Origin of the sequence: Ralstonia sp. 1138 (assembly GCF_040544795.1) — a bacterium.
Taxonomy (GTDB): Bacteria; Pseudomonadota; Gammaproteobacteria; order Burkholderiales; family Burkholderiaceae; genus Ralstonia; species Ralstonia flatus.
In genome coordinates this window covers 673276-783658 of sequence record NZ_JBEPKQ010000002.1, presented here as the reverse complement: position 1 = coordinate 783658, position 110383 = coordinate 673276, and the positions used below count along the sequence as shown (strand labels likewise).

General features: G+C 64.9%; 118 protein-coding genes (2 of these 118 running past the window's edge). 60 read left to right on the top strand and 58 right to left on the bottom strand.

What is annotated here, in order from left to right:
• The 5 genes from ABIC76_RS11405 to ABIC76_RS11385 form a co-directional block, all read right to left on the bottom strand.
• Window positions 1-5, bottom strand: partial view of an SCO family protein gene (locus tag ABIC76_RS11405; RefSeq protein ID WP_354534021.1) — the 5' portion only. It extends 601 nt beyond the left edge of the window; only the first 5 of its 606 coding nucleotides appear in the window; it begins with the start codon at window positions 3-5; its stop codon lies off the left edge, out of view.
• A gap of 69 nt (window positions 6-74) precedes the next feature.
• Complete coding sequence (cyoE, locus tag ABIC76_RS11400; RefSeq protein ID WP_147216822.1) at window positions 75-1016, bottom strand: heme o synthase; 942 nt, start codon at window positions 1014-1016, stop codon at window positions 75-77.
• Between the two features lie 20 nt (window positions 1017-1036).
• The gene (locus ABIC76_RS11395; RefSeq protein WP_354534020.1) at window positions 1037-2128 is read right to left on the bottom strand and encodes a COX15/CtaA family protein; all 1092 of its coding nucleotides are present in this window, start codon (window positions 2126-2128) and stop codon (window positions 1037-1039) included.
• Window positions 2129-2131: 3 nt separating this feature from the next.
• The gene (locus ABIC76_RS11390) at window positions 2132-2788 is read right to left on the bottom strand and encodes an SCO family protein (protein WP_102064429.1); all 657 of its coding nucleotides are present in this window, start codon (window positions 2786-2788) and stop codon (window positions 2132-2134) included.
• 52 nt (window positions 2789-2840) lie between these two features.
• Window positions 2841-3611: an SURF1 family protein gene (locus tag ABIC76_RS11385; RefSeq protein ID WP_354534019.1), complete on the bottom strand. Its 771-nt coding sequence runs from the start codon at window positions 3609-3611 to the stop codon at window positions 2841-2843.
• Window positions 3612-3680: 69 nt separating this feature from the next.
• On the opposite strand from ABIC76_RS11385, the gene ABIC76_RS11380 reads away from it, so the two are divergent.
• Window positions 3681-3890: a twin transmembrane helix small protein gene (locus tag ABIC76_RS11380; RefSeq protein WP_024976747.1), complete on the top strand. Its 210-nt coding sequence runs from the start codon at window positions 3681-3683 to the stop codon at window positions 3888-3890.
• Window positions 3891-4016: 126 nt separating this feature from the next.
• Here ABIC76_RS11380 and ABIC76_RS11375 read toward each other — a convergent pair whose 3' ends face one another.
• From ABIC76_RS11375 to ABIC76_RS11335, 8 genes are all read right to left on the bottom strand, one after another.
• Window positions 4017-4877 carry a cytochrome c oxidase subunit 3 gene (locus ABIC76_RS11375; protein ID WP_102064427.1) on the bottom strand — a complete coding sequence of 287 codons (861 nt, stop codon included), beginning with the start codon at window positions 4875-4877 and terminating at the stop codon, window positions 4017-4019.
• A gap of 89 nt (window positions 4878-4966) precedes the next feature.
• On the bottom strand, window positions 4967-5179 hold the full coding sequence (locus ABIC76_RS11370) for a DUF2970 domain-containing protein (protein WP_102064426.1): 213 nt from the start codon (window positions 5177-5179) through the stop codon (window positions 4967-4969).
• A 4-nt stretch (window positions 5180-5183) separates the two neighbouring features.
• Complete coding sequence (locus tag ABIC76_RS11365; protein ID WP_354534018.1) at window positions 5184-5792, bottom strand: cytochrome c oxidase assembly protein; 609 nt, start codon at window positions 5790-5792, stop codon at window positions 5184-5186.
• 49 nt (window positions 5793-5841) lie between these two features.
• Window positions 5842-5973 (bottom strand): cytochrome oxidase small assembly protein, encoded by a 132-nt coding sequence (locus ABIC76_RS11360; protein ID WP_231479573.1) that lies wholly within the window; start codon window positions 5971-5973, stop codon window positions 5842-5844.
• Between the two features lie 52 nt (window positions 5974-6025).
• Complete coding sequence (ctaD, locus tag ABIC76_RS11355; protein WP_102064424.1) at window positions 6026-7630, bottom strand: cytochrome c oxidase subunit I; 1605 nt, start codon at window positions 7628-7630, stop codon at window positions 6026-6028.
• A gap of 40 nt (window positions 7631-7670) precedes the next feature.
• Window positions 7671-8927, bottom strand: coding sequence for a cytochrome c oxidase subunit II (gene coxB / locus ABIC76_RS11350; RefSeq protein WP_354534017.1), 1257 nt, complete (start codon window positions 8925-8927; stop codon window positions 7671-7673).
• A gap of 236 nt (window positions 8928-9163) precedes the next feature.
• Window positions 9164-9361 carry a hypothetical protein gene (locus ABIC76_RS11340; RefSeq protein ID WP_027678347.1) on the bottom strand — a complete coding sequence of 66 codons (198 nt, stop codon included), beginning with the start codon at window positions 9359-9361 and terminating at the stop codon, window positions 9164-9166.
• Between the two features lie 194 nt (window positions 9362-9555).
• Window positions 9556-10497 carry a methyltransferase domain-containing protein gene (locus ABIC76_RS11335; protein WP_206272397.1) on the bottom strand — a complete coding sequence of 314 codons (942 nt, stop codon included), beginning with the start codon at window positions 10495-10497 and terminating at the stop codon, window positions 9556-9558.
• Window positions 10498-10605: 108 nt separating this feature from the next.
• Here ABIC76_RS11335 and ABIC76_RS11330 point away from each other — a divergent pair, with 108 nt between their 5' ends.
• Window positions 10606-11328 carry a ComF family protein gene (locus ABIC76_RS11330; protein ID WP_354534016.1) on the top strand — a complete coding sequence of 241 codons (723 nt, stop codon included), beginning with the start codon at window positions 10606-10608 and terminating at the stop codon, window positions 11326-11328.
• A 111-nt stretch (window positions 11329-11439) separates the two neighbouring features.
• Complete coding sequence (gene trmL / locus ABIC76_RS11325) at window positions 11440-11910, top strand: tRNA (uridine(34)/cytosine(34)/5-carboxymethylaminomethyluridine(34)-2'-O)-methyltransferase TrmL (RefSeq protein ID WP_354534015.1); 471 nt, start codon at window positions 11440-11442, stop codon at window positions 11908-11910.
• A gap of 29 nt (window positions 11911-11939) precedes the next feature.
• Here the strand turns inward: trmL and ABIC76_RS11320 are convergent, their stop codons facing one another.
• The 4 genes from ABIC76_RS11320 to ABIC76_RS11305 form a co-directional block, all read right to left on the bottom strand.
• Window positions 11940-12956: an NAD(P)H-dependent glycerol-3-phosphate dehydrogenase gene (locus ABIC76_RS11320; RefSeq protein ID WP_354534014.1), complete on the bottom strand. Its 1017-nt coding sequence runs from the start codon at window positions 12954-12956 to the stop codon at window positions 11940-11942.
• A 107-nt stretch (window positions 12957-13063) separates the two neighbouring features.
• Window positions 13064-13582 (bottom strand): protein-export chaperone SecB, encoded by a 519-nt coding sequence (secB, locus tag ABIC76_RS11315; protein WP_027678352.1) that lies wholly within the window; start codon window positions 13580-13582, stop codon window positions 13064-13066.
• Between the two features lie 172 nt (window positions 13583-13754).
• Window positions 13755-14012, bottom strand: coding sequence for a glutaredoxin 3 (gene grxC, locus ABIC76_RS11310; RefSeq protein WP_004633497.1), 258 nt, complete (start codon window positions 14010-14012; stop codon window positions 13755-13757).
• 18 nt (window positions 14013-14030) lie between these two features.
• Complete coding sequence (locus ABIC76_RS11305; RefSeq protein ID WP_027678353.1) at window positions 14031-14453, bottom strand: rhodanese-like domain-containing protein; 423 nt, start codon at window positions 14451-14453, stop codon at window positions 14031-14033.
• Window positions 14454-14630: 177 nt separating this feature from the next.
• Here ABIC76_RS11305 and gpmA point away from each other — a divergent pair, with 177 nt between their 5' ends.
• The 3 genes from gpmA to ABIC76_RS11290 all read left to right on the top strand — a co-directional run bounded on the left by gpmA (window position 14631) and on the right by ABIC76_RS11290 (window position 17931).
• Window positions 14631-15377 carry a 2,3-diphosphoglycerate-dependent phosphoglycerate mutase gene (gene gpmA / locus ABIC76_RS11300; protein WP_024542061.1) on the top strand — a complete coding sequence of 249 codons (747 nt, stop codon included), beginning with the start codon at window positions 14631-14633 and terminating at the stop codon, window positions 15375-15377.
• A 118-nt stretch (window positions 15378-15495) separates the two neighbouring features.
• The gene (locus ABIC76_RS11295; protein WP_027678355.1) at window positions 15496-17112 is read left to right on the top strand and encodes a S41 family peptidase; all 1617 of its coding nucleotides are present in this window, start codon (window positions 15496-15498) and stop codon (window positions 17110-17112) included.
• 69 nt (window positions 17113-17181) lie between these two features.
• A complete protein-coding gene (locus ABIC76_RS11290; RefSeq protein WP_354534013.1) occupies window positions 17182-17931 on the top strand; it encodes a HesA/MoeB/ThiF family protein in 750 nt (249 codons plus the stop codon).
• 67 nt (window positions 17932-17998) lie between these two features.
• Here ABIC76_RS11290 and bfr read toward each other — a convergent pair whose 3' ends face one another.
• From bfr to ABIC76_RS11240, 10 genes are all read right to left on the bottom strand, one after another.
• A complete protein-coding gene (gene bfr / locus ABIC76_RS11285; RefSeq protein WP_004637092.1) occupies window positions 17999-18478 on the bottom strand; it encodes a bacterioferritin in 480 nt (159 codons plus the stop codon).
• 148 nt (window positions 18479-18626) lie between these two features.
• Window positions 18627-18902 (bottom strand): (2Fe-2S)-binding protein, encoded by a 276-nt coding sequence (locus ABIC76_RS11280; RefSeq protein WP_027678358.1) that lies wholly within the window; start codon window positions 18900-18902, stop codon window positions 18627-18629.
• A 229-nt stretch (window positions 18903-19131) separates the two neighbouring features.
• Window positions 19132-20883 carry a phosphoenolpyruvate--protein phosphotransferase gene (gene ptsP / locus ABIC76_RS11275; protein ID WP_354534012.1) on the bottom strand — a complete coding sequence of 584 codons (1752 nt, stop codon included), beginning with the start codon at window positions 20881-20883 and terminating at the stop codon, window positions 19132-19134.
• A 43-nt stretch (window positions 20884-20926) separates the two neighbouring features.
• Window positions 20927-21196, bottom strand: coding sequence for an HPr family phosphocarrier protein (locus ABIC76_RS11270; RefSeq protein ID WP_004637085.1), 270 nt, complete (start codon window positions 21194-21196; stop codon window positions 20927-20929).
• Window positions 21165-21620, bottom strand: a complete 456-nt coding sequence (locus ABIC76_RS11265) for a PTS sugar transporter subunit IIA (protein ID WP_027678360.1) — start codon at window positions 21618-21620, stop codon at window positions 21165-21167. Before ABIC76_RS11265 ends, ABIC76_RS11270 begins: the two co-directional genes overlap by 32 nt.
• 119 nt (window positions 21621-21739) lie before the next feature.
• On the bottom strand, window positions 21740-22711 hold the full coding sequence (gene gshB / locus ABIC76_RS11260; protein ID WP_102064417.1) for a glutathione synthase: 972 nt from the start codon (window positions 22709-22711) through the stop codon (window positions 21740-21742).
• A 31-nt stretch (window positions 22712-22742) separates the two neighbouring features.
• On the bottom strand, window positions 22743-24038 hold the full coding sequence (gshA, locus tag ABIC76_RS11255) for a glutamate--cysteine ligase (RefSeq protein WP_027678362.1): 1296 nt from the start codon (window positions 24036-24038) through the stop codon (window positions 22743-22745).
• Between the two features lie 368 nt (window positions 24039-24406).
• Complete coding sequence (locus tag ABIC76_RS11250; protein ID WP_102064416.1) at window positions 24407-25954, bottom strand: ammonium transporter; 1548 nt, start codon at window positions 25952-25954, stop codon at window positions 24407-24409.
• 30 nt (window positions 25955-25984) lie between these two features.
• Window positions 25985-26323, bottom strand: a complete 339-nt coding sequence (locus ABIC76_RS11245) for a P-II family nitrogen regulator (RefSeq protein ID WP_027678364.1) — start codon at window positions 26321-26323, stop codon at window positions 25985-25987.
• A 46-nt stretch (window positions 26324-26369) separates the two neighbouring features.
• Complete coding sequence (locus ABIC76_RS11240; protein WP_027678365.1) at window positions 26370-27185, bottom strand: TorF family putative porin; 816 nt, start codon at window positions 27183-27185, stop codon at window positions 26370-26372.
• Window positions 27186-27716: 531 nt separating this feature from the next.
• Between ABIC76_RS11240 and ABIC76_RS11235 the strand changes: the two genes are divergently transcribed.
• The 3 genes from ABIC76_RS11235 to ABIC76_RS11225 all read left to right on the top strand — a co-directional run bounded on the left by ABIC76_RS11235 (window position 27717) and on the right by ABIC76_RS11225 (window position 30402).
• Window positions 27717-27974, top strand: a complete 258-nt coding sequence (locus tag ABIC76_RS11235) for an accessory factor UbiK family protein (RefSeq protein ID WP_004637064.1) — start codon at window positions 27717-27719, stop codon at window positions 27972-27974.
• A gap of 171 nt (window positions 27975-28145) precedes the next feature.
• Entirely contained in the window at window positions 28146-28658 is a 513-nt protein-coding gene (locus ABIC76_RS11230; RefSeq protein WP_027678366.1) for a hypothetical protein, read from the top strand.
• Window positions 28659-28869: 211 nt separating this feature from the next.
• A complete protein-coding gene (locus tag ABIC76_RS11225) occupies window positions 28870-30402 on the top strand; it encodes a YifB family Mg chelatase-like AAA ATPase (RefSeq protein ID WP_354534011.1) in 1533 nt (510 codons plus the stop codon).
• 14 nt (window positions 30403-30416) lie between these two features.
• Here ABIC76_RS11225 and ABIC76_RS11220 read toward each other — a convergent pair whose 3' ends face one another.
• Window positions 30417-30914: a MarR family winged helix-turn-helix transcriptional regulator gene (locus ABIC76_RS11220; protein ID WP_354534009.1), complete on the bottom strand. Its 498-nt coding sequence runs from the start codon at window positions 30912-30914 to the stop codon at window positions 30417-30419.
• A gap of 163 nt (window positions 30915-31077) precedes the next feature.
• Here ABIC76_RS11220 and ABIC76_RS11215 point away from each other — a divergent pair, with 163 nt between their 5' ends.
• Window positions 31078-32505: an MFS transporter gene (locus tag ABIC76_RS11215; RefSeq protein WP_354534008.1), complete on the top strand. Its 1428-nt coding sequence runs from the start codon at window positions 31078-31080 to the stop codon at window positions 32503-32505.
• A gap of 3 nt (window positions 32506-32508) precedes the next feature.
• Here ABIC76_RS11215 and ABIC76_RS11210 read toward each other — a convergent pair whose 3' ends face one another.
• Together ABIC76_RS11210 and ABIC76_RS11205 are read right to left on the bottom strand one after the other, a co-directional pair.
• A complete protein-coding gene (locus ABIC76_RS11210; RefSeq protein WP_102064413.1) occupies window positions 32509-33150 on the bottom strand; it encodes a LysE family transporter in 642 nt (213 codons plus the stop codon).
• A gap of 107 nt (window positions 33151-33257) precedes the next feature.
• Entirely contained in the window at window positions 33258-33827 is a 570-nt protein-coding gene (locus ABIC76_RS11205) for a hypothetical protein (RefSeq protein ID WP_354534007.1), read from the bottom strand.
• 90 nt (window positions 33828-33917) lie between these two features.
• On the opposite strand from ABIC76_RS11205, the gene ABIC76_RS11200 reads away from it, so the two are divergent.
• From ABIC76_RS11200 to ABIC76_RS11190, 3 genes are all read left to right on the top strand, one after another.
• On the top strand, window positions 33918-34433 hold the full coding sequence (locus ABIC76_RS11200) for an O-acetyl-ADP-ribose deacetylase (RefSeq protein ID WP_102064411.1): 516 nt from the start codon (window positions 33918-33920) through the stop codon (window positions 34431-34433).
• Between the two features lie 102 nt (window positions 34434-34535).
• A complete protein-coding gene (locus ABIC76_RS11195) occupies window positions 34536-35093 on the top strand; it encodes a TlpA disulfide reductase family protein (RefSeq protein ID WP_206273307.1) in 558 nt (185 codons plus the stop codon).
• A gap of 137 nt (window positions 35094-35230) precedes the next feature.
• A complete protein-coding gene (locus ABIC76_RS11190; RefSeq protein WP_354534006.1) occupies window positions 35231-35968 on the top strand; it encodes a DUF2278 family protein in 738 nt (245 codons plus the stop codon).
• 62 nt (window positions 35969-36030) lie between these two features.
• On the opposite strand, the gene ABIC76_RS11185 is transcribed toward ABIC76_RS11190, so the two are convergent.
• The 3 genes from ABIC76_RS11185 to ABIC76_RS11175 all read right to left on the bottom strand — a co-directional run bounded on the left by ABIC76_RS11185 (window position 36031) and on the right by ABIC76_RS11175 (window position 40782).
• Window positions 36031-37347 (bottom strand): sigma-54-dependent transcriptional regulator, encoded by a 1317-nt coding sequence (locus ABIC76_RS11185; protein WP_354534005.1) that lies wholly within the window; start codon window positions 37345-37347, stop codon window positions 36031-36033.
• A 25-nt stretch (window positions 37348-37372) separates the two neighbouring features.
• On the bottom strand, window positions 37373-39391 hold the full coding sequence (locus ABIC76_RS11180; protein ID WP_354534004.1) for a sensor histidine kinase: 2019 nt from the start codon (window positions 39389-39391) through the stop codon (window positions 37373-37375).
• A gap of 101 nt (window positions 39392-39492) precedes the next feature.
• A complete protein-coding gene (locus ABIC76_RS11175; protein ID WP_102064406.1) occupies window positions 39493-40782 on the bottom strand; it encodes a dicarboxylate/amino acid:cation symporter in 1290 nt (429 codons plus the stop codon).
• 451 nt (window positions 40783-41233) lie between these two features.
• On the opposite strand from ABIC76_RS11175, the gene ABIC76_RS11170 reads away from it, so the two are divergent.
• The 4 genes from ABIC76_RS11170 to ABIC76_RS11155 all read left to right on the top strand — a co-directional run bounded on the left by ABIC76_RS11170 (window position 41234) and on the right by ABIC76_RS11155 (window position 43860).
• Complete coding sequence (locus ABIC76_RS11170) at window positions 41234-41563, top strand: (2Fe-2S) ferredoxin domain-containing protein (RefSeq protein ID WP_027678378.1); 330 nt, start codon at window positions 41234-41236, stop codon at window positions 41561-41563.
• Between the two features lie 35 nt (window positions 41564-41598).
• Complete coding sequence (locus ABIC76_RS11165) at window positions 41599-42246, top strand: alpha/beta hydrolase (protein ID WP_147214010.1); 648 nt, start codon at window positions 41599-41601, stop codon at window positions 42244-42246.
• A 91-nt stretch (window positions 42247-42337) separates the two neighbouring features.
• The gene (locus tag ABIC76_RS11160; RefSeq protein WP_102064404.1) at window positions 42338-43540 is read left to right on the top strand and encodes a D-alanyl-D-alanine carboxypeptidase family protein; all 1203 of its coding nucleotides are present in this window, start codon (window positions 42338-42340) and stop codon (window positions 43538-43540) included.
• A 20-nt stretch (window positions 43541-43560) separates the two neighbouring features.
• On the top strand, window positions 43561-43860 hold the full coding sequence (locus tag ABIC76_RS11155) for a DUF493 family protein (protein WP_354534003.1): 300 nt from the start codon (window positions 43561-43563) through the stop codon (window positions 43858-43860).
• Between the two features lie 92 nt (window positions 43861-43952).
• Here the strand turns inward: ABIC76_RS11155 and ABIC76_RS11150 are convergent, their stop codons facing one another.
• On the bottom strand, window positions 43953-44915 hold the full coding sequence (locus ABIC76_RS11150; RefSeq protein WP_354534002.1) for a transcriptional regulator GcvA: 963 nt from the start codon (window positions 44913-44915) through the stop codon (window positions 43953-43955).
• Window positions 44916-45065: 150 nt separating this feature from the next.
• Here ABIC76_RS11150 and ABIC76_RS11145 point away from each other — a divergent pair, with 150 nt between their 5' ends.
• The 3 genes from ABIC76_RS11145 (at window position 45066) to lipA (ending at window position 47319) form a co-directional block, all read left to right on the top strand.
• Entirely contained in the window at window positions 45066-45425 is a 360-nt protein-coding gene (locus ABIC76_RS11145; protein ID WP_027678383.1) for a DUF2917 domain-containing protein, read from the top strand.
• Between the two features lie 160 nt (window positions 45426-45585).
• Window positions 45586-46275: a lipoyl(octanoyl) transferase LipB gene (gene lipB / locus ABIC76_RS11140; RefSeq protein ID WP_102064402.1), complete on the top strand. Its 690-nt coding sequence runs from the start codon at window positions 45586-45588 to the stop codon at window positions 46273-46275.
• Window positions 46276-46317: 42 nt separating this feature from the next.
• Window positions 46318-47319, top strand: a complete 1002-nt coding sequence (lipA, locus tag ABIC76_RS11135; protein ID WP_004633801.1) for a lipoyl synthase — start codon at window positions 46318-46320, stop codon at window positions 47317-47319.
• Window positions 47320-47395: 76 nt separating this feature from the next.
• Here lipA and ABIC76_RS11130 read toward each other — a convergent pair whose 3' ends face one another.
• The 5 genes from ABIC76_RS11130 to ABIC76_RS11110 all read right to left on the bottom strand — a co-directional run bounded on the left by ABIC76_RS11130 (window position 47396) and on the right by ABIC76_RS11110 (window position 52542).
• Complete coding sequence (locus ABIC76_RS11130) at window positions 47396-47857, bottom strand: hypothetical protein (RefSeq protein WP_354534001.1); 462 nt, start codon at window positions 47855-47857, stop codon at window positions 47396-47398.
• Window positions 47858-48103: 246 nt separating this feature from the next.
• Window positions 48104-48406, bottom strand: a complete 303-nt coding sequence (locus ABIC76_RS11125) for a CBU_0592 family membrane protein (protein WP_102064400.1) — start codon at window positions 48404-48406, stop codon at window positions 48104-48106.
• 65 nt (window positions 48407-48471) lie between these two features.
• Window positions 48472-49281, bottom strand: coding sequence for a TorF family putative porin (locus ABIC76_RS11120; RefSeq protein WP_354534000.1), 810 nt, complete (start codon window positions 49279-49281; stop codon window positions 48472-48474).
• Window positions 49281-51002, bottom strand: coding sequence for a choline dehydrogenase (gene betA, locus ABIC76_RS11115; protein ID WP_354533999.1), 1722 nt, complete (start codon window positions 51000-51002; stop codon window positions 49281-49283). The genes ABIC76_RS11120 and betA overlap by 1 nt, the downstream gene beginning before the upstream one ends.
• Before the next feature lie 16 nt (window positions 51003-51018).
• Entirely contained in the window at window positions 51019-52542 is a 1524-nt protein-coding gene (locus tag ABIC76_RS11110; RefSeq protein WP_354533998.1) for an aldehyde dehydrogenase family protein, read from the bottom strand.
• A 266-nt stretch (window positions 52543-52808) separates the two neighbouring features.
• Between ABIC76_RS11110 and ABIC76_RS11105 the strand changes: the two genes are divergently transcribed.
• From ABIC76_RS11105 to ABIC76_RS11095, 3 genes are all read left to right on the top strand, one after another.
• A complete protein-coding gene (locus tag ABIC76_RS11105) occupies window positions 52809-54254 on the top strand; it encodes a PAS domain-containing protein (protein WP_354533997.1) in 1446 nt (481 codons plus the stop codon).
• Window positions 54255-54442: 188 nt separating this feature from the next.
• Entirely contained in the window at window positions 54443-55513 is a 1071-nt protein-coding gene (locus ABIC76_RS11100; protein WP_354533996.1) for a DMT family transporter, read from the top strand.
• Entirely contained in the window at window positions 55510-55821 is a 312-nt protein-coding gene (locus ABIC76_RS11095) for a hypothetical protein (protein WP_102064394.1), read from the top strand. Before ABIC76_RS11100 ends, ABIC76_RS11095 begins: the two co-directional genes overlap by 4 nt.
• Window positions 55822-55998: 177 nt before the next feature.
• On the opposite strand, the gene ABIC76_RS11090 is transcribed toward ABIC76_RS11095, so the two are convergent.
• The 6 genes from ABIC76_RS11090 to ABIC76_RS11065 form a co-directional block, all read right to left on the bottom strand.
• Entirely contained in the window at window positions 55999-58101 is a 2103-nt protein-coding gene (locus tag ABIC76_RS11090; RefSeq protein WP_354533995.1) for a phosphocholine-specific phospholipase C, read from the bottom strand.
• A gap of 480 nt (window positions 58102-58581) precedes the next feature.
• Window positions 58582-59772 carry a VanZ family protein gene (locus tag ABIC76_RS11085; protein ID WP_354533994.1) on the bottom strand — a complete coding sequence of 397 codons (1191 nt, stop codon included), beginning with the start codon at window positions 59770-59772 and terminating at the stop codon, window positions 58582-58584.
• A 115-nt stretch (window positions 59773-59887) separates the two neighbouring features.
• Window positions 59888-60553, bottom strand: a complete 666-nt coding sequence (locus ABIC76_RS11080) for an ABC-type transport auxiliary lipoprotein family protein (protein ID WP_354533993.1) — start codon at window positions 60551-60553, stop codon at window positions 59888-59890.
• A gap of 9 nt (window positions 60554-60562) precedes the next feature.
• On the bottom strand, window positions 60563-61531 hold the full coding sequence (locus tag ABIC76_RS11075; RefSeq protein WP_102064391.1) for an MlaD family protein: 969 nt from the start codon (window positions 61529-61531) through the stop codon (window positions 60563-60565).
• A complete protein-coding gene (locus ABIC76_RS11070; protein ID WP_354533992.1) occupies window positions 61531-62412 on the bottom strand; it encodes an ABC transporter ATP-binding protein in 882 nt (293 codons plus the stop codon). The genes ABIC76_RS11075 and ABIC76_RS11070 overlap by 1 nt, the downstream gene beginning before the upstream one ends.
• Window positions 62409-63533, bottom strand: a complete 1125-nt coding sequence (locus ABIC76_RS11065; RefSeq protein ID WP_102064390.1) for an MlaE family ABC transporter permease — start codon at window positions 63531-63533, stop codon at window positions 62409-62411. The genes ABIC76_RS11070 and ABIC76_RS11065 overlap by 4 nt, the downstream gene beginning before the upstream one ends.
• Window positions 63534-63720: 187 nt before the next feature.
• On the opposite strand from ABIC76_RS11065, the gene ABIC76_RS11060 reads away from it, so the two are divergent.
• From ABIC76_RS11060 to ABIC76_RS11050, 3 genes are all read left to right on the top strand, one after another.
• Window positions 63721-64602 carry a biotin--[acetyl-CoA-carboxylase] ligase gene (locus tag ABIC76_RS11060; RefSeq protein WP_354533990.1) on the top strand — a complete coding sequence of 294 codons (882 nt, stop codon included), beginning with the start codon at window positions 63721-63723 and terminating at the stop codon, window positions 64600-64602.
• Entirely contained in the window at window positions 64599-65480 is an 882-nt protein-coding gene (locus ABIC76_RS11055) for a type III pantothenate kinase (RefSeq protein ID WP_027678398.1), read from the top strand. The genes ABIC76_RS11060 and ABIC76_RS11055 overlap by 4 nt, the downstream gene beginning before the upstream one ends.
• 101 nt (window positions 65481-65581) lie before the next feature.
• Window positions 65582-66367 (top strand): SPOR domain-containing protein, encoded by a 786-nt coding sequence (locus ABIC76_RS11050; RefSeq protein ID WP_354533989.1) that lies wholly within the window; start codon window positions 65582-65584, stop codon window positions 66365-66367.
• A 4-nt stretch (window positions 66368-66371) separates the two neighbouring features.
• On the opposite strand, the gene rfaE2 is transcribed toward ABIC76_RS11050, so the two are convergent.
• Complete coding sequence (rfaE2, locus tag ABIC76_RS11045; protein ID WP_102065121.1) at window positions 66372-66869, bottom strand: D-glycero-beta-D-manno-heptose 1-phosphate adenylyltransferase; 498 nt, start codon at window positions 66867-66869, stop codon at window positions 66372-66374.
• 74 nt (window positions 66870-66943) lie between these two features.
• Window positions 66944-67798, bottom strand: coding sequence for a ferritin (locus ABIC76_RS11040; protein ID WP_027678401.1), 855 nt, complete (start codon window positions 67796-67798; stop codon window positions 66944-66946).
• Between the two features lie 403 nt (window positions 67799-68201).
• Here ABIC76_RS11040 and ABIC76_RS11035 point away from each other — a divergent pair, with 403 nt between their 5' ends.
• Window positions 68202-68897 carry a glutathione peroxidase gene (locus ABIC76_RS11035; protein WP_354533988.1) on the top strand — a complete coding sequence of 232 codons (696 nt, stop codon included), beginning with the start codon at window positions 68202-68204 and terminating at the stop codon, window positions 68895-68897.
• On the opposite strand, the gene ABIC76_RS11030 is transcribed toward ABIC76_RS11035, so the two are convergent.
• The 5 genes from ABIC76_RS11030 to ABIC76_RS11010 form a co-directional block, all read right to left on the bottom strand.
• Complete coding sequence (locus ABIC76_RS11030; protein WP_179817601.1) at window positions 68898-70082, bottom strand: patatin-like phospholipase family protein; 1185 nt, start codon at window positions 70080-70082, stop codon at window positions 68898-68900.
• A 3-nt stretch (window positions 70083-70085) separates the two neighbouring features.
• Window positions 70086-70982, bottom strand: a complete 897-nt coding sequence (locus tag ABIC76_RS11025) for a PhaM family polyhydroxyalkanoate granule multifunctional regulatory protein (protein WP_354533987.1) — start codon at window positions 70980-70982, stop codon at window positions 70086-70088.
• A gap of 56 nt (window positions 70983-71038) precedes the next feature.
• Entirely contained in the window at window positions 71039-71857 is an 819-nt protein-coding gene (locus ABIC76_RS11020) for an enoyl-CoA hydratase/isomerase family protein (RefSeq protein ID WP_354533986.1), read from the bottom strand.
• 80 nt (window positions 71858-71937) lie between these two features.
• The gene (locus tag ABIC76_RS11015) at window positions 71938-73101 is read right to left on the bottom strand and encodes an ABC transporter substrate-binding protein (protein WP_354533985.1); all 1164 of its coding nucleotides are present in this window, start codon (window positions 73099-73101) and stop codon (window positions 71938-71940) included.
• A gap of 84 nt (window positions 73102-73185) precedes the next feature.
• The gene (locus tag ABIC76_RS11010; RefSeq protein ID WP_354533984.1) at window positions 73186-74190 is read right to left on the bottom strand and encodes an LLM class flavin-dependent oxidoreductase; all 1005 of its coding nucleotides are present in this window, start codon (window positions 74188-74190) and stop codon (window positions 73186-73188) included.
• A 105-nt stretch (window positions 74191-74295) separates the two neighbouring features.
• Between ABIC76_RS11010 and ABIC76_RS11005 the strand changes: the two genes are divergently transcribed.
• Window positions 74296-75204 carry an IclR family transcriptional regulator gene (locus tag ABIC76_RS11005; RefSeq protein WP_354533983.1) on the top strand — a complete coding sequence of 303 codons (909 nt, stop codon included), beginning with the start codon at window positions 74296-74298 and terminating at the stop codon, window positions 75202-75204.
• A gap of 9 nt (window positions 75205-75213) precedes the next feature.
• On the opposite strand, the gene ABIC76_RS11000 is transcribed toward ABIC76_RS11005, so the two are convergent.
• Window positions 75214-76206 (bottom strand): fumarylacetoacetate hydrolase family protein, encoded by a 993-nt coding sequence (locus tag ABIC76_RS11000; protein WP_102064381.1) that lies wholly within the window; start codon window positions 76204-76206, stop codon window positions 75214-75216.
• Between the two features lie 82 nt (window positions 76207-76288).
• On the opposite strand from ABIC76_RS11000, the gene ABIC76_RS10995 reads away from it, so the two are divergent.
• From ABIC76_RS10995 to ABIC76_RS10980, 4 genes are all read left to right on the top strand, one after another.
• Entirely contained in the window at window positions 76289-77161 is an 873-nt protein-coding gene (locus ABIC76_RS10995; RefSeq protein ID WP_354533982.1) for an IclR family transcriptional regulator, read from the top strand.
• Window positions 77127-78266 (top strand): DUF3108 domain-containing protein, encoded by a 1140-nt coding sequence (locus ABIC76_RS10990; protein WP_354533981.1) that lies wholly within the window; start codon window positions 77127-77129, stop codon window positions 78264-78266. Before ABIC76_RS10995 ends, ABIC76_RS10990 begins: the two co-directional genes overlap by 35 nt.
• A gap of 1 nt (window position 78267) precedes the next feature.
• Window positions 78268-79107 carry a 3-oxoadipate enol-lactonase gene (pcaD, locus tag ABIC76_RS10985; protein ID WP_354533980.1) on the top strand — a complete coding sequence of 280 codons (840 nt, stop codon included), beginning with the start codon at window positions 78268-78270 and terminating at the stop codon, window positions 79105-79107.
• Between the two features lie 319 nt (window positions 79108-79426).
• Window positions 79427-79684 (top strand): BTH_I0359 family protein, encoded by a 258-nt coding sequence (locus ABIC76_RS10980; RefSeq protein WP_012760982.1) that lies wholly within the window; start codon window positions 79427-79429, stop codon window positions 79682-79684.
• Window positions 79685-79796: 112 nt separating this feature from the next.
• Here the strand turns inward: ABIC76_RS10980 and ABIC76_RS10975 are convergent, their stop codons facing one another.
• Window positions 79797-80189 carry a rhodanese-like domain-containing protein gene (locus ABIC76_RS10975; protein ID WP_027678413.1) on the bottom strand — a complete coding sequence of 131 codons (393 nt, stop codon included), beginning with the start codon at window positions 80187-80189 and terminating at the stop codon, window positions 79797-79799.
• Window positions 80190-80341: 152 nt separating this feature from the next.
• Here ABIC76_RS10975 and ABIC76_RS10970 point away from each other — a divergent pair, with 152 nt between their 5' ends.
• The 7 genes from ABIC76_RS10970 (at window position 80342) to ABIC76_RS10940 (ending at window position 86830) form a co-directional block, all read left to right on the top strand.
• Window positions 80342-81382, top strand: coding sequence for a homocysteine S-methyltransferase family protein (locus ABIC76_RS10970; protein ID WP_354533978.1), 1041 nt, complete (start codon window positions 80342-80344; stop codon window positions 81380-81382).
• Window position 81383: 1 nt separating this feature from the next.
• Window positions 81384-81737, top strand: a complete 354-nt coding sequence (locus ABIC76_RS10965) for a bleomycin resistance protein (RefSeq protein ID WP_102064375.1) — start codon at window positions 81384-81386, stop codon at window positions 81735-81737.
• Window positions 81738-81753: 16 nt separating this feature from the next.
• Window positions 81754-84471, top strand: coding sequence for a methionine synthase (gene metH, locus ABIC76_RS10960; protein WP_354533977.1), 2718 nt, complete (start codon window positions 81754-81756; stop codon window positions 84469-84471).
• Window positions 84472-84711: 240 nt separating this feature from the next.
• On the top strand, window positions 84712-85137 hold the full coding sequence (locus tag ABIC76_RS10955; protein ID WP_354533976.1) for a hypothetical protein: 426 nt from the start codon (window positions 84712-84714) through the stop codon (window positions 85135-85137).
• Between the two features lie 304 nt (window positions 85138-85441).
• Window positions 85442-86074 carry a response regulator gene (locus tag ABIC76_RS10950; protein WP_009277190.1) on the top strand — a complete coding sequence of 211 codons (633 nt, stop codon included), beginning with the start codon at window positions 85442-85444 and terminating at the stop codon, window positions 86072-86074.
• Between the two features lie 102 nt (window positions 86075-86176).
• Window positions 86177-86617 (top strand): response regulator, encoded by a 441-nt coding sequence (locus ABIC76_RS10945; protein WP_102064372.1) that lies wholly within the window; start codon window positions 86177-86179, stop codon window positions 86615-86617.
• Window positions 86618-86689: 72 nt separating this feature from the next.
• Window positions 86690-86830, top strand: coding sequence for an entericidin A/B family lipoprotein (locus ABIC76_RS10940; protein WP_004633731.1), 141 nt, complete (start codon window positions 86690-86692; stop codon window positions 86828-86830).
• Between the two features lie 101 nt (window positions 86831-86931).
• Here the strand turns inward: ABIC76_RS10940 and ABIC76_RS10935 are convergent, their stop codons facing one another.
• A complete protein-coding gene (locus tag ABIC76_RS10935; protein WP_027678419.1) occupies window positions 86932-88374 on the bottom strand; it encodes a sensor histidine kinase in 1443 nt (480 codons plus the stop codon).
• Between the two features lie 219 nt (window positions 88375-88593).
• Between ABIC76_RS10935 and ABIC76_RS10930 the strand changes: the two genes are divergently transcribed.
• From ABIC76_RS10930 to ABIC76_RS10920, 3 genes are all read left to right on the top strand, one after another.
• Window positions 88594-88767: a DUF1328 family protein gene (locus ABIC76_RS10930; RefSeq protein WP_004633727.1), complete on the top strand. Its 174-nt coding sequence runs from the start codon at window positions 88594-88596 to the stop codon at window positions 88765-88767.
• A 142-nt stretch (window positions 88768-88909) separates the two neighbouring features.
• Window positions 88910-89335, top strand: coding sequence for an ElaB/YgaM/YqjD family protein (locus ABIC76_RS10925; protein ID WP_354533974.1), 426 nt, complete (start codon window positions 88910-88912; stop codon window positions 89333-89335).
• Between the two features lie 31 nt (window positions 89336-89366).
• Window positions 89367-89924 carry a ferritin-like domain-containing protein gene (locus tag ABIC76_RS10920; protein WP_065860242.1) on the top strand — a complete coding sequence of 186 codons (558 nt, stop codon included), beginning with the start codon at window positions 89367-89369 and terminating at the stop codon, window positions 89922-89924.
• A 110-nt stretch (window positions 89925-90034) separates the two neighbouring features.
• Here the strand turns inward: ABIC76_RS10920 and ABIC76_RS10915 are convergent, their stop codons facing one another.
• Window positions 90035-90358 carry a DUF1840 domain-containing protein gene (locus tag ABIC76_RS10915; protein WP_102064370.1) on the bottom strand — a complete coding sequence of 108 codons (324 nt, stop codon included), beginning with the start codon at window positions 90356-90358 and terminating at the stop codon, window positions 90035-90037.
• Window positions 90359-90532: 174 nt separating this feature from the next.
• Here ABIC76_RS10915 and argS point away from each other — a divergent pair, with 174 nt between their 5' ends.
• The 5 genes from argS (at window position 90533) to ABIC76_RS10890 (ending at window position 95670) form a co-directional block, all read left to right on the top strand.
• Entirely contained in the window at window positions 90533-92323 is a 1791-nt protein-coding gene (gene argS, locus ABIC76_RS10910; RefSeq protein ID WP_502947853.1) for an arginine--tRNA ligase, read from the top strand.
• Between the two features lie 60 nt (window positions 92324-92383).
• Entirely contained in the window at window positions 92384-93094 is a 711-nt protein-coding gene (locus ABIC76_RS10905) for an SPOR domain-containing protein (protein WP_354533971.1), read from the top strand.
• A gap of 160 nt (window positions 93095-93254) precedes the next feature.
• The gene (locus ABIC76_RS10900; protein ID WP_004633713.1) at window positions 93255-93911 is read left to right on the top strand and encodes a thiol:disulfide interchange protein DsbA/DsbL; all 657 of its coding nucleotides are present in this window, start codon (window positions 93255-93257) and stop codon (window positions 93909-93911) included.
• A 116-nt stretch (window positions 93912-94027) separates the two neighbouring features.
• On the top strand, window positions 94028-94828 hold the full coding sequence (locus ABIC76_RS10895) for an SDR family oxidoreductase (protein WP_102064368.1): 801 nt from the start codon (window positions 94028-94030) through the stop codon (window positions 94826-94828).
• Entirely contained in the window at window positions 94825-95670 is an 846-nt protein-coding gene (locus ABIC76_RS10890; RefSeq protein ID WP_354533970.1) for a helical backbone metal receptor, read from the top strand. The genes ABIC76_RS10895 and ABIC76_RS10890 overlap by 4 nt, the downstream gene beginning before the upstream one ends.
• Window positions 95671-95735: 65 nt before the next feature.
• Here ABIC76_RS10890 and ABIC76_RS10885 read toward each other — a convergent pair whose 3' ends face one another.
• The gene (locus ABIC76_RS10885) at window positions 95736-96122 is read right to left on the bottom strand and encodes an antibiotic biosynthesis monooxygenase family protein (protein WP_027678426.1); all 387 of its coding nucleotides are present in this window, start codon (window positions 96120-96122) and stop codon (window positions 95736-95738) included.
• A gap of 34 nt (window positions 96123-96156) precedes the next feature.
• Window positions 96157-97236: an MBL fold metallo-hydrolase gene (locus ABIC76_RS10880; RefSeq protein ID WP_102064366.1), complete on the bottom strand. Its 1080-nt coding sequence runs from the start codon at window positions 97234-97236 to the stop codon at window positions 96157-96159.
• A gap of 184 nt (window positions 97237-97420) precedes the next feature.
• On the opposite strand from ABIC76_RS10880, the gene ABIC76_RS10875 reads away from it, so the two are divergent.
• From ABIC76_RS10875 to bioB, 13 genes are all read left to right on the top strand, one after another.
• The gene (locus ABIC76_RS10875; RefSeq protein WP_354533969.1) at window positions 97421-97918 is read left to right on the top strand and encodes a MerR family transcriptional regulator; all 498 of its coding nucleotides are present in this window, start codon (window positions 97421-97423) and stop codon (window positions 97916-97918) included.
• Window positions 97919-98093: 175 nt separating this feature from the next.
• Complete coding sequence (locus tag ABIC76_RS10870; protein WP_004633702.1) at window positions 98094-99275, top strand: isovaleryl-CoA dehydrogenase; 1182 nt, start codon at window positions 98094-98096, stop codon at window positions 99273-99275.
• Between the two features lie 158 nt (window positions 99276-99433).
• The gene (gene aceK, locus ABIC76_RS10865) at window positions 99434-101269 is read left to right on the top strand and encodes a bifunctional isocitrate dehydrogenase kinase/phosphatase (protein WP_206273270.1); all 1836 of its coding nucleotides are present in this window, start codon (window positions 99434-99436) and stop codon (window positions 101267-101269) included.
• A 23-nt stretch (window positions 101270-101292) separates the two neighbouring features.
• Window positions 101293-101973 carry a carbonate dehydratase gene (gene can, locus ABIC76_RS10860; protein WP_354533968.1) on the top strand — a complete coding sequence of 227 codons (681 nt, stop codon included), beginning with the start codon at window positions 101293-101295 and terminating at the stop codon, window positions 101971-101973.
• Between the two features lie 676 nt (window positions 101974-102649).
• Window positions 102650-103831 carry an acetyl-CoA C-acetyltransferase gene (locus ABIC76_RS10855; protein ID WP_354533967.1) on the top strand — a complete coding sequence of 394 codons (1182 nt, stop codon included), beginning with the start codon at window positions 102650-102652 and terminating at the stop codon, window positions 103829-103831.
• A gap of 9 nt (window positions 103832-103840) precedes the next feature.
• Window positions 103841-104554, top strand: coding sequence for an SDR family oxidoreductase (locus ABIC76_RS10850; protein WP_354533966.1), 714 nt, complete (start codon window positions 103841-103843; stop codon window positions 104552-104554).
• 10 nt (window positions 104555-104564) lie between these two features.
• Entirely contained in the window at window positions 104565-105695 is a 1131-nt protein-coding gene (locus ABIC76_RS10845; protein WP_206273268.1) for an acyl-CoA dehydrogenase family protein, read from the top strand.
• Between the two features lie 27 nt (window positions 105696-105722).
• The gene (locus tag ABIC76_RS10840; protein ID WP_343549498.1) at window positions 105723-106421 is read left to right on the top strand and encodes an HAD family hydrolase; all 699 of its coding nucleotides are present in this window, start codon (window positions 105723-105725) and stop codon (window positions 106419-106421) included.
• Window positions 106421-106861, top strand: coding sequence for a YchJ family protein (locus tag ABIC76_RS10835; RefSeq protein ID WP_354533965.1), 441 nt, complete (start codon window positions 106421-106423; stop codon window positions 106859-106861). The genes ABIC76_RS10840 and ABIC76_RS10835 overlap by 1 nt, the downstream gene beginning before the upstream one ends.
• Window positions 106862-106889: 28 nt before the next feature.
• Window positions 106890-108497 (top strand): carboxyl transferase domain-containing protein, encoded by a 1608-nt coding sequence (locus ABIC76_RS10830; protein ID WP_012760956.1) that lies wholly within the window; start codon window positions 106890-106892, stop codon window positions 108495-108497.
• Between the two features lie 29 nt (window positions 108498-108526).
• Window positions 108527-109465 carry a dienelactone hydrolase family protein gene (locus ABIC76_RS10825; RefSeq protein ID WP_354533964.1) on the top strand — a complete coding sequence of 313 codons (939 nt, stop codon included), beginning with the start codon at window positions 108527-108529 and terminating at the stop codon, window positions 109463-109465.
• Complete coding sequence (locus ABIC76_RS10820) at window positions 109462-110256, top strand: enoyl-CoA hydratase/isomerase family protein (protein WP_102064358.1); 795 nt, start codon at window positions 109462-109464, stop codon at window positions 110254-110256. Before ABIC76_RS10825 ends, ABIC76_RS10820 begins: the two co-directional genes overlap by 4 nt.
• 43 nt (window positions 110257-110299) lie before the next feature.
• On the top strand, window positions 110300-110383 hold the 5' portion of the coding sequence (gene bioB / locus ABIC76_RS10815; RefSeq protein ID WP_102064357.1) for a biotin synthase BioB. The gene runs 996 nt beyond the window's last position; only the first 84 of its 1080 coding nucleotides appear in the window; it begins with the start codon at window positions 110300-110302; its stop codon lies off the right edge, out of view.

Genomic DNA, 110383 nt, shown 5'->3' with positions numbered 1-110383 from the left:
AGCATGGTCATCGTGTTGGAAGCAGACCGTCTAGCGTAACGCCAACGGCACATGCCTGCTGGCGCCCCTGTGCGTCACAGCGCCGCGCTTTGCGTAAGCGCCGGGCCGAACTTGAAGTAGTGGTCCACCAGCAGCGCGGCAAACAGGATCGACAGGTAGATGATCGAGTAGCGGAAAGTCTTCTGCGCCAGCGCGTCGGAATACTTGCGGTACATGCGCCACGCATACGAGAGGAAGCCGAAGCCCAGCACCAGCGCGGTCACCAGGTAGATGTAGCCGCTCATGCCGTAGACGAACGGCAGGATGGTCGCGGCGATCATGATGAGCGTGTACAGCAGGATGTGCAGCAGCGTGTATTTCTCGCCGTGGGTGATCGGCAGCATCGGCAGGCCCGACTTGGCGTAGTCGGCGCGGCGATATAGCGCGAGCGCCCAGAAGTGCGGCGGCGTCCAGGTAAAGATGATCAGCACCAGAATCCACGCCTCGGCCGGCACGCTGTTGGCGACGGCCGCCCAGCCCAGCGCCGGCGGCATCGCCCCCGAGAGACCGCCGATCACGATGTTCTGCGGTGTGGCCGGCTTGAGCAGCAGCGTGTAGATGATCGCGTAACCGATGAAGGTGGCGAACGTCAGCCACATCGTGAGGTCGTTGGCGAACACGTGGAGCGTCCACATGCCCGCACCGCCCAGCACCACCGAGAACACCAGGATCTGCCGCGTGCCAAGTTCGCCGCTGGCCGACGGGCGCCAGGCCGTACGGCGCATCATCGCGTCGATCTTGCGCTCGACCAGGCAGTTGATGGCGAAGGCAGCGCCGGCAAACAGCCAGATGCCAACCGCGCCGCCGATCAGCACCGGCCACGGCACCATGCCCGGCGTGGCCAGGAACATGCCGATCACGGCGCAGAACACGGCAAGCTGCGTGACGCGCGGCTTGGTCAGCGCCGCATACTGCGATGCGGTCGTTCGCCAGCCAGGAAGTTGAGTGGAAGTTGTTGGGGTTGCCACGGTATTCATAAAAAACGTTCAGACGGCATTCAGACGACGGCAGCCGCCACAGGCATCGGCGCCCGCGCTTGTGCGAGCCCGATCAGGTAATGCAGACGCACCATCAGCAACAGCAGCACGGCCGCGCCGCCGTTGTGCGCCACGGCGGCCAGCAGCGGCCACCCCAGCACGATGTTCGACAGCCCGGTCGCCAATTGCACGGCCAGCACGACGAGCAGCACCGTCGCGACACGGCCAATGCCGTCGATGCGACGTGCGCGCACGCCGAGCCATGCCAGGTAGCTCAGCACGACGACCGCAAACACGCGGTGCGTCCAATGGATGGCGACCAGCGCGTCGTGCGAGATGAAATCGCCGCCGGCAGTCTTGCCAAGTTGGCGCCAGAACGTGAAGCCGTGTGCAAAGTCCATCGGCGGCACCCACTGGCCGTTGCACAGCGGGAAATCGGTACAGGCGAGCACAGCGTAGTTCGTGCTGACCCAGCCGCCCAGCGCAATCTGCACAACGAGCAGCACGAGCCCGATGCCCGCCGCCATGCGCAACGAGGCACCACGCCCATCCACCACACGCGGCACATCGTTCTTGCAGCCGAGCCAGATCAGCGCGGCCAGCAACGACATGCCGAGCAGCAAATGCGTCACCACGATGGCCGGCTGCAGCTTGAGCGTGACCGTCCACGCGCCAAAGGCGCCCTGCACACATACCAGCGCCAGCACGGCCGTCGCATACCACGGAGACTGCTTCAGCTCCTTACGCTTGACCCACGCCAGCACCACCAGCGTGATGATCAGCACGCCCAGCGCGAGCGCGAAGTAGCGGTGCGTCATCTCGATCCACGCCTTCATCCACGTGACCGGGCCACTCGGCATGGCGGCCTGTGCGGCATGGATGTCGTCACGGGCGTGGAACGGGTTGGACGTGCCATAGCAGCCCGGCCAATCCGGGCAACCGAGGCCTGAATCCGTCAGACGCGTGAAGCTGCCGAACATGATCAGGTCCAGCGTGAGGAAAGCGGTGATCCACACCAGCTTGCGGTACTTGTTGCGATCCCCCTTGACCAGCACGTAGCACAGCGGGATCAGCGCGATCAGGATGCCGATGGAAGCAAGTTGCAGCAGCATGGCTTATCCGATGCGCGAATACTTCAAGAGTCGCGTCATGTCTCCACGCACCTTCTTCGGGTCGGGATCTTTCGGGAACTGCATCATCAGGTTGCCAAGCGGATCGACCAGGAAGAGGTGATCGGTCGGCGGCGTCTTTCCGTCGGCCAGCCAGTTCTTCGGCAGCTCGGGCGCGCGCAGGAAGCGCACCGCACCGTAATCGTCGTTGTAGGCCTTGATCAGGCGCGGGTCGATTTCACCGCGGTCGGTCACCAGCCAGACGGGGACGATGCGGTCGCGGTCCGGGCCCTGGCCGATGCGCAACTGGCGCATGGTGAACAGCTTGCGCGCGCAGTTGTCGTCGCAGGCGCTGCCATCCACTGACACCATCAGCCATTTGCCCTTGAGGCTGGCGAGCGGCACTTCAGTGCCGTGCTCGTCCTGCACCATCAGGCCGCTCGGGATGGGGCGCTGCGGATCGACCAGCGCGCCATACGCCGCCTTGCCGCCGGCCGGGGTGAACACGTAATACGCGAGGTACGACGCGATCACCGGAGAGGCACACACCAACAGAAGCAGCAGCATCATCCAGCGGCCGCGGCGCGTGCGCGCGTCGATGCGCGGGTCTTCGGACGCCCCGAGTGTGCCCGGCGCGCCGGGTGCGGATTCCTGATTCACCATGTGATTCCTAATACATTCCGCTGCGGCACTAAGCCGCAACGCGAGTTCGTGTTCAGGCGGGCTCGGAAGTGCCCGCCAAGCGGCGATAACGCCGCACGCTGTAGAAGACCATCAGCCCAAGCACCGCCGCCGCCATCGCAAACCATTGGAATGCGTAGCCGTAATTGCGCTCAGCGCCCAGGTCTGCGCGCGGCCAATCGCGCAACAGGCCGTCCTCCACGTCGGATTGCTGCTGCACCACGAACGGTTGGAGCGGCACGCCGATTTCGCGCGAGAAAGCGTCGAGGTCGATATTCTGCCTAAGTCGCTGGCCGACTTCATCCGCGCCGTCCTTGCTGCCCAGACTGAAGACCCGGCTGGCATGCGGCACCGCCATCCCCTCGACCTGCACTTCGCCCGCCGGCGTGGTGTACGGCGCGATGCGCGTGCGGTCGGCCGGATCGCGCGGCAACCAGCCCCGGTCGACCAACACGGCGCGCCCGCCGGCGCCTTCCAGCTTCAGCGGGATGAGCACCTCGAAACCCGGGCGCGATACGTCGTTGGTGACGTGCGGACGGTTCTCGAGCAGCACCGTGTGCGCCACGTCGAACGTTCCACGCAGCAGCACCGGCCGGTACATCACCGACTCTGCTGTCACGGGCTGCGCGGTGATGCGCTGGGCGGGTGCATTTTCTAGCGCCATGATGCGGGCCTGGCGCTCGATGCGCTCGTGCGCACGCGAAAGCTGCCAACGCCCGAGGGAGCACGTCAGCGCGATCAGTGCCACGCCCGCCAACATCGGCACAGGCGCAAACCACTGCCGCATCGGTACGCGCACGGTCATCGCTCGGCCCCGGTGCGATAATGCTCGGCAGTCATTTCCAACCCGTCATTGCCCAACCGGCAGCCCTCCATGCGCATCGTCGTTGCCATTGCGTTTCTGCTGATCCTCGGCAGCCTTGCCTCCGCGCTGTTCTTCCTGATGCGCGACAAGGGCCACAGCAACCGCACCGTTCGCTCGTTGATGTTCCGCGTCGGTTTCTCGATCGCGCTGTTCATCTTCATCCTCGTCGCGAACCGGCTGGGTTGGATCCACAGTACCGGCATCCGCTTCGGCCAATAGCCCACGTCAGATCAGTCAGGCCAGAAAAGCGAAAACGCCGCAGCGGTGTCCCGTCTGCGGCATTGTCTTCGCCGGCCGTTGGCCACGTCATGGAGCGACGCTGCGCCGCCCCAATCCGATGCTGTCTTACAGCCAGTACACCACCACGTACAGGCCCAGCCACACGACGTCCACAAAGTGCCAGTACCACGCAGCGCCTTCGAATGCGAAGTGGTGCTCCGGCGTGAAGTGGCCCTTGATTACACGCCCCAGCACCACCGACAGCATGATGGCGCCCATGGTCACGTGGAAGCCGTGGAAGCCCGTCAGCAGGAAGAACGTCGAACCGTAGATGCCCGAGGTCAGCTTCAGGTTCAGTTCGTGATAGGCGTGGATGTATTCGAACGCCTGGAAGCCCATGAACGTGAAGCCCAGGAGGATCGTCAGCAGCAGGCCCTGGATGACCTGGGCACGCTTGCCCTCACGCAGCGCATGGTGCGCCCAGGTGAGCGTCACCCCGGAGGTCAGCAGCAGCGCTGTGTTGATCGTCGGGATCGGCCATGGGCCCATCGTCGTGAACGGCGAGACCGTGCCGGCCGGGCCTGCGTTCGGCCACATCGCGTTGAAGTCGGGCCACAGCAGCTTGTTGTTCAGATCGCCCAGCCACGGCATGGCGATCGTGCGGGCATAGAACAGCGCGCCGAAGAACGCCGCGAAGAACATCACTTCCGAGAAGATGAACCAGCTCATCGACCAACGGAACGAGGCATCCACACGGTCGCCGTACTTGCCCGTCTCGGATTCGGAGATGGCGTCGGCAAACCATGCGCGCAGCACAAAGAGGAACCACAGCAGGCCGATCAGGAACGTCCACGGGGCCCATGGCTGCGCATTCACCCATGCCGCAGAACTCAACAGCACGATCAGCAGGCCGACGCTTGCCGAAATCGGATGCCGCGACGGCCCGGGCACGAAGTAGTACGGAGCGTTTGCTCGATTCGCACTCATCTCTTTTTCTCCAGCTCTATTTTTTTAAGAATTCACTCGATATTGCCCGGCCCCGCGCTGCGGAGCCGTCTCCTCAACCTTCTCAATCCTCAACCGACCACCGCGCGCACGATCAGCAACAGCACGACGACAAACATGACTGCCGCCAGAACCCCCGCAATGATCACGTGCACGGGATTCAACTGCGCCATGTCACGGTCATGATCACGGCCCTTTCGGACACCGAAGAAGGACCAGAACACCGCCTTCATCGTCTGTGCGAATGAGGCGCGTCGCTTGGTCGCTTCCTTCAGTTCGTCCATGTCCTCATGTTCCCTTGGTCGGCATCGTCGGCTTGATGGCGGACGGTGCGTGAATCTCAAAGAAAGTGTAGGACAAGGTGATCGTCTTCACGTCCTTGGGAAGATCCGGATCAATCACAAACACGACCGGCATTTCGCGCGATTCATTGGCCGTCAGCGTCTGCTGCTTGAAACAGAAACACTCGATCTTCTTGAAGAACTCGGTTGCCTGCTTGGGCGCGTAACTCGGGATGGCCTGCGCCTCCACCGTACGCCCCTCCTTGTTCACCACCTCGTAGACGATCTGGCTGATCTCGCCCGGGTGTACATCCATGCTGTTCTTGACCGGGCGGAAGCGGAACGGCCCCTGGCTGTTCGAATCGAATTCCACCGTGATCGTGCGCGTCTTGTCGACCTGCGAGTTGCGCAGCGCGCCGCCGTCTTCATCACGCGTGTTGAGCACGTTGATGTTCGTGATCTCGCAGATCTTCTTGTACAGCGGCACCATCGCGTAGCCGAAGCCAAACATGATCACGACCACGACGGCCAGCTTGCCGAGCATCGAGCGGTTCAGGCCGCGCTCCAGCGCTTTGTCGTTTTGGGTCGGATCCGGCTGCGCCGGTGTCTGGCTCATAGAGGTCTCGCGAAATCTCGGTTCAGCGGCCAGCGCATCGCTTGCCCGGCTAGCCGCCGAACACCACGCGCTTGAAAATCACACCCAGAAAGAAGACCAACGCGATCGTGCCGAGGATGACCCCCAGGCGACGGTTGGCAGCGCGTTGCTCGGGCGTTGGGCTTTTTTCTGGATTCGACATCGTTGTCCGGAGGACCGCGGGGCCGGCACTCGCCTGCCCCGCGACACCTGCATTACTTCACGTGCGGCGGTTCTTCAAAGGTATGGAACGGCGCCGGCGACGGCACGGTCCACTCCAGGCCTTCCGCGCCATCCCACGGCTTGTCGGCGGCCTTCTCGCCACCGCGGTACGACGGCAGCACCACGAAGAAGAAGAAATACACCTGCATCAGGCCGAAACCCAGTGCGCCAATCGACGCGATCGCGTTGAAATCGGCGAACTGCTGCGGGTAATCCGCATAGCGGCGCGGCATGCCCGCCAGGCCCAGGAAGTGCATCGGGAAGAACGTGAGGTTGAAGGTGATCATCGAACCCCAGAAGTGGATCTTGCCGCGCGTTTCGCTGTACATGTAGCCCGACCACTTCGGACCCCAGTAGTAGAAGCCCGCGAACAGCGCGAACAGCGAACCGGCCACCAGAACGTAGTGGAAGTGCGCCACCACGTAGTAGGTGTCCTGCAGCTGGATGTCGATCGGGGCCACGGCCAGGATCAGGCCCGTGAAGCCGCCCACGGTGAACACGAAGATGAAACCGATCGCGAACAGCATCGGCGTCTCGAACGTCATCGAGCCGCGCCACATCGTGGCCACCCAGTTGAAGATCTTCACACCGGTCGGCACCGCGATCAGCATCGTCGCGTACATGAAGAACAGCTGGCCCGTCACAGGCATGCCCGTCGTGAACATGTGGTGCGCCCACACGATGAACGACAGGATGGCGATCGACGCCGTGGCGTACACCATCGAGCTGTAGCCGAACAGCGGCTTGCGCGCGAAGGCCGGCACGATCTGGCTGACGATACCGAACGCCGGCAAGATCATGATGTACACCTCGGGGTGCCCGAAGAACCAGAAGATGTGCTGGTACATCACCGGGTCGCCGCCGCCGGCTGCCGAGAAGAAGCTCGTGCCGAAGTGGCGGTCGGTCAGCACCATGGTGATCGCGCCTGCCAGCACCGGCATCACGGCGATCAGCAGGTACGCCGTGATCAGCCACGTCCAGCAGAACATCGGCATCTTCATCAGCGTCATGCCGGGCGCGCGCATGTTCAGGATGGTCACGATGATGTTGATCGCGCCCATGATCGACGATGCGCCCATGATGTGGACTGCGAAGATCGCCATGTCCATGCCCGGGCCCATCTGGACCGACAGCGGCGCGTAGAGCGTCCAGCCGGCAGCCGTGGCACCGCCCGGTGCGAAGAACGAGCCCACCAGCAGCAGTGCCGCAGGCGGCAGCAGCCAGAAGCTGAAGTTGTTCATCCGCGCGAAGGCCATGTCGGAGGCCCCCACCTGCAGCGGGATCATCCAGTTCGCGAAGCCCACGAAGGCCGGCATGATGGCGCCGAACACCATGATCAGGCCGTGCAGCGTGGTGAACTGGTTGAACAGCTCCGGATGGAAGAACTGCAGGCCGGGCTGGAACAGCTCAAGGCGGATCAGCAAGGCCAGCGTGCCGCCCGAGAGCAGCATCATGAAAGAGAACAGCAGGTACAGCGTACCGATGTCCTTGTGGTTGGTCGCGAACAGCCAACGGCGCCAGCCGTGCGGATGGTCGTGCGCGTGGTCGTCTCCATGACCGTGCGCGTGATCTTGCGGGTGCGTAACAGCGGTGCTCATCGAGGAACTCCTAGGTTCGGTTCGTCACGCAGACGATCAATCAGCCAGCGTTGCGGTCTTCGGCCGCATTCGCTTGTTTGGACGCCACCTTACCGGCGGATTCAGTTGCAGCAGTCTTGGCGGCCCCGCCTTCGGGCATCTTGCCGCCGCGCGCATCCTTCACTTGCTTCGGCTGCAGCAGGTCACCGGTATGGTTGCCCCAGTTGTTGCGCTCGTAAGTGACGACGGCAGCGATTTCGACATCGTTCAGCGCCGAAGCCCAGGGCGGCATGGCGCCCTTGCCGTGCAGCACGATGCCAACGTGGTCGGCCAGCGGGCCATTGGCAATCTTCGAGCCATCCAGCGCCGGGAACGGACCGCCGCCCTTGCCGTTCGGCTGGTGGCAGACCGCGCAGTTGGCGGTATAGACCTTCTCGCCGCGCGACTTCAGCTCGTCCAGCGTGTAGGTCTTGTTCGGGTCATCGGCCTTGGCGGCCATTTCCTTCTTCTTGCCGTCGACCCACTTGGTGTAGTCATCCTGCGAGAGCACGCGCACAACGATCGGCATGAAGGCGTGTTCCTTGCCGCACAGTTCGGCGCACTGGCCGCGATAGACGCCGACCTTCTCTGCCTTGAACCATGCGTCGCGCACGAAGCCCGGAATCGCATCCTGCTTCACGCCAAACGCCGGGATCATCCACGAGTGGATCACGTCGTTGGCAGTGGTGACGATGCGCACCTTCCGGTTGACCGGCACGACCAGCTCGTTGTCGACTTCGATCAGGTACGTGGTGCTCTTGGGCGCCTGGTTGTTGATCTGGTCACGGGGCGTGGTCAGCGTAGAGAGGAACGAGATGCCCTCGCCTTCGCCCTTCAGGTAGTCGTAACCCCACTTCCACTGGTAGCCGGTGGCCTTGATGGTGAGGTCGGAATTGGTGGTGTCCTTCATGGCGACCACGGCCTTGGTCGCCGGCAGCGCCATCCCGATCACGATCAGGAACGGCACGATGGTCCAGATGATTTCAACCGTGGTGCTTTCGTGGAACGTCGCAGGCTTGTGGCCGACTGACTTACGGTGCTTGAAAATGGAGTAGAACATCACCCCGAAAACACCGATGAAGATCACGATACAGATGATCAGCATCATCCAGTGCAGCCAATGGATCTCGGCAGCGATCTTGGTGACCGGGGGCGCGAGATTGAGCTGCCGCACTGCGGGGCCGCCCGGCATGTCTTCCACTGCCAGGGCCGTTTGACTGAGGGCGAGGAGGGAGCCTGCCGCCAGCAAACTTGCCAATGTCTTATTCAACATTTTCATTTTTTATCTACCCAATTGACAGATTCCACTCTGCCCCGGTGCGCGGCTCATGAGACCTGGGTTGGTTGCCCGTGTCTCAAACACCGGGAAAGCTCGTCCACAAGCTTGCGCCGCTAGACGCTCACCTGCTGGACTGCGAGCGCGCCATCTTCTCCAGCCAGACGTGCCCGTAATCGGAGGCGTGGCGGGCATAGTACAGCAATGCCCATCCGAGAATCGCGACCTCCAGCCCCGCATCAGGCAGCACCAAACGCGCCTTGCCAAGCAGAAAACCAAGCGATGACGAACGGGGGAATGACGACCAAGGGGGTGAACCAGCCAATCTGGCGGGTTGAAAGCGAGCAGTTTCGCTTCATGAGCCAGTTCTCGCGCGGCGATTCCGAGATGGTGGAGGCGCCGCATGCTGGGTGGAGCGCGGTTTCAATGTCGTGCATTGAACCACTCCTGCCTCGGATGCATACCCGAACGGTTCGCCCGTGGCAAAAACGGGATAGGCCTTTGGGGGACTGCTGCTGCGACAAACTGGCGCATTATATGGCCGCGATTGACCCCAAACAAGGCAAAGCGCCTTTATGCAAGTCCCGGCTTGACAAGGTGCAGTCAATGCCGTTGCCGCATTAAAAGCGCTTCAGGCGCGCGGCTTGCGACCGATCTGATCGATCGGGATCATCGCCCTTCCCTGGTCGTCCAGCGCCTGCCGCTGGGTCGGCGCAAGCTTCCAGGCATGGCCGTAAACGATTTCGAAGGTGAGCGGGATCACACCGTCGGGATTGCGCTGCGCATCGAGTGCGTCGAATAGTCGCTGGCGCCAGCGGGGCGTGTGCAGGCCAGCGCCCGCGAGACTGCGGCCAGCGTCGTCCGTCAAGCCGGCCATGCCACCCAGCAAATGCACATCGGCCAGCAACGCCTGCGGCGTTTCGTAGGTGATCGTGATCTGCTCCATGTCCATGACCGGCGTGGACCAGCGGCTATGCACCAGCATGTCGCCAATGTCATGCATGTCGACAAAGCGCAGCGTATGGATGCCCGCGTCGATGCCGGCCAGGGCGCTGCGCAGCTCGCGCAAGGTGTCGGGGCCGAACAGACTGAACATCAGCAGACCACCTTCCGTGGTGATGCGGTGCCATTCGGGAAAGATCGCGTGCGGCGCCGGATCCCAGTGCAGCGCGAGGTTCGACCACAGCAGGTCGAACGACGCGCCGGCAAAGGGCAGCGCTCGGAAATCCGCCTGGGCGAAATCAAAGACCGGGCGCTTCTTCAGCAGCCTGCCGAGCCACCCGGCGTCGGTGCGTTGCGGATCGAGTTTCTGCGCTTGCGCCAGCATGGCGGACGACCAGTCCACCCCGCAGATCTGCGCATCCGGATATTGCGCGCGCAGCACCGCCAAGCCTTGTCCCAGGCCGCAACCCAGGTCCAGGGCCCGAGCGGGCGTGGCCTTGATGTAGGACAGCCGATCCTGCATGCGACTGCCCACTTCGCGCAGCAAAAAATCCACGTCGGCGAAACGCGCGGCGCGGCGATCGAAGGCGCGCCGCAAGGCGGCGGGGCGAGCAAGGACGGGATCGGACATCGACAAGGCGGGGCGGGACACTGCGGTCGCCAAGTATACCGGTCCGCAGTTTGAGGCGCCGTCTGATAGCGCAGAAGCCGCAAATCGGCTTGGATAGCGGCTTTTTGCATGCACAAACACACATTATCGGCATGGTTTCGGGCCGGACTGCGCCATTTGCTGCCGTGCGCCTGCACGCTTTGCGGCGCGGTCCAGGGCGACTTGGTATGCAACGGCTGCACGGGCGACCTAGCCCCGCATCTGCACCGGAGGCGCTGCGTCCAATGCGCCATTGCACTGGACGCCCGGCACGTTGCCCGGCATTGCCGCGCGTGTTTGGCCGGCGCGCCCGACTTTGATGCGACCGTCGTCATTGCCGACTACGCCTGGCCGCTCGATCACCTCGTCACCGGATTGAAATTTCGGGCGCAATTGCCATTGGCAGATTGGCTGGCAGACCAATTGGGTCACGCCCTGGCGGCGGCGCCCGGCGACTTGCCCGACGTGCTGCTGCCAGTGCCGCTGTCACCGGCCCGCCTGCGCTCGCGCGGCTACAACCAGGCGTGGGAGATTGCTCGCCGGATCGCCCGCCGATTGGACATTCCCGCCCACGCCGGCGCCCTGCATCGTGTGCGCGACAACGTCGCACAGGCCACACTGGATCGCGCCGAGCGGCTGGCCAACCTCCACGGCGCATTTGTCGTTGCCGAGCCGGCGCGCATCGCGGGGCGTCACATCGGCGTCGTCGACGATGTGATGACCACCGGCACGACCCTCGGCGAGATCGCCACACAACTCAAACGCGCCGGCGCGACCCGCGTCACCAACGTGGTCGCCTTGCGCACGCCTTGATCACGTGCTTATGCGACATTGTGTCGCGCCAACTGTGCCAAGCTGTGGCGGGGTGACAACCCTTCCCAATGTGGATAAGCTCGCCGCCGAAATTCCTCCTGCCGTGCCGTCATGTTCAACGTCGTTCTTGTCGAACCCGAAATCCCGCCCAATACCGGCAATGTGATCCGCCTGTGCGCCAACACGGGCGCGCAACTGCATCTGATTGAACCGTTGGGTTTTCCGCTCGAAGATGCCCGCATGCGCCGCGCCGGCCTCGATTACCACGAGTACGCGACGATGCGCGTGCATGCCGATTGGGCCGCCTTTCTGCGCGATGCGCAGCCCGATCCCGCGCGCATGTTTGCGCTCACGACGCGCGGCTCGACGCCGTTTGCCAGCATGGCGTTCCAGCCGGGCGACTGGTTCGTGTTCGGGTCGGAAACGCGCGGGTTGTCGGAAGAGCGGCGCGAATGGTTTCCCGCTTCGCAGCGGATTCGCCTGCCGATGCGGCCGGACAACCGCAGCCTGAATCTATCGAACACGGTGGCGGTGGTGGTGTTCGAAGCGTGGCGGCAGAACGGCTTCGCGGGCGGCGCCTGATCCAGACGCGCCCCCTGATCGCGACCTGACTAGCGTGCCGATTCGGATTTGGCGTCGCGCTGCAGCAGACGCTCGACCGCTTTCGCAGCAGGAAACCCTTCGAACAGGACTTCGCAGACGGTAAAGGTAATCGGCATATCCACGCCCTTCGCGCGCGCCAGCGCAGCCACGGCACGCGCGCAACGCACGCCCTCTGCAACGTGACCCAGGCTGTGGAGGATGTCGTCCAGCGTGCGGCCCTGCGCGAGCTGCATCCCGACCGTGCGGTTGCGTGACAGGTCGCCGGTGGCGGTCAGCAGCAGGTCGCCCATGCCGGTCAGCCCCATGAAGGTTTCGGGTCGACCGCCAAGCGCCAAGCCCAGGCGCGTCATCTCGGCCAGCCCGCGCGTCACCAGTGCGGCGCGCGCGTTCAGCCCCAGGCCGAGGCCATCGGCGGCGCCTGTCGCGATGGCCAGCACGTTCTTGACGGCACCGCCCACTTCCACGCCGACGAGGTCATCGCTGGCGTACACGCGCATCGCGTGATGGTGAAAACCGCGCTGCGTGAGCTTGCACAGCGCCTCGCTGGTCGAGGCGACCGTCATGGCGCACGGCAGACCCTGCGCGACTTCCTTGGCGAAACTCGGGCCCGACAGCACGCCGACGGCAAGGTCGGTACGGCCCGATGCCTTCAGTACATCGGCGACGATAGCGTGCGGCAGTGCGCTGGTCTCGGGGTCGAAACCCTTGCATAGCCAGATCACGTTGCGCACGCCGCCGTGCGCGGCAATCGTGCGGGTCAGGTCAGCCAGCCCGGCCACAGGCGAAGCGATGACGGCAAGCGCATCATCGCCTGCGGCATGGTCGAGCGCGGCTTGCAAATCAGCAGAAAAACGCAACGCTGCCTGCAGCGTCATGCCCGGCAAATACGGCGCATTGATGTGCGTGGCGGCCATCTGCGTGACAAGCTTTGCGTCACGCCCCCACAGCACGACGTCGTGCGATTGCGCGGCGTGGCTGGCCAGGGCAGTGCCCCAGGCGCCGGCACCCAAAACGGAAATTCGCATGCGCGTGTTCAACATCGGTCAGGCAAAGGTCGAGCAACAGGTCGGGCAAAAAAAAGCCCGCGCAAGCGTGCGGCTGGCGCGGGCCTTTGGCGCAGTGCGCCTCGTACTTAGTGGGTGGCCTGCGAGCCGTCCGGCATCACCAGACCAGCACCGCCGGCTTGGCCTTGCTGCTCCATGGCAGCGGCCAGGCGTTGTTCGTACAGCGCCTGGAAGTTGATCTCGGCCAGGTGGATCGGCTGGAAGCCGGCACGGCCGATGGTGTCGGCAATGTTCGAGCGCAGGTACGGGTACACGATGGTCGGGCAGGCGATGCCCAGCAGCGGGTCCATCTGTTCGGCCGGCACGTTGCGGATATCGAAGATGCCCGCTTGCTTGGCTTCCACCAGGAACGCGACCTTCTCTTGCACCTTGGTCGTCACGGTACCGATGACGGTCACTTCAAACACGCCTTCGGCCAGCTGCGAAGCGGCCACGTCGACCTGCACTTCGACGGACGGCTGTTCCTGCTCGAGGAAGATGTGCGGCGAGTTCGGTTGTTCCAGCGACAGGTCCTTCAGATAGACGCGCTGGATGTTGAAGAACGGCTGGCCATCCTGGCCCGGTTGCTGCTGTTGCTGGTCGCTCATGACTCGCCTTCAAATGGAATGTGGTCAGTGCTTGGCGGAAGCGTCCGCCGCGCAAGACGCGTATGGTACATGAGCCAATGGCGCCCGCTATGAGCGCCGGCCCAAAAGTACAACGCCCGGTCTGAACCGGGCGTTTTCGTGCGGTGCGCAGGCGCGAGACAGAGCCGCCGGATCAGGCAGCCAGCAACGGAACCAGGCCGCCTTCGCGGTCGAGCGCAGACAGATCGTCGAAGCCGCCGATGTGGCGCTCGTCGATATAAATCTGCGGAACCGTGCGGCGGTTCGTGCGCGTCATCATCTCTTCGCGCTTGCCGGGTTCGCGATCGATCAGGATCTTCTCGATCTGCTCGACACCACGCTGCTTCAGGAGTCGTTCCGCTGCCACGCAATAGGGGCAGACGGTGGTGCTGTACATGACCACGTGCGCCATAACTTCAACCTCGTTTCTTTATTTCACAACCGGAAGGCCGGCTTGTTGCCAGGCGGCCAGTCCGCCCTCGAGCGAATAAACCTCACTGTAACCGGCCTGCTTCAGGACTGCTTGGGCCCGCCCAGCGCGCTGGCCGGTCTGGCATACGAGGATGATGGGGGTCTCTTTGTTCTTTGCAAGGCTCGAGGCCTTGCCCTCAAGCTCGCCGAGCGGCGCGTGCTTCGCTTGCGGCAGATGCCCTGCGGCGTATTCGCCGCTTTCACGCACATCCACCACCACGGCGTTGCGGCGGTTGATGAGCTGGGTGGCCACGGAGGCACTCACCTTGGCGCCACCGCCCCCGGCGATGCGGCGCTGGATGGGCGCCCAGAGCAGCAGCAGACCCGAAACGATGGCGACAGCGAGCAGTGCGAGGTTGTTGTAATCGGCGAAGAACTTCACGGTATCGGTTTCCTGGGATGAGTCGGGCAAGTCTAATGGGCGAACATCAGCCGAACGGTTCGGGGGCCCAAAGCCCGCGGCATTATAAAATAGCTGGTTTCGGCGGCCGCACGATGACGTACGACACGTCGCCCAGCAAGCCGCGCGCAGCTTTTCTCACTTCTCATCATGGCAGTCATGCATAAACTCGTCCTCATCCGCCACGGCGAATCGACGTGGAATCTGGAGAACCGTTTCACCGGCTGGGTCGACGTCGACCTGACCGACACCGGCGTCGCCCAGGCCCGCCAAGGCGGCAAACTGCTGCGCGAAGCCGGCTTCACGTTCGATCTGGCCTACACCTCGGTGCTCAAGCGCGCGATCCGCACGCTGTGGCATGTGCAGGATGAAATGGACCTGATGTGGATCCCCACCCGCAACGAATGGCGCCTGAACGAGCGCCACTACGGCGCGCTGTCGGGCCTGAACAAGGCCGAAACCGCCGCGCAGTATGGCGACGAGCAAGTCCTCGTCTGGCGCCGCAGCTACGACACGCCGCCGCCCGCGCTCGAACCCGGGGCCGACAACGACGCCTTCGGCAACCCGCGTTATGCGGGCCTCACGCGCGAGCAGGTGCCCCTGACCGAATGCCTGAAAGACACCGTCGCACGCGTGATGCCGCTGTGGGAAGAATCGATTGCACCGGCCATCAAGAGCGGCAAGCGCGTGGTGATCGCCGCGCACGGCAACAGCATTCGCGCGCTGGTGAAGTACCTGGACGGCATTTCCGACGCGGACATCGTCGGTCTGAACATTCCCAACGGCACGCCGCTTGTGTATGAGCTGGACGCCAACCTCAAGCCGATCCGCCATTACTACCTGGGCGACCAGGAAGCGATTGCCGCCTCGCTCGCGGCGGTGGCCAGCCAAGGCAAGTCGAAATAAACCGTAACGGGCGCTGCGGCACTCCAACGCCTTTATACTGTCGAAGCCTGTAGCCCGGGATGTGCGCGAGCCGTCCCGGGCCATGTTTATCTACTGTTCCCACGTCCACGCTCGACACATGCGAACTTCGCTCAAGAACATCAGCTTGATCGCCATCGGCCTCGTCACCGGGGTGCTGGCGACGCTCCAGCTCTCCGCCACCGCGCAAAACGCGACGGTCGGGCCGCTTCCGCTGGAGAAGCTCAGGCTCATGGCCGACATCTTTGGCCAGATCAAGCGCGAATATGTCGAGCCGGTGGACGACGACAAGCTGCTGACCGAAGCCATCAAGGGCATGGTCGCCAGCCTCGACCCGCATTCCGCCTACCTGGACAAGAAGGACTTCCAGGAACTGCAGGAAGGGACCCAGGGCCGCTTTGCCGGTCTGGGCATCGAGATCTCGCAGGAAGAAGGCCTGGTCAAGGTCATCAACCCGATCGAAGACACCCCCGCCTTCCGCGCCGGCGTGCAACCGGGCGACCTGATCACCCGCATCGACGACAAACCTGTGCGTGGCATGCCGCTCGAGCAAGCCGTCAAGCGCATGCGCGGCGCGCCGGGCACCAAGGTCACGCTCACGATCTATCGCAAGAAGGAAGAGCGCACGTTCCCGCTGACCATCACCCGCGCCGAGATCCAGGTGCAGTCGGTCAAGGCCAAGATGCTCGACAACGGCATCGCCTGGGTGCGCATCACCAGCTTCCAGGAACGCACCGTGCCGGACCTGGCCAAGAAGCTCAATGACCTGGCCAAGCAGGACGCCCACCTCAAGGGCCTGATTCTGGATCTGCGCAACAACGGCGGCGGCGTGCTGCAGGCTGCAGTTGGCGTGTCGGCTGCCTTCCTGCCGCCGGACGTGACGGTGGTATCGACCAACGGCCAGGTGCCGGATGCAAAGCGCACGTACAAGGCGACCTTCGCCAACTACCGCTTGAGCAACTTCGATTCCGATCCGCTGGCCAACCTGGACCCCGAGTTCAAGACCGTGCCGATCATCGTGCTGACCAACGCCTACACGGCGTCGGCGTCGGAGATCGTGGCTGGCGCCCTGCAGGATCATCACCGCGCCAAGACGATGGGCAAGACGACCTTCGGCAAGGGTTCGGTGCAAACGGTGCGTCCGCTGTCGAACGACACCGGCATCAAGCTGACCATCGCGTACTACTACACGCCGTCGGGCAAGTCGATCCAGGCCAAGGGCATCCGCCCGGATATTCCGGTTGACCAGAACCCGGACGGCGACCCCGACGATGCGCTGATCACGCGCGAAATCGACACCGAACGCCACCTGCACAACAAGCAGGAATCGGAAGAAGCCGAGATGACCGAGCGCGAAAAGCGCCGCGTTGAAGAGCTGCGTCGCCTGGAAGAAGAAAACGCGAAGAAGACGCCCGAGCAGCGCGAGAAGGAACGCAACAAGAAGCCGATCGAGTTCGGTTCGGCCGAAGACTTCATGCTGCAACAGGCCATCGCCGACCTGAAGGGTCAGCCGGTCAAGCGCTCGAAGTCGGTGCTGGAAGCCGCGGCGGCCGCGGTGCCGGACAAGGCGGTGAAGTCGCCGGCGGCCAAGGAATCGAGCGCCCCAGCCAAGCTGCCCAAGGGCAAGGCCGCGCCGGCTTCCGAGCCGGCCGCACCGAAGCCCAATGTTCCGGCGAGCGGCGTGCAGCCTGCCCCGGAACCGACCGGCGCCCGTTAAGACACCCGCCGGCAAACACTGGCAAACTTACGAGGCCGTGCACTGCACGGCCTTTTTCATTGCTCCGCCATGAACGACGATCAACTGCTGCGGTACTCCCGCCATATCCTGCTCGACGAAATCGGCATCGAAGGGCAAACGCGCCTGCTTGAGAGCCATGTACTCGTCATCGGTGCGGGCGGGCTTGGCGCCGCGGCCCTGCCCTATCTGGCTGCGGCCGGCGTGGGCACGCTCACCATCGTCGACGACGACACGGTGGACTTGACCAATCTGCAGCGCCAGATCATCCACACCACGGAATCGGTCGGACGACCGAAGGTGGCATCGGCCCAGGCGGCCATTGCCCGACTGAATCCGGACGTGCGCGTGAATGCCTTACAGCGCCGGCTCGATGCCGACGCCATTGGCGCGCTGCTTCAAGGCGTAAGCGTGGTGCTGGACTGCTCCGATAACTTCAGCACCCGCCAGGCCACCAACCTTGCCTGCGTGCGGGCTGGGGTGCCGCTGGTGTCGGGCGCCGCCATCCGTTTTGACGGGCAGATCAGCGTCTTCGACAGCCGCGCCGGCGGCCCCTGCTACGCGTGCCTGTTCACGCCTGACGAGCCCACACCCGACGTCGCGTGCGCAACGATGGGCGTGTTCTCGCCGCTGGTGGGCATGGTGGGTACGGTGCAGGCTGCCGAGGCGCTGAAGCTGATCGCGGGCGTCGGCCAGTCGCTTGCTGGTCGCCTGCTGATGCTCGATGGCTTATCGATGGAATGGACGACGATGCGCATCACGCGCCAGCCGTCATGCCCGGTCTGCGGAGGCGCGCACTGAGCGCCCGAAACCGCGCAACAAAAAAGGAGGCCGAGGCCTCCTTCTTTTTTTCGCCGCCTGACGAGACTTACTCGCCCTCGGGCTCCATCTGCGATTGCAGGTAGTTCTGGATGCCGACCTTGTCGATCAGCTCGAGCTGCGTTTCCAGCCAGTCGATGTGCTCTTCGGTGTCGTCCAGGATGTCGACCAGAATTTCACGGCTGACGTAGTCCTTCACGGATTCGCAATAGGCGATGCCCTCGACCACGGTGCCGTGTGCGGCGCGCTCCAGCTTCAAGTCGCACTCGATGATCTCTTTCGTGTCCTGGCCGATGAAGATCTTGCCGAGGTCCTGCAGGTTGGGCAGGCCGTCGAGCATCAGGATGCGCTCGATCAGGCGATCGGCATGCTTCATCTCGCCGATCGACTCCTTGTATTCGTGGTCCCCAATGCGCTTGAGCCCCCAGTGGCCATACATGCGGGCGTGGAGGAAGTACTGGTTGATGGCGGTCAGCTCGTTCTTGAGCTGGGCGTTCAGATATTGGATGACCTTCTTATCGCCTTTCATTCTTGGGGCTCCAGCAAAGTGCAACTGCGGTGATGGACGCACGCACGCGTCCGCTCAAGGCGAGCCCAGTACCTGACCAGAAAGCAACAAATGCCACCGAGGCTCAACGCCTGGGCGGCAATTCGCGGCGACAGGAAAAAACGGGGAATCAGGCAGCCAACGCTCCAGGCGCAATGGCCTGATCATTGGCAACGGGCTCGTCGCGACGTTCGATTATGGCATGCGTGCTGGCACGGCCCAAGATTTGATCGACGGGGATGCAGCTCACCGCTTCGGCAAGCACCTGCTTGGCGCAGTCCCGGCATTGTCCGCAGCACGTGCCCACGCCGAGCGTTTCGGCGAGTTCGTCCATTGTCGACACGCCCAGACGGGCGGCGCCATGGATTTCGCGGTCGGTCACTTGGTTGCAGATACAGACGTACACGGGATTCCTCCGCAGCGCTCAGAACGCGCTGTAAAACCAGAATAACAGAGAATGGAAATGAGAACAATTCTTGTTCGACCCCATTCCGCACGGAGGGTCATGCAGGTGCGCGTGAGCCGTCTTTATAGAGAAAGACGTGAAATTTCAATCACTTAGGAAGGAACTCCGCCAACGGAGGCGACGCGCCGGCGCGACACTCGGTGCAGCCGGCGCTTGAGAAAACCGCGCGTCAGGCTCGCGCCAGCGCGTCGAGCGCCTCTGCGATTTCGGCCGGTTCGCAGGCATGCAGCAGGCGGTCGGCCTCGCGCATCAGACGCGGCCGGTCCGCGCGCAGAATCTGCTGCTTGACGCTCAGCAACTGCGACGGATGCATCGAAAACTCGGTGAGGCCCATGCCGAGCAGCAGGCGCGTCATGGAAGCATCGCCCGCCATCTCGCCGCACACCGACACCGGCTTGCCCGCCTGATGGGCTTCGCGGATGGTGCGTGCGATCAATTGCAGCACCGCCGGATGCAGCGGGTCGTACAGATGCGCGACGGCGTTGTCGGCGCGGTCAATGGCGAGCGTGTATTGGATCAGGTCATTCGTGCCGATCGAGAGGAAATCCATGCGGCGCAGGAAGACCGGCAGGATCAGCACGGCGGCCGGAATCTCGATCATGGCGCCGACCTTGACGCCCCGATCATAGGCGAGGCCGTCGGCGTCGAGCGAAGCCTTGGCGCGCGCCAGCAATTCCAGCGTCTGGTCGATTTCGCGGGCGTGCGCCAACATGGGCACGAGAATCTTGATCGGCCCAAATGCCGACGCCCGCAGCAGCGCGCGCAACTGCGTCAAGAACATCGCCGGCTCGGAAAGCGACCAGCGGATCGCACGCAAACCCAGCGCCGGATTGGGCGCGGTCTCGAACACGTCGTCGCGAATGTCGAGCGGCTTGTCGGCGCCGATGTCGATGGTGCGGATCGTGACGGGCAAGCCCATCATCGATTCAACGGCGGTGCGGTAGGCGCGGAACTGTTCTTCCTCGTCCGGCAGCGCGCCACGACGGTTCATGAAGAGGAATTCGGAGCGGAACAGGCCCACGCCCACGGCGCCGGCTTTGACAGCGGCGGCCGCGTCTTCCGGCATTTCAATGTTTGCCTGCAGGTCGATCTGCGTACCGTCGAGCGTGACAGTGGGCGTATGCCGCAGGCGCTCCAGGCGCTTCTTCTGCAGCTCGCCTTCGCTGCGGCGGTGGCGGTATTCCTCGAGGATGGACGTGTTCGGATCGACGATGACGATACCGTTGTCGCCGTCGATGACGACGATGTCGTCCTGACGAATCAGCGTGCTCGCGTTGTGCACGCCCACGGCGGCCGGAATGTCGAGGCTGCGCGCCACGATGGCGGTGTGCGAGGTGCGGCCGCCGAGGTCGGTCACGAAGCCGGCGAAGGTCTGGCCGCGGAACTGCAGCATGTCGGCCGGCGCAATATCGTGCGCGACCACGATCATGCCGGCATCCGGATCGCAACTGGCCGCGACCGGCGCAGGAGCCAGCGCCGGGGCGCCGGCCAGCACCTTCAGAATGCGCTCGACGACCTGCTCGATGTCGGCCTTGCGCTCGCGCAGGTATTCGTCTTCGATTTCGCCAAACTGGCGGATCAGCTCTTCAAGCTGCGTTGTGAGCGCCCACTCTGCGTTGTAACGCCGTTGGCGAATCAGCGTCTCGGGCACCTGCGAGAGCAACGCGTCATCCAGAATCATCGCGTGCACATCGAGGAAGGCGCCCATCTCTTCCGGCACATCGGTGGGCAGGTCACGCTTCAGGGCGGCCAGTTCGGCACGCACGGTGGCGCGGGCGCTGCGCAAGCGCTCGACCTCGGCGTCGAGCTTGTCTTCGTCGACGAGGTAATGCGACACATCGAGTGCCGCACGCGCCAGCATGTGGGCGCGGCCGATGGAAATGCCGCGCGAGACCGGAATACCGTGCAGGGTAAAAGGCATAGACGCTGGCCGGAGCGGCGTTGAAGTGGGTGCGGCGGGCGGGTTATTCGCCTTCGCCGAAGCGATCGTTGATGAGCGCGACGAGACCATCCATGGCGTCGTGCTCGTCGGGGCCGTCGATCTCCAGCGTGACGGTGGAGCCGATGCCCGCGGCCAGCATCATCACGCCCATGATGCTCTTGGCATCGACCTGACGGCCGTTGCGCGACATCTTGATCTGGCTGTCGAACTTGCTGGCGAGCTGCGTGAGTTTGGCGGAAGCGCGAGCATGCAGCCCCAGCTTATTGATGATGGTGATATCCCTCTGCAGCATATTTGTCCGGATGGTTGGCAACCTGGTTCTGAACGGCTGTCGAGCCGACCTGCAGTACGCCTTGCGCGCCGCCGGCGAGGGCCTTGGCGGCAAGTTGTTCGAGTTTTTCGGAGCGATAGCAGATGGCGCGCACGAGCATCGGCAGATTCACGCCAGCCAGCACGCGTACGCGGCCAGGATCGGCCAGACGCGAGGCGATGTTGGCGGGCGTGGCGCCGAAGATATCGGTGAGCACCAGCGCGCCGTTGGCCTCGATGAGCTCGGCGAGCTTATCGCGCGCCTGCGCCAGCACGGCAGCCGGCTCGGCATCGGGCAGGACATCGATTGCGCCCAGCCGCTCGGGCTGACCGCAATAGACGTGTGCAGCGCAATCGCGCAATGCGCTGGCCAGCGGCGCATGGGCGATGATCAGAATCCCTGCCATGATCGAAAAGCGAATCGGTGTAACGCCGATTGTATCAGGGCCATTTGACGCGATTGCCGGCCTGCACCCCGAATCTCCCCCTTGTGGAGGACCCTCGGTGGTGGGGCCATGCCGCCTTGTCAGGCGGGCTTGCGCCCCAGCCCGCTCGTCTTGCCTGCGGCGCGCTCCAGCGCGTCAATGAACATTCCGGCCACGTTGAAGCCCGTCTGCTGCGTGATTTCCTGGAAACACGTCGGGCTGGTGACGTTGACCTCGGTGAGGTAATCGCCAATGACGTCGAGGCCGACGAGCAGCAGACCGCGCTGCCAGAGCACCGGCGCAAGTGCATGTGCAATCACCTGGTCACGCTCGGACAGCGGCTGCGCCCTGCCCGTACCGCCCGCTGCCAGATTGCCGCGGACTTCGCCCGCCATCGGCACCCGCGCGAGCGAATGCGGCACCGGCGACCCGCCGATCAGCAGGATGCGTTTGTCGCCCTCGCGAATCGCCGGGATGTACTGCTGAGCCATGATCGTGCGGGCGCCGTTGTCGGTCAGCGACTCGATCACCGCGCCGAGGTTCATGCCATCCGGGCCCACGCGGAAGATGCCCGCGCCGCCCATGCCGTCGAGCGGCTTGAAGATGACGTCGCCCTGCTCGGCGTGGAATTCGCGCAGGCGCTTGGCGTCGCGCGACACGATGGTCGGCACGGTGAACTCGCGGAACTGCGCGATGGCGAGTTTCTCGGAGTGATCACGGATCGCCTGCGGCTTGTTGAATACGCGCGCGCCCTGACGCTCGGCAATCTCCAGCAGCCACGTGCTGGTGACGTACTCCATGTCGAACGGAGGGTCCTTGCGCATCAGGACCGCGTCAAAGCCTGTCAGCGGCAGCAGGCGCGCATCGCCGGCGCGATACCAGTCGTGCTCGTCGCCGGTCAGGGCGATTGGCGTGGCAACGGTTTCGACAACGTTGTTCGCCAGCGTGAGCTGTGACTGCAGGCACGTGTAGATGGCATAGCCACGCGCCGCCGCCTCGCGCATCATCGCGAAGGTGGAATCCTTGTAGGTCTTGAACGTCGACAGCGGATCGACGATGAACAGGATGCGCATGGCGGTTCCTTCTACAGCGTTTTATGGCCGATCAGATCAGCGGGTTCGGGTCGGTCTTCTCAAGCTCGAGCGATGCAGCCAGCAGTGCCAAGCGCGCCACGACGCCGTACATGTAGAAGCGGTTCGGCTCGCCGGCGCCCGGCTTGGCATGGCTGTCCGGCAGCGAATTCGAGGCAAACGGCAGCGGCACGAAATGCATGCCCGGCGCATTCAGATTTTCGTCTACGCCGCGGCCGGTGTGAACCCGGTAGAAACCGCCCACCACATAGCGGTCGATCATATAGACGACCGGCTCGGCCACCGCCTCGTTGATCTTCTCGAAGGTGTGCACGCCTTCCTGCACGATCACTTCGGAGACCTCCAGGCCCTCCTTGACCACGCTCATCTTGTTGCGCTCCTTCCGGTTGAGGCCCTTGACCTCGGAAGGATCGCGCACCGTCATCACGCCCATGCCATAGGTGCCGGCGTCGGCCTTGACCACCACGTACGGGGTCTCGTTCACGCCGTATTCCTTGTATTTCTTGGCGGTCTTCTTGAGTACCGTCTCCACCGCGTGCGCGAGTTCTTCCTCGCCGGCGCGCTCATGGAAGTCCAGCCCGCTGCACTTCGTGAAGTACGGGTTGACCATCCACGGGTCGATGTCGATCAGCTTGGCGAACTTCTTGGCCACTTCGTCGTAGGCGGCAAAGTGGTGGGTCTTGCGACGCTGCGACCAGCCGGCATGCAGCGGCGGCAGCAGATATTGTTCGTTGATGTTCTCGAGGATGGGCGGCACGCCGGCTGACAAATCGTTGTTCAGCAGGATCGAGCACGGATCGAAGTCTTCCATGCCCAGGCGACGGCCCTTGGTGCCGATGCGCTTGATCGGCTCGACGACGAGGCGCTGCCCATCAGGCAAATCGATTGGCGTCGGCTCGGTGATGTCCTCGGAGAGCGACCCCAGGCGCACATTCAATCCGGCTTGACGCATGATCTGCGACAGGCGCGCGACGTTCTGCAGATAGAACATGTTGCGCGTGTGGCGCTCCGGGATCAGCAGGAGGTTCTTGGCGTCCGGACAGATCTTCTCGATGGCGGCCATGGCGGCCTGCACGGCCAGCGGCAGCATCTCGGGCGCCAGGTTGTTGAAGCCGCCGGGAAACAGGTTCGTGTCGACGGGAGCCAGCTTGAAGCCGGCGTTGCGCAAATCGACGGAACAGTAGAACGGCGGCGTGTGTTCCTGCCACTCCAGGCGGAACCAGCGTTCGATGGCGGGCGTGGCGTCAAGAATCTTCTGCTCGAGCTCCAGCAGCGGCCCGTTCAGCGCGGTGATCAAGTGCGGAACCATACCCTTCCTATTGATGTTATTTATCGCCGACTCCGATTGTAGAGGAACAGGCAATAGCTTGCAGACGATAGCGGACTATCGATATGCGGTTAGGAAAGAGGATTCGCAAGAGGCAAAGTGCGGCAGTGCAGCAGGCCACACAAAACTGACGGACAAAAAAAAAGCGCGGGGCTGCCGCGCTTGGGGAATAGCCTGACAGATACGGGGAGCGTTCTGCAGGTGGAGGAAACCACGTCTGCAATGTAAGCGTCCGCATAACGAGAGGCAATTGAACGTTTTTAACATCGGACTTAAGGACGCCCGGCTCAGCAGCGGCACAACAAAAAACCCGGCGCTGGGCCGGGTCTTTTGCGGGATGAGGCAGACGATCAGTCTTCGTAGGCGGTTTCGCCGTGGGACGTGATGTCCAGACCCTCGCGCTCCTCTTCTTCCGGCACGCGCAGGCCGACGATGGCGTCGACGATCTTGTACGAGATGAACGCCACCACTCCGGACCAGATGACCGTGGTCGCCACGCCTTGGAACTGGATCCACAGCTGACCACCGATCGAGTAGTCATCGGCAACCTTGTTGGCGACATAGTCGTAGATCCCGGTGCCGCCGAGGCTCGGCGACGCCAGCACGCCCGTCAGCAGCGCGCCGAGGATACCGCCCACTCCGTGCACGCCGAACACGTCCAGCGTGTCGTCCATGCCCAGCATGCGCTTGAGGCCGTTCACGCCCCACAGGCACAGCAGGCCGGCGAGGATACCGAGCACGATCGAGCCCATCGGGCCGACAAAGCCGGCAGCCGGGGTGATGGCAACCAGGCCAGCCACGGCGCCCGATGCAGCACCCAGCATCGACGGCTTGCTCTTGCCGATCCACTCACCGAAGCTCCACGACAGCACGGCAGCGGCGGTCGCCAGCAGCGTGTTGACGAAGGCCAGCGCGGCGCTGCCGTTGGCTTCCAGGGCCGAGCCGGCGTTGAAGCCGAACCAGCCGAACCACAGCAGCGAGGCACCGACCATCGTGAGCGTCAGGCTGTGCGGCTTGAGCGCCTCGCGGCCAAAGCCGATGCGTTTGCCGAACAGGAATGCGCCCACCAGACCGGCCACAGCGGCGTTGATGTGCACGACGGTACCGCCGGCAAAGTCCAGCGCGCCCTTCTGGAACAGCCAGCCCGACTTGGCCGTCATTGCTTCAGCAGCCTTGGCATCCGTGAAACCATCCGGACCCGGCCAGAACCAGACCATGTGCGCGATCGGCAGGTAGCTGAAGGTGAACCACAGCACCACGAACAGCAGCACGGCCGAGAACTTCGCACGCTCGGCGAAAGCGCCGATGATCAGCGCGCAGGTAATCGCCGCAAATGCACCCTGGAAGGCGAAGTACGCATATTCCGGCACCACCACGCCCTTGCTGAAGGTGGCCGCCACCGAATCCGGCGTAAGGCCCTTCAGGAACAGACGATCCAGGCCGCCGAAGAAGGCGTTGCCCTCGGTGAACGCGAAGCTGTAGCCGTAGATGGCCCACAGGATGATGATGAGCGAGAAGATGCCGGTACATTGCATCAGCACCGACAGCATGTTCTTCTTGCGCACCAGACCGCCGTAGAACAGCGCAAGGCCCGGCAGCGTCATCAGGATGACGAAGGCGGTGGAGACCAGCAGCCACGCCGTATCGCCCTTGTTGGGGACGGGCGTAGCGGCGGCGGGCGCAGCGGCAGCCGGAGCAGCTGCGGCGGCAGGCGCTGCAGCCGGGGCCGCGGCAGCCGGTGCGGCAGCGGCCGGCTCGGAAGCGGCAGCCGCGGCAGCCGGCGCCGAAGCTTCAGCCGCCGGCTTGTCCTGTGCAACGGCGGGCGCCGACATCACGGCGCCTGCGAGCACGGCAGCGACGGCCCCAGCCGTCAGGAATCGTGTGAACCAGGTTTTCATGTTTTGACCTCTTCCTTGGCGGATTGGGGCTTATAGGGCGTCGCCGCCGGTCTCACCGGTGCGGATGCGGATGACTTGTTCGACCTCGGCCACGAAGATCTTGCCGTCGCCAATCTTGCCGGTGCGGGCAGATTTTTCGATGGCCTCGACAGCGCGCTCGACCACATCGTCGGGCACAGCCACTTCGATCTTTACTTTAGGCAGGAAGTCGACGATGTACTCGGCGCCGCGGTAAAGCTCGGTATGACCTTTCTGGCGTCCAAAGCCTTTGACTTCCGTGACCGTAATGCCCGACACACCCACTTCGGACAGCGCCTCGCGGACCTCGTCGAGCTTGAACGGCTTGATGATGGCCATGATGAGTTTCATGCTGGTTGCTCCTCGGTCGGCGGCGCCGAAGCACCGCCGCGCATCGTTATTGGAAAGTCTTGGTGATCGACAGCAGGGCCGTTGCCTTGCCCATGTAGTTGCCGCGCGTGTTCGTGTAGAACGCGCGCGCAGCATTCGTATCGATGTAGGCCAGCGATGCCGCCCAGCCGTTGCCGAAGTCTTTCGTCACGCCAACCTTCCAGTCGGCATACGAGGCGCGCACGGCCTGGTGCGGCACTTGCTGATAGCCGGCATGCAGGTTCAGCGTCAGGCCCCAGAAGCCGGTGTCGAAGTTGCCCGACAGGTCGAAGTACTGGCTGTGATGCGAATCGGGCGTGCCGAACAGGTTCGAGAACGCGTGCGAATACTTGAACGTGACCGGGCCGTAGCCGATCTGCGCATAGCCTTCGGTGGTGTGCGGACGCGTGAAGCCGTCGGGGTAGCTGCCCGGGTAGTAGTACTGGAGCACGCCCACGTCGATCGGCACGTCTTTGATGATCTCGGTCTTGTAGCCGGCGTAGAAGTCCATCTCGATCGGCGCGGAGACGTTCGAGTTGGAATCGCTCAGCCAGCTGATCGAGGAGTTCCAGTTACCGACGTAGAAGCCTTCAGGCAGCACACCGCCGGGAATGGCGTAGTCGAAACCGCCCTGGATGGCCGGCTTGTTGTTGGTCTGCATGATGCCGCGGTAGCGGTATTGGCTGGCCAGCGTGACGTTGGCCGTGAGTGCGGCCGGCGCGGGCGCCGGTGCGGCGGCGGGTGCATCAGCCGCGGGTGCGGATTGCGCGATGGCGGATTGGCTGACACCGGCAACGGCACCGGTCAGCAGTACCAGACTGGCTGCGTACGCAAACTTCTTCATAACGGCTCTCCCCCTTTAGACAGTCGCAACGGAATGGAAAAAAAATCGCACCAGTTCTGCAACTGTCATGCCATGTCGTTGTCGCCGGACTGGAGGCCGTCTTCGGTTGCGACGGGGGCTGCGCCGCACCGCAAAACCAGAGGAAATTGGGGACGGGTCCCGCGGGACATCGTCGGCGGCCCGCCAACGGTTGCCGCAAGCGGGTTCGCCCTTGGCCGACCCCGCCGTCATGGCGCGATAAAAACCATGTGATAGAGTGATTTCAGCCTGATGCGATTGCGCGCGGGACCCGGCGCGGAAGCTGCGGCGGCCCGTTCTGTCCCCGTTTGTATGGCGACGCCAATGCCGCATCGCAGCGAGATTTGACGGAAGGTGTGCCGTTCACGACGCTCAGCCGGTACCATCGCGGCCAGCAGCACCGAAACCACGCGCCTGGGGCAGGCGTTCGCACCACGAGACAGCAATTCACGCGCACGGTTGCGGTGCATGCACCGGCCTGGCGCAGACAGCACGACCCACGGAGCCAACAACATGAAACCGACCGACCTCTTTTCCGACTTCCAAAACCGCGTGAGCGAAGCGCTGCGCAACTCGCCGGCAGCCGATATCGAGAAGAACGTCCGCGCGATGATGACCCAGGGCTTCTCCAAGCTCGATCTGGTCACGCGCGAGGAATTCGACGTGCAATCGCAGGTCCTGGCGCGTACCCGTGCGCGTCTGGAAGAACTGGAAACCCGCGTTGCCGCCCTGGAAGCGCAGCTCAAGTCTGCCGCCCCCGCAGATCAGTAAACCGCCCGCCCGGTGTTGCGCCGGGAGCGCATCCGCCGGGCCGCTGTGCGGACCGCCGCACCCCTGCTGCGGCGCACAGCGAAAAAGATCGATGTGCCGCCTTGTTGCGGCTGGCGAACTGATCTAGAACGTCCTTAAGACGCACGCGCAGCCGCGCTTGAGGAGAAGATCATGCAGCATCGCCTCTATTTCCTGATGCCGGACGTCGTCAGCGCCCGGCGCGTGATGAACGACCTCCTGCTGGCGCGCATCACCGAGCGCCACATCCACTTCGTCTCCAAGCCCGGCATCGATCTCACCGGCCTGCACGAAGCCAACATCCTCCAGACCTCCGACATCGTCCACGCAACGCAGAACGGGTTGGTGATCGGCGGCGGTGCGGGTGTGCTGGCCGGCATCGTGGCGGCCATCTTCCCCGTCATCGGCGAGGGGCCGCAGTGGGGCATGGTCGGCATTACCACCGTGGTGGGAGCGCTGTTTGGCGCGTGGGCTTCCAGCATGATTGGCAGTTCGGTGCCGAACAGCCGCCTGAAACCGTTCAAGCAGGCAGTGGAGGATGGGCAGATCCTGCTGATGGTCGATGTGCCGCGCTCGCGCGTCAGCGAGATTCGCGCGCTGCTGCAGAAGACGCATCCCGAAGGCCACTTCAGCGGTGAAGACACGGCCATGCCGGCCTTCCCCTGAACTGATCTGCCGACAACAAAGCCGGAGCCGAGCGCTCCGGTTTTTTTTGTCCGTTTCTCATGCCGGCGCGATCGTCAAATTTGGATGCCGGCGGCCATGGCAGCGCAACGCGGCTGGCACAGTGGAGGGTTCCGCAACCGTCACGCCCTGTCGCCATGCACCGATGCCACGCCCTCCGTCTTGCTCGTGAGTTTTCCCGGAGGGCAGCGCAATGAGCCTCGCCGTACTGCGTTCGCGCGCCCTCTCCGGCATCGATGCGCCGGCCGTCTCGGTGGAAGTTCATCTGGCAAATGGCCTTCCCTCGTTCACCATCGTCGGCCTGCCCGATACCGAGGTGAAGGAGAGCAAGGATCGCGTGCGCGCAGCGATCCAGAACAGCCGCTTCGAGTTTCCGGCGCGGCGCATCACCGTCAACCTCGCTCCGGCCGATCTTCCGAAAGAATCGGGCCGGTTCGACCTCGCTATCGCGCTGGGCATCCTCGCTGCGAGCCGGCAGATTCCGCACACGCATCTTGATGCGCACGAGTTTGCGGGCGAGCTGTCGCTGTCCGGCGACCTGCGGCCGATTCGCGGTGCGCTGGCGATGGCGTATGCGCTGTCGCGCAACCCCGCTTCGGCCGATGGCGACGCACCGCTCGCGCGGGCTTTCGTGCTGCCCGCCGAGAACGCCGCTGAAGCTGCGCTCGTCAGCGGCACCAAGGTCCTGCCCGCGCGCACGCTCATCGAGGTGTGCGACCACCTGAGCGCGCCGGATCGCAAGCTCGCGCCAGCGCTGCCCGCGCCGGTCGACGCGGACATCCGCTATCCCGACCTGGCCGACGTGCGCGGCCAGCCGCAGGCGCGGCGGGCGCTGGAAGTCGCGGCCGCCGGCGGTCACTCCATGCTGATGATCGGGCCGCCCGGAACCGGCAAGTCCATGCTGGCGCAGCGGTTTCCGGGCTTGCTGCCGGACATGAGCGACGACGAAGCGCTCTCCGCCGCCGCCGTGATGAGCCTGACCACGCGGGGCTTCGATGCGCGACGCTGGAAGGTGCGCCCGTTCCGCTCGCCACATCACACGGCGTCGGCTGTGGCGATGGTGGGCGGGGGCAATACGCCCAGGCCGGGCGAAATCTCGCTGGCGCATCAGGGCGTGCTTTTCCTCGATGAACTTCCCGAGTTCGAACGCCGCGTGCTCGAAGTCCTGCGCGAGCCGCTGGAAACCGGCCACATCACCATCTCGCGTGCGGCGCATCAGACCGACTTTCCGGCCAGCTTCCAACTGATCGCGGCAATGAACCCGTGCCCGTGCGGCTATCGCGGCCATCCGCTGCGGGCGTGCCGCTGCACGCCGGATCAGGTGGAGCGTTACCAGGCGCGCATCTCCGGACCGCTACTCGATCGCATCGACGTGCAGATCGAGGTGCCGACGCCCTCGCAGGAAGAGCTGCTCGACGGGCCGCCAGGTGAGCCGACGGTCGACGTGGCCGAGCGTGTCGCTGCCGCGCACGCGCGACAGCTCGCACGACAAGGCAAACGCAATGCCTTGCTGGGCGGCCATGAAATCGATCTGCATTGCAGCCGCACCGATGCGGCCGATGGCTTGCTGCGCCACGCGATGACGCGCTTTTCGTGGTCGGCCCGCGCCTATGCGCGCGTGCTGAAACTTGCCCGCACGATTGCCGACTTGGCGGGCGACGAGCAGATCGATGCAGCGCATGTGGGCGAGGCCATCCAGTATCGGCGTGGGGTGAAGGCCGATTAACGCAGCCGGACGGATCAGCCTCCGTCGACACGCTGCCCTTCGATCAGCTTCCCCAACAGCTTTGCCAACTGCCGCTGCTCCGTCTCCGTCAGCACGGAAAGCACGGCGCGCTGGTTCGCCACATGCGCGCCAACAACGTCGTCGATGAGCGCAAACCCCGCCTTGGTGAGCGCGACGAGCGTGCCGCGCCCATCCTCGGGATTCGGGCGACGTTCAACCCAGCCGGCCTGCTGCAGACGATCAATGCGATTGGTCATGCCGCCCGAGGACATCATCGCGGCGTCGTACAGCGCGGTGGGCGTGAGCGCATACGGGGCGCCGCTGCGGCGCAGGGTGGCGAGCACGTCGAACTCGCCGGGCTGCAGCCCGTACTCCGCAAACAGCGGATTCAGCCGTTCACGCGCGATGACGAGCGCCGCTTCGCCCAGGCGCCCGAGCAGCAGCATCGAGCTGACGTCTAAGTCCGGGCGCTCGCGATTCCATTGTTCGACGGCTTGGGCAGCGCGGTCCATTCTCCCTTCCTCCAGCGGTGGTTATCTTGACGTCGAGATAACTCGTTTTTATCTTGACGCCAAGATAGTGCGATACGGATTCGGCGGATGCAAGCGGGCTGTCACAACGTGGCACCACCGCGCGTCTTCGAGATGGCACTGAACCTCTTTGCTGGAGCGCAAGATGAGTCCAACGTCGATCAACGCAGACGAAGCCTCGTGGCTTGACCTGTTTCGCGGCGCCAACGCGCTGCGCGTGCTGGTGCTGGCTGCCGGCGTGGCGTTGCACGCCATCAATCTGTACCTGACCACGACCATCCTGCCGAGCGTGGTCGACGATATCGGCGGGGTGGCCTTCTATGCGTGGAACACGACGCTGTTCATCGTCGCGTCGATCACAGGGGCGGCGGTGGCTGCGCAGGTGATCCAGCATGCGGGGCCGCGCGGCGCTTACCTGCTGGGGGCGGCGGTGTTCGGCGGTGGCTCGGCGCTGTGCGCGCTGGCGCCCACCATGCCGGTGCTCCTGATTGGCCGCGTACTGCAGGGGCTCGGTGGTGGCGTGCTGCTGTCGGCGCCGTATGTGCTGATGCGCACCGTGCTGCCGGAGCCGCTGTGGCCGCGCGCGCTGGCGCTGCTCTCTGGCATGTGGGGCATTGCCACGCTGTTGGGGCCGGCCGTCGGCGGCGTGTTTGCGCAGTATGCGACGTGGCGGTTGGCGTTCTGGTCTCTGGTGGCGCTGATCGGCCTGGCGGCTGCGGCGGCCGTGGTGGTGCTCAAACCCGCGCCTGGGCACGCCGAGCAACCGACGCCCGTGCCGGGGCGCCAGCTCGTGCTGCTGGCGGTCGCCGTGGTCGCGGCATCGTGGAGCAGCGTCAGCGCTACGCCGTGGCTCGGCGCCCTCGGGCTGATCGCCGCAGCGGCCACGATGCTGGCCATCCGCCACGTCGAGATGCGCTCATCGCGGCGCATCCTGCCGGCCGATGCGTACACGGGCCGCACGACGCTCGCTGCACTCTACGGCGTATCCGCCTTGCTGGCCGTGACGGTCACGTGCACGGAGATCTTCGTGCCGCTCTTCCTGCAGCGGCTGCATGGGCAAAGCCCATTGATTGCCGGCTACATCGCGGCGACGGCCTCGGCGGGCTGGACGCTCGGTGCCATCCTGAGCGCCACGCTGCGAGAATCGTCCGCCACGCGCGTGATCGGAGCGGCGCCGTGGGCGTGCGCACTGGGCCTGCTGGTGCTGGCGATGCTGGTGCCGACGGGCGCGGGCGATGCGTGGATGACCGGTCTCATCATCGTCGCGTTGACGCTGGTGGGGCTGGGCGTGGGCGTGGCGTGGCCGCATCTGGCCAATCGCATCATGACGGCGGTGCCGGCGGAAGACCACGACCGCGCGTCGGCATCCATCGTGACGGTGCAGTTGGTGGCGACCGCGTTGGGGGCAGCGCTGGGCGGCGTCGTGCTCAATACGCTGGGCACGGCCGGCCCGTCGCCCGATCTGGGGGTGGCGTCGCGCTGGCTGTTCCTGCTGTTTGCGGCGGCGCCGGTGGGCGCGCTGCTGATTGCGCGCGCGGGGCTCGGCACGCAGCCCGCCCCGCTGGCGCGATAAGGCTCAGTTGGTCTGCCGCTTCACGAAGAACAGCGCCGCACCAATGCTCATCAGCATGCCGCCGAAGAAGCGGCTCTGCCAGCGCAGCGCGCGCGGGTTGCGGAACAGGCGCTGCGCCCGCGAGGCCAGCAGCGCATAACCGTGCATGACGATCAGGTCGACGAACACCATCGTCGCCGCCAGGATGCCGAGCTGCGAAAGCAGCGGCTTGGCCGGATCGATGAACTGCGGCAGCACGGCCACCATGAACAGGATGCCCTTCGGGTTCGTCAGGTTGGTCAGCAACCCGACCAGGAACCGGCGGCGCGCACCGTTGCCCGAAACCTTCACGGGCTCGCCCTCAGCCGGCTTGTTGATCTGGATGGGCGTGCGCCATTGCACGATGCCCAGGTAGATCAGGTACATCGCACCGATGATCTTGATGGCCATGAAGGCGTGCTCGGATGCAATCAACAGCGCGCCCAGCCCCGCGCCCGCAATGAAAAGGATCACAACAATGCCCAGTTCCAGCCCGGCAATCGTGACCGACGTGCGGCGCACGCCGTGCGTCAGGCCGTGGCTCATGCAGAGAATGGCGCCGGACCCCGGCGAGATGGCGATGACCCAAGCGGCCAGAAAAAAGGCCAGCCAGACTTGCAACGTCATGATGGTTCCCCGTGATGTGGTGGACGTGTAGCGTGTTGCGATACAGCGGAAGACGCCGATTGTGCACCGGCTGCGGCCGATGTGCTCGTCCTCGTCCTGCCCACGGCCTAATACGGATGGAAGCTGGAGAGGAACTGGTCGACCTGCTCCTGCTGGCGCGTGTCGCGAGCGGCATCGCCCGATTCCAGCACGACGGCCTGGTAGGCGTGCTTGCCCGTGGCGACCACGCGGGCGGTCAGCCGGCGCGGCGCGGGATCGTCTCCGCCCGCACCCTGCGCAATCAACTCCACCGTCGGCAAAGACAGCGGCGGCTGCGCGGCAGTCTGCACAGCGATGTCGCGCGCGGTCACGGGGCCCTTCAGGTTGGTGGACAAGCCGGTACGCAGCGCCTCCACCGCGCGCTGGCGCCAGACCGGATCGTCCGCCGGCAGCTCCACCACACCGATGGCGAACAGCGTGCCGTCGACGCTGGCGGCCTGCATGGTCATCGGCATGCGCTGGCTGTTGATGACGATGGGGCGCGCTTCCGCGGTGGGCTTGGCGGGGTAATCCACGGCGTAGGCGCCCTCGCTGGAATGGACCGTGCGCCAGTCGTACTTGGGCGAACAGGCCATCAGCAGCGCGCACGCCAACGCACCCAACCCCATCCGCCAGCCTGCCCTCGCTTTGACTGCCACGTCGCCTCCCGTCAGTGTTCGGTCCGATTCTGAGCCGCCTATTATCGAGCAGAGACGCCCGCCCTCGCCTTCCCCGTCAAGGACCGCGCCATGCCAACCCCGTCCGTCACGCTGCGTGCCCTGCGCGGCGACATCACCACGCTCGAGTGCGATGCCATCGTCAACGCTGCGAACAGCTCGCTGCTGGGCGGGGGCGGTGTCGATGGCGCGATCCACCGCGCGGCCGGGCCGGAATTGCTGGAGGCGTGCCGCGCACTCCATGGCTGCCGGACCGGTGAAGCCAAACTCACGCCGGGCTTCGCGCTGCCGGCGCGCTACGTCATCCACACGGTCGGGCCGATCTGGCGCGGCGGCCGGCAGGACGAGGCGGCGCTGCTTGCCGCGTGTTACCGCAACAGCCTGGAGTTGGCGTGCAAATACGAGGTACGCAGCATCGCGTTTCCGTGCATCAGCACCGGCGTGTATGGCTTCCCGCCGCAATTGGCCGCGCCGATTGCAGTACGTGCCGCCCGCGCGCATGGCAGCCGTCTGGAGACGATCACCTTTTGCTGCTTCTCGGCTGCGGATTTGATCCTGTACGAAGCCGCCCTCGGCAACGGAAAGTGATGCACGCAGCGCACTGCGGACGGTTTGACGCGACGCACATGCGGCGGTGGCACGGCGGGCCTACAATAGGCGTCTGATTTCTTTCCGGATCCCGTTGCCGACATGGCCTCGACCCTGACTTCCTCCGCAGCCCCGGCATCTGGCGCCACCTCAGGCGGGCGCCGCTGGCTGCTTCCCGTGATCGTGCTGGTGCTGGCCGTGGCCGGCTGGTTCGGCTGGCGCGCGTTTTCGCCGTCGCAGCAGGTCCCGGCGGCGACCTTCACGCTGCTGGATGGACAAAAACTTTCGACGCAAGACCTGAAGGGCAAGGTCTATCTCGTCAATTTCTGGGCCACGAGTTGCGCGACCTGCGTCAAGGAAATGCCCAACATGGTCCAGACGTACAACAAGTACAAAGGCGAAGGGCTGGAGTACGTAGCCGTGGCGATGAGCTACGACGCGCCAATGTATGTGATGAACTTCAGCCAGACGCGCCAATTGCCTTTCAAGGTCGCGATGGATGCCGATGGCTCGGCCGCCAAGGCCTTCGGCGACGTGCAGCTCACGCCGACCACGTTCCTGGTCGACCGCGACGGCCGCATCCTCAAGCGCTACGTGGGTGAACCGGAATGGTCGTCGTTCGACGCGCTGCTCAAGCAGACGCTCGGCAAGCAGGCCTGAGCGTCCACGCCTCAATTCAAACGAAACGCCCGGTGAATGCCGGGCGTTTTTGTTTCCGGGCAACGCACGTTCCACACTAGGTTCACGCGGGCCTGCTGCAATGGCGGTCCGTCAATCCCAGGTTCGATGGAGCGCGCATGGCCAATCACTACTGCATGTTCAAGGGCAAGCTGAAATTCGGTGTGCCGTATCTGGAGGGCTACAACGGCAATCCGCATTATGCGATCGTGGTGGAAGCGCCGGACGGATCGGAATTCGTGGTGCTCGCCAACGTGAAATCCGACTCGAGCATGCCGGGCGCAGGCGCCGCGGGTTATCACGTGCTGTATCAGTGGACGACGGATCTGCAGTTGCCGATTACCGCCGACTTCACCGCGCTGGCCCCCGGCCTGCACGAAAGCGGCTTCCCGCGTCTGGATTACGTGCGCGACGCCGGGCTGGTCGACTTCCCCAACATGCGGCCGATCGCGCTGGATACCGCGACGGAGCACAACGACATCAACGCGCTCGTTGACGACATGCTCGACCTCGACCGAACTGCCGCGCCCATCGACTACGTCTACCACGGCAGTTCCGGCGATGACGACCGCAAAGGCTGGCCCCCGCGCACCGACGTGACGGTCTACGGCTTCGGCTTCCTGTTCGAACCGCAGCACAACGGGCTGCACGAAACGCATATGAACCAGGGCAATCCGGTGGTGCATACGCCGGGTGTGAAGGACCACTCGCGCGAGAACGGCACACGGCAGGACGGTGCTGTCATCGTGGAAATCGACGGCAAATTCCAGGCGCTGCTGATCGCGTTTCAGACGCAACGGATTCCGACCGATGACCGCGGATATCCGGTGGCGGATGCGCATCCGATTCTGGGTTGAGCGCGAAAAGAAAAAGAAAACGCCCGGTCGATGCCGGGCGTGTTGCGTACGAGCGTGCCGGCTTAAAGGCCGTATCGCTTGATCTTGTCATACAGCGTGGCGCGGCCGACCTGCAGAATGTCGGCCGCCTGATGCACCGAGCCGCCGGTGCGCGCCAGCGTTTCGGCAATCACCGTGCGCTCGTAACGCTCGACGCGTTCCTTGAGCGGCATGCCGTCTTCCGATGCATCCGACACGACCGGCGTGCGGCCCACGCCAAGCACCAGACGATCGGCCGCGTTGCGCAGTTCGCGCACATTGCCGGGCCAGTTCGACTGCATCAGCTCGTGGCGCTGACGCTCCGCGAGCATCGGCAGCGGCCGCTGATAGCGCACGGCGGCTTCGAGCAGGAAATGTTCGAACAGCGGGATGATGTCTTCGCGACGTTCACGCAGCGGCGGCAGGTCGATGGCGACAACGTTCAGGCGGTAATACAGATCGCGCCGGAAACCGCCCGCCTCGATCAGCGCCTCCATATCGCCCTTGGCGGCCGCGACGATGCGCACGTCGATGCGCACCGAGGCATTCGAGCCGAGCCGCTCCAGCGCGCCCTCCTGCAGCACGCGCAGCAGCTTGACCTGCAGTGCGATCGGCATGCTTTCGATCTCGTCAAGGAACAGCGTGCCGCCCGAAGCGTGCTCGAGCTTGCCGATGCGTCGCTTGCCCGCGCCGGTGAAGGCGCCGGCTTCGTGGCCGAACATCTCGCTCTCGAAAATCTGTTCGGGCACCGCGCCGCAGTTCAACGCAATGAATGGCTTGTCGTGACGCGGCGACAGCATGTGCAGACTGCGCGCGACCAGTTCCTTGCCCGTGCCGGTCTCGCCGTTGATGAGCACCGGCGCATCGGTGGTCGCGACGTTTTCGATCAGCGCGCGCACCGCGCCCATCGCAGGCGAGCGCCCGATGATGCGCGTGCCGGCTGCCGGGCCCGCCAATTCACGGCGCAGTGCGCGGTTCTCCAGCTCCAGCGCGCGGCGTTCGACCGCGCGGCGCACGGTCTCGGTCAGACGCTCGGCGGGAAACGGCTTCTCGATGAAATCGAACGCGCCTTCGCGCATCGCCTGCACGGCCATCGTGATGTCGCCATGGCCGGTGACGAGCACCACGGGAATCCCCGTGGCAAACGACTGGCAGTGGGCGAGCACGTCCAGACCGCTCGCGCCCGGCAGGCGCAGATCGCTCACCACGACGCCGGGGAAGTTCGCGTCGATCTTGCCGACGGCCTCTTCGGCGCTGCCGAACGCCTGCACGTTGAAGCCCGCCAGTTCCAGGCTCTGCGCGGTGGCTTGGCGCACAGGCGGGTCGTCTTCGATGAAAAGAACGGTCAAGCCTTCGGACATGGTTTGTGTCTGTGTGAAAAACGGATCAGAGGGAGGCCGCGGAGGTCACGTCGGCGCGTACCAGCGTCAGCGTAAATTGGGCGCCGCCGCCCGGCACGTTTGCAGCCGACAGCGAGCCGCCAAAGTCCCGCGCAATGCTGGTGGAAATCGCCAGCCCCAGGCCCAGCCCCTGGCCGATTTCCTTGGTGGTGAAGAACGGCTCGAACAAATGCGGCATGGCGTCGGGCGGAATGCCGGGGCCGTTGTCGCGCACGGCAATGGACAGCTGATTCGACGGCGAGGGCGCTCCTTCGATGGGGCCGATCGTGATGTCGATGCGGCCGGCGCGTGCCGGCTCATTGGCGTTGATCGCGTCGAGCGCATTGCCAACCAGATTGATCAGCACTTGCTCCAGCTTCAGTTCATCCGCGCGAACGACGGCCTCCGTCTCGGGGATGCGCCAGTGCAGTTCGACCAACACGTCGCCCAGGCGCGGACGCAGCAGCGCGAGCGTGTGATCGAGCGCCACACGCACCTGCACATCGACCACCTTGCGCCGCGAGCGGCCCGCGAACAGCTTGAGCTGCGCGGTGATCTTGCCCATGCGTTCGGTCAGGTCGGCAATCGCCTGCAGGTTGTCGGTGGCCGCGCCGTGCTGGCCGCGTTCGAGCAGGATGCGCGTGTTATCGGAGAACGTGCGCAACGCGGCCAGCGGCTGGTTGAGTTCGTGCGTGATGCCGGCGGCCATCTGGCCCAGCGCGGCAAGCTTGCTGGCCTGCACGAGTTCGTCCTGTGTGGCGCGCAGTTCGGCCTCGGCGCGCGTGCGGTCGACGATCTCGTGCTGCAGTTGTTCGTTGGTGGCCATCAGGTCGGCGGTGCGGTCTTCCACACGGCGTTCGAGCTGGTCGTATGCGGCTTCCAGCAGGCGGCGGCTACGCAACATCTCCATCATGCGCAGGCGCCGCTGCCGCCAGTAGAAGAGCAGCAGGCACGCAAACGCGAAGGCAAACGCCGCCGCCACGGTCGCGCTGCGCGCGGCGCCCATCACGGGCTCCACCGGCGTGAGATACATCAGCGTCCAGTCGGGCTCGACCAGGTCACGCGAAACCTGCAGATAGCGCGTGGCGTTCGTGCGCTCGCCCACGCGGATCAGTTCTGCACCTTCCGGCAACCGCCCGGTCAATCGCAGGAAGGCCGGCGCCTCGGGCTGCAACGGCAGCGGCGTGATCTGCTTGCGGTAATACTGGCGCGTCGCCTCCAGCTGCGCCTGCAGTTTCGACGTGAGAGGTTCCACCGTGCGGTACTGCCACGCGGGCACGGATGACAGGAAAATCACGCCGTTCTCGTCGGCCACCATCACCGGCTCCGACGCGTCGTGGCTGGCGCGGCCGAACCATTCGAGGTTCAGCTTGACGACCGTGACGCCGATCACGCGGCCGTCCTGCATGACGGGCTGCGAGATGTAATAGCCCGGCTCCTCACGCGTGATGCCAATGCCGTAAAAGCGCCCGACGTGGCCTTCTGCCGCCTGCTGGAAATACGGCCGGAACAGATATTCGGCGCCGACGAAGCTGTCGGGCTGGTTGTAGTTCGATGCGGCCAGCGCCTTGCCGCTGGGGGCGATCACATAGGTGGCGGTCGCGTGCGCGCGATCGTTGACTTCCCGCAGATAGCGGTTCGCCCGGTCGACATTGGCAGGCGTCGGATTGGCGAGCAGGTCGTGGATGAACGGATGCAGCGCCACCAGCGCCGGCAGGTATTCGTAGCGGTCGAGCGTGCTCTTGAGGTTGGCGGCATAGCGATCGACCCGACCGCCGGCGGCCTGCTGGGCCTGTGCGAGGCCCCGGTTCCACGCCACCACAAAGGTGGTCGCGCACACCACGGCCATTACCACCACGAGCCCGAGCGCAACGAGCCACCAGAAGCCGCGTCGCGGGCCGGAGGCGCTGGTCAGGGAGAAATCGGGATCGGACATCGGCTGGAGCTGGGCGGCGGAGGGTGGTGCCGTGCCTTCCAACGCCGTGCCGGCAGTCGGCATGTCGCCGAGGTGCTTCACGAGGTGCATTCCAAAAAAGAAGCGGGGCCGTCTGGAAGGACAGGCCCCGCAATCATACGCTTTGCGCTTTCAGGCGCCGGCGCCCGCAGGCGCCAGCCAGAACCCACGGATCAAGCTGCCGGGGTGGCCGGCACGCCCTCGTCGCTGCGGTCGCCCGACAGCACGCGCGCCAGCTTGGCGCGATCCAGTTCACGTTCCCAGGCCGAGATCACCACGCAGGCCACGCCGTTGCCGGTGATGTTGGTCAGGGCACGGCATTCGCTCATGAAACGGTCGATACCGAGAATCAGCACCATGCCCGCCACCGGAATATCCGGCACCACGGCCAGCGTTGCGGCCAGCGTGATGAAGCCCGCGCCGGTGATGCCCGATGCGCCCTTCGACGTCAGCATGGCAACGGCCAGGATGGTCAGTTGCTGCGTCCAGGTCAACTCGATGTTCAGCGCCTGCGAGATGAAGATCACCGCCATCGTCATGTAGATGTTGGTGCCGTCCAGGTTGAACGAATAACCGGTCGGAACCACCAGGCCCACCACCGACTTCGAGCAGCCCAGCTTCTCCATCTTTTCCATCAGGTGCGGCAGCGCCGATTCCGACGAGCTGGTGCCGAGCACGATCAGCAGTTCTTCCTTGATGTACGCCACGAAGCGGAAGATGTTGAAACCCGTCAGACGCGCGATGATGCCGAGCACAACCACCACAAAGATGATGGCCGTCAGGTAGAACGTACCGATCAGCTTGAGCAGCGGCACCAGCGACACCACGCCGTACTTGCCGATGGTGAAGGCCATTGCGCCGAAGGCACCGAGCGGGGCCACGCGCGTGATGACGTGCACGATGCGGAAGAACACATGCGCGATCTGGTCGATGAAATCCGTCACCATCTGCGCGCGCTCGCCCATGGCGGAAAGCGCACCGCCGAACAGCAGCGCGATCAGCAGGATCTGCAGGATGTCGCCCTTGGCGAAGGCGTCCACCACCGTGCTCGGGATGATGTTGAGCAGGAAGTCGACCGTGCTGGCCGACTGCGCCTTGGCGGCGTACTGGGCCACCGCCTTGGCATCGATGGTGTTGACGTCGACGTTGAAGCCCGCGCCCGGGTTGAAGATGTGGCCCGCGGCCAGACCGATCACCAGCGCGAAGGTCGAGACAATCTCAAAGTAGATCAGCGCCTTGCCGCCCACGCGGCCCACCTTCTTCATGTCGCGCATGCCGGCAATGCCGGAGACGACGGTACAGAAGATGATCGGCCCGATCACCATCTTGATCAGTTGGATGAAGCCATCGCCCAGCGGCTTCATCTTGACGGCAAGCGCGGGCGAGTAATGGCCAAGCAGAACGCCGATGACGATCGCCGCCAGCACCTGTACGTACAGGATTTTGTAGAACGGTTTTTTCATGTCTTCCTCGAGTGTCACAGACCGGCCGTGCGCTCAACTGCTGGCCCGGTCCGACCCGCCCTGGTGTGGTCTCTCTCCTGCCTCGATACGCTGATGTGTCCGGCGTTTCCCGCAGCAGGTCGGTCGTTATTGCAAGGGCTATGCCAACGCCTATTTCCACTGCCTGCGGCCCGCCAGCCCTTGTACCAGCTTGGTGTGACTACGATGGCACCCGCCCCAGCCGTCGTCAATCCCGGAATCCGCGCAGAGGGGCGTCCAGACATCCGGAAAACGTGTTGCGACGCAGCATCGCGCGTTGCGCGGAGCCCGCGTGTTGGAGGGGCGCGCGACACCGGGGTCGTATAATGCCGGCTCGTTACGCAAATCCACATATGTGCGCGACGCCAGGAAAGCCAGCCGAGTCCTGCCGCGCGTACCGTCACGCAGCCCTCCCAGCCTTCTCGGTCCGCCCATGAGCAGCCACTACCAGCACCACGTTTTCTTTTGCCTGAACGAACGCGAGGACGGCTCGCGCTGCTGCGCCGACTTTGGCGCCAAGGCCATGCAGGAATACGCCAAGAAGCGCTGCAAGGAACTCGGCATCAACGGTGAAGGCCGCGTGCGCATCAACAAGGCCGGCTGCCTGGACCGCTGCGAACTCGGTCCGGTCATGGTGGTCTACCCCGAGGCCGTCTGGTACACCTTCGTCGACAAGGAAGACATCGACGAGATCATCCAAAGCCATCTGATCGAAGGCAAACCCGTTGAACGGTTGATGGTCGACCGCCCTGCCAACGCGTGAGCCTGCGCTTTACCGCATCCGTTTCTCCAGTTTCCATGAACGTTCATACCGAAGAACGCCTGATTCCCGGCCCCGTCGGGCAGATCGACCTCTCGATCGACCAGCCGGACGGCGCACCGCGCGGCCTGGCGCTGATCGGCCATCCGCATCCGCTGTTCGGCGGCACCAAGGACAACAAGGTCGCGCAGACGCTGGCACGCACCTTCGTCGGCCTGGGCTATGCGACGGTGCGCCTGAATTTTCGCGGTGTGGGCAAGACCGAAGGCACGCACGACAACGGCATCGGCGAGCAGGACGACATGCTGGCCGTGCTCGACTGGATGCGGACACAGACCGAATGGTCCGCCGATGTGGCCACGCTGCCGCTGGCGCTGGGCGGTTTCTCGTTCGGCAGCTTTGTCGTCTCTCAGGTGGCGCGCCGCCTGACCGAAGCCGGCACACCCGCGGAGCGCCTGGCGCTGGTGGGCACCGCCACCTCGCGCTGGGACGTCGCGCCGGTGCCGGCAGACACCATCATCATCCACGGCGAACAGGACGACACCGTGCCGCTCATCGATGTGCTCAACTGGGCGCGCCCGCAAGAGCTGCCCGTGATCGTCATCCCCGGCGCCGACCATTTCTTCCACCGCAAGCTGCATCTGATCCGGCAGCTCATTACCGGCGCCTGGGCGCCAAAACCGTAACACCCACCCGTTGACTTTCCGGACGCCGCGCCTCCCCCCGTTTTTCTGGCAGGCGGCGCCATTGAATTCCAAGCAGACCGCAGGACCCGACATGCAGACCCGCTTCGCCCATTTCACGCCCTCCGCCTTCCATTCCGCCGCAGCAACCGCCGTGGCCGCCGCCGTTCTGGCTACCGCGCTGCCCGCCATGGCGCAGCCGGTGCCGGCCCCCCAAGTCGCGGCCCGCTCGTGGATGCTGACCGACGTGACCAGTGGCCAGGTGCTTGGCGGTGCCAACATGGACGAACGCATCGAGCCCGCGTCGCTCACCAAGCTGATGACGGCCTACCTGGTCTTCGAAGCCGTGCGCGACGGCAAGCTCAAGTACGACCAGATGATCACGCCCACCGAAACCGTGCGCACCGTCAAGACCGACGAATCGCGCATGTTCCTGGAAGCCGGCAAGCCCGTCTCGCTGCGTGAGCTGACGCAAGGCCTGATCATCCAGTCGGGCAACGATGCGGCCCTCGTGCTGGCCGAGGCGGTGGGCGGCACCGAGACCAACTTCGTGATGCTGATGAACCGCGAAGCCGAACGCCTGGGCATGAAGAACACGCACTTCATGAATGCCGCCGGCCTGCCCGACCCGAATCACTACTCCACCGCACGTGATCTTTCGATCCTGACCGCGGCGCTGATCAAGGATTTCCCGCAGGACTACAAGTTCTACTCGCAGAAGGATTTCACCTATAACAACATCAAGCAGTCCAACCGCAACCGCCTGCTGTGGCTTGATCCGACCGTCGACGGCGGCAAGACGGGCCACACCAAGTCGGCCGGCTACTGCCTCGTCACATCGGCCAACCGCCCGCTGCCGGATGTGCCGGGTGCAAGCCGCCGCCTGCTGTCGGTCATCGTCGGCACCAAGAGCGACGCCATCCGCACGCAGGAAAGCCTGAAGGTTCTGAACTACGGCTATCAGTTCTTCGATACCGTGCGGCTGTACAAGGCCCAGGAAGCGCTGCAGACGCCCGACGTCTACAAGGGCCAGGCCAAGAGCGTGAAACTCGGCGTGGCGCAAGACAAGTGGATCACCGTGCCCAAGGGCGCAGGTGCGCGCCTGAAGCCGGTGCTGGAGCGCAAGGACCCGCTGATCGCCCCGATCGCCCAGGGCCAGCAACTGGGCACGGTCAAGGTGATGGACGGCTCGACCGTGGTGTCGGAATTCCCGGTGGTGGCACTCGAAGCGGTGCCGGAAGCCGGCTTTATCGGCCGCACCATCGACGCGGTCAAGCTGTGGTTTAAAAAGAAGTAATCGTCCCCATTTACTTCGACATGACCTCCTCCCACACTCCCCCGCCGGACCACATTCCGCCCGAACAGTCGCTCATCGAGTACCCGAGCGATTTCCCCATCAAGGTGATGGGGCCGATGCATGACGACTTTGCCCGGACCATCGTCGAAGTCGTCCGTCTGCACGACCCCGAATTCCATGAAGGGCGCCTGGAAAAACGTCCGTCTTCGAACGGCAACTATCTGGGCCTGACCGTGACCGTGCGCGCGACGAGCCGCGAACAGCTCGATGCGCTGTACCAGGCGCTGACGAGCCATCCGATGGTAAAAATCGTGCTGTAACGCGCCTCTGCGGCGCCGCGCAGCATAAAAAAACGCCCCGGTCATGCCGGGGCGTTTTGCGTTTATCGGAGCGCTTTTTCGATGCCCGGGCCTCAGCCCTTCGAGACGTGCCCCCGGCACACCGCGTTGTCGTTCATCAGCCCCGCCAGCTTAAGCTTGAACGCCGCAATCTCGGGCAGCAGCCACGCGCGAAACGCCTGCATCTTGGGCGTCTGCAGGGCGCTGTGCGGACAGACGAAGTAGTAGTTCCACGGACACGGGATCGTCGTCTCGGACAGGCGCACCACGCGACCGGTCAGCAAATCATTGAAGGCCAGCGTCGGGCGGATCAGCGCAATACCCTGCCCCGCTGCCGCCGCCTGCAGCAGCAACGACGAATCCTGGAACATCAGCCCACCGCGCGGCTCCACAAACCCCTCGAGGCCGGCAGCATCGAACCACGGTTTCCATGCCTCGCCCTCGCTGCGCAGCAGGGTCATGCCGGCCATCTCGGCGGGTGTGCGCGGCAAGCGTCCGCCGTTGAACGACGGGCTGCAGATCGGGAAGAACACGTCGTCGAGCAGCTTTTCCACGTACAGGCCCGGATAGTTGCCCGAACCCATACGCAGCGCCACGTCCACCTCTTCGCGCGCAAAGTCGACCAGCGCAGGGCTGGAGAACAGCTCCACCTCCAGCTCGGGATGGCGCTCGATGAAGGTGCCGATATGCGGCGTCAGCCAGCGCGCGGCGAACGACGGCATCGTGCTGATGGCCAAGCGGTTGTCGCGGTTGCCGGCGCGTAGTTGGTGCGTGGCCTGGGCGATCTGGTCGAGCGCCTCGCGCACGCGATCGGCATAGGCGCGGCCCGCGTGCGTGAGCATGACGCGCTTGCCGCGCCGCTCGAACAGCGGCACGCCCAGCTCGTCTTCCAGGGTGCGCATCTGGTGGCTGACAGCCCCGTGCGTGACGAACAGCTCCGTCGCTGCACGCGAAAAACTCTCATAGCGCGCCGCCGCCTCGAACACCCGCAAGGCCCCAAGTGACGGCAAGCGCATCGGTTCGCGGATTTCGGTCATCGTTCCCTCCGGATTTTCGTAGCACAGCGTGGTTTTTATGTGAGCTGCACTATCAAGAAACGCAATATATATCGTTTGGTACAAGGCAACCAAGCGCCTAGACTTCCTTCAACGGCAAGGCCCCATCCCACTGCCGTGAAGGAGCCGATCATGAAAGCTGTACTAACAAAAATTGTATTCACTCTGCAGCCCGGCGAGGTGGTGGCACTGCGCATGCCGGCCAACCAGAATGTGCGCGTCGAAGAAGCCTCGGGGCGCGACGTATGGATCACGCACGAGAACAAAGCCGGCGACGAATGGCTGCGCGCGGGCGGCAGCGTTGCCGTGAAGCGCGGTGAAGAAATCGTCGTCTCGGTCGACCCGAAAGCCCTCGGCCCCGTCGCACTGGCCGTGGAAGCCACCGACGGCCACATGCCGCGCAAGCCGTGGCACGTCGCGAACGGTTGGCGCCACACGCTCGCGGCGCTCGGTTGGAACGAACACGCCGACACACCGATCGTGGCCGCCTGAGCCCGAAACCTGTTTCAAGCCTCCTTTTGCGGCCTCTGCCGCAGAAGCCGATGCCGGCGCCGATGCCTCCCATCGCGCCGGCATTTTTTTGCCCGACCCTGCAACCGAAGCGGGCAAAGGCGCACGGCGACATCGGCGGCCCTGCGCTACACTCGCGGGCATGATTCCGATTGACATCGTCGAACGCGGCCTGCAGGACTACGCCACGTGCTTCGACGAAATGCAGACCTTCACCGCACAGCGGGGCCCCGATACGCCCGACACGATCTGGCTGGTCGAACACCCGCCGGTGTTCACGCTCGGCCTGGCGGGCGATCCGGCACATCTGTTGGCCCCGGGCAACATCCCGCTGGTAAAAGTCGACCGTGGCGGTCAGATCACTTATCACGGCCCCGGCCAAGTCGTTGCCTACCTTTTGCTGGATTTACGCCGCCGCGGGCTGTTCGTGAAAGCGCTGGTCGACGCCATTGAGGCGGCCGTCATCGAGACGCTCGCCACGTATAATGTCGCCTCCGAACGCAAGGCTGGCGCCCCCGGCATCTACCTGTCGAGCGGGCCGCATGCTGGCGCCAAGATCGCCGCGCTGGGCCTGAAGATCCGCAACGGCTGCAGCTACCACGGCGTGAGCCTGAATCTGGCGATGGACCTGGCGCCCTTCACGCAGATCAACCCGTGTGGCTATGCCGGCCTGGAAACCGTCGATATGGTGACCGCCGGCGCCCGCGATGCGTCCGGACGCGCCGTCGATGCGAACGACTGGCAAACCGTTTCCCGCGGCCTGGCTGATGCGCTGGTCGCCCAATTGCAGCAACGCGCGCAAGCGCACCCCGCCGAGGCCGCTACCGCATAGCGCCCGCAAATGCACGAGCCGCAAGCCCGTGCGGAGAACACGATGACCGATTCCGCCGCCGGCGCCACTGAAGTCGCCACCCCTGCCACCCCGTCGAACAAGCCGTACGACGCGACGGCCAAGCAGAAGTCGCTCGACAAGACCGCCCGCATCCCCATCAAGATCGTGCCGGCCGAGAAGCTCAAGAAGCCGGACTGGATTCGCGTGCGCGCCGCCACCGGCAACTCGCGCTTCTACGAAATCAAGGACATCCTGCGCGCCAACAACCTCGTGACGGTGTGCGAAGAGGCCAGCTGCCCGAACATCGGCGAGTGCTTCGGCAAGGGCACGGCCACGTTCATGATCATGGGCGACAAGTGCACGCGCCGCTGCCCGTTCTGCGATGTCGGGCACGGCCGCCCGGACCCGCTCGACGTGAACGAGCCGGAAAACCTGGCCAAGACGATCGCTGAACTCAAGCTCAACTACGTCGTCATCACCAGCGTCGACCGCGACGACCTGCGTGACGGCGGCGCCCAGCATTACGTCGATTGCATCTCGCGCACGCGCGCCCTGTCGCCGGCCACGCGCATCGAAGTGCTGGTACCGGACTTCCGCGGCCGCCTGGAGAAGGCGCTGGACATCCTCCAGGAATGTCCGCCCGACGTGATGAACCACAACCTCGAAACGGTGCCCCGCCTGTACAAGCAGGCGCGCCCGGGTGCGGATTACGCGCACTCGCTGAAGCTGCTGAAGGACTTCAAGGCGCGCAACCCGAACGTGCCGACCAAGTCCGGCCTGATGGTCGGCCTGGGCGAGACGGACGAGGAAATCCTGGAAGTCATGCGCGACATGCGCGAGCACGACATCGACATGCTGACCATCGGCCAGTATCTGGCGCCGTCGGGCCACCATCTGCCGGTGCTGCGCTATGTGCACCCGGACACCTTCAAGATGTTCGAGGAGAAGGCATACGAGATGGGCTTCACGCACGCCGCGGTCGGGGCAATGGTGCGCAGTTCGTACCACGCGGATCAGCAGGCACACGAAGCCGGCGTGGTCTGATTACCGCCGGAACGCCGCAGAAACAAAAAGGGCCTTGGGGTAGAACCCAAGGCCCTTTTGCTTTGGTGCGGCTGGATCAGGCTTGCGAAGCGGCGTCCTTCGGATACGAGGCATCGCCGTTCCACGACAGATAGCCGTAGGTGTCGGCCTGGCGGTCGGCACCCTGCGTGTAGACGTCGTACTTGGCAGCGGCGCCGTCGGTGTACGGATCGGCCTTGGCGATGGCGCCATCGGTGTACGGGTCAGCCTTGCCCACGGCACCTTGGGTGTACGGATCGAAGCGATCGTTCTTCCACGACAGATAGCCGTAGGTATCAGCTTGGCGGTCCGCACCTTGGGTATAGACGTCGTACTTGGCGGCAGCACCCTGCGTGTAGGGGTCAGCCTTGGCGACGGCGCCTTGCGTGTACGGATCGGCGCGACCCTGCACGGCAGCGGCGGCCGGCTGGGCCGACAGCAGCGCTGCGGAAGCGGAAAGTGTGGCCACCAGGGCCAGCAGTGTGTTGCGGGAGAAAGCGGTTGCGAGACGGGTGTTCATGATGGGCTCCTGATGTGTCTGGATATTCGGTTGCGCTCAGTTCGTTGCGCTTGAGATCAGAATAGATCGTTGCCTTCGATGAATAAATGTCTGATCCAAGAAAATACTGTTCTCCAAAAATCAACAATTAGAAGAGACCATGCCCCGCAAAAAGTGGCTTTTGGACCATATTTACGGGGTAGATCGGCAATAAGAGACCCAAAAAAACCGCGTACGTGGACGCGGTTTTGGTCTTGCTCGGACAACCTACTGCTGCGCAGGGTGACCCGGACGCGGTGCACCTGGAACCTCGGCCACTGGCCGCCCCGCCTGCTTTGTGCGCCACCAGCCCATGAGCGTCAACGCCAGCCAGAAGAACTGGGTGAGGAACGACGCAAGATTGAACGCGCCCATCAACGAAATCAGGATGCAAATCGGTCCAAGGAGATTGAGGCGAACGGCAAATGCGCCGGTCGGGGGCTTATGCAGGACCTGCACGCCAAAGTGTGCAGAGACGTACGCGGCGACGCCGACCAGACCGACAACGTCGGTAAAACCCAGGGAGGCCATGGTGTGTGCTGTGAAAGCAGAGGTTGTGGAGAAAGGGTTGCAGGTAAAACGCCGTCGCCCGCCGCTCAGTACGTCGCCGTCAGCTTGAGGGCGACGGTGCGTCGGCCGAGCGTCATGCGATCCGTGCCGTTGCGGGTGGAGAGTTGGTGGGCATAGGCGGATGCGTCCGCGCCGGTCAAAGCGGCAGACAGCGTCACGAACTTGTTGATGGGTCGCGAGAGTTCAACGCGGTAATCGGTAAAGCTGAATGCGCTGTGGTTGCGCACATGCTCGTGGCCGACGTGCAGCCCGAGTGTGAAGTTGTTCGGCAAGGGCACGGCCCAGTTGGCTTCGGCGTAAGTGGAGCCGCGGCTGCCGCGGTCGATGCCGTCCGCCAGCGAATTGCCATCGAAGCCGAAGTAGTTCGACAGCGTCGTCCATAACCTGACCGACACGCCGCGCCAGCCGGCCCCGACCATCCATTCCGTGTAGTCGTAGCCGGTGGCGGGGCCGCCGCCAGCGGCCTTGTCGTAGCGGGCACCGGGATACCAGTAGCGATAGAGCCCGGTGGTCAGTTCGACACCGTGCGCGACGGTGGTGGCATAGCCGAGGTAGGTGTCGATTTCGGCATGCGCACCGGCGATGACGTGGTCGCTGACCTGCGCGCCCCACACGCCGGCATAAAAGCCGCTCGGCGATGTGTAGTCGACGCCCGCTTGGAGCGCAGGTTTTCCCCATGTCTGGCGCAGGCCGCGCGACACGTATTGCGAGACAACCGATGCGTTGGCCGACCAGCGTCTGTCATCGCCCGCCGGCACCTCGTCCGCCAATGCGGGCAGCGCAGCTGCACACGCCGCCGCCCCGCCCAGCATTGCGGTGACCTTGCGCCAGCGCATCAGGCCGCCACCAGTTCACTGGCAACCAGCGGCTTGACCGGCGCCTGCAGCGGCGATTTGCCGTGCACATAGAACGCCGCATCCGAGCGGGCGAGCGGCGCCACACCGCGAATCCGGTCGGCGATCTTCTCGGCCATCATGATCGTCGGCGCGTTGAGGTTGCCGGTGATGATGCGCGGCATGATCGACGCATCCACCACGCGCAGACCCTGCAAGCCATGCACACGGCCTTCGTTGTCGACCACGGCCATCGGATCGTCGGCCGAACCCATCTTGCAGGTGCAGGACGGATGCAGCGCAGTCTCGGCGTGTTGCCGCACGAAGGCGTCGATCTCGGCGTCGGTCTGTACGCTCGGGCCCGGGCTGATCTCCCGACCGCGGTATTGGTCGAACGCACGCTGCGCGATGATGTCGCGCGTGATGCGCACACCGGCGCGGAATTCACGCCAATCCACGTCATGCGCCATGTAGTTGAAGAGGATGCGCGGCTTGTCCCGCGGATCGCGCGAGGCGAGCTTCACGTAACCGGTGGACGGCGAACGCATCGAACCCACGTGGCACTGGAACCCATGCATCTTCACCGGGTTGCTGCCGTCGTAGTTCACGGCCAGCGGCAGGAAGTGGTACTGGATGTTCGGCCATTCGAAGCTGTCGTCGCTGCGGATGAACCCGCCCGCCTCGAAGTGGTTGCTGGCGCCGGGGCCGGTGCCGTGCATGTACCACTCCAGCCCGACCTTCGGCTTGTTGTACCAAAGCGTGTTTTCGTAGATCGACACCGGGCGCAGGCACTCGTACTGGATGTACATCTCCAGGTGGTCCTGCAGGTTCTCGCCCACGCCGGGCAGATGTGCCACCGAGTGGATGCCCAGGGCGCGCAGCTCGTCGGCATTGCCCACGCCCGAGCGCTGCAGCAACTGCGGCGAAGCGATGGCGCCACTGGCGACGATCACCTCGCGGCGCGCGCGCCATGTTTCGCGGTTGCCGTCCATCAGCGCCTCGACGCCGACCGCACGCGTGCCATCGAAGATCACGCGATCGGCCAGCACGCGCGGCAGCACCGTCAGCGTGGACCGCTTGCGCGCCGCGTCGAGATAGCACAGCGATGTGCTGGCGCGGCGGCCCTTGGCGGTGACGGTGCGATCCATCGGGCCCAGGCCTTCCTGGCGATAGCCGTTCAGATCGTCCGTGGCCGGAATACCGGCTTGCTCACCCGCTTCGATAAAGGCGTGGAACAGCAGGCTGTTGTCGTGCTTGGGCGTGGTGACCTGCAGCGGGCCCGAATCGCCGTGCCAGTCGTTGGCGCCCTTGTCATACGTTTCCGATTTGCGGAAGTAAGGCAGGCAGTCGGCATACGTCCAGTCGGGCAAGTTGAAATCGCTCGCCCAGCGCTCGTAATCCATCGCGTTGCCGCGAATGAAACACATGCCATTGATAAGCGACGACCCGCCCAGCCCCTTGCCGCGGCCTTGCGCCATGCGGCGGTTGTTCATGTGCGGCTCGGGCTCGGTTTCGTAGGCCCAGTTGTACGTGGTGCCTTGCAGGGGATACGCCAGCGCCGCCGGCATCTGCGTGCGGAAATCCCAGCGGTGGTCGGGGCCGCCGGCTTCGAGCAGCAGCACGGTCACGTCCGCGTCTTCGGTCAGGCGCGCAGCCAGCGTGCAACCAGCCGAGCCCGCGCCCACGATGATGTAGTCGTACTCCTGTACGGTGTTTGTGGTCAAAACATGCCCTCCGTTCTTACTCAGCACCGGCGCCGAACCAGCCCATCGGCTGCGGTGCGAGGTTGATGTAGCTGTGCTTCAGTTCGGTGTACTCGTCGAGGCCGCCGCGGCCCAGTTCGCGGCCGATGCCGCTGGCCTTGTAGCCGCCCCACGGCGCTTCAGGGAAGTACGGGTGATAGTCGTTGGCCCACACGGTGCCGAAACGCAGTGCGCGGGTCACGCGGTTGGCGCGGTTCAGGTCAGTTGTCCACACCGCGCCGGCCAAGCCGAACGGCGTGGCGTTGGCGCGGCGCACCGCTTCTTCTTCGGTGGAGAAGCGCTCAACGGTCAGCGCCGGGCCGAAGATTTCTTCGGTGGCGATCTTCATGTCGTCGCGCACATTGGCGAGCACGGTCGGCTCCAGCCAGAAGCCGCGCTCGAACGCCTCGCCCTCCGGCGCCTTGCCGCCACAGCGCAGCACCGCACCTTCCTGCACGCCGGCCTGGATCATGTTGATGATCTTCTGGCGCTGGAATGCGGATTGCACCGGGCCCATCTCCGTGCCGTCGGCAAAGCCGTTGCCGATACGGATGCGCTTGACGCGCTCGACCAGCGCATCGACAAAGCGGTCGTGAATGCCGTCTTGCAGCATCAGGCGCGATCCGGCCGAGCACACTTGCCCCGCGTGGAAGAACGCTGCGTTGACCGCGTAATCGACGGCGGTATCGAAGTCCGCGTCGTCGAAGATGATGTTCGGGTTCTTGCCGCCCAGCTCCAGGGCCACTTTCTTGAAGTTGCCGATGGCCGCGTTCATGACCGCCGCGCCGGCCACCGCGCCGCCCGTGAACGAAACGAGATCCACGTCCAGATTGCGCGACAGCTCGGCCCCGGCCTCGCCCGCACCGGTGACGAGGTTGAACACGCCCGCAGGCACCCCAACCTCGATCAGCAGTTCGGCAAAGCGGTGCGTGGTCAGCGGCGTCAGGTTGCTCGGCTTGACGATGACGGTGTTGCCCGCGCCGAGCGCCGGCGCGATCTTCCAGGCGGCTTGCAGCAGCGGGTAGTTCCACGGCGTGATGAGGCCGCATACGCCCACCGGCTCGCGCAGCGTGCGGCTGATGACCGTGTCCGGTGCCTCGTTGATGAGACCGGATTCCGTGGCAACCAACCCTGCGAAATAACGGAACGTCGCGGCAATGCCGTCCATGTCCCAGCGGCTTTCGGTGATCGTCTTGCCGGTGTTGAGCGATTCGAGCGTCGCGAGGTTCTCGGCGTCCGCATCGATGGCGTCGGCAATGCGGTTGAGCAGGCGGGCGCGCTCCCGGGTGCCCGTCTGGCGCCACGGCCCTTCGTCAAACGCACGGCGGGCAGCGGCAATGGCCCGCTGCACATCGGCCACGGAGGCGTCGGCTGCCTGCGTCAGGACGTTTTCGGTGGCGGGATCGACGATGTCGCGGTACACGCCGCCTTCGGGCTGCACCCATTGGCCGTCGATGTAGAGATCAAGACGGGGCGCCAGCGTGGCGGAATGGAATTCGGTGGAAAGGGAAGCTTGCGTCATATCCAGTACCCCTGTGGATGGCTGGCGCACAAAGAGACGGCGCCCGAAATGCCGGCACCGTAGCGTCCTGGCAGACGAGATTCGGTGCGGCAACCCATAAATTCACTGTTGGTGTTTTTATTTACCTTTGGAGAATTTTGGACTAGTCTAGGAAAAATTAGTTGCCTCAGGCCAATCGTTATGACCTAACGATGGTGAATTTCGATAAATTTTCACTATTTTTAACGCGCTATACTCTTAGGAATCACTGCCAGTAAATCCGCCCCATGACCGCCGCAGCACTTCCGCCGCCCGACGGCCCCATCGACGACGACAGCTTTGCCGGCCGCCTCAAAGGCGTGCTGACACGCGGCCGCATCCAGCTCAAGCAGGTGGCGGCAGCGCTGGGGGTGTCGCCCTCAGCTGTCCACAAATGGACGCGCGGCGGCGAGATCGAATATGCCAACCTGCTCGCGTTGGCCCGCTTCCTGAACGTGAACTGGCTGTGGCTGCGTTACGGAGACCGCGCGCTCGCCGATCTGGAAGCCAGCCTGGCCACCGACGCCCGCGCCCGCGAAGGCCGCCAGAAGCACATCGCGGCCATCATGGAAAGCGAGGCGCGCATGACCTTCGCGCAGGAGATTTCCGGCGTGGTCACGTGGGAGTGGAACCTGCTGACGGACGCGGTGGCGTATTCGCCGAATGCCGCCCGCCTCTTTGGCCGGCCGATCCGCACGCTGGACGATTTCTGGCAATGCGTGCTTCCCGAAGACGTGCCGGGCGTGCGGGCTGCGGTCTCGCAGAACCTCAGCGCAGGCGGCGTCTACGAGCATGAATTCCGCATTGCGCCGGCGCCGGACGTGGTCCGCTGGATCGTCTCGCGCGCAACGCTCGTGCGTGATGCGCAGGACCGCCCGGTCAAGATGATCGGCCTGAGCCTGGACACCACGGAGCGCCACACGGCCGAAGCCGCGTTGCGCGATTCGGAGGCGTTGCTGGCCAAGGCGCAGCAGATCGCCCACCTCGGGAGTTGGCTCTGGGAACCGGGCACCGATGCCTGCCGATGGACGGACGAGGCTTACCGCATCTTCGGCTGGGCGCCGCAATCCACACCCGTGACGATGGCGCGCTATCTGGATGCCATCGTGCCTGCCGATCGCGCCCGCGTGCAGGCCGTGCTGGACCGCGCCGTGGCATCGCGCCAGCCATATCGCGTTGAATACACCATCACCCTGCCCGACGGTTCGCACCGCCACCTTCGTGAAGAAGGCGAAGCGCAGGACCCGTCAGCCGCCACCCCAACGATGATCGGCGCGGCGCAGGACATCACTGCTGAAGTGGAAGCCCAAGCCGCCTTCCGCGACAGCGAGGCCAAGTTGCGGACGTTGTTCGAACAGGTGCCCGTCGGCATCGCGCAGGTCAGCCTGGAAGGCCGCTGCCTGCGCGCCAACCCGTGGCTGTGCACGCTGCTGGGCCAGTCGGAAACAGCGCTGCAGCAGCGCACGCTGCTCGACCTCACGCACCGCAACGATCTCGCCCGCCACCTGCGCCAGTACGGCGAGCTGCTCGCCGGCACGGTGCCAACGTATGCGCTATCGCTGCAGTTGGTACGCGGGGATGGCTCTGCCATACCGGTTCGGATTACCACGTCCTTGGCACGCGATCCGGCAACGGACACGCCGCTGCATCTGATCACCGTGGTCGACACCGTGCCCGAGGCCGGCGCGTCATAGCCCAAGGCAACCCCGACGTCCCAGACGTCGACTTCTGACAATCCCGTCAATCATCACGACTTTTTCCGGCATGCCTGGAGGGCCGGCATAGACTCTAGAAAACCCATAGTTAATTTATCAACCTCCAGTAACTAATGCGTCACACCCGGCAGCTTGGGTCTGACGCGTACAGAACAAGGAGATCGGTTTTGGCCTCTTCCTCTGCCGCCCGCGCGGCACATCATCAACGCACGCTGAAATGGGGGTACCGCTGGGCCTTATGGGCCGCCATTCTGTGGGGCGCCTGGTATGTGCCCGGCACGGCCGTCTGGCATGAATCCCCATTCGCCGCGATGGATCTTTCCGACCCGCGCGTCTTCCTGGTCTGCGCAGCGGTCATCACGGCGTTCCACAGCGTCATGGTGACGGTCTTCCAGTGGGTGTGGCTCGGCTCGCTCGGCAAGCTGGGGGATTACTTCCGCACCCTCGGCCAATTCCGCAAGATCTCGCGCTGGTACTTCATTGCAGCGGTCGTGGGCGGACTGATGGCCAACTTCGGCTCGTATCTCGCGATGGGCTATGTGGGCGCCGTGTTTGCGGCCGTGGCCGGGCTGCTATACCCGGTGGTGGGCGCGACGGTGGCCAAGCTTTGGTACAACGAGCGCATCAGCGCGCGAGCAGCGGTGGGCATCGCCATCATCATCCTGGGCGGGGTGGCGATCTACGCGCCGGCACTGATGGCCGAATCGCACAACGGCAGCCATCAGTGGATCGGCTACCTGGGTGGCGCCATGGCCGCCATCGGCTGGGGCCTGGAAGGCGCGATCGTCGGCCGCGCCATGGACGTGACGGACCCCGACTGCGGCGTCTCCATCCGCTACACCGCCGAGGCCATCTACTGGGTCGTCTTCATCCTGCCGGCCATCGCGCTGTTCGTGCATGTGCCGGTGCCCGTGACGGAGATTGCCTCGGGCATCGTGCATAGCAAGGCGCTGCTGTGGCTGGTCGTGGGCGGCCTCACCTTCTCGTTCTGCGCGGTCGCCTGGTACAAGTCGTTCCCGTTGATCGGCGTGGGACGCGGGCAGGCGCTGGGCGCGTTCTACGCAATGTTCGCCACCGTCTTCACGGCCATCTTCACGCTGCAGTTTCCGGAGTGGTATTTCCTGATTGGGCTGGCGCTGGTGATCTTCGGCGGCTTCGTGATGGTGTCGGAAAGTGCGGAAAACCTGGAAGTCATCCGCGGCGGCGCGGCACCTGCAACCACGGAGACGCACGCATGAAACTGCACATGAAGGGCTACATCCTGCAACTGCTCGCGGGCAGCGACATGTTGTGGGACAGCGAAATCGCCCATCGCACCTGCATCGAATACGGCAAACCCGAAGACGAGTACTGGACGGGCAGCATTCGCGCCATCCTGGCGGACCTGTACTCCGGCGGCCTGGTGCAAACGCCCGAAGACCAGCTCGACGACGCCACCAACAAGGTGCACTTCCGCTACGCCATCACCGAGTTTGGTCGTCAACGCATGGCCGACACCGGCCTGCTCGACCTCGACGACCTCCAACCGAAGGAGACCACGCAATGACGCAGTATTGGGGCTATCCGTTTGCCGATGTCCTGGCGATCGTGGTGATCGTCGGACTGAGCGCGCTGGCGCTGTACCAGGCACGCACGTACACGAAACAACTCTGACGCTGAGCGTCGAAAAAAAAAACGGCCCGCTGGCAAGTCACGCCAGCGGGCCGTTTTGCTGGGCTCTCGCTTATGCGCTCAGCGCCGGATCGGACACGCTGGCACGGCCGGTCTCAACGTGGCCGGCAAGACGACGCTCAAAGCCGGCATCGCTGCTGGCCGTGACGGTCAGGTCGTACCAGGCGTGCTGGCTGCGCAGGTCCAGGTACACCGCCGCATCGTCACCGCCGCGCACTTCGCGTTGCACGCTCTCGCCCGTGTAGGCGCTCTTGATGGTGAAGATGGTAGGCGTGCGGCCGTGGTTGATGAGACGCAGTTGCAGGTTGCCGTTGGCGACGTCGTAGCCTTCCTTCACTTCCAACGCACGGCCATGCGGACGCAGCAGGCCCGACAGCGTGAGCTTGCCGACAAAGCGGCGCAGGAAGCCGTTCGGGCCGTGCACCGTGAAGTCATACGCGCCGCCTGCGTTGACGGCCAGCTTGTCCGACAGGCGCTTGCCCGCCTCCACCGTGTAGGTGCGCGGTGCGTCCGTGCTGCCGGCGGTGTAGACGAGGAAGGCGGCGCCCACGTCGCCCGTGTTCACGAATTCCAGTTGGAACTTGCCGGCGGCTTCGTCCTGGCGGCCGCGCACGAACAGTTCGTACGGCAGCGCACGCGAGGGGCGCACGCCGGCTTCCTGCTTCGGCACGGCCTGCACCAGCGGCGGCAGCGGCACGTAGCTCGCGTGGCGCAGCTTGTCTTTCGGCACATAGGCGGTGGTGCTCGGCAGCGCGGGCACCACCTCGTTGGGCGTGGCGAAGTTGAACGCCGACGTCAGATCGCCGCACACGGCGCGACGCCACTTCGAGATGTTGGGCGAGCGCACGTTGTGCGAGCGCTTGAAGCGCTGTTCGATGAAACGGATGATCGACGTGTGGTCGAACGTTTCCGAACACACGAAGCCGCCCTTGGACCATGGCGACACCACCAGCATCGGCACGCGCTGGCCCAGGCCGTAGCTGCCGGCGCCGTACGTGCTGTTGCCCGGAAAGTACTCGCCCGTGGTGTCGACCGTCGACAGGCCGTTGCTGCCCGACGATGCAAACGGCGGGACGAGGTGATCGAAAAAACCATCGTTCTCGTCGTAGGTGATGAACACCGCAGTCTTGCTCCACACCTCGGGGTTCGAAGTCAGGATCTGCAGGACCTGGTCGATGTACCAGGCGCCATAGTTGGCCGGCCAGTTCGGGTGCTCGGAGAACGCTTCCGGCGCGGCAATCCACGACACCTGCGGCAGCGTGCCGTTCTGCACGTCGCGCTTGAGGATGTCGAAGTAGCCGTCGCCGGCTGCGGCGTTGGTGCCGGTGCGCGCCTTGTCGTACAGCGGGCTGCCGGGCTGCGCGTTCTGGTATTGCTTGAAGTACAGCAGCGAGTTGTCGCCGTAGTTGCCGATGTAGGCGTCGCTCGTCCAGCCCCAGGAGCCCGCGGCGTCCAGGCCTGTGCCGATGTCCTGGTAGATCTTCCACGAGATGCCGGCGGCCTCGAGCACTTCCGGATACGTCGACCAGCCGTAGCCCGCTTCTGCGTTGTCGATCACGGGGCCGCCGCCGACGTTGTCGTTGCCGACATAGCCCGTCCACATGTAGTAGCGATTCGGATCGGTCGACGTGGGTGTCGCGCAGTGATAGGCGTCGCAGATGGTGAAGGCGTCGGCCAGCGCGTAGTGGAACGGAATGTCCTGGCGCGTGAGGTACGCCATCGTCGTGGTGCCCTTGTGCGGGACCCAGCCATCGTAACGGCCGCCGTTGACGGCAAGGTGCGTGTCGTTCCAGCCGTGCGGCAGGTCTTGCAGGAACTGCAGGCCCAGATCGGGCGCGCTCGGGCGGAACGGCAGCACTTCACCCACGCCACCGGCCATCGGCTGATGCCAGACGCTCTTGCCGCTCGGCAGCGTGACGGTGCGCGTATCGCCATACCCGCGCACGCCACGCAGCGTGCCGAAGTAATGGTCGAACGAGCGGTTTTCCTGCATGAGGATCACGATGTGCTGCACGTCTTCGATCGTGCGGTGCGCGTTATGGGCGGGAATCGCCAGCGCCTGGCGAATGCCTTCGGGCACCGCGCCCATGGCTGCAGATGCAGCAGCCAACTGGGCAGCGGAACGGAGAAAACCACGGCGACTGTTGGAAGTCATGTTCTCGTCCTGATGTCTGTGTGTTTGGGGTTGGGGGTGGGGGGAGTTGCGGGGACAACACGGGGCAACGCCGGACTGAGCGCGAGCGAACGCAGTCAGTCGACGGCGTGGATCACGGGAGGCACATGAGGATCAGCCGCATGGCCACCGCTCAACGCGAGCGCAGACACCACGGGCAATCGACGGCGAGCGCCGGCGTTTTGGCTGGCAGACACAGATGACCTCCTGATGACATTCGCGAGCCGGACGGGGCAGCGCGCGCCGTCAGCTCATCAGGCGCTAAGGTAGAAAGGATTCATGTCGGTTACGTGAAGACGGCGCGCGCCGGCATCACCGCGCGTCTGCGCTGGAGGGGATGGGCGTATTCGGGTGGTGCACGGGTTTTGTCGCCATGGCGGCGATGTACCTCGGGGCACTGCTGACACTGATTGCGGTACGCCGCGCAGCGTCACCGCGTACGGCAGCGGCCGCAGCGCGCGCTCAACGCGCCTGACGTCCGGCGCGCCGCTGCAGCTGTGTCTGCTCGGCGCGCCAGGCCAGATAGCCCAGGCCGAGAAACGGCCACAGCCAGCCGATCCATTGCGACAGGCTGTTGAAATGGACGAAGCGCCCGAGCCGCCAGCTCTGCGCCGACACCCACGAATACGGGCTCGGCGGCAGCACGTTGGACAGAATGATCAGCGCAATCAGCAGCGTCATGGCCAGCGCGCCGCGCAGCCAGCGCGGCAGCCGCACCAGCAGCACGAGCACCAGCGAGCCCACGACCAACCCGAAACGTGCGCCGGACGAAAGCCAATCCCACGCGCCGCCGAGCGGAAACTGCAACACCGTCGCCCCCGCCTTCACCAGCAGCGCGCCGGCCAGCAGCGCGGCCAGCAGGCGCAGCATCGGCGCACCGCGGCGCATGGCCACGCTGGCCAGCAGCCCGGTGCCGATCCAGCTGCAAGCGGTGATGAGCGCCTCCAGCAGTTCCTGGCGCTGCAGTGCTTCCGGGTGCGCCGTCAGCTTGTCCTGCCAGTCGAACAGCTCCGGAAACCAGCCGTTGAGGAGATTGACCACAAACGCATCCGGCGATGGATCGAGCAGGATGCTGCGGATCACCCCGCCCATGCTGAAGAGGAATTCCTGCGGAAAGATCTGCGCGAACGGCCACACCAGCATCAGCAGGATGGCGAAGGTCGCATGCGGCTCGAACCATCGGCGGCGCAGGCGGCGCAACCCGCCCCGGTCGATGAGCCCCGCTGAAAACGGCAGCATGACGATGCCGCCGAGCAAGGCGCCCAGCGTGTTCGTCGCCAGATCGACATTGGACGACACGCGCGTGGGCAGATAGGTCTGGATCGCCTCCATCGCGCCGGAAAGCAGCAGCCCCGCCAGCAGCGACAGCAACACCGCGCGCCACCCCGTGATGCGCGGATGCAGCGACAGCACCGTCAGCATGCCCAGCGGCATGTAGCCCCACACGTTGGTGAGGAGGTCGAAGCCGGTGTTGTAGCGCGGCAGCGGTGCGCTCAGGAAGGCAAACGGCGACACGCCGGTGTCTGTCCAGCCGGCAAACGGATACAGGCTTGCGTAGACAACCAGCAGCACGAACCACCCCAGCCCGGCGCGCGCCAGCGGCGAGTGACGATGCGAGGTGGGCGCGGCGGGTTGCGAGTGGAAGTCCGTCACCGGAGAAGCTGCAATCGAGAAGGAGGGGCGGACGTGCCCGGAAGAAGCCGCCCATGATAGCGTCCGATGCCGCGCATCACGGATGGTTCCTCCGTCCGGTGGAGAAGTCGAGGCCTCAGCGCCGGGGCATCCCAGAGGCAGCCGCGGACCTCGCGGGCGCGGAGGACGGCGAGGCCGCGAGCGGCAGGCCCGCCACCCAGTCGAGCACCTCGCTAATGGCCTTGTCCGACGCCTGTGTGAGCGCCGCCACGCCACCTGCTGCATCTGCGCTGGGCGCCGGCGCCTCGGCCTGCACCACACGCTGGTCGATCACACCGCGCGCCAGCGATACCGTTGCCCGCAACCGCACCACGCCGCGGCTGGCGTCCGGCCTGTCAAACACCTGTGAAAAATCGACCAGCTCGACGCGCAGGCTCGGCACATCGGGCGTGGGATAGCCGACCACCTGGCCGCGCCCCGCTGCCGCATTGCGTAAACGGGCATCGAACAGGCTCACGGGCGATTCGACCCAGCGGCTGTTGGCGTAGACGTCGGTGCGCTGGCTTTGCGCATAGGCGAGGCGGTAATAGATGGCGTTGCCGTCCATCCAGCCCGGGCCGGCCACGTCGGCCACGCGCAGGGCGGTGGGCAGGCGCGCGCCAGCACTTGCGGCCGGCGCGAGCCCAAAGTCATACAGGGCAGCGGGCGCGACGGGTGCGCTCGAGCAGGCTGCCAGGAGCGACAGCGCCATCAGCGCAGGCAGCGCGTACGTGCGGCGGAACACAGCAGACAACATCGGCATGGACTCTCCTCAGGGCTGGGCCGAAGCGCGGGCGGCGGGCGCGGTAAAGCCCGTTTCACCGGGGCCGGGCGTGCCGGGTGCGGGGCCAAACAGCACGCTCTGCGGCCGGGCGTTGAAGTCGGTCACGGCATGATCGAAGCCGCGCACGGCCTGGCGGGCCTCACGCGCAAAGCCATTGAGCTGCGGCAGCGTTTCGTACGTCAGCACATTGGCAGCGGATTGCATCGACTGCGTTGCCGCCGTCAGATCGGTGCCGGCACCGGAAAGCGTCGTCATCAACGGCCCCTTCGGATCGGCCAGCGACTGCGTGAGCTTGCGCGTGGCCACCAGCGTGGAATCGAGGTTGTCGGCAATCTGCGGCAGGCGACGCATGGTCGGTTCAGCCTGCTGCGCGAGCGTGCTGTAGGCGTCCATCGTCTTCTGGAACGATTGCAGCGACGCAGTGACCTGCTGGCGATGCTCGTCGTCAAACATGATCGACAGCGAACTGAGCGTCTGATCGAGCTTGGACAGCATCTGGTCGCCGCGTTTATCGAGTTCGTCCAGGAAGCCGGCTTCCATGCGGATGCGCGCGGGGTTCTTCTCCGACGTGGCCAGGTGCGTGGGGCTCGGCGCACGCTTGCTGTTGTCGAAACCGCGATCGTCGAGCTGCACATAGGCCAGGCCCGTCACGCCCTGGTACGCCAGGCGCCCATACGTCGTGGTGGTGATGGGCGCATCCTTGTCGACCAGCACGCGCACGACGATCTGCCCGGGCACCTTGTCGTCAAAGCGGATGCTGTCGACCTTGCCGACATCCAGGCCGCGGTATTTCACGGAAGCCTGCGGGTTCAGCCCGTTGACAGTGGAACGGGTGACCACTTCGTAGGGCACGCGCACAGTCTGGTCGCGGTTGAACCACATGACCGCCAGGCCGATGAAGATGGCCAGCCCGATCGTAAACAGCCCGGCCAGGAATGCGTGGGCTTTGTTTTCCATCAATCCTCCTGCGTCGAAAGCGAGGCCGCGGCCACCGCCTCCGTCATCTGCGGGCCCAGCGCCATGAGGGCCCGTTTGCCCCGTTCACCGAGGAAATATTCCTTGATGAAGGGATGATCGATCTGAATGATCTGGTCCAGCGGCTTGGCCGCCAGCACCTTGCGATCCGCCAGCACGGCAATGCGGTCGGACAGTGCCACCAGCGTGTCGAGATCGTGCGTCACCATCACCACGGTCAGGCCCAGCTCCTGGCGCAACTCGCGGATGAGCGCGACGTAGTCGTCCGACGCGCGCGGGTCCAGCCCGGCCGTCGGCTCGTCCAGAAACACCAGCTCGGGCTCCAGCGACAACGCCCGCGCCAGCGCCACGCGCTTGATCATCCCGCCCGACAGGTCCGACGGCATCTTGTCGGCATCGGTCGATTTGAGTCCGACCATCTGCAACTTGAGCATCGCCACGCGCTGGATGAACGCGTCGGGCAGCGTGCGCAATTCGCGCATCGGCAACGCCACGTTGTCGATCACGGACAACGCAGAGAACAGCGCGCCGTGCTGGAACTGCATGCCCCAGCGATTGCGCATCGACTGCAGATCGTTGCCGACCTGGCAGGTCAACTCCTCGCCAAAGATGTGGATCGTGCCCGAGGTGGGTTTCTCCAGCCCCACCACCTGGCGCAGCAGCGTCGTCTTGCCGCTGCCCGAACCGCCGACGATGGAAAGCACCTCGCCGCGAAAAACGTCCAGGTTGATGTTGTCGAGCACCGTCACCTTGCCGTAGCGCTTGGTGACGCTGCGCACCTCGATCACGCGTTCGCGCGCGGGCGTGATGGCCTCGGGCGCGGTCCCGGCGTGCTCGATATGCGGATGACGGGGTCGCGTCATATCCCGATGTCCTTGAAGAGGATGGCGAACACCGCGTCCGCCAGGATGACGATGGTGATCGACACCACGACGGACGTCGTCGTGCCCTCGCCCAGGCTTTGCGTGTTGGGCTGGATGCGCAGGCCAAAGTGGCACGCCACCAGCGCGATCAGCATGCCAAACACCACGCCCTTGCCGATGCCGAGCCACAGATTGGCCACCGGCACCGCATCGGGCAACGAGGTAATGAAATACGTCGGGCTGATATCGAGCTGGAACTTGGCCGCGAGAATACCGCCCGCCAGCGCAAGCAGATCGGTCCACGCCACGAGCAGCGGCATGGCGATCGCCAGCGCAATCACCTTGGGCAGGATCAGCCGGAAGCCGTGCGAGATACCCATCACGCGCATTGCATCCAGCTCTTCGGTCACCCGCATCACGCCGATCTGCGCCGTGATGGCCGAGCCCGAACGCCCGGCCACGAGAATCGCGGCCAGCACGGGCCCAAGCTCGCGGATGATGGCCATCCCCAGAATATTGACGATGAAGATGCTGGCCCCGAATACGCGCAGTTGGTTGGCTGACAAGTAGCTCAGCACGATGCCGATCAGGAAACCGACCAGCGCCGTGATGCCCAGCGCCTTGTAGCCCGTGCTGTAGATGTTGGCGGAGATCTCGCGCCACGGCCCATGATGCGGCGCGCGCAGAAACCTGCCGAAGTCGAACACAAGCTGACCCACCATGGCGATGCCATTGCGCGCGTGATCGAAAAAATCGAGCATGCCCGCGCCGAGGATCGTGACCGGATTCAGGCGTGGCGCCAGGCGTTGTTTCCAGCCGCCGGGGTCGAGCTTGGCCACGCGGTCGATCATGCGGCGCTGGTCGGGCCGGGCGTCAAGGTGTTCGGGCCACTGGTTGCCCCAGGCACGCCAGAGCAGTTGCGCGCCAAAGTGGTCGATACGGCCGACTTCGGTCAGGCACCACGCGTTGGCGTTGTCCAGCCCGGCGCGGATCTGCTGGCGGGCGCTGCGCACGCCAGCGCGTTCGGCCAGGGCAAGCGTCGTCCAGTCGCCAGAGAGGAAGGCGACGGAGCGTCCATCGACGACGCGCACCTCAAGCTGCGGTGTACGGCAGGTGATCAAACGGTTCTCCGTAAGCGGTGATGCCGGATATCGGTCGAATTGTAGCCAACGCGCCGCCGAACACTGTCACACTGGCTCCCACACTGTGAGGCCTTTGCGTCGCTTGAAGCAAGCGCCGGGCCCATGTGTGCAACGCCGCTCGTACAATGCGCGCATTCTCAGCGCGAACCTGATCGCCCGTTTTTCTATGTCTCTTGCCGAACCCTCCGCGCGATGGCGCCTTGCGCGCGAGCGTATCCAGCCCAGCGGTCCCGCCGCCGGCTGGCCTGTCGACGTGGTCGAAGCCACCGGCTCCACCAGCGCAGACCTGATGGCTGCGGTGCGTGATGCCGCGTGGCCTGCCAACACGGCGGCTCCCGCCCCTGCCGGCACGGCGCCGCTGCTCGGTGCGCGGGTGCTGGCCGCGCAGCGCCAGACGGCAGGACGCGGCCGCCAGGGACGCCCATGGAGTGGCGACCACGGCCTGACCTTCTCCGTCGCCTGCGCCTTTGCGGGTGAGCCTGCGCAACTCGGCGGCCTGAGCCTGGCCGTGGGTGTGGCCGTGGCCGACGCCGTGGCCGGGTACGCGGAAGCGCGGGGGGGCAGCGGACAGGCGCTCGGCCTCAAATGGCCCAACGATGTGCAGATCGCCGGGCGCAAGCTGGCGGGCATCCTGGTCGAGACCGTGCGGAAGGAGCCGGGCCAGACCTGGGCCGTCATCGGTATCGGCCTGAACCTGGAACGGCCACGCGTGCTGGAGACCACGCTGGGCCGTGGCCTGTCGGGTGTGGAAGAACTGGTGGACGCACCGGGGCCGAACGCCGTGTTTTCGGCGCTGCTCACGTCGCTGGGGGAACATCTGCAGCGCTTCGGCGCGCAGGGCCTGGCGCCGTTCGTTGCGCCGTTTGCCGCCCGTGATGCCTTTGCCGGCGAACGCGTGCGCCTGTGGCAGGACGGCACCGTGGTGCTCGAAGGCGTGGCGCATGGCATCGACGCGCAAGGCCGCCTGGCGATTGAATCGGGCGGACGTGTGCAGTGGGTCCACAGCGGCGAGGTCTCCTTGCGCAGCGCAGACGCGGAGCAGCCATGACACGTCAGAAGGTCTCGGCCGCGCACGCCGCCCCCGCCCGTCCGCTGTTGCTGATCGACGCAGGAAATACGCGCATCAAATGGGCGTGGATTGCCGGCGGTGCCGATGCCGAACTCGCCCTGCCGGAGGAGCCCGGCGGCACGCCTTGGCAGCATGCCGGCGCGCGCGCGCATGATCGATTGGCGGAGCTGGTGGAAGACTGGCGCGATTGCCACGCCTCCGGCGTTGCGCCGCCCGAGGTATGGATCAGCGCAGTGGCGGGCCCGGCGCTGCGCGATGCACTCACCGCCCGCATCGCCCGCGTGTTCGATGGGGCGCGCGTGCGCATTGCGGCATCGGAAGACGCCACGGCCGGCCTGCGCAACGGATATCGCGACCCCACGCAACTCGGCACCGATCGGTGGGTCGGCGCGGTCGGCGCCCGCCATCTGTGGCCCGACACGGCCTTGCTGCTCGTGACGGCCGGCACCGCCACCACGCTCGACATCGTTACGCCCGACGGCCTGTTTGCCGGCGGCCTGATCCTGCCCGGCCTCACGTTGATGATGCGCGCGCTGTCACGCAACACGGCGCAGTTGCCCGAAGTGGATGTCAGCTACCTCAGTGCGGGCGACGTCGTGGCACCACCCTGGGCCGACAACACGCAGGACGCCATCGCGCTGGGCTGTGTCATCGCGCAGGCGGGCGCCATTGCGCAGACGTGGATGGCACTGCAGAAGCAACATCCCGGGCCGGCACGCTGCGTGCTGAGCGGCGGGGCGCGCGCTGCACTGGGGCCGCATCTGCGCATGCCGTTCCAGATGCACGATAATCTCGTGCTGCTCGGCCTGCAGGTGCTGGCGCGTGCGAGCCGGGAAGGCGCCGCGACGCTGGCTTAGTCTCACCAGGCCGGGCTGCTGTGTTCGCCTGATGTTTTACCGTTGTTGCCACTGTGTTCCTGCATTCCAAACCACCATCCGAATCCACGTCCGTTCGCACCATGACGCTTCGCCTCGCCCTGCTGCTCCTGCTGCTCGTCAACGGCGTTCTGCTCGCGGCCAATACCGGTGTGTTCGGGCCCGAAGTGTCCAAGGCGTGGTTCGAAAGCGAGCGGGAGCCCGACCGCATGCGGCGCCAGATCCGCACCGAAGAGATCCGTATTCTCGAGCCGGCACCCGCTTCTGGACCGGCCGCCACCGTACCCAAATCCGCGCCGGGGTCGTCGCCGGGTGGTTCCGCACCAGCCGCATCGGGCTCGCAAGCCAACATCGAGCCTGCGGCGCTGACCACTGCCGGCACCGCTGAAAGCGGCGGCACTTGCACCGAGCTGGGCGGCCTGACCGAAGCACAGGCCACGCGCGGCATCGATCAGCTCAAGCAACTGGCGGGCGTGCAGGTTGAGCGCATCACGCGTCAGGAAGACAACCGCTGGTGGGTCCACATGCCGGCCCGCGACACGCGCGACGACGCCGAGCGCAAGGTGTCTGAACTCAAGCGCCGCAACGTAGTGGATTCAGCCATCGTGCAGGAAGGCAATACGTTTGTGGTGTCGCTGGGCCTGTTCCGCGACAAGGAGCGCGCGCAGCAGCGCCTCGACGAACTGCGCGCCAAGGACGTGCGCACCGCCGTGGTCACACAAACGCGCCGGCTTGGCTCGCAGACGTCGCTGCGGGTGACGACCACCGCCGATGCGGCTTCGGGCGTTGCAGCCCAACTGGCCACGCTGAAGAAAACCCTGGGCGCCGAAGACCTGCACGCTTGCGCGGCCGTCACGGCATCGCGCTAACCCTTCAGGACGTCGCGCGCACGCGCTTGAGCAGGGCCGTCGTCGAGCGATCGTGCTCGAACGGAATCGCCAGCGCCGTGCCGCCCCAGCTACGCACCACGCGCGTTTCTTCCAGCGCATCGATGTCGTAGTCGCCGCCTTTCACGTAGATGTCAGGGCGCACGCGCTCGATGAGTTCGACCGGCGTGCGCTCGGCAAACAACACCACCAGACTCACCGCTTCCAGCGCAGCCAGCACGGCCAGGCGATCGTCCTGTGTGTTGAGCGGGCGGTCGTCGCCCTTGCCCAGCATCCGCACCGAGGCATCGGTGTTCACGCCCACCACGAGCGACGCGCCCAACGCACGCGCCTGCGCCAGATACGTGGCGTGACCGCGATGCAGGATGTCGAACACGCCGTTGGTGAAGACCAAGGGGCGCGGCAAGGCGCGCACGCGGGCTTCCACATCGGCGGCGTCGCATATCTTCTGTTCAAAGGCGGGGGCGGGCTGGCGAGCGGTCATGGCAAAAGCGGAATCGGAGTGGAAAACAAAACGGCCCATCGAATCGATGGGCCGCTTACTGCCAGTGGCAAGGATCAGGCAGCTTGTTCGGTCGAGCCGAGCAGACGTGCGTTCAGTTCCTTGCGATAGCGGTTCAGGTCTTGCACGGTCTCGAAGGTGCGCTCGAACAGCAGGCCCATGTTGTGCAGAATGCGCTCGATGACCTTCTTTTCCCAGCCGGCGTCGAACTTGATCTGCTCGTCCAGCCAGTGCTCCAGCCAATCCGGGTTCGGCAGGCGCGACTGCACCGTGTCTTGCGGGAACAGCGCCTTGTTGACGTGCAGGTTGGTCGGGTGGAGCGGCTTTTCGGTGCGACGCGCCGACGCCATCAGCACGCCGATCTTGGCGAATGCGCTGCGTGCGCTGTCACCGAATTGGCCCAGGTATTTCTTCATGTAGCGCAGGTAGGCGCCGCCGTGGCGGGCTTCGTCCTGCGACAGATGCTTGTAGATCGCCTTGATGACGGGCTCGGTGTGCCATTCGGAAGCACGGCGGTACCAGTGGTTCAGGCGGATTTCGCCGCAGAAGTGCAGCATCAGCGTTTCCAGCGGCGGGGCCGGATCGAACTCGAAGCGCACGTTGTGCAGCTCTTCTTCGGTCGGCACGAGGTCCGGGCGGAAGCGGCGCAGATATTCCATCAGCACCAGCGAATGCTTCTGCTCTTCAAAGAACCACACGCTCATGAACGCCGAAAAATCGGAGTCGTGACGATTGTCACGCAGGAACATCTCGGTGGCCGGCAGGGCGGACCACTCGGTGATGGCATTCATCTTGATGGTCTGCGCTTGCGCGTCGGTCAGCAGCGACGCATCGAACGTGTCCCACGGAATATCCTTTTCCATATTCCAGCGGACCGCTTCCAACGACTTGAACAATTCGGGATAGAGCATGGTAAGCCTTTGAATTTGCAGGCGGATTCTAGCAGACATGCTTGACCAGCCCCCGTTTTTCATGGTTGCCGGAGCAAAGTTCTTGGTCTGCCCGTTTCCTCATCACAACAGGCCTGCCGCAGCCACGGTTGCAACGTGGCCCGGCGACCCCCTCACACGCGATGCCGTCGCGCGTTGTCTCGCGGTATGCCGCGATGTGATCGACAGCACGCAGGCTGTCGTCTTTTGTGTCGGACCGGACGACGCCCGGCGAGGTTTCAGTATAGGAAGCGCTGCAATCCGTGTGCCGAATGACAGGCAACGCATACCGCACATTCCAGCCGGTGCGACCCCGGGGCGTTATACCCTAGACTGAAGACAAACTCCGGTTCGCCGGCTGAGCGTCCGCTTTTGGAGAGTCCCCATGTTGTTTCATGCCACCGTTTCCGCGCGCCGCCCGCGCTTGCAATTGCACGCGTCGGGTGCGCTGCGCCGGCACCATGTGCTGATGATCGTCATTGCGATTGCCATTGCCGTCATTGCATTGCTGCTGCCTCGCACTGGACATGCCGCCACGACTGGCGTTGCACCGACCGCGCAGGCGCCGGTGGCCTCGGGCGCATGCCCTGCCAGCCTGAATTTTCGCGTCAAGCGCCTGCAGGACGACGCGCCACAAGACCTGTGCCAGTACGCCGGCCGCGTCGTGCTGGTCGTCAACACCGCGAGCTATTGCGGCTACACGCATCAGTACGAAGGGCTCGAAGCGCTGTACGCAAAGTACCGTGACAAGGGGCTGACGGTGCTGGGTTTTCCGTCCAACGACTTCCAGCAGGAACCCGGCAACAGCAAGCAGATCGCCGACTTTTGCTACAACACGTACGGCGTGAAATTTCCGATGTTCTCGAAGACGGCCGTGGTGGGCGCGAGCGCGTCGCCGCTGTATGCGTGGCTGGCGACGCAGACGGGCCAGCCGCCCAAGTGGAACTTCCACAAATACCTGCTGGACCGCACCGGCCGCGTGGCGGCGGTGTTCCCGAGCAGCGTCGAGCCGAGCGACCCGGCGCTCATCAAGCGCATCGACGCGCTACTCGCTGAACCGTCGACACGCTCGTCGCGCTGATCAGGCTGCGCGCATCGTGTCCGGAATCGCGCCGTACAGGAACGCCGCCAACTCGTCGCGGCGCGCCTGCACATCGCGCTCGCCCAGGTCGATCAGTTCCTGCGTGAATTCCGGTTCAAAGAGCAGATAGCTGGCGAATGCTGCGCCCCGCGCTTCGGTGCCGCCCAGCGGCTTGAGCAGCGCCCGCACGGTGCCGGGCAGACGTTGCACGTGGCGGGAGGCAATCAGCTCGATGCGCTCGGAAGGCGCCATGACCAGCACTTCGATCTTGCGCCAGCCGTCGCGCGCATCGGCAATTTCGGGGTTGCGCGCCACCATGGCGTTGACGTGCTGCAGCCGCTCGATGTCAGCCGAAAGCCCGTCGAGAAAGATGCTCGCCAGCGCCTGCCCCGCGATCTGCGCCAGCGACGGATAGCCGGACGCCGGTACCGTGTCGTACCAGCCGGGCTGCGTGCGAGACGCCGCGCCCACCACCAGAATGCGATTCGCCCCCAGATGAATGGCGGGGCTCAACGGCGACATCTGCCGCATCGTGCCGTCGCCGAACCATTCGTCGTTCCCTTCGAGCGGCACCGGCTCGGCGGGAAAGACGAACGGGATGCTCGACGACGCGAGCATGTGCGACACGCCGATTTGATCCGACACCGCAATCCGCTGCGACCGCCGCCACGGCAGCACCACATGCGGCGATTGATAGAACGTGACGTGGCGACCCGTGGTGTATGACAGCGCGGTGATGGCCAGCGCGCGCAGTGCTCCGGCGTCGAAGGCGGCCTGCACCTGCTGACCGTCGTGCTGCGACTCCAGCAGCTCGCGCAGCGGCGTGTTGTCGAACAAGGCGCGCGGCGTGTGGCCGGTCATCCAGCCGAACGCCAGTGCGGTCAGCCAGCGCGCGCCGCTGGAGCCCACGCGGCCGACATCCGTGCGATAGACACGATCGGCATGCAGGCTGCCCCAGAGCTGGGTGAGCGCCTCGGTGGCGAGCGTGAAATCCTGCGCGCCGCGCGCGAGGCCGAGACTGTTGATGGCGCCCGCCGACGTCCCGCAAATGACGTCGAACGGCGTGCGCGCCACACCCGGCGCATACTCGCGTGCCAATCCCGCGATGCCGCGCAGCACACCGACCTGATAGGCGGCACGCGCGCCGCCGCCCATCATCAAAAGTGCAGTGCAGTCTGTCGACATCGATCAGGGCGTGTCGTTGGTGGGCTTGCGCGGTGCAGAGTTCGCGGGCGCTTTCTTGGCAGCAGCCTTCTTGGCGGCGGGCTTGGCCGTCTTGCCTGCAGGCGTCTTGGCGGCCGGTTTCTGCGCCGGTTTGGCGGCTGTGCGTTTGGGTTTGGCCGGCGCCGGCGTGCCTTCGATATCTTCCGGCGCAGCATCCAGGCCTTCGGCGCCCGGGGCGCCGCCAAACCCGGGGAAGCCGCCCGGGAAGCCGGGCATCAGGTTCTGCGGCATCGGCATGGCGGCCGCTGCGGAACTGGCGATCTGGTTGAACTGCTGTTGAAGCATGTTCCACCACGGTGACGGGTCCAGCGCGGCTGCGGCGGCGCGGGCGGCTGCTTGCGCCTGCGCAGCAGCCTGGGCCTGCGCCTTGGCATTCTCGGCGCGGGCTTCAGCCTGATCGTCGTCCGTGTCTTCTTCCGCCTCGTCCTCGTCTTCGGGCGGCGGTTCGTCGTCAGCCGGCTTGGCTGTGGCGGCAGTGTGGGGCCACGCAGGTTTGGATGCCTCATCGGAAGACGATGAAGATGAAGATGAAGGCGCGTCCGGCGTCAGCCCGTCGAAGGCAGATTTCATGGCCTCCGGCGACAGTGCGGAGCCGAATGTCTGCAACGCCACCAGCGTGGCGCGCTGCACCTCCAGGCCCTGGATTGCCGTGCGCAGCAGGCTGGCGTTCAGTTGCAGCCAGCTCTCCACGGCGCGCAGGTCGTGGATGCGCTTGTCGATTTCCTCAAGATCCATCGGCGGCGCGGCAAAGCTCGCCATGTTGGGCATGCCGCCACCGGCCATGCCGGCAAAGCCGCCGCCCCACAGCTTGCGCAGGAAATCGAAACCGCCTTCGGCGAAATTGGGCATCTGGGTGAACATGGTGTCTCCTACAAATCGGTCGGGGGTCGGGCGCGTTTGCGAGTCTTCATCTTCGATCAGGCGCCGTCGAACGTGGGCGGACGCTTGTGGCGCAGGCTCGCAATGCCCTCGCGCACGTCGGGGCCTGCGAAACCCATGAATTCAAGCGCCAGCGACGTATCAAAACTTGGGCCCGCCATGCGCAACCAGTTGTTCAGCGCGTACTTGGTCCAGCGGATGGCCGTCTGCGAACCGGCCGCCAGGCGCTCCGCGACTTCGAATGCGCGGTTGACGAGTTCCGATTCGGGCACGGCGAGCGAAACCAGCCCGATGCGCTCGGCCTCCTCGCCCGTCATGGACTCGCACAGCAGCAGGTAATACTTGGCCTTGGCCATGCCGCACAACAGCGGCCAGACAATCGCAGCATGGTCGCCCGCCGCCACGCCCAGGCGCGTGTGGCCATCGACGATGCGGGCGTCCTTCGCGGCGATCGAAATATCGGCCAGCAATCCGGCGACGAGCCCTGCCCCCACGGCCGGGCCGTGCATGGCGCTGACAATCGGCTTGTCGCAGTTGATGACGTTGTAGACGAGGTCGCGCGCCTCGTGCCAGACGCGCGTGCGCACGTCGAAGTCGTCAGCCATCTGCTCGACGAGGTGCAGATCGCCGCCGGCCGAAAAGCCTTTGCCCTCACCGCGGATGAGTGCAACGCGCACCGACGGCTCGGCGGACACATCGCGCCAGATTTCCGCCAGTTCGCGGTGCAGACCGGCATCGGCAGTGGAGAGCTTGCGGTTGGCCGACTGCGCCGCGCCCATCACGATTTCGAGGACGGGGCCGTGCTGGACGAGCGTCAGCGCCTGGTAGCGGGCAAAGCGGGGAGCGAGCGAAGTCATGGCGTCTGAGGTAATGGATCAAGCATAGCGGATGGGATCGCGCGTGCAACGCGGGATGTGCGCCATCGTCACCGTCACTGTCACTTCGGGGTATCGGCCAGGTGCCATTGGCCGCGCCGGATCTGCGCCATTACGCGGGCACGTTGGTCCAGGCCGACGTGGTCTTGCGGGCTCATGTTGACCACGCCGGTGCTGGTCGGCAGATCGCGCACCTGTTCCAGTGCGTCGCGCAGCGCCTCACGAAAGGCCGGCGTACCCGGCTTGGCACGCTTGAGCGCCACCGGCACCGCACGCTGCAACAGCAAGCCGATGTCGCCCGTGTAGGCGGCGAAGATCGAGACGCTGCCCTTGCCAAAGGCCGCCTCGTAGCGACGGGCAAAATCCAGCGCTTGCTTCCTGGCCGGATTGGCGTCAGGCAACTCGGCGGCGACCATCACGGGGCCGGTCGGCACGTAGGCGCCTTCGCAGTCCTTGCCGCACAGCTTGACGAAATCGTTATTGGATACGCCGTGGTTGAAGTAAATCTTGCCGGTGTAACCGCGCTCGGCCAGCGCGCGGGCCGGCAGTGCAGCGGGCGTGCCGGAGCCGCCAATCACCACCGCATCAGGCTTGTTGGCCAGCAGATGTAGGACTTGCGCGGTCACGCTGTTGTCGGTGGGCGAAAAACGCTCGGTATCGGTGATGCGGATGTGCTTGAGATCGGCAAAGCGCTGGACCTCCGCGAGAAAGGCCTCGCCCAGCGCGTTGGCAAAACCGATGTAGGCGATGGTCTTCACGCCGTGCGCTGCCGCGTGCTCGGCAATCAGCGAGGCCATGTGCGAGTCGGAATGCGGCGTCTTGAAGATCCAGCGCCGCTTGGCATCCATCGGCTCGATCAACCGGGCGGATGAGGCCAGTGAGATCACCGGCGTCTTGCCTTCGGCGGCCGCGTCGATCATCGCCAGCGTATTCGGCGTCGTGGACGAGCCGACGATCAGGTCCACGTTCGACTCGCTCATCAGCTTGCGCGTGTTGGTAACCGCGCGCGTGGTGTCCGACGCATCGTCGAGCACGATCACGTCGACACGCTCGCCGCCGATCTCGCGCGGCCACAGCGTGGTGGCGTTCTTCTCGGGCTGCCCCAGCGACGCCTGCGGCCCGGTGGCCGACACCGTGACCCCGATGCGGATGTCCGCCAGCGCGGCGGAAGACAACAAAGCCAAACCAGCCAGTACGCCTGCGTGCCGCCACTTCGGTCGCTGCATTGGGGGTCTCCTCCCGTGGTTTGGCAAAGAGCGTAGCGGTTTTGCGGCGGTTTGGCGATGCGGAGTCGCCCAGGCTGGACAGGTTCAGGCAGCGAGCGCAGTGATGCCGGCGCGCGGCAGCGCATCCTCTACCAACGCGCGCATCGATTCGAGCACCGCCGATTGCGGCATCAACCCGAAGTTGTGCAGCGCCATCACGTGATCGACGCCCATGTCGGACAGCTGCGCGAGCTTCTCGGCCACCGCGTCGGGCGTGCCGAACAACGACAGGCCGCTGGCGAGCACATCGTCGTACGTCTGGCGACGCGCGTAGAGCCGCGTGGCGACGTACAGGTCGAATGCGTCGGCTGCCGTTGCACGCACGGCAGCTTCGGTCGGGCCCACATGCGTGTGCAGCGCGACGGCCGCCATGCCGCGCGTGTCGGCAATGCCTGCTTCGGCGAGGCCACGGCGGTATTCGTCCATCAACGTGCGGATGTCTTCAAAACTTTCAACCGAGGCATACGGGACGAACAGCATGCGCCGGCCCTGCCGGCCAATGTGATATGCCGCCTCGCGCCGCAGGATCGCCACGTGGATCGGCACGCGGGCCTGCACCGGCAGAACGTTGAGGCGCACGTCGCGCAGCGTGTGGAACTGGCCCGCGTGATGCACGCGCTCGCCGGAAAGCAGGCGCTCGACAAGCATCAGCGCTTCGTCAAAGCGCTCGCGCTTGATGGCGGGGTCGACGTCGTAGCCTTCGAACTCGTGCTTGAGGTAGCCGGAGCCCACGCCCAGCGACAGCCGCCCGCCCGAAAGCGCATCGACCATCGCGTAGTTCTCGGCCACCGTGGCCGGATGGTGGAAAGTCAGGATCGAGATGGCCGTGCCCAGCCGCAGCCGCTGTGTCTGCGCGGCCAGATGCGACAGAAAGACTGCGGGGTTGGGAACGGCGCCGTACTCGTGAAAGTGATGCTCGGCCACCCAGAAGGTGTCGTAGCCGAGTGCCTCGGCGTGGCGCGCCTGGGCGGTGACGTCTGCGTAGAGTTGCGGCAGACTGCGGGGCCGGTCGGGGTAATGGTCCTGCACGGAAAAGATCGACAGCTTCATGGCGTCTCCCGGGTTTTCGAGGTCTTTTCCAGCGCGCAGGCCGCCGCGCCGGTTGTATCTTTTTACGTAACGCGTATCTTATAAAGCGACACCCGAGACTTCAAGATGCCGATCGACGACCCGCTGCCGCCCGATACATCGCCCGACGAACTGCCCGCAGAAGACACCACGCCTGAACGCACCAGCGCCGGCATCCAGTCCGCCGAGATCGCGTTGAGCGTGCTTTCGGCGATGGCGCATGCCGGTGGCGCTCACGCCGTCTCCGAACTCGGCCGGCAGTTGGGCATGCCCCGCGCGAAGGTGCACCGCTACCTGGTGTCGCTGGAACGCATGGGTTTTGTCGAGCAGGACCCCGCTTCCGCCCGCTACCGGCTGGGCGCGCAGGCGTTGCAGGTGGGGCTGTCGGCGCTGTCCGACGTGGATTTCGTGCGCGAGGGCAGCAACCTGCTCCCCAAGCTGGCCGAGCGGCTGAACGAAAGCGTGTTTCTGTCGATCTGGACCGCGCGCGGCCCCGTCATCGTGCGCTGGGAAGACAGCGGCCGGCCGGTGGCGGTCAATGTGCGGGTGGGCTCGGTCATGCCGCTGCTGAACTCGGCCACGGGGCAGGCGTGCGCGGCGTGGGTGCCCGAAATCCAGATCGTCTCGCTCATCGACCGTGAATTGCGCGGGCCGGGCGCCGGCAAGGCCGGCCTGACCGATTGGCTGAACTGCCGCGCGCGCTGGCAGGCGGTGCGGCAGGAAGGCGTGGCGCGCATCGGCGGGACGTTGGTGCACGGCATCGATTCGGTGGCCGTGCCGGTGCTCGATTCACAGGGCAAGCTGGCGGGGGCGATCACGGCGCTGGGCTTGTCCAGCGTGTTCGATTCGAGCCTGGAGGGGCCTGCGTCGCGGCTGCTGCGCGAGGCCGGGCGAACGCTATCGCTGCGCCTCGGGTATCACGGGCAGGCGCTGACGGCCGGTGCCGCTGCGCCAAAGCGGGGGCGCCGTTCGAGGACGGCACCCGAATCCGCATAAGGCAAAGTCTTACGCCTGCGTGCCCGGCGCAACCACTTCCTGGTCGATCGCCCCGAAAATCGACACGCCGTTGGCGTCGAACATCTCGATCTTCACGGTGTCGCCGTAGCGCATGTATTCGGTGACGGGCGCGCCGGATTCGATGGTTTCCAGCATGCGTTTCTCGGCGATGCACGCGTACCCCTTGCTGCGGTCCACGTTCGAAATCGTGCCGGAGCCGACGATGCTGCCCGCGCGCACGTTGCGCGTCTTGCAGATATGCGCGATCAGCTGGCCGAAGTCGAACACCATGTCGGTGCCGCACTCGGGCTGGCCAACCTTCTTGTTGTTCCAGCGCACCGTCATCGGCAGATGCACCTTGCGTTCGCGCCAGGCCTCGCCCAATTCATCGGGCGTGACGGCCACGGGTGAAAACGCCGTTGCCGGCTTGCTCTGGAAGAAGCCGAAACCCTTGCTCAACTCCGCCGGGATCAGATTGCGCAGCGACACATCGTTGGCCAGCATGATCAGGCGGATGCCCTCGGCGGCGGCGGCCGGCTCGGTGCCCATCGGCACGTCGCCAGTGATGACAGCGACCTCGGCTTCGAAATCGATGCCGAACGCTTCGCTGCGGCAGACGATGGGGTCGTGCGCGCCGGCCAGGTCATCCGAGCCGCCCTGGTACATCAGCGGGTCGGTCCAGAACTCGGGGGGCATCTCGGCGCCGCGCGCCTTGCGCACCAGTTCAACGTGGTTCACATAGGCCGAGCCATCGGCCCATTGGTACGCACGCGGCAGCGGCGCCATGCAATTGGCGGCGTCGAACGCAAACGGGTGGCGTGCGCGGCCCGCATTGAGCTGGTCGTACAGATCCTGCAGCTGCGGCGCGTGGAAGGCCCAGTCGTCCAGCGCGCGCTGCAGCGTGCCGGCGATGTGCGTGGCGAAGTGAGCGGTCTTCAGGTCGCGCGAGACCACGGCCAGCTGGCCGTCGCGCGAGCCATCCTTGAGGGTGGCGAGTTTCATGTGCGTTGTATGGGAAAAGGCTGCGCGGATGGTACACCGAGCATCGGCTAAACTGGCCCGAACCGATCCATCGCCCCTGACCATGCCACCGCTGCCCGCCGACACCGATCTCGACCTGGAGCCCGATGCCGATGGCGAATTGGATGCGCCCGCGCGCTCGGGCATCCAGTCCATCGAAGTCGGCTTCCGGCTGCTGGAAGTGCTCACGCACACCAACGGCCCGATGATGCTGCGCGACCTGGCGCGGGCTGCGCCCATGAACCCCGCCAAGGCGCACCGTTATCTGGTGAGCTTTGCGCGGCTTGGGCTCGTCACGCAAACGCCCGAAGGCCGTTACGATCTCGGCCCCTTCGCGCTGGAAATGGGCTTGGTGAGCCTGAACCGGCAAGATCCGATGCGCCGCGCCCGGCCCGCCGCCGCCGCGCTGCGCGACGAAATCGATCACACCATCGGCCTGGCCGTCTGGGGCAACCAGGGCCCGGCCATCGTCCACTGGGAAGAAGCGAGCCACCCTGTGACGGTCAGCCTGCGCCTGGGGGATGTGATGCCGATGCTGAACTCCGCCACCGGCCGCGTGTTCGGCGCGTACTTGCCGCGCGCGCAGACGCGCTCGTTCGTCCAGCGCGAACTTGATCGCATTGCAGCCAAGGGCACGTCCGCCGACGCCGAGAACCCGGAGCTGCCGCAAACGCTCGAAGCCTACGACGCCATCTGCGCCGACGTGCGCTTGCACGGCGCCTCGCGCATCCACGGCGGCGTACTCCCGGGCATCAACGCGATGTCGCTGCCGGTATTCGACGCCAACGGCCAACTGTGTCTCGTGCTGATCGCGCTGGGCGCACAAAGCACCTTTGACACCACGTGGAGCAGCCCGCTGGAGCGGCGCTTGCGGCTGGCCGCACAACAGCTTTCCGCCGACCTTGGACACGTTGCCCCCAACGCCCCGCAATCCTGACGAACTGAGTACCGACGGCGTGCCATCGCGCAGGCGCCGCTTCCATCGGCTCGGCCGTCTGGGGGTCGTGCTGTTGGCCGTGCTTGTGCTGCATGTCATTGCCGTCGTGTGGATCGCGCGCAGCCGTCAGGTGACGTGGCCGCCCGCGCCGGAGCAGATCATCCCCGCGCTGCTGCTGCACCCGGAGCCGGTGCAGCCGCCAGCGCCTCCCCCGCCCTCGACGACGCCCCGGCAGCGGCCGGCACCGCATCCGCGCCCGCAGGCCGCGCCGACGCCGGCGCCGACACCTGCGCCCGCACCCGATCTCGCCAGCATGGACCCTTCCGAGTTCACCAGCGCCGGCGCACAAGCCTCGGGCGATACCGGCGTCGTCCGGGATCTGAGCGGCGATGGCCCCGCCGGGCCGCCTGCGGCTGGCGGTGACGGCTTCTCGCTCCCACCGTCGGCCACGCTGCGATACGCCACGTACGTCAACGGCGTCCGTAACGAGGACGGTGTGATCCGCTGGGCCACCGACGGCAAAACTTACACGCTGGCCGTGGAAATTCCGTTGCCGCTGTTCTTCGGCACGCTCGCCTTTCGCAGCGCGGGCACCGTCGGCGCATATGGCCTGACCCCGACGCGCTACGAGGAAGTGCGCGGTCGTAGACAGCCCGACGTCACCACGTTTCATTACGCCACTGAGCACGGGCCGGCGTCCGGCACGCAGAGCGCATCGACGGTCACTTTCTCGCGCACGCCAGCCGTGTTGCCGTTGCCAGAGGGCACGCAAGACCGCTTCAGCGTCTTCCTGCAATTGACCGGCTTGGCGCGCGGCGGCCCCGAGCGCGTCGCCAGCCCCGGCCTCACGCTGGAATTCCCGATCGCCGATACCGACAGCGTGGAAGTCGCCCGCGTCCAGCACGTCGGCGAGGAAAGCGTCGACACGCCGAACGGCACGATTCGTGCGCAGCACTTCATACGGCTGCCGCGCCGCGCCGACGACAAGCGCCGCGTGGAGATCTGGCTGTCCCCCGATCACGGCTGGCTGCCGGTACGCCTGCGCCAGACCGAGCCCAACGGCATGCAGTTCGATCTGGTCTACCAGTCCCAGGAAGGAGGCTGACATGGACGCCAACGCCCTCTCCAATTCCGGCACGGTGCGCGCCAACGACATCGACATCCACTACCGCACCGACGGCGCAGACGGCCCATGGGTCGTGCTCGCGCACGCGCTGGGCGTCGATCACCGACTATGGGACAGCGTCGCTCAACGCCTGGCCGGCCGCTATCGCGTGCTCCGCTACGACGCACGCGGCCACGGCCAGACCAGCGCCCCGCACGGCCCCTACACGCTGTTCCAGATGGCGGACGATGTGGCCGGTCTGCTCGATGCGCTGTCGATTGAACAGGCGCATTTCGTTGGGCTGTCGATGGGCGGCATGGTCGGGCAGGTTCTCGGCGTGCGGCACCCGCAGAGGCTGCTCTCGCTCACGCTATGCGACACCGTGTGCTACACGCCTGTGTCCGCGCATCCGATGTGGGACGAACGCATCGGCCAGGTCGAAGCGCACGGCATGAGCGGCATTGTTGAACCCACCATGCAGCGCTGGCTGACCACGCCGTTTCGTGAAGCCCATCCCGATGTGGTTGAACGCATCCGGGCGTTGCTGCGCGCTACGCCGCCTCACGGCTATGTCGGCGCGTGCCTGGCCATCAAGGCGCTCGACACACGCAGCGCGCTGGCGCGCATCGCCTGCCCGACGCTTGTCATGACCGGCGAGCAGGACACCGGCGCGCCGGTAGAAGCAGCGCGCGAGATCGCCTCGCACATTCCCGACGCACGTTTGAAAGTGATTCCGCATGCAGCGCACCTGGCCCCTATCGAACAGGAGGAGGCCTTTCTCGCCGATCTGGATGAGTTCCTCGGGCACGCGGGATGCGGAAGCCAATGTGACACGCCATGAGGCCTGCTTGCCTTGCCGATAGTTGCAAGCGCCCCGCACACCGCCCGTCGTCCACTGGCCGAATGGCGGAAGGCCGCTTGCTCCTTTCGGTGCAGACCCGGAAAGGTCTTGTTACGCGATCACAACGCACGTCACACATTTCGCCTCGCGTTTGCGAACTTTGTGACCGATCATGAAGCCCAAGGAACAGATGGGGCAGAACGATCATGAGGCGGGAGTTGATCGGCCCTTGAAGTCATGATGGTGGGCCCCATCTACCCGGTGCAGCAGTAGAGCAGTCCCCACAACAGCAAGACAATTGACGCCTCGGAGGTGCACCATGCAAATGATCTACAACAGCGACAACTACTGTGTTGTTGAGTTCGGTGTAGACGGCCAACACGCCATGCTGGCAGCAGGCGGCTACGAGATCGTGGACAAGAACCTCAAACGCGAGATCTTCCTCGGTGGCGAGTTGGCCGAGCATTTCCGCGAGGACGTGAAAAAGCTCATCGCCAGCGAACCGACTGTTGAAGAAGTCGACGATTTCCTCGGCAAATTCGACACAGTCATGACGCAGCCCGTCACGATGCACTGAGGCACCCGCGGGCGAGACTGCCCGCCGGAACCACCCATGAAAAACGCCCGGAGCATGGCGCTGCCGGGCGTTTTTTCATGGGTCGATCGACTATCGGGCCGATAGTTTCTTTCTAGCACTGCTCCCAGGGCAGGCCGGCATGACGCCAGCCATTGAGCGTGTTGCGATGGCGCGTGCCGTCCAGATCGCCCTCGAAGCCGTGGCGCACGACGTAGACATCACGGAACCCGGCTTCTTCGAGGGCGTGCGCGGCAGCCGCGGAGCGATTGCCGCTCCGGCAGATCAGCACGACCGGGCGCTCGATGCCGTGGCCGGCCAATTTGCGCACGGTCGGCACGAACTCCGGATTTACCTCCCAGTGCGGGCCGTCGTTCCACGAGACGTGGTGCGCGCCGGCTGGATGCCCCACGAAAAGGTGTTCCATTTCACTGCGGCAGTCGATAAAGAGGGCGGCGGGCGTACGCTGCAGAAACGCGTGGGCGTCTGTGGGGTCGAGCAGTTGCATGGCGGGCGTCAGAGCGGAGCAATTGGCGTGATGTCGATTATAGAAGCGCGATTGCCCACAACGGCGGCAAGTCATTGATGCGACTGGTAAAATTCGTTTTTGGCCGCAAGTTCTGAATATTCGACCGGCCGCTGCACCCCGGAGTCCCTCCCATGACCGCGCCCCTGCCCTATACCCGTGCCGCCAACCTGCCCGCGCTGCTGCGCGAGCGCATCCTGATCCTGGACGGCGCGATGGGCACCATGATCCAGCGCTACAAGCTGAATGAGGCGCAATACCGCGGCGAGCGATTTGCCGACCATCCGATCGACGTGAAGGGCAACAACGAGCTGCTGCTGCTCACCCGCCCCGACGTCATCCGCGAAATCCACGAACAGTACCTGGCAGCCGGCGCGGACCTGATCGAAACCAACACCTTCGGTGCGACGACCATCGCGCAGGAGGACTACAAGATGGCGGAGCTGGCTTACGAGATGAACGTCGTGGCCGCCCGCCTGGCACGCGAAGCCTGCGACAAATACAGCACGCCCGACAAGCCGCGCTTCGTGGCCGGCGCGTTCGGCCCCACGCCCAAGACGGCCAGCATCTCGCCCGACGTGAACGACCCGGGCGCCCGCAACGTCAGCTTCGACCAACTGCGCGACGCGTATTACGAGCAGGGCAAGGCGCTGCTCGAAGGCGGCGCGGACGTGTTCCTCGTCGAGACCATCTTCGACACGCTCAACGCCAAGGCGGCGCTGTTCGCCATCGACCAGCTGTTTGAGGACACCGGCGAGCGCGTGCCCGTGATGATCTCCGGCACCGTGACCGACGCCTCGGGCCGCATTCTCTCGGGCCAGACCGTCGAGGCGTTCTGGAACAGCCTGCGCCACGCCAAGCCGATCACCTTCGGTTTGAACTGCGCGCTGGGTGCTGCGCTGATGCGTCCGTACATCGCCGAGCTGGCGAAGATCTGCGATACGGCGGTCTCGTGCTACCCCAACGCCGGCCTGCCCAACCCAATGAGCGACACGGGCTTCGATGAAACGCCTGACGTCACTTCCAGCCTGGTCGACGAGTTTGCCTCGGCCGGCCTGGTGAATCTGGTGGGCGGTTGCTGCGGCACCACGCCTGAGCACATCAAGGCGATTGCCGATCGCGTGGCCAACCGCAAGCCGCGCGCCTGGCCCGGCCAGTATCTCGAAGCCGCCTGACATGACGGCGCGCATCGACAGCACGATCCCGGTGCTGGCCTCGCTGGACCTGCAGGAATCGGCCCGCTTCTACACGGAGCGGCTCGGGTTCACGCAGGCACTCGTCGCAGACGACTACCTGATCGTGCAGCGCGATGGCACTGAAATCCATTTCTGGCTCTGCGACGACCGGCGCATTGCCGAGCACACCTCGTGCTACCTGCGTGTGCCCAGCACGCAGGCGCTGTTTGAAGAATTCACCGCGCGCGGCCTCGCGCTCGCGCCGCCGACGGTGCGTCCGTGGGGCATGAAAGAGCTCTACGTGATCGACCCGCACGGCAACCTGTTGAAGCTGGGCGAATACGCCCCCGCCTGACCGAACCCGCACCATCATGACCGACCACCCCATGCGCCTTTCCGGCCTCGAGCCGTTCAACATCGGCGAGAGCACGCTGTTCGTCAACGTCGGCGAGCGCACCAACGTCACCGGGTCCAAGGCGTTTGCGCGCATGATCCTGAACAGCCAGTTCGACGAGGCGCTGGCCGTGGCGCGCCAGCAGGTCGAAAACGGCGCACAGGTCATCGACATCAACATGGACGAGGCGATGCTCGATTCCAAGGCGGCGATGGTGCGCTTCCTGAATCTGATCGCCTCGGAGCCCGATATCGCGCGCGTGCCGATCATGATCGACTCGTCCAAATGGGACGTCATCGAGGCAGGCCTGAAGTGCGTGCAGGGCAAGGCGATCGTCAACTCGATCTCGCTCAAGGAGGGCGAAGAACAGTTCGCGCACCACGCCAAGCTCATCAAGCGCTACGGCGCGGCCGCCGTGGTGATGGCGTTTGACGAGCATGGCCAGGCCGACACGTTCGCCCGCAAGACCGAGATCTGCAAGCGCAGCTACGACTTCCTGGTCAACAAGGTCGGCTTTGCGCCGGAAGACATCATCTTCGATCCGAACATCTTTGCGGTGGCCACCGGGATCGAAGAACACAACAACTATGCGGTGGACTTCATCGAAGCCACGCGCTGGATCAAGCAGAACCTGCCGTACGCGAAGGTGAGCGGTGGCGTGTCGAACGTGTCGTTCTCGTTCCGCGGCAATGACGTGGTGCGCGAGGCGATCCACACCGTGTTCCTGTACTACGCGATTCAGGCCGGCATGGACATGGGCATCGTCAACGCCGGGCAGCTCGGCGTGTACGAGAACCTCGACCCCGAGCTGCGCGAGCGCGTGGAAGACGTGGTGCTCAACCGCCGCCCCGACGCCACCGACCGCCTGCTGGAAATTGCAGACCGCTACAAGGGTGGCGGTACCAAGCGCGAAGAAAACCTCGCCTGGCGCCAGGAGCCGGTGGAAAAGCGCCTGGCCCACGCGCTCGTGCACGGCATCACCGACTACGTGGTCGAAGACACGGAAGAAGTCCGCCAGAAGATCTTTGCCGCCGGCGGCCGTCCGATCCAGGTCATCGAAGGCCCGCTGATGGACGGCATGAACATCGTGGGCGACCTCTTCGGCGCCGGGAAGATGTTCCTGCCGCAGGTGGTGAAATCCGCCCGCGTGATGAAGCAGGCGGTGGCGCACCTGATTCCGTTCATCGAGGAAGAAAAGCGCCAGATTGCAGCCGCAGGCGGCGACGTGCGCTCGCGCGGCAAGATCGTCATCGCCACGGTCAAGGGCGACGTGCACGACATCGGCAAGAACATCGTCACCGTCGTGCTCCAGTGCAACAACTTCGAGGTCGTGAACATGGGCGTGATGGTCCCGTGCAACGACATCCTGGCCAAGGCGAAGGTGGAAGGCGCGGACATCATCGGCCTGTCGGGCCTGATTACGCCGTCGCTCGAAGAGATGGCCTACGTCGCGTCGGAAATGCAGCGCGACGAATACTTCCGCGTGAAGAAGATTCCGCTGCTGATCGGTGGCGCGACGACGAGCCGTGTGCATACCGCCGTGAAGATCGCCCCGAATTACGAAGGGCCGGTGGTTTATGTGCCGGACGCGTCGCGCTCGGTGAGCGTGGCGTCGAGCCTGCTGTCGGACGAAGGCGCCGCGCGCTACGTCGAAGAACTGCATGCGGATTACGACCGCATCCGCACGCAGCACGCCAACAAGAAGGCCACGCCGATGGTGTCGCTGGCCGCCGCGCGCGCCAACAAGACGCAGATCGACTGGAGCAACTACACGCCGCCCAAGCCGAAGTTCATCGGCCGCCGCGTGTTCCGCAACTACGACCTGAACGAACTCGCGCAGTACATCGACTGGGGCCCGTTCTTCCAGACGTGGGACCTCGCCGGCAAATTCCCCGACATCCTCAACGACGAGATCGTCGGCGAATCGGCCCGCAAGGTGTTCTCGGACGGCAAGAGCATGCTCGCGCGCCTGATCGCCGGGCGCTGGCTCACGGCCAACGGCGTGATCGCGCTGCTGCCGGCCAATACCGTCAACGACGACGACATCGAGATCTACACCGACGAATCGCGCTCGGAAGTCGCGCTGACCTGGCGCAACATCCGCCAGCAAAGCGAGCGCCCGATCATTGACGGCGTGATGCGCCCGAACCGCTGCCTGGCCGATTTCATCGCACCCAAGAGCACCGGCATTGCCGACTACATCGGCCTGTTTGCCGTGACCGGCGGCATCGGGGTGGAAAAGCGCGAGAAGCAGTTCGAAGCCGACAACGACGACTACAGCGCGATCATGCTCAAGGCGCTGGCCGACCGCTTTGCCGAAGCCTTTGCCGAATGCCTGCACGCCCGCGTGCGGCGCGACTTGTGGGGCTATGCCCCGGAAGAAACGCTCGACAACGACGCGCTCATCCGCGAAGAGTACAAAGGCATTCGCCCCGCGCCCGGCTACCCGGCCTGCCCCGAGCACACCGTCAAGCGCGACATGTTCCGCGTGCTCGACGCGCAGGAGATCGGCATGAACCTGACCGAGGCGCTGGCGATGACGCCGGCCGCGTCCGTCTCGGGCTTCTACCTGTCGCATCCGGACAGCACGTACTTCACGCTCGGCAAGATCGGCCAGGATCAGGTGGACGACATGATCGCCCGCAGCGGCGAAGACCGCGCCTTCGTGGAGCGCGCCCTCGCCCCGAATCTCTGATTCTGTGACAAGACGTTTAAGACATGGTTTGATCCGCACTGTGTCTTACGTCCGCAAACCCTTGCTGGCGTTGGCTTTTCCGGGGTTTCAAGAGGGGCGATCCTTACATTACAAAGGCTTACACCCCCTAACAGTCGTAACCGGAAGGGCTCCATAGACTGAACCCATTCACTCAACACACACAGAGTGATGCCGCGACGAATCCCTCGCGTGGCCGTTCAGAATGAAAGGAGTCTCTCCATGAACAAGCTGCTGATCTCCCTGTCCGCCATCGCCATCGCTGCTGCTTCGGCTTACGCCAACGCGCAAACCCCGTCGGCCGGCGCATCGCTGCAAACCAACGGCACCGCAGCCGTGGCACCGGCGCAAGGCAACGCCGGCGTGGGCCTGAAGGCCGATGCGAAGTCGGACGGCGGCGCCAAGCTGGACCCCGAGTCCGCCAAGAGCCAACTGAACACCAAGGCTGAGCACGGCGCCAAGGCCGCACACGAACACAAGGCCAAGACGGAAGCCGGCGTCGACAAGACCGCCGACAAGGTCGGCAAGTCGGTCAGCAAGACCGAAAAATCGGCAGAGAAGTCGGGCAAGGCCGCAAAGGCTGATACCGCCGCCGGCCTGAGCGCCGACGCGGGCGCCAACGCCGGTGCCACGACGCAGACGAAGTAAGGAATACGGCATCGCGCCGGCCAGCCGGCGTGGCGTGGCCATCACCGGGGCGGAATTCATCCGCCCCGTTTTCTTTGGGCCCACTGTGTCAGGCACGTAGATTGCTGAACGGGAGGCATCGACATGTTGCGATTCATGCACATTCCCGAGGTCTCTTATGGAAACGCAGACAACACCCTCTCAAACCGCCAGCAAGAGGGGCCCCGTTTTGGCGCAACAGTCCGATACAATTGCTGTCGTATCGAACCAACAAGCGCAGCGCACGGAGTCGGGTAACCCGCCCAGCGCGCTCATAAGGAGCAGCATGATTCGCGTCCTGATTGCGGACGACCACGAGATCGTCCGCGCCGGCCTTCGACAGTTTCTGTCCGAAGAGCGGGACATCGAAGTCGCGGGGGAAGCGGCCAGTGGGGAAGAGGTGATGGAGCAGCTGCGCACCGGCGCCTTTGACGTCGTGGTGCTCGACATTTCCATGCCCGATCGCAACGGCATCGACACCCTCAAGCTGGCTCGCCAGCGCCATCCGGATCTGCCGGTGCTGATCCTGTCGACCTTCCCGGAAGACCAGTACGCCATCAACCTGATCCGTGCAGGCGCCTCGGGCTATCTGACCAAGGAAAGCGCGCCGGACGAGCTGGTCAAGGCCATCCGCACCGTGTCGCAAGGCCGTCGCTATGTCAGCCCGACCGTGGCCGAGCTGCTGATCGGCGGCTTGGAAAAGCCGACCGACCAGCCGCTGCACCAGACGCTGTCCAAGCGCGAATTCCAGATCTTCTGCAAGCTGGCCCGCGGCCAGTCGGTATCGATCATCGCGGAAGAGCTGTTCCTGAGCGTCAAGACGGTCAGCACGTACCGCACGCGGATTCTGGAAAAGATGGGCATGAAATCCAATGCCGATCTGACGTATTACGCCATCAAGAACGGGTTGGTCGAGTAAGCCCCCGTGGGGCGCCCAAAACCCCCGGCGCGCCGCAAACCCAACGGGTATGTAGGACAACGCCTGATACCACCTCGGCAACCCGCTGGCTAACATCAACCCATGCTGGATCAAGCCGTCACCCTCTCCGCCCGTGGCCTGCGTGTCCTCCTGATCGAGGACTCCCCCGTGCTTCGCGGCATGGTGCTGGAATACCTCAAGGCCTCCGCCTTCGTGGCGACGGTCGAATGGGCAGACACCGAAGAGTTGGCGTTGCGCCTCCTCGAACAAGGCAACTACGACGTCGTGATCGTCGACCTGCAATTGCGGCAGGGCAACGGCTTCAAGGTCCTCCAAACGTTGCGCGATCAAGCATCGCCCAGCGTGCGTATCGTCTACACCAACCACGCGCAAGTGCCGACCTACCGGCAGCGCTGCTTCGAAGCCGGCGCCAACTATTTCTTCGACAAGTCGCTCGAGCTGGACAAGGTATTCGAGGTCATCGAAGAGCGCGCCGGCGTCGGCCGCCCGCGCCCGCAGCCCGCACAGCATTTCCATCCCTGAGATTCTTCGCGCGCGCAGCATCTGCCGTCGCGCCGCGCGCGCCACGCCATTTCTCACCCCAAGGAGCGTTCGATGAAGACCTTGTGTGCCGCACTTGCAGTGACGTGTATGTTCCTGGCCGGCTGCAACACCATGGCCGGCGCCGGCAAGGACATCCAGACCGGTGGTCAGAAGCTGGAGAACTCGGCCGACAACGCCAAGCAGAAGATGTAACGCCAGCGCCAGCGACGCCGGCATCAAAAACAAAAAGCCCCAATCGCGGGGCTTTTTGTTTGGGCGATGCTTTTGTTTGGGCGATGCGCCAGGGTGGCGGATTACACCGTCGCGCCGCCGCGGCCCGGCGCAGGCGCAATGCCGCCCGTCAGCGCCTGCATGCCCGACGGTTCATTGGCGGCACTCCGATCGAAGACGGCATCGTTCGGAGGCAACTCGACGATGATCGTCACGCCTCCGCCCGGCATGGAATCGATGACGAGCGTGCCGCCCAGCGCAATGGCGCGCTGCTCCATCCCGAGCAGGCCGTGATGGCCAACCATGCGGCGCCGCTCGATGTCGGCGGGGAAGCCGCGGCCGTTGTCGCGCACGCGCAAGCGCACGCCCTCTTCACCCACATCGAGCGCCACCGACACCGTGGTCGCATGCGCGTATTTCGATGCGTTGGTCAGCGATTCCTGCACGATGCGATACAGCGCGATGGCCGCATCGTCGGTCAGCTTGGGCATGTCGTCGGGCAGGCTCACTTCCGTATGCCAGCCGTTGCGCGTGCCGACGTCCTCGGTCAATTGCGAGAGCGCCTCCACCAGACCCAGGTTCAGCAGGATCGTCGGACGCAGGTCTTCGATCAGGCGACGCTTGATCTGGATGCCCTGATCCACGTGCGCCATCACGCGCGTAATTTTTTCACTGACGGCAGGCTCGCTGGCGTGAATGCGTGAACGCAACCAGTGCAGATCCATCTTGGTGGCGGTGAGGATGGCGCCCAATTCGTCGTGCAACTCACGCGCCAGACGCGTCTTCTCGTCTTCGGTCACGCGCTGCAAGTGCGCGGCGAGGTCGCTCAACTGCCGCGTACGCTCACGCACCATGCGGTCGAGCTTCTGGCTTTCCTCTTCGGCCATGTCCCGCTCGCGCTCCGTCACGGCAAGACGCTTGGCGTGCTGCATGCCCAGCACCACCAGCAGGATGATGTTGACCGCCGTAATGAGCGCAATGCCATAACGCGAGAGCGCCAGATCACGCTCGGCGTGTTCAAGACTGCGCGCCACGGTGGCGATCTCACGCTGACGCAGTCGATCGAGCCCCTGCCGCACCGCTTCCATCGACGCCTTGCCGAAATCGGTCCGCACAAGGTCGAGCGCCACTTCCAGATCCCGCTTGCCGTAGATGAGCGTGAGTTCCATCTCGGTGAGCTTGCGGCTGACCTGAAGCGCCGTTTCCGAGAACAGCTTGAGCGCGTCCGGATCGTTGGCGTAGTGATCGCGAATTTCTGCCATCAACGCGTGGATGTGCGGGATGGCCTTGTTGTACGGATCGAGGTATTCGTCCTTGCCCGTGAGCAGGAAACCGCGCTGGCCGGCCTCGGCGTTGACCAGCTCGGCGAGCAGTTCGTTGATGGCGGTTTCAGCCTGCTGCGACTGAATCACCTGCCGATAGCCTTGGCTCAGGCGGATGTTGCCCGTCTCCGAGGCAATCAGCACCCCGAGCGTCAGCAGAATGCCGCCGGCGAGCAGCAGAGTGGAGCGCAAGGATGACCGCATGGCATGCAGACCCATAGGAAACGCGTCAAACCGCCCGACGCGGCGCGCGTTGCGTTTGTGTTTTTTTGGCACTTCGGATGATACCGCGTGGGCGCCCCGGGCGACACTTGGGGCGCACCCCGGTCAGGCACGCAATGTGCGTGGGAGTACTCCGCGGGGCGCCCGCTTCACGAAATGCGCCGTGCCCTGCATCCATCCATCCGAACCGGAGACGACAACATGCTGAAATGGGCACTCATCTTCGCCATCATTTCCCTGGTGGCCGGCGTGCTGGGCTTTACCGGCATCGCCGCAGGCGCGGCGAGTATCGCCAAGGTCCTGTTCTTCATCTTCGTAGTGCTGTTCGTGCTGTTTCTGGTGTTGGGCGTCACGGTCTTCAAGGCCGTCGATTAGCGCTGCAACCCCGGCTGAAGCGCGGCCCGTGTCTTGCTAAACCAATGACACGCGGCCCGCCTTCGGAAAAGCCGAATTGCACTCAAGACAATCGCGCCGCAGGTGTGTGCTTCCCGGCGGCGCCACGATGAGGACCCCCACCATGTCACTTTTTGCCAACCATCGCGTCCGCAACCGACTCGACGACGTAAATGACCACGCGCGCCGCGTCATGGACAGCGCCAGCGACGCCGTCGACCGCGCCCGCAGCGCCTCCCGCCCCGCCGTGGAAGACGTCCAGAGCCTGCTGCGCTCGCTTGAAAACGCCATCCACACGTTGACCGACGAAGGCAGCGCAGAGGCCAACCGCGCCAGCCGCACGCTGCACGCGCGCGCCGACCAGTTGCGCCGCGCCGCCAATGACCGTGCCCACCAGGCCCGCGAACGCATGGATTGGGCACTCGGCCGCACGGAAGAAACCATTACCGCGGCACCGTTCAAGTCGGTGGGCGTGGCCGTGGCGATTGGCGCGGCGATCGGCCTGGTCGTGGCGCTGGCCGGCAGCGGCCGTCGCGACACCAGCGAATAACCTCTACGCCAATCACCGCAGGAGCAACCACATGAGTCTGACCAACGTCGCCGCCCCCTCGGAAAGCGGCTTTCTCACCGACATCAAGACCTTGCGCGAACGTGCCCGCAAGCACATTGAAGAAGGTGCGGTGACCGAAGATTACAAAGCCGACCGGGAGACCGTGCTGCGGCTGCTGAATGAGGCGCTGGCGACGGAGTTGATCTGCGTGCTGCGCTACCGGCGCCACCATTTCATGGCCAAGGGCATCAACGCGGAACCGATCGCCGCAGAATTCCTGGTGCACGCCAACGAGGAACAGGCACACGCCGACAGCATCGCCGCTCGCATCGTGCAACTGGGCGGGGAGCCCAATTTCAATCCCGAAGGGCTATCCACGCGCAGCCATTCCGAATACGTGGAAGCCGACAGCCTGGTCGACATGATCAAGGAAAACCTGGTGGCCGAGCGGATCGCGATCGACAGCTACCTGGAAATGATCCGCTACATCGGCGACCGGGACCCCACCACGCGGCGCGTGCTGGAACAGATTCTGGCCGTGGAAGAAGAACACGCGGACGAGCTCTCCGACATGCTCCACGACCAATAAGACGAGACACCGGCCAGCGCGCCAGCCCCCTCCCCCGCTCCCGGCCCCAGTGGCCGGATGCCCGGACCGCCCCGTTTGGCGGCCGGGCATTTTTTTAGCCCGTGCGGCGCTCAGACGCCCCAGAGCACGCTGGACTTTTCGACCAGCGATTCTTCCAGCATGTGCAGCAACGGGTACGCGCGCTGCCCCAGGTGCGGCGGCTCTTCCTCGCCGTTTTCGTCCAGTTCGGCCGCTGACAGTTCTGCCACTTTGATATGCGCCTGGTGGGTGTCATCCTTGATGGCGCGCTTCAGACGGTCGATGGCGTGGGGCATTTCTTCGGGCGTGATGACACCACGCTCGCCCAGCGTCTTGCCGATCACGCCCAGCAGCACCATGGCGAGATCCTTCTGCATCGAGAATTTTTGCGAAGCGTGCGAAGTAAAGGTGATCATGATTTCTTCGTTTCCCTTGGTTGGGTAAGCCACGGATTGCCACGACTGGGGGCGGATACGTCTGAGACCGCGGCTCACCTGATAAAATTTCGTACTTTTCCCCGAACAACGCAACTGGCGGCGCCAGGAATGGATTTCAATCCATTTCAGCACTGCCGGCGTCATGGTTTCTTTATGCTGCCCTCCCACAAACAGACGATCGCCCAACTGTTGTCCGACGCCGTCGGCTCCCTGCTGCCCGAGGGCCAAGCCCGACCGGAGATCGTCCTGGAGCGCCCCAAGCAGGCCGCGCACGGCGACATCGCCTGCAACGTCGCGCTGCAGCTCGCCAAGCCGCTGGGCACCAACCCGCGCGAGCTGGCCGGCAAGATCGCCGATGCCATCCGCGCCGATGCCCGCGGCCAACGCCTGGTGGCTGCCGTGGAAATCGCCGGCCCGGGTTTCATCAACCTGCGCCTGTCTGCCGCCGCGCGTGCCGACGTGATCGCCGCCGTGTTTGCCGAAGGCGACCGCTACGGCGCCGCCAACACGCATGACGGCGCGCCGGTGCTGGTGGAATTCGTCTCGGCCAATCCGACCGGCCCGCTGCACGTTGGCCACGGCCGCCAGGCCGCGCTGGGCGATGCGCTGGCGAGCCTGCTCGATTGGCAGGGCCACAAGGTCCATCGCGAGTTCTATTACAACGACGCCGGCGTCCAGATCCACAACCTGGCCGTCTCCGTCCAGGCCCGCGCACGCGGCTACAAGCCCGGCGACGCTAACTGGCCCGAAGCCGCCTACAACGGCGACTACATTGCCGACATCGCCGCCGATTACCTCGCCGGCAAGACCGTACGCGCCTCCGATGGCGAACCCGTGACGGGCGAGCGCGATGTCGAGAACATCGAAGCCATCCGCCGCTTTGCCGTGACGTATCTGCGTAACGAGCAGGACATCGACCTGCAGGCCTTTGGCGTGAAGTTCGATCGTTACTACCTGGAATCGTCGCTCTACACCGAAGGCAAGGTGCAGCAGACGGTGGACGCGCTCATTGCCGCCGGCAAGACGTACGAGCAGGAAGGCGCGCTGTGGCTGCGCACGACCGACGACGGCGACGACAAGGACCGCGTCATGCGCAAGTCCGACGGCGCCTACACCTACTTCGTGCCCGACGTGGCGTACCACACGACCAAGTGGGGACGCGGCTTCACGCAGGTCATCAACGTGCAGGGCAGCGACCACCACGGCACCATCGCCCGCGTGCGCGCCGGCCTGCAGGGCCTGAACATCGGCATCCCGAAGGGCTACCCCGATTACGTCCTGCACAAGATGGTCACGGTGATGAAGGACGGCGCCGAGGTGAAGATCTCCAAGCGCGCCGGCTCGTACGTGACCGTGCGCGACCTGATCGAATGGTCCAACGGCGACGCCGACAGCGAAGCCGGCGTCGACACCATCCGCGCCTGCGTGGAAGCCGGCGAGCCGAACTGGCCGGCGCGCTTCACGCGTGGCCGCGACGCCGTGCGCTTCTTCCTGCTGTCGCGCAAGGCCGATACCGAATTCGTCTTCGACGTCGATCTGGCGCTCAAGCAAAGCGACGAAAACCCGGTGTACTACGTGCAGTACGCCCACGCGCGCATCTGCTCGGTGTTCGAGCGCGCCGGCGTTGACGCCGCCTCGCTCACCACCGCTGATCTGGCCGCGGTGACAGGCCCGGACGTCAGCCCGCAGGCGACGGCCCTGGTGCAGCGCCTCGCCGCCTTCCCCGACATGCTGGCCGACGCCGCACGCGAGCTGGCCCCGCACGCCGTCGCCTTCTACCTGCGCGACCTGGCAGGCGATTTCCACGCGTTCTACAACGCCGATCGCGTGCTGGTCGACGACGAGGCCGTCAAGCGTGCCCGCCTGGCGCTGCTGGCTGCCACGCGTCAGGTGCTGCGCAACGGGCTGGCGGTGATCGGCGTGTCCGCGCCGCAAAAGATGTAAACGCGCACGATTTGGCATCACACGGCGCTCTTATAATCGGGCGCTTCTAGAAGGATCGACATGGCACGCAATACGCAATCTTCCCGTGCCCGCTCGCAACGGGGCGGCACGTTTCTGGGTCTGGTGCTGGGCTTGATCGTCGGTTTGGCGATCGCCGTGGTGGTGGCGGTGTACATCACCAAGGCGCCGGTACCCTTCGTGTCGCGTGGCGGCGCGCAGCCCAAGCCGAGCGAAGCAGGCAACGTGGTCAACACGCTGCCGACGCCGGTGCAGCCCGCGCCGCAAGCCAGCGCGCCGCAGGCAGCCGACCCGAACGCGCCGTTGTGGAGCCGCGTGCCGGCCAAGCCGGTCGATCAGGCCGCGGATCAGAACAATCCGCCGCCGGGCATCACCATCCATCCGGCCCAGCCTGGCTCGGCCCCGCAGGTGGCAAGCGCGCCCGCCGCCAAGCCGCCCAAGCCGCCGGTCACCGCCTCCAACGAAAAGCCCGTGACGGACCCGATTGCCGAGATCGCCCGTCAGGACGCCGCCAAGACGGGCTACTTCCTGCAAGTGGGCGCTTACAAATCGTCCGAAGATGCCGAGCGCCAGAAGGGCAATCTGGCCATGCAAGGCTTTGAAGCCAAGGTGACGCAGCGCGAGGTGAACGGCACCACGATGTATCGCGTGCGCCTGGGCCCGTTCAATTCGCTGGATGAGATGACCGCCGTGCGCGGCCGCCTGCAGTCGACGGGCGTGGAATCGTCGGTCATTCGCTTCGCTCGCCAGTAACGTCAAGTCGTGCAGCCCGCTGTGAACCCGGCGGGCTGTGATCGGTCAGAAACCTGAGTCTCAGTGACGCTGACAGCGGCGTCTGTCGGTTCTGCGCTGGATTTCGCTGGTTTTTCCGTCGCTTCGTCCAGTTCGTCGTCTAATTCGTCGTCCATTCACCATGAAAAAACTCGCTGCTTTCCTGATCGCCCTCGCCACCGGCGCCGGCTTCCTGATGACCGCGCCGGCCAACGCCGCGCCCACCGCCGGCAAGGAATACAAAGTGCTGCAGACGCCGCAGCCCGTGCCCGCAGGCAAGATCGAAGTGACCGAGTTCTTCTGGTACGGCTGCCCGCACTGCTACGACTTTGAAAACACCTGGACGGCGTGGGTCGCCAAGCAAGGCAAGGACGTCGTGATCAAGCGCGTGCCGGTGGCCTTCAATGCCAAGCTGGAACCGCATACGCGCATCTATTACACGCTGGAAGCGCTCGGCAAGCTCGACGCCAAGGACGCCAGCGGCAAGACGCTGCATGACCGCGTGTTCGACCAGCTGCACAAGAACTACCGCTCGATGTCGGAACTGGATGACATTGCAAAGTTCATGGCCGCCAACGGCGTCGACGAGAAGCAGTTCCGCGACACCTACAACTCGTTCAGTGTGAATGCCAATACCAAACGCGCCGCGCAACTGGCCGATCAGTACAAGATCGAAGGCGTGCCGACCGTCGTTGTGCAGGGCAAGTACACCACGTCGCCCGCAGATGCCGGCAGCAACGTGGGTGCCGCCCAGACGCTCGACTACCTCGTCGACCAGGTGCGCAACCGCAAGATGTGACGGGTTGCCGCGTTTCCGGGCATCCGCCCGGGCGTGACACCGCCATCGACGCCCGCCCCTGTGCGGGCGTTTTTTGTGCGTCGGCCTTCTTCACACCAACCCAACCGGACATCGACATGAGCGAGATCGTCTTCATCACCGGCGCTTCCAGCGGGATCGGCCAGGCATTGGCACGTCAATACGCAGCGCAGGGCGCCACGATCGGACTGGTCGCGCGACGTGTCGACGTGCTCCATGAGTTTGTGCAGACGCTGCCGGCCGGCATCCAGGGCCGCTGCCATTGCTACCCCGCCGACGTGCGCAGCGCCGAGTCGATGCGCGACGTGGCCAACGCGTTCATCGCCACGGTCGGGCTGCCCGATGTGGTGATCGCCAACGCCGGCATCTCGGTTGGCACGGACTTGCGCGAACCGGGCGACCTGAAAGCCTTTGCCGCCGTGATGGATACCAACTGGATGGGCGTGCTCAACACGTTCCAGCCGTTCGTCACGCCGATGCTGGCACGCGCCAAACCCGGGCGGCCCGGCGGCACGCTGGTCGGCGTTGCCAGCGTGGCGGGCGTGCGCGGCCTGCCCGGTGCGGCGGCCTACAGCGCGTCCAAATCGGCGGTCATCAAACTGATGGAGAGCCTGCGCGTGGAGTTCCGCCCGCTTGGGCTGCGCGTGGTGACGATCGCCCCCGGCTATATCCGCACGCCCATGACCGAACACAATCCGTATCCGATGCCCTTCCTGATGCCAGTGGACCGCTTCGCGCAGAAGGCCGTGAATGCGATCCATCGCGGCGTGCGCTTCACGGTGCTGCCTTGGCCGATGGGCATCGTTGCCAAGCTGCTGCACGTGCTGCCGCGCGGGCTCTATGACTTTGCGTTTGCGCGCGCCGGGCGCAAACCCCGCAACCCCGAGATTTCGTCATGACTTACACCGATGCGGCTGGGCTTGCCCACGCCCCCGTCGACACCACACCGCGCATCGCCAGCCTGGTGCCTTCGATTACCGATCTGCTGTTCTCGCTTGACCTCGGCGATCAGCTCGTCGCCCGCACCGGCTTCTGCATCCACCCGCGCGAAGCGGTGCGCAATGTGCCCAAGGTTGGCGGCACCAAGACCGTCAAACTCGACAAGCTGCGCGAGCTGGCGCCTACGCACGTCATCGTCAACATTGACGAGAACACGCGGCCGACCGTCGACAAGCTGCGCGAATTCATCCCGCACATCATCGTCACGCATCCTTGCTCGCCGGAAGACAACCTCGGGCTATACCGGCTGCTAGGCGGCATCTTTCGCCGCGAAGCGCAGGCGCAGACGTTATCGGATGCACTCACGCAGGAGCTGGAGGCGCTGCGCGGCCGCCACTTCCTGCCGCACCGCGTGCTGTACGCGATCTGGCAAGACCCGTGGATGACGGTGTCGCGCGACACGTACATCTCGCGCATGCTCAAGCTCGTCAACTGCCATACATGGCCCGACGATCCGGCGCCCGTGCAATGCGGCACCGACAAGAGCGGCGATTGCGCCCGTCCCAACCGGCCCGACACACGCTACCCGACGTTCCGCTGGAGCGATGACGTCGTGCGCAACATCGACTGCGTGCTGCTCTCCACCGAGCCTTACAGCTTTACCGAAGAGCATGTCGACGCGCTGGAAAAGCAGATCGGCAAACCCGTCTATCTCGTTGATGGCGAGATGGTCTCGTGGTACGGCAGCCGCGCGATCGACGGCGTGCGGTACCTGGGGCAATTTGCGAAGACGTTGCGTTAGACCTTCCAGCGGCCCACAAAAAAAACCCGCCAATGGGCGGGTTTTTTGTTAGTCGGAGCGATGCGTTATCGCACAAACCCATAGTCGTACTCCACCTTGGCAATGCGCAGGTGGTACGACGCATACCACTGCTCGCGCCCCAGCTTCTGCGCGGCAAGGTGGTCGCTCTGGTTCTTCCATTCGCGAATGGCTTCCAGCGACGACCAATACGACACGGTGATGCCCGGCCTCCCTTGGTCGCCGGCCAGCTCATCGCGTACGGATTCGATGCCGAGAAAGCCCGGCATGCTGCGGGCCAGTTCCACCATGCGGTCAGCCATGGCGCCGTAGCCGTTGTCGCCCTCGGTGCGGGTGGAAGCGAAGATCACGGCGTAATACGGCGCAGTCGGCGTTTGCGCGGGAAACGGCAAGACGACGGCGCTGTCGTCGAGAACGTCATGCTGGTCAGCCATGGGCGGCTCCGTTGAAAGGCACGGGTTGTTGGGTTTATGCAGCTGCGTGGAATCGAACGATACCGTCCGCGCCGGTTTCGCGCACCAGTTCGCCTTGATGCCACAGCGCATGCAGGTGGGCAAGCGCCTCGCCCATCGCGAAGGTCATCTGGTGGACATCGAACTGGCGCTTGAAGATGACGTTAACGATGTCGCGGGCCGATTGCGGCGCGGCCTTGCACGCAGCCAACGTTTCGGCCAGCCGGTCGGCATGGTGGTCGCGCAGCTGCCGGATGCGCGTATGCAGCCCGCGGAACGGCCGCCCGTGCGACGGCAGGATCAGCACGTCCGCCGGCAGCGGTTCGTATTTGCCGAGCGAATCCAGGTACAGCGTGAGCGAATCCGCTTCAGGCTCCAGATCGAAGACGCTCACGTTGGTGGAAATGCGCGGCAGGACCATGTCGCCGGAAATCAGCACATTGGCATCTTCACTGTAGAGCGCGACGTGCTCGGGCGCATGGCCGAAGCCGGTAATGACTCGCCACTTGTGCTGGCCGATGGCGACGACGTTGCCGTCCATCAGGCGGCGGTACTGGCTGGGCACGCCCGGCACGAGCGTACTGTAGTAATCCTTGCGGTTGCGGATGCCTTCGATGGAGGCCGGGTCCGTCAAGCCGTGGCGCTCGAAATGACGCGCGGCAAATTCGCCGCCGGCGTTCGAGGCGCCGGTGCCGCCCACCAGCATGCGCGCAAAGGCGTAGTCGCCGAGGCTCATCCACAGGCGCACATTCCAGCGTTTTTCGTCGCCGCCTTCGCACAGCCAGTTCGACAAGCCGACGTGGTCCGGGTGGCAGTGCGTGACCAGCACGCGCAGCACCGGCAGGCCATCAAGGTGGTTCGCGAAGATCGTTTCCCAGTACCCGCGAATCGCTTCGTGGTTGATGCCGCAATCGACGATCGTCCAGCCGTCCTGGCCGTCCTGCCGATCGCGCAGCAGCCAGAGGTTGATGTGATCGAGCGCAAACGGCAGCGGCATGCGCAGCCAGTAGACGCCGGGTGCGACTTCAAACCGCGTGCCGCCTTCAGGAAGCGTGTCGCCAAAGGGATAGTCGAGTTGGTGTTCGAGCGCGTTCATGTGGATGGGGTCTCGGTCGCCGCCTTGAGTTGCTTCGGGGCGGTCTCTGCGATTGCGGTTTGGCGCCATTGACGCTAACGTAAACGTCAATTCGCCGCCGGTCATCCATCTTAAGCGAAAACTTAATGTCGCTGGCCAGCGTGCATGTGTCATCACACCTCTGTCGTTACTCCGTTCCCGCCGTATGTCTGCCTCCACTCCGTCTGCCGCCGCCGCGCTTGCCGCCGATCTCGAATCGGGCGATGCCGGCGCGCTTGCCGACGCCAGCTTCACCATCACCGATCTTGCACGTGAGTTCGACATCACGCCGCGCGCCATCCGCTTCTATGAGGATCAGGGCCTGCTCGCCCCGGACCGCCAAGGCCCGGGCGGGCGCCGACGCGTGTATTCGGCCGGCGAACGCACGCGCCTGAAGCTGACCTTGCGCGGCAAGCGGCTCGGTCTGTCGCTGGGCGAGATCAAGGAGATCCTGGATCTGTATGAATCGCCGCGCGATACGGTGCCGCAGCTGGAGCGCTTCCTGGCGTCGCTCGCGCAGCATCGCGCGGTGCTCACGCAGCAGTTGGAAGACCTGAACGCGCAGCTGGCCGAGATCGACCAGCACGAACGCCAGTGCCGCCGGCTGCTGGAGGATGCGCAGGCCGGCGCGGGCAAGCCGCCGAAGCGACGCAAGGCCGCCTGATCCGCAAATCTACCTAATTGCCAGTCATTGACGTTTACGTAAACGTCAATACAATACGCAACACCTCGCAACACCCTCCCGGCACCGGTGCGCTCGCCACAAGCGGCGCGCACCGCACAGCGCCAGACCACTTACCCGAGACACCGCGGCTTGAACCGCGCCCAAGGAGACCACCATGATTGATCTGCCCGGCCTGAAATTCGACTTGGGCGAAGACATCGAGATGCTGCGTTCGGCCGTGCGCGATTGGGCGCAGGGCGAGCTGGCACCGCGTGCCGGCGAAATCGACCGCACCGATCAGTTCCCGATGGATGCGTGGCGCAAGATGGGCGAGCTGGGCGTGCTGGGCATCACGGTGGCCGAGGAGTACGGCGGCGCCAACATGGGTTACCTGGCGCACATGATCGCCATGGAAGAAATCAGCCGCGCATCGGCGTCGGTGGGCCTGTCGTATGGCGCGCACTCGAACCTGTGCGTGAACCAGATCCACCGCAACGGCACGGCGGCCCAGAAGGCCAAATACCTGCCCAAGCTGGTTTCCGGCGAATGGGTGGGCGCGCTGGCGATGAGCGAGCCGAATGCCGGGTCGGACGTCGTCAGCATGAAGCTGCGCGCAGAGCTGAAAGGCGACCGCTACGTGCTCAACGGCACCAAGATGTGGATCACCAATGGCCCCGACTGCGACGTGCTCGTCGTCTACGCCAAGACCGAGCCCGAACTGGGCGCGCGCGGCATGACGGCGTTCATCGTCGAGAAAGGCATGAAGGGTTTTTCGGTGGCGCAGAAGCTCGACAAGCTCGGCATGCGCGGCTCGCACACGGGCGAACTGGTGTTCGAGAACGTGGAAGTGCCGGTGGAGAACATCCTCGGCCAGGAAAACGGCGGCACCAAGGTGCTGATGAGCGGCCTGGACTATGAGCGCGCGGTGCTCTCCGGCGGCCCGATCGGCATCATGCAGGCCTGCATGGACGTGGTCACGCCGTACATCCACGACCGCAAGCAGTTTGGCCAGAGCATCGGCGAATTCCAGCTCATCCAGGGCAAGATGGCCGACATGTACACCACGCTGCAGGCGTGCCGTGCGTACCTGTACACGGTCGGCAAGAACCTCGATTCGCTGGGCCGCGACCACGTGCGACAGGTGCGCAAGGACTGCGCCGGCGTGATCCTCTACACCGCCGAAAAGGCCACCTGGATGGCCGGCGAAGCCATCCAGATTCTGGGCGGAAACGGCTACATCAACGAATTCCCGGTCGGCCGCCTGTGGCGCGACGCCAAGCTGTACGAGATCGGCGCCGGCACGTCGGAAATCCGCCGCATGCTGATCGGCCGCGAGCTGTACGCCGAGACGATGTAACGGGCGAGAGCACGCGGGGCGGGGGCACGGGGCCATCAGCCAAACGGATAAGGAGGCGCAACGGTTTCAGGACGCGAACACGGTACCGAAGACCCTACAATCTAGGTCTGCCTGGTTTGCTGGTTTTGCCGCTTCCCTGCCCTCCCCGCGCACACGCCATGTCCCATTTCCCCAAGCTTCTCTCGTCGCAGATCGCCTTTGACGTCGCCCGCACGATGCTCGACGGCTTCGACAAGCACTATCGCTTGTTTCGCGAAGTCAGCGTGCAGGCCAAGACGGCGTTCGAGACCGGGGACTGGGCCGGCCTGCAGCAACTGCAGCGCGACCGCATCGCCTACTACGACGAGCGCGTGCGTGAAGCCTCCGTCATCCTGGAAGACGAATACGACGCCGAGAATATCGACGACGAGATCTGGCGCCAGATCAAGCTGCACTACATCGGCCTGCTGACCAACCATCACCAGCCGGAACTGGCCGAGACCTTCTTCAACTCGGTGTGCACGCGCATCCTGCACCGTTCGTACTTCAACAACGATTTCATCTTCGTGCGGCCGGCCATCTCGACGGAGTACATCGAGAACGAAGAGTCGCCCACCAAGCCGACGTACCGCGCGTACTACCCCGGCACACGCGACGGCCTGGGCGCCTGCTTCGAGCGCATCGTCCACAACTTCCAGCTCAACGCACCGTTTGAAGACCTGGAGCGCGACATTGGTTACGTGGTGCGCGCGGTGGGCGAGCACTTCGGCGATTTCCGCATCGCGCCGAATTTCCAGATTCACGTGCTGTCGTCGCTGTTCTTCCGCAACAAGGCGGCGTACATCATCGGGCGCGTGATCAATGGCGACAAGACGTTCCCGCTGGCCGTGCCGATCCTGCGCAATGCCGCGGGCCAGCTTTCGCTCGACACGGTGCTGCTGCGGCAGGAACAGCTGCTGATCCTGTTTTCGTTCACGCACTCGTATTTCATGGTGGACATGGAGATTCCGTCTGCCTACGTGACCTTCCTGCGTGACCTGATGCCGCGCAAGCCGCGCGCCGAGATCTACACCTCGTTGGGCCTGCAGAAGCAGGGCAAGAACCTTTTCTATCGCGACTTCCTGCATCACCTGCAGCATTCGTCGGACAAATTCATCATCGCGCCGGGCATCAAGGGCCTCGTGATGCTGGTGTTCACGCTGCCGTCATACCCGTACGTGTTCAAGGTCATCAAGGACTACTTCCCGCCGCCCAAGGAAACCACGCGCGAGCTGATCAAGAGCAAGTATCAGTTGGTGAAGCGCCACGACCGCGTCGGGCGCATGGCGGATACGCTGGAGTATTCCGACGTGTCCTTCCCGCTCTCGCGCTTTGACGACGACCTGATCAAGGAGCTGGAGAAGCACGCGCCGTCGATGGTCGAATACCAGCGCAGCGAAGACGGCAGCGAAGAGATCGTCATCCGGCACGTCTACATCGAGCGCCGCATGACGCCGCTGAACATCTGGCTGCAGGAAGGCACCGATGCGCAGGTCGAACACGGCATCATCGAATACGGCAACGCCATCAAGGAACTCATCGCCGCGAACATCTTCCCGGGCGACATGCTGTACAAGAACTTCGGCGTGACGCGCCACGGCCGCGTGGTCTTCTACGACTACGACGAGATCGAATACCTCACCGACTGCAACGTCCGCACCGTGCCCGAGCCGCGCACGGAAGAAGAGGAAATGTCCGGCGAGGTCTGGTACAACGTCGGCCCGCACGACATTTTTCCGGAGACGTACCGCACGTTTCTGCTGGGCGACCCGCGCGTGCGCGAAGCCTTCCTCAAACACCACGCGGACTTCTTCGAAGCCTCCATGTGGCAGGGATACAAGGACCGACTGCTCTCCGGGCAGATGCACGATTTCTACGCGTATGACGCAGCGGAACGCTTCGTCAATCGCTACGGCGCGAGCGCGCCCGACAACGCAGCGCAAGACAACGCGACGCTGCAGCGCGCCGCCGCTTAACCCTCTCACCACGACGGGAAACCATGCCACATCGCATCAAAGAGCTGTTCGAGAACAACCGCAAGTGGGTCGAGCGGGTCAACGCTGAAGACCCGGCGTTCTTCTCAAACCTGGCCAATCAGCAGAACCCGGAATACCTGTGGATCGGCTGCTCGGATTCGCGCGTGCCGGCCAACCAGATCATCGGCTTGCCGCCGGGCGAGGTGTTCGTCCACCGCAACATCGCCAACGTCGTCGTGCACTCCGACTTGAACTGCCTGTCGGTGCTGCAGTTTGCGGTGGAAGTGCTGAAGATCCGGCACATCACCGTGGTGGGCCACTACGGCTGTTCAGGCGTGAAGGCCGCGCTGACGAAGCAACGTTTCGGCCTGGCTGACAACTGGATTCGTCACGTGCGGGATGTGGCCGAACAGCATGAACCGTATCTGGGCACGGTGGTCCGCGAGCAGGATCAGCACGACCGGCTGTGCGAGCTGAACGTGATCCATCAGGTCAACAACGTGTGCCTCACGACGATCGTGCAGGACGCGTGGGATCGCGGGCAGCCGCTGACGGTTCACGGCTGGATCTACGGCGTGAAGGACGGGATGCTGCGCAATCTGGGGATGGCGGCGAGTTCGAATGAGGAACTGCATGCGCAGCTTGCTGATGCTTGGTTGAACTATGGGAAGGAAGGGAGTGTGCCTAGTCCGGTGGGGTTTTGAGCTTTTGCTTTTTTGATGGATGGATTTGATGTTGGTGGTCCATCCCTTGTTTCATCCCCTGCCGGGGCTGACTCACTTTTCTTTGTCTTGCCAAAGAAAAGTAAGCAAAAGAAAGGCGCGCCCGAGATGGCGAAAGACTCCTTGAATTTATGTCGCAGGGAGGGGAAGGGAAAAACTCGCTGCGCTCAGACAGTTTCCCTTCCTTTTTCCTCCCTGCAACAGAAATTCAAGGCGCCATCTAGGGCTCCAACGGCCAAACAATCAGAGCACGATTGCAGCAGGAATCGGCAGCACAACGCGAAGCAAAGCGAGCAACACTGCAACAAACAAGAGCCACCTAGGACAGCACACAGATTGTGTGGCCGTACCCTGCCCTAGATGGTGCCTTGAATTTGTGTAAGCGGGTGGAAAAAAGAAGGACCGCTGTTTGAGGCCCTTTAGGGCCGAGTTTCGGTCCTTCTCCGCCCGGTTACACAAATTCAAGGAAGGGGTCGCCATCTCGGGCGCGCCTTTCTTTTGCCTACTTTTCTTTGGCAAGACAAAGAAAAGTAGGTCGTGCCCGGCAGGGTACGAAACGGAGATGGACCAACAAGGCCCACCCAAAAGCAAGAGACACATCACCCTGCACCAAAAGTGCAGAAACATGTCGCAAGCACAGACCCAGGAGATTGCAGCAATGTCCGACCGCATCGTCATCGCCTCAGCAGCCCGTACCCCGATGGGCGCCTTCCAGGGCGAACTCGCCAGCCTCACTGCCCCGCAACTCGGCGCCGCTGCCATTCGCGCGGCGGTCGAGCGTGCGGGCCTGAAACCGGAACAGATCGAAGAAGTCATCATGGGCTGCGTGCTGCCTGCGGGCCAGGGGCAGGCACCGGCACGCCAGGCCGCACTGGGCGCGGGGCTGCCGCTGTCGGTCGGCTGCACCACGGTCAACAAGATGTGCGGTTCGGGCATGCGCGCGGCCATGAACGCGTATGACGCGCTGCTCGCGGGTTCGGCCGACGTGGTGGTCGCGGGTGGCATGGAAAGCATGACGAATGCGCCGTACCTGATCCCGAAAGGCCGTGGCGGTTATCGCATCGGCCACGGCATGATCTACGACCACATGATGCTCGACGGCCTGGAAGACGCCTATGAAAAGGGCCGCGCCATGGGCACCTTCGGTGAGGACTGCGCCGAGAAGTACGGCTTCACGCGCGAAGCCCAGGACCACTTCGCGATGACGTCCGTGCGCCGCGCGCAGGAGGCCACCGAATCCGGCGCGTTCCGCTGGGAGATTACGCCCGTCACCGTGTCGGGCAAAGCCGGCGACACCGTCATCGACACCGATGAAGGCCCGCGCCGCATCAAGGTCGACAAGATCCCGTCGCTCAAGCCCGCGTTCAAGAAGGACGGCACGGTGACGGCCGCATCGTCTTCGTCGATCAACGATGGTGCGGCTGCGCTGGTGATGATGCGCGAGTCGACTGCCAAGCAGCTGGGCATCACGCCGCTGGCGGTGATGCTCGGCCACACCACGCACGCGCAAGCGCCGGGCTGGTTCACCACGGCGCCGGTCACGGCCATCGACAAGCTCTTCAAGAAGCTGGATTGGAACTCGGGCAACGTCGACCTGTTCGAGATCAACGAGGCGTTTGCCGTGGTGCCGATGGCCGCGATGCACGACCTGAAGATTCCGCACGAGAAGGTGAACGTGAACGGCGGCGCGTGCGCGCTGGGCCATCCGATCGGCGCCTCGGGCGCACGTGTCATCGCGACGCTGCTGGGCGCCCTGCGACACCGCGGCGGCAAGCGCGGCGTGGCCAGCCTGTGCATTGGCGGCGGCGAGGCCACGGCTGTCGGCATCGAACTCTACTGAGGCACGCGCATGACGAACGCAACGTCGCGCCGCACGCGCACCGCGCTCATCCTGGGCGCGTCGCGCGGCATCGGCCTGGAAATCGTCAGGCAGTACCGTGCCGATGGCTGGCGCGTGATCGCCACCGTGCGCACGCAGGAAGCGGCGCAGGCGTTGCAGGCGCTCGGCGCCGAGACGCACGTGCTCGACCTGACCGACCCCAACGCCGTCGCCGGCCTCGCCTGGAAGCTCGACGGCGAAGCGCTGGACGTGGCGATCTACGTGGCGGGCATCTACGGCCCGCGCACGCAGGGCGCCACGCCCGTCAGCCAGGCGGATTTCGATGCCGTGATGCACACCAACGTGTGGGCCCCGATGAGCGTGCTGCCCGCCGTGCTCCCCATGGTGGAAGCCGGACGCAATGGTGCGGATGAGGCCGGCGGCGTGCTTGCTGTCATCTCCAGCCGCATGGGCAGCATCGGCGAGATGGAGAGCAACGGCGGCTGGCTGTATCGCGCGAGCAAGGCCGCAGTGAATGCCGTGCTGCGCGCCGTGTCGCTCGATGCCAAGAACGCCACGTGCCTGACCTTCCACCCGGGCTGGGTGCAGACCGACATGGGCGGTGCAGGCGCGGCCATCACGCCGCAGGAAAGCGTGGCCGGCATCCGCCGCGTGATTGCCGGTGCCACGCGCGCCGACAACGGCGGCTTCCGCAACTACGACGGCAGCGTCATTGCATGGTGAGGCTGAAACGATGCTGCTGACCCAAGAGCAAGAGATGATTCGCGACGCCATCCGCACCTTCGTGCGCGAGGCGATCACCCCGCACGCGGCCGCATGGGACCGCGATGCGACGTTCCCGAAAGACGTGCACCGCCAGCTCGGCGAGCTGGGCGCCTATGGCGTGGCCGTGCCGGAAGAACTCGGCGGTGCGGGGCTCGACTACCTGTCGCTGGCGCTGATCCTGGAAGAGATTGCCGCGGGCGACGGCGGCACCTCCACCGTCATCAGCGTGAACAACTGCCCCGTGTGCAGCATGCTCATGGCGTTTGCGAACGATGCGCAGAAGCAGCAGTGGCTCGTGCCGCTGGCGCGCGGCGAGATGCTCGGCGCGTTCTGCCTGACCGAGCCGCACGTCGGCTCCGACGCATCGGCGCTGCGCACCACGGCCGTGCGCGATGGCGACCACTGGGTCTTGAACGGCGTGAAGCAGTTCATCACCAGCGGCAAGCATGCCGACGTGGCGATCGTCATGGCCGTGACCGACAAGGCCGCAGGCAAGCGCGGCATCAGCGCGTTCCTCGTGCCGACCAACACGCCGGGCTACATCGTTGCGCGGCTCGAAGATAAGCTCGGCCAGCACTCGTCCGACACGGCGCAGATTGTGTTCGAAGATTGCCGCATCCCCGCCGATTGCCTGCTGGGTGAAGAAGGCGCCGGCTACAAGATGGCGCTGTCCGGGCTGGAAGGCGGGCGCATCGGCATTGCCGCGCAGAGCGTGGGCATGGCGCGTGCGGCCTTTGAAGCCGCGCTGGCGTACGCGAAGGAGCGCGAGAGCTTCGGCCAGCCGCTGTTTGCGCACCAGGCCGTGCAGTTCCGCCTGGCCGAGATGGCCACGCGCGTCGATGTGGCGCGGCAGATGGTCTGGCATGCGGCCAGCCTGAAAGACGCCGGCCTGCCATGCCTGAAAGAGGCCGCCATGGCCAAGCTCAACGCCAGCGAGATGGCCGAGCGCGTCTGCTCCGATGCCATCCAGGTCTTCGGCGGTTACGGCTACGTCAGCGACTTTCCGGTGGAGCGCATCTACCGCGACGTGCGCGTGTGCCAGATCTACGAGGGCACGAGCGATATCCAGAAAATCCTGATCGCCCGCGCGCTGGCGTAGGCGGTCTCAACTCTCAACGCACCAGGCATGACTGCAGTGACTTCCCCTGTTTCGAACCACCCGCGCTTTGACGCGATCCTTTTCGATTGCGACGGCGTGCTGGTCGACAGCGAACCCATCGTCAACCGGTTGATCTGGGAGATGCTGACCGAGCTTGGCATCAGCATCAGCCTGGAAGATTCCATCCAGCGCTTCCTGGGCAAGGCCATCCGCGAAGAGCTGGATGCGATTGCCGAGATGCGCGGCGCCCCGTTGCCGCCGAACTGGCTGTCGACGTTCCAGGCGCGACGCAACGCCCTGCTCGAAGCCGAAGTGGAAGCCGTGCCGCATATCGGGCACGCCATCGATGTGCTGTCCAGGCTCGGCCTGCCGATGGCGGTGGCTTCCGGGGCGGATCGCATGAAAGTTGAGCTGCAGCTCAACCGCACCGGGCTGATCGAGCATTTCCGGCCGACCGACGTGCGCATCTTTTCGGCCACCGAAGTCGCGCGCAGCAAGCCCGCGCCCGATGTGTATCTGCTGGCCGCCAGCAGCCTCGGCGTATCGCCGTCGCGCTGCCTGGTGATCGAGGACAGTCCAACCGGCGTCACCGCCGGGCACGCTGCCGGCATGACGGTGCTGGCGTACGCCGGTCGCAACGCGCCCGGCCCGCTGATCGCCGCCGGTGCGACGCGCACGTTTACCGACATGCGCGAGCTGCCTGAGCTGCCGGAGTTGCTGGCCTGATGCCTGCTGCACAAACCCGGTCCACCGGCCCAGCCGACCCTTGCCCGTGCGGCAACGGCGCCTACGCGCGCTGCTGCGGCCCGTTCCACGCAGGCGACGCCGTGCCAGCCACCGCTGAGCAACTGATGCGCTCGCGCTACAGCGCCTATGTGCTGGGCGACACGGCGTACCTGCGGCGCACGTGGCATCCGTCTACCTGCCCCGTCGACCTGGAAACCAGCGAAGCAGACGCCGCCGCCACGCGCTGGCTCGGCCTGGACGTCAAGCGCCACACGCCGCAAGACGCCACGCACGCGACGGTGGAATTCGTCGCCCGCTACAAGGTGGGCGGCCGCGCGCATCGCCTGCACGAAACCAGCCGCTTCGTCCGCCTGGACGCCAGCGGCGCTGAATCCGCCGAAGGCCGTTGGCTGTACGTCGACGGCACCTTCCCTGACTGAACCGCACCGACCTTCCCGCACTGCTGCCATGCCGACGCTAGAGACCAAGCTGAACCCCCGCGCTGAAGACTTCAAGGCCAACGCCGATGCCATGCGCGCGCTCGTCGCCGACCTGCGCGACAAGGTGGCGCGCATCGCCCAGGGCGGCGGTGACGACGCCCGCGCCAAGCACCTCGCCCGCGGCAAACTGCTGCCGCGCGACCGCGTGCAGCAACTGCTCGATCCCGGCACGCCGTTCCTGGAGTTCTCGCAGCTGGCCGCGTACGGCATGTACGACGACGCCGCACCGGGCGCCGGCATCATCACCGGCATCGGCCGCATCTCGGGGCAGGAATGCGTGATCGTCTGCAATGACGCCACGGTCAAGGGCGGCACGTATTACCCGATGACGGTGAAGAAGCACCTGCGTGCGCAGGAGATCGCCGAGCAGAACCACCTGCCCTGCGTCTATCTGGTCGATTCGGGCGGCGCCAACCTGCCAAACCAGGACGATGTGTTTCCCGACCGCGACCACTTCGGCCGCATCTTCTACAACCAGGCCAACCTGTCGTCGAAGGGCATTCCGCAGATCGCGGTGGTGATGGGCTCGTGCACGGCCGGCGGCGCCTATGTGCCGGCCATGAGCGACGAGTCGATCATCGTCAAGGAACAGGGCACGATCTTCCTGGCGGGCCCGCCGCTGGTGAAGGCCGCGACCGGCGAAGTGGTGAGCGCCGAAGACCTCGGTGGTGCCGATGTGCACACGCGGCTGTCCGGCGTGGCGGATTACTTCGCCAACAACGACTCGCACGCGCTGGCACAAGCGCGCAGCATCGTCGCGCATCTGAACCGCCGCAAGCCCGAGCAGGTGCAGATTCATGCGCCGGTCGAACCGCGCTACGCGGCCGAAGAGCTCTACGGCGTGATCCCGACCGACACGCGCAAGCCGTTCGACGTGCGGGAAGTCATCGCCCGCATCGTCGACGATTCCGCCTTTGACGAATTCAAGGCGCGCTACGGCACGACGCTGGTCTGCGGCTTTGCGCGCATCTGGGGTTACCCGGTGGGCATCATCGCCAACAACGGCATCCTGTTTTCGGAGGCGGCGCTCAAGGGCGCGCACTTCATCGAGCTGTGCTGCCAGCGCAAGATCCCGCTGGTGTTCCTGCAGAACATCACCGGCTTCATGGTCGGCCGCAAGTACGAAAACGAAGGCATCGCCAAGAACGGCGCGAAGATGGTGACGGCGGTGGCGACGGCGCAGGTGCCGAAGTTCACGGTCATCATCGGCGGCTCGTTTGGCGCGGGCAACTACGGCATGTGCGGGCGCGCGTATTCGCCGCGCTTCCTGTGGATGTGGCCGAATGCGCGCATCTCGGTGATGGGCGGCGAACAGGCCGCGAGCGTGCTCGCCACCGTGCGCCGCGACGGCATCGAGGCCAAGGGCGGGCAGTGGAGCGCCGATGAAGAAGCCGCCTTCAAGGCGCCGATCCGCGACCAATACGAGCGCCAAGGCCATCCGTACTACGCCAGCGCACGCCTGTGGGACGACGGCGTGATCGACCCCGCCGACACGCGCAGCGTGCTGGGCCTGGGGCTGTCGGCCAGCCTGAACGCGCCGATCGGCGACATGAACTTCGGCGTGTTCCGCATGTAAGCGGGCCACCCTTCGAACAGGGATCTGCAGTGAACAGCAACACCGCGCGAACGTGGCGCAGCGCCCTGGCAGCCGTTGGCTGCGCGCTGCTGCTTGCCGCCGCGCATGCGAATGAAACGGCGCCGCCGGGCATCAGCGAGACCATCGTGGAGGTGCCCAAGTCTGCGGGCATCTTCACCGTCAAGCTGGAGACGACCGTTTACAAGCCGGCCGGCGACGGGCCCTTCCCGCTCATCGTGCTCAATCACGGCAAGGCGCGCGGCAAGGCGGCATTCCAATCGCGTGCCCGTTACAGCGAGCAGGCAGCCGCGCTGGTCGCGCGCGGTTACGTGGTGGCCATCCCGATGCGGCAGGGGTTTTCGAAATCCGGCGGCGCGTATATCGGCAGCGGCTGCAACGTGGAAGCCAACGGCATCATCCAGGCCGAAGACGTCGTCGCCGCGCTCGACTACATGACCGCACAGCCGTACGTGGACCGCAACCGCATCGTCGTCATGGGCCAGTCGCACGGCGGTTTGACCACGCTGGCCTTCGGCACCATCGCCTACCCCGGCGTGCGCGGGCTGGTGAACTTTGCCGGTGGCCTGCGCAACGACACCTGCGTCGATTGGGAAGGCAATCTCGTGCGCGCCTTTGAAACGTACGGCCGCCAGTCACGCTACCCGTCGCTCTGGTTCTACGGCGACAACGACAGCTACTGGCCCAAGCCGATGCCCGAGAAGATGTTCGCGGCCTACACGAGTGCGGGCGGCAAAGGCCGGCTGGTGGATTTCGGCACCTTCAGGAGCGACTCGCACGGCATGTTCGCCAGCCACGCGGGGTTGAGCATCTGGCTGCCGCAGGTCGACGCCTTCCTGCGCGAACTCGGCTTGCCGGCAGGCCCCGTGCAAGCGGCGGCACCTGGCAGCAACGCTGAAGCCTCCGGCGCCGACGACCCCAAGTCCGACACCAACAAGGACCCGGAATGAACACTTTCGAGACCCTCGCCTTCGCCCAGAACGGCGCCGTCGCCACGCTCACGCTGAATCGGCCTGACGTGCGCAACGCCTTCAACGAGACCGTCATCGCCGAGCTGACCGGCGCGTTCCGCGCGCTGGCCGATGAGCCCAGCGTGCGCGCCATCGTCCTGTCCGGCAACGGGCCCGCCTTCTGCGCCGGCGCCGACCTCAACTGGATGAAGAAGATGGCCGGTTACTCCGATGACGAGAACCGCGCCGATGCCCTGCGCCTGGCCGAAATGCTGCGCGCCATCTACGCCTGCCCCAAGCCCGTAATCGCGCGCGTGCAGGGCGACACGTATGCCGGCGGCGTCGGCCTGGTCGCCGCGTGCGACATCGTCGTCGCCGTCGACACGGCCAACTTCTGCCTGTCGGAAGCGAAGCTCGGCCTGATCCCGGCCACCATCAGCCCATACGTGATCCGCGCGCTGGGCGAGCAGGCATCGCGCCGCTACTTCATCACCGCCGAGCGTTTCTCCGCCGCAGAGGCACACCGCCTGGGCCTCGTGCATGAGTTGGTGAGCGCAGACGCGCTCGACGCCAAGGTAGGCGACATTACCGCAGCGCTCGTCGCCAACAGCCCGAACGCCGTGCGCGAGAGCAAGCGCCTCGTGCGTGAAGTCTCTGGCGCCGCCGTCAACGACGCCTTGCTGGCGGATACCGCCGAGCGCATCGCCGCCATCCGCGCCTCGGAAGAAGGCCGCGAAGGCGTGCAGAGTTTTTTGGGCAAGCGCAAGCCGAACTGGTTGCTGCCGGCCTGACCCGCATAACAACGAAACCACGCATCACTTGAAGGAAGTCCTCATGCAATCCACTCCACTGAACTTCGTGCCGAACGCCGCCAAGGTGCCGCCCACGCCCGGGCAGAATCCCAACGCCCGCTGGAGC

What these genes read in the sequence shown, in the direction of transcription:
- cyoE (WP_147216822.1), bottom strand. Translation starts at nt 1,016, where the DNA reads ATGAATACCGTGGCAACCCCAACAACTTCCACTCAACTTCCTGGCTGG.
- ABIC76_RS11395 (WP_354534020.1), bottom strand. Translation starts at nt 2,128, where the DNA reads ATGCTGCTGCAACTTGCTTCCATCGGCATCCTGATCGCGCTGATCCCG.
- ABIC76_RS11390 (WP_102064429.1), bottom strand. Translation starts at nt 2,788, where the DNA reads ATGGTGAATCAGGAATCCGCACCCGGCGCGCCGGGCACACTCGGGGCG.
- ABIC76_RS11385 (WP_354534019.1), bottom strand. Translation starts at nt 3,611, where the DNA reads ATGACCGTGCGCGTACCGATGCGGCAGTGGTTTGCGCCTGTGCCGATG.
- ABIC76_RS11380 (WP_024976747.1), top strand. Translation starts at nt 3,681, where the DNA reads ATGCGCATCGTCGTTGCCATTGCGTTTCTGCTGATCCTCGGCAGCCTT.
- ABIC76_RS11375 (WP_102064427.1), bottom strand. Translation starts at nt 4,877, where the DNA reads ATGAGTGCGAATCGAGCAAACGCTCCGTACTACTTCGTGCCCGGGCCG.
- ABIC76_RS11370 (WP_102064426.1), bottom strand. Translation starts at nt 5,179, where the DNA reads ATGGACGAACTGAAGGAAGCGACCAAGCGACGCGCCTCATTCGCACAG.
- ABIC76_RS11365 (WP_354534018.1), bottom strand. Translation starts at nt 5,792, where the DNA reads ATGAGCCAGACACCGGCGCAGCCGGATCCGACCCAAAACGACAAAGCG.
- ABIC76_RS11360 (WP_231479573.1), bottom strand. Translation starts at nt 5,973, where the DNA reads ATGTCGAATCCAGAAAAAAGCCCAACGCCCGAGCAACGCGCTGCCAAC.
- ctaD (WP_102064424.1), bottom strand. Translation starts at nt 7,630, where the DNA reads ATGAGCACCGCTGTTACGCACCCGCAAGATCACGCGCACGGTCATGGA.
- coxB (WP_354534017.1), bottom strand. Translation starts at nt 8,927, where the DNA reads ATGAAAATGTTGAATAAGACATTGGCAAGTTTGCTGGCGGCAGGCTCC.
- ABIC76_RS11340 (WP_027678347.1), bottom strand. Translation starts at nt 9,361, where the DNA reads ATGCACGACATTGAAACCGCGCTCCACCCAGCATGCGGCGCCTCCACC.
- ABIC76_RS11335 (WP_206272397.1), bottom strand. Translation starts at nt 10,497, where the DNA reads ATGTCCGATCCCGTCCTTGCTCGCCCCGCCGCCTTGCGGCGCGCCTTC.
- ABIC76_RS11330 (WP_354534016.1), top strand. Translation starts at nt 10,606, where the DNA reads ATGCACAAACACACATTATCGGCATGGTTTCGGGCCGGACTGCGCCAT.
- trmL (WP_354534015.1), top strand. Translation starts at nt 11,440, where the DNA reads ATGTTCAACGTCGTTCTTGTCGAACCCGAAATCCCGCCCAATACCGGC.
- ABIC76_RS11320 (WP_354534014.1), bottom strand. Translation starts at nt 12,956, where the DNA reads ATGCGAATTTCCGTTTTGGGTGCCGGCGCCTGGGGCACTGCCCTGGCC.
- secB (WP_027678352.1), bottom strand. Translation starts at nt 13,582, where the DNA reads ATGAGCGACCAGCAACAGCAGCAACCGGGCCAGGATGGCCAGCCGTTC.
- grxC (WP_004633497.1), bottom strand. Translation starts at nt 14,012, where the DNA reads ATGGCGCACGTGGTCATGTACAGCACCACCGTCTGCCCCTATTGCGTG.
- gpmA (WP_024542061.1), top strand. Translation starts at nt 14,631, where the DNA reads ATGCATAAACTCGTCCTCATCCGCCACGGCGAATCGACGTGGAATCTG.
- ABIC76_RS11295 (WP_027678355.1), top strand. Translation starts at nt 15,496, where the DNA reads ATGCGAACTTCGCTCAAGAACATCAGCTTGATCGCCATCGGCCTCGTC.
- ABIC76_RS11290 (WP_354534013.1), top strand. Translation starts at nt 17,182, where the DNA reads ATGAACGACGATCAACTGCTGCGGTACTCCCGCCATATCCTGCTCGAC.
- bfr (WP_004637092.1), bottom strand. Translation starts at nt 18,478, where the DNA reads ATGAAAGGCGATAAGAAGGTCATCCAATATCTGAACGCCCAGCTCAAG.
- ptsP (WP_354534012.1), bottom strand. Translation starts at nt 20,883, where the DNA reads ATGCCTTTTACCCTGCACGGTATTCCGGTCTCGCGCGGCATTTCCATC.
- ABIC76_RS11270 (WP_004637085.1), bottom strand. Translation starts at nt 21,196, where the DNA reads ATGCTGCAGAGGGATATCACCATCATCAATAAGCTGGGGCTGCATGCT.
- ABIC76_RS11265 (WP_027678360.1), bottom strand. Translation starts at nt 21,620, where the DNA reads ATGGCAGGGATTCTGATCATCGCCCATGCGCCGCTGGCCAGCGCATTG.
- gshB (WP_102064417.1), bottom strand. Translation starts at nt 22,711, where the DNA reads ATGCGCATCCTGTTCATCGTCGATCCGCTGTCGACGTTCAAGACCTAC.
- gshA (WP_027678362.1), bottom strand. Translation starts at nt 24,038, where the DNA reads ATGGTTCCGCACTTGATCACCGCGCTGAACGGGCCGCTGCTGGAGCTC.
- ABIC76_RS11250 (WP_102064416.1), bottom strand. Translation starts at nt 25,954, where the DNA reads ATGAAAACCTGGTTCACACGATTCCTGACGGCTGGGGCCGTCGCTGCC.
- ABIC76_RS11245 (WP_027678364.1), bottom strand. Translation starts at nt 26,323, where the DNA reads ATGAAACTCATCATGGCCATCATCAAGCCGTTCAAGCTCGACGAGGTC.
- ABIC76_RS11240 (WP_027678365.1), bottom strand. Translation starts at nt 27,185, where the DNA reads ATGAAGAAGTTTGCGTACGCAGCCAGTCTGGTACTGCTGACCGGTGCC.
- ABIC76_RS11235 (WP_004637064.1), top strand. Translation starts at nt 27,717, where the DNA reads ATGAAACCGACCGACCTCTTTTCCGACTTCCAAAACCGCGTGAGCGAA.
- ABIC76_RS11230 (WP_027678366.1), top strand. Translation starts at nt 28,146, where the DNA reads ATGCAGCATCGCCTCTATTTCCTGATGCCGGACGTCGTCAGCGCCCGG.
- ABIC76_RS11225 (WP_354534011.1), top strand. Translation starts at nt 28,870, where the DNA reads ATGAGCCTCGCCGTACTGCGTTCGCGCGCCCTCTCCGGCATCGATGCG.
- ABIC76_RS11220 (WP_354534009.1), bottom strand. Translation starts at nt 30,914, where the DNA reads ATGGACCGCGCTGCCCAAGCCGTCGAACAATGGAATCGCGAGCGCCCG.
- ABIC76_RS11215 (WP_354534008.1), top strand. Translation starts at nt 31,078, where the DNA reads ATGAGTCCAACGTCGATCAACGCAGACGAAGCCTCGTGGCTTGACCTG.
- ABIC76_RS11210 (WP_102064413.1), bottom strand. Translation starts at nt 33,150, where the DNA reads ATGACGTTGCAAGTCTGGCTGGCCTTTTTTCTGGCCGCTTGGGTCATC.
- ABIC76_RS11200 (WP_102064411.1), top strand. Translation starts at nt 33,918, where the DNA reads ATGCCAACCCCGTCCGTCACGCTGCGTGCCCTGCGCGGCGACATCACC.
- ABIC76_RS11195 (WP_206273307.1), top strand. Translation starts at nt 34,536, where the DNA reads ATGGCCTCGACCCTGACTTCCTCCGCAGCCCCGGCATCTGGCGCCACC.
- ABIC76_RS11190 (WP_354534006.1), top strand. Translation starts at nt 35,231, where the DNA reads ATGGCCAATCACTACTGCATGTTCAAGGGCAAGCTGAAATTCGGTGTG.
- ABIC76_RS11185 (WP_354534005.1), bottom strand. Translation starts at nt 37,347, where the DNA reads ATGTCCGAAGGCTTGACCGTTCTTTTCATCGAAGACGACCCGCCTGTG.
- ABIC76_RS11180 (WP_354534004.1), bottom strand. Translation starts at nt 39,391, where the DNA reads ATGCACCTCGTGAAGCACCTCGGCGACATGCCGACTGCCGGCACGGCG.
- ABIC76_RS11175 (WP_102064406.1), bottom strand. Translation starts at nt 40,782, where the DNA reads ATGAAAAAACCGTTCTACAAAATCCTGTACGTACAGGTGCTGGCGGCG.
- ABIC76_RS11170 (WP_027678378.1), top strand. Translation starts at nt 41,234, where the DNA reads ATGAGCAGCCACTACCAGCACCACGTTTTCTTTTGCCTGAACGAACGC.
- ABIC76_RS11165 (WP_147214010.1), top strand. Translation starts at nt 41,599, where the DNA reads ATGAACGTTCATACCGAAGAACGCCTGATTCCCGGCCCCGTCGGGCAG.
- ABIC76_RS11160 (WP_102064404.1), top strand. Translation starts at nt 42,338, where the DNA reads ATGCAGACCCGCTTCGCCCATTTCACGCCCTCCGCCTTCCATTCCGCC.
- ABIC76_RS11155 (WP_354534003.1), top strand. Translation starts at nt 43,561, where the DNA reads ATGACCTCCTCCCACACTCCCCCGCCGGACCACATTCCGCCCGAACAG.
- ABIC76_RS11150 (WP_354534002.1), bottom strand. Translation starts at nt 44,915, where the DNA reads ATGACCGAAATCCGCGAACCGATGCGCTTGCCGTCACTTGGGGCCTTG.
- ABIC76_RS11145 (WP_027678383.1), top strand. Translation starts at nt 45,066, where the DNA reads ATGAAAGCTGTACTAACAAAAATTGTATTCACTCTGCAGCCCGGCGAG.
- lipB (WP_102064402.1), top strand. Translation starts at nt 45,586, where the DNA reads ATGATTCCGATTGACATCGTCGAACGCGGCCTGCAGGACTACGCCACG.
- lipA (WP_004633801.1), top strand. Translation starts at nt 46,318, where the DNA reads ATGACCGATTCCGCCGCCGGCGCCACTGAAGTCGCCACCCCTGCCACC.
- ABIC76_RS11130 (WP_354534001.1), bottom strand. Translation starts at nt 47,857, where the DNA reads ATGAACACCCGTCTCGCAACCGCTTTCTCCCGCAACACACTGCTGGCC.
- ABIC76_RS11125 (WP_102064400.1), bottom strand. Translation starts at nt 48,406, where the DNA reads ATGGCCTCCCTGGGTTTTACCGACGTTGTCGGTCTGGTCGGCGTCGCC.
- ABIC76_RS11120 (WP_354534000.1), bottom strand. Translation starts at nt 49,281, where the DNA reads ATGCGCTGGCGCAAGGTCACCGCAATGCTGGGCGGGGCGGCGGCGTGT.
- ABIC76_RS11110 (WP_354533998.1), bottom strand. Translation starts at nt 52,542, where the DNA reads ATGACGCAAGCTTCCCTTTCCACCGAATTCCATTCCGCCACGCTGGCG.
- ABIC76_RS11105 (WP_354533997.1), top strand. Translation starts at nt 52,809, where the DNA reads ATGACCGCCGCAGCACTTCCGCCGCCCGACGGCCCCATCGACGACGAC.
- ABIC76_RS11095 (WP_102064394.1), top strand. Translation starts at nt 55,510, where the DNA reads ATGAAACTGCACATGAAGGGCTACATCCTGCAACTGCTCGCGGGCAGC.
- ABIC76_RS11090 (WP_354533995.1), bottom strand. Translation starts at nt 58,101, where the DNA reads ATGACTTCCAACAGTCGCCGTGGTTTTCTCCGTTCCGCTGCCCAGTTG.
- ABIC76_RS11080 (WP_354533993.1), bottom strand. Translation starts at nt 60,553, where the DNA reads ATGCCGATGTTGTCTGCTGTGTTCCGCCGCACGTACGCGCTGCCTGCG.
- ABIC76_RS11075 (WP_102064391.1), bottom strand. Translation starts at nt 61,531, where the DNA reads ATGGAAAACAAAGCCCACGCATTCCTGGCCGGGCTGTTTACGATCGGG.
- ABIC76_RS11070 (WP_354533992.1), bottom strand. Translation starts at nt 62,412, where the DNA reads ATGACGCGACCCCGTCATCCGCATATCGAGCACGCCGGGACCGCGCCC.
- ABIC76_RS11060 (WP_354533990.1), top strand. Translation starts at nt 63,721, where the DNA reads ATGTCTCTTGCCGAACCCTCCGCGCGATGGCGCCTTGCGCGCGAGCGT.
- ABIC76_RS11055 (WP_027678398.1), top strand. Translation starts at nt 64,599, where the DNA reads ATGACACGTCAGAAGGTCTCGGCCGCGCACGCCGCCCCCGCCCGTCCG.
- ABIC76_RS11050 (WP_354533989.1), top strand. Translation starts at nt 65,582, where the DNA reads ATGACGCTTCGCCTCGCCCTGCTGCTCCTGCTGCTCGTCAACGGCGTT.
- rfaE2 (WP_102065121.1), bottom strand. Translation starts at nt 66,869, where the DNA reads ATGACCGCTCGCCAGCCCGCCCCCGCCTTTGAACAGAAGATATGCGAC.
- ABIC76_RS11040 (WP_027678401.1), bottom strand. Translation starts at nt 67,798, where the DNA reads ATGCTCTATCCCGAATTGTTCAAGTCGTTGGAAGCGGTCCGCTGGAAT.
- ABIC76_RS11035 (WP_354533988.1), top strand. Translation starts at nt 68,202, where the DNA reads ATGTTGTTTCATGCCACCGTTTCCGCGCGCCGCCCGCGCTTGCAATTG.
- ABIC76_RS11030 (WP_179817601.1), bottom strand. Translation starts at nt 70,082, where the DNA reads ATGTCGACAGACTGCACTGCACTTTTGATGATGGGCGGCGGCGCGCGT.
- ABIC76_RS11025 (WP_354533987.1), bottom strand. Translation starts at nt 70,982, where the DNA reads ATGTTCACCCAGATGCCCAATTTCGCCGAAGGCGGTTTCGATTTCCTG.
- ABIC76_RS11020 (WP_354533986.1), bottom strand. Translation starts at nt 71,857, where the DNA reads ATGACTTCGCTCGCTCCCCGCTTTGCCCGCTACCAGGCGCTGACGCTC.
- ABIC76_RS11015 (WP_354533985.1), bottom strand. Translation starts at nt 73,101, where the DNA reads ATGCAGCGACCGAAGTGGCGGCACGCAGGCGTACTGGCTGGTTTGGCT.
- ABIC76_RS11010 (WP_354533984.1), bottom strand. Translation starts at nt 74,190, where the DNA reads ATGAAGCTGTCGATCTTTTCCGTGCAGGACCATTACCCCGACCGGCCC.
- ABIC76_RS11005 (WP_354533983.1), top strand. Translation starts at nt 74,296, where the DNA reads ATGCCGATCGACGACCCGCTGCCGCCCGATACATCGCCCGACGAACTG.
- ABIC76_RS11000 (WP_102064381.1), bottom strand. Translation starts at nt 76,206, where the DNA reads ATGAAACTCGCCACCCTCAAGGATGGCTCGCGCGACGGCCAGCTGGCC.
- ABIC76_RS10995 (WP_354533982.1), top strand. Translation starts at nt 76,289, where the DNA reads ATGCCACCGCTGCCCGCCGACACCGATCTCGACCTGGAGCCCGATGCC.
- pcaD (WP_354533980.1), top strand. Translation starts at nt 78,268, where the DNA reads ATGGACGCCAACGCCCTCTCCAATTCCGGCACGGTGCGCGCCAACGAC.
- ABIC76_RS10980 (WP_012760982.1), top strand. Translation starts at nt 79,427, where the DNA reads ATGCAAATGATCTACAACAGCGACAACTACTGTGTTGTTGAGTTCGGT.
- ABIC76_RS10975 (WP_027678413.1), bottom strand. Translation starts at nt 80,189, where the DNA reads ATGCAACTGCTCGACCCCACAGACGCCCACGCGTTTCTGCAGCGTACG.
- ABIC76_RS10970 (WP_354533978.1), top strand. Translation starts at nt 80,342, where the DNA reads ATGACCGCGCCCCTGCCCTATACCCGTGCCGCCAACCTGCCCGCGCTG.
- ABIC76_RS10965 (WP_102064375.1), top strand. Translation starts at nt 81,384, where the DNA reads ATGACGGCGCGCATCGACAGCACGATCCCGGTGCTGGCCTCGCTGGAC.
- metH (WP_354533977.1), top strand. Translation starts at nt 81,754, where the DNA reads ATGACCGACCACCCCATGCGCCTTTCCGGCCTCGAGCCGTTCAACATC.
- ABIC76_RS10955 (WP_354533976.1), top strand. Translation starts at nt 84,712, where the DNA reads ATGAACAAGCTGCTGATCTCCCTGTCCGCCATCGCCATCGCTGCTGCT.
- ABIC76_RS10950 (WP_009277190.1), top strand. Translation starts at nt 85,442, where the DNA reads ATGATTCGCGTCCTGATTGCGGACGACCACGAGATCGTCCGCGCCGGC.
- ABIC76_RS10945 (WP_102064372.1), top strand. Translation starts at nt 86,177, where the DNA reads ATGCTGGATCAAGCCGTCACCCTCTCCGCCCGTGGCCTGCGTGTCCTC.
- ABIC76_RS10940 (WP_004633731.1), top strand. Translation starts at nt 86,690, where the DNA reads ATGAAGACCTTGTGTGCCGCACTTGCAGTGACGTGTATGTTCCTGGCC.
- ABIC76_RS10935 (WP_027678419.1), bottom strand. Translation starts at nt 88,374, where the DNA reads ATGCGGTCATCCTTGCGCTCCACTCTGCTGCTCGCCGGCGGCATTCTG.
- ABIC76_RS10930 (WP_004633727.1), top strand. Translation starts at nt 88,594, where the DNA reads ATGCTGAAATGGGCACTCATCTTCGCCATCATTTCCCTGGTGGCCGGC.
- ABIC76_RS10925 (WP_354533974.1), top strand. Translation starts at nt 88,910, where the DNA reads ATGTCACTTTTTGCCAACCATCGCGTCCGCAACCGACTCGACGACGTA.
- ABIC76_RS10920 (WP_065860242.1), top strand. Translation starts at nt 89,367, where the DNA reads ATGAGTCTGACCAACGTCGCCGCCCCCTCGGAAAGCGGCTTTCTCACC.
- ABIC76_RS10915 (WP_102064370.1), bottom strand. Translation starts at nt 90,358, where the DNA reads ATGATCACCTTTACTTCGCACGCTTCGCAAAAATTCTCGATGCAGAAG.
- argS (WP_502947853.1), top strand. Translation starts at nt 90,533, where the DNA reads ATGCTGCCCTCCCACAAACAGACGATCGCCCAACTGTTGTCCGACGCC.
- ABIC76_RS10905 (WP_354533971.1), top strand. Translation starts at nt 92,384, where the DNA reads ATGGCACGCAATACGCAATCTTCCCGTGCCCGCTCGCAACGGGGCGGC.
- ABIC76_RS10900 (WP_004633713.1), top strand. Translation starts at nt 93,255, where the DNA reads ATGAAAAAACTCGCTGCTTTCCTGATCGCCCTCGCCACCGGCGCCGGC.
- ABIC76_RS10895 (WP_102064368.1), top strand. Translation starts at nt 94,028, where the DNA reads ATGAGCGAGATCGTCTTCATCACCGGCGCTTCCAGCGGGATCGGCCAG.
- ABIC76_RS10890 (WP_354533970.1), top strand. Translation starts at nt 94,825, where the DNA reads ATGACTTACACCGATGCGGCTGGGCTTGCCCACGCCCCCGTCGACACC.
- ABIC76_RS10885 (WP_027678426.1), bottom strand. Translation starts at nt 96,122, where the DNA reads ATGGCTGACCAGCATGACGTTCTCGACGACAGCGCCGTCGTCTTGCCG.
- ABIC76_RS10880 (WP_102064366.1), bottom strand. Translation starts at nt 97,236, where the DNA reads ATGAACGCGCTCGAACACCAACTCGACTATCCCTTTGGCGACACGCTT.
- ABIC76_RS10875 (WP_354533969.1), top strand. Translation starts at nt 97,421, where the DNA reads ATGTCTGCCTCCACTCCGTCTGCCGCCGCCGCGCTTGCCGCCGATCTC.
- ABIC76_RS10870 (WP_004633702.1), top strand. Translation starts at nt 98,094, where the DNA reads ATGATTGATCTGCCCGGCCTGAAATTCGACTTGGGCGAAGACATCGAG.
- aceK (WP_206273270.1), top strand. Translation starts at nt 99,434, where the DNA reads ATGTCCCATTTCCCCAAGCTTCTCTCGTCGCAGATCGCCTTTGACGTC.
- can (WP_354533968.1), top strand. Translation starts at nt 101,293, where the DNA reads ATGCCACATCGCATCAAAGAGCTGTTCGAGAACAACCGCAAGTGGGTC.
- ABIC76_RS10855 (WP_354533967.1), top strand. Translation starts at nt 102,650, where the DNA reads ATGTCCGACCGCATCGTCATCGCCTCAGCAGCCCGTACCCCGATGGGC.
- ABIC76_RS10850 (WP_354533966.1), top strand. Translation starts at nt 103,841, where the DNA reads ATGACGAACGCAACGTCGCGCCGCACGCGCACCGCGCTCATCCTGGGC.
- ABIC76_RS10845 (WP_206273268.1), top strand. Translation starts at nt 104,565, where the DNA reads ATGCTGCTGACCCAAGAGCAAGAGATGATTCGCGACGCCATCCGCACC.
- ABIC76_RS10840 (WP_343549498.1), top strand. Translation starts at nt 105,723, where the DNA reads ATGACTGCAGTGACTTCCCCTGTTTCGAACCACCCGCGCTTTGACGCG.
- ABIC76_RS10835 (WP_354533965.1), top strand. Translation starts at nt 106,421, where the DNA reads ATGCCTGCTGCACAAACCCGGTCCACCGGCCCAGCCGACCCTTGCCCG.
- ABIC76_RS10830 (WP_012760956.1), top strand. Translation starts at nt 106,890, where the DNA reads ATGCCGACGCTAGAGACCAAGCTGAACCCCCGCGCTGAAGACTTCAAG.
- ABIC76_RS10820 (WP_102064358.1), top strand. Translation starts at nt 109,462, where the DNA reads ATGAACACTTTCGAGACCCTCGCCTTCGCCCAGAACGGCGCCGTCGCC.